This is a genomic window from Kluyvera sp. 142486 (assembly GCF_046569695.1).
Lineage (GTDB): Bacteria > Pseudomonadota > Gammaproteobacteria > Enterobacterales > Enterobacteriaceae > Kluyvera.
This window is the reverse complement of sequence record NZ_JBKHUI010000007.1, coordinates 1-112,675: the sequence shown is the minus strand read 5'-3', so window position 1 is coordinate 112,675 and position 112,675 is coordinate 1. Positions and strand designations below refer to the sequence as shown.

107 protein-coding genes, 6 tRNA genes and 4 pseudogenes (1 of these 117 cut by a window edge) are annotated in these 112,675 nt (G+C 54.5%); 57 read left to right on the top strand and 60 right to left on the bottom strand.

Annotation, left to right across the window (positions count from 1 at the left end):
- The 7 genes and pseudogenes from ACLGE8_RS10015 to tssB all read right to left on the bottom strand — a co-directional run.
- Window positions 1-100 (bottom strand): annotated as a pseudogene (locus ACLGE8_RS10015) (VasL domain-containing protein) (it extends 1,286 nt beyond the left edge of the window).
- 47 nt (window positions 101-147) lie between these two features.
- Window positions 148-1,392: a GIY-YIG nuclease family protein gene (locus tag ACLGE8_RS10010; RefSeq protein WP_410998257.1), complete on the bottom strand. Its 1,245-nt coding sequence runs from the start codon at window positions 1,390-1,392 to the stop codon at window positions 148-150.
- A 78-nt stretch (window positions 1,393-1,470) separates the two neighbouring features.
- Complete coding sequence (locus ACLGE8_RS10005) at window positions 1,471-1,869, bottom strand: hypothetical protein (RefSeq protein ID WP_410998255.1); 399 nt, start codon at window positions 1,867-1,869, stop codon at window positions 1,471-1,473.
- A 121-nt stretch (window positions 1,870-1,990) separates the two neighbouring features.
- Window positions 1,991-2,461 carry a hypothetical protein gene (locus ACLGE8_RS10000; protein WP_410998253.1) on the bottom strand — a complete coding sequence of 157 codons (471 nt, stop codon included), beginning with the start codon at window positions 2,459-2,461 and terminating at the stop codon, window positions 1,991-1,993.
- A 14-nt stretch (window positions 2,462-2,475) separates the two neighbouring features.
- Window positions 2,476-2,931, bottom strand: coding sequence for a type VI secretion system baseplate subunit TssE (gene tssE, locus ACLGE8_RS09995; RefSeq protein WP_410998251.1), 456 nt, complete (start codon window positions 2,929-2,931; stop codon window positions 2,476-2,478).
- A 44-nt stretch (window positions 2,932-2,975) separates the two neighbouring features.
- Window positions 2,976-4,247: pseudogene (tssC, locus tag ACLGE8_RS09990) on the bottom strand (type VI secretion system contractile sheath large subunit); the annotation flags it as partial.
- Between the two features lie 33 nt (window positions 4,248-4,280).
- Window positions 4,281-4,778, bottom strand: coding sequence for a type VI secretion system contractile sheath small subunit (tssB, locus tag ACLGE8_RS09985; RefSeq protein WP_410998249.1), 498 nt, complete (start codon window positions 4,776-4,778; stop codon window positions 4,281-4,283).
- 547 nt (window positions 4,779-5,325) lie between these two features.
- Between tssB and ACLGE8_RS09980 the strand changes: the two are divergent.
- The 5 genes and pseudogenes from ACLGE8_RS09980 to ACLGE8_RS09960 all read left to right on the top strand — a co-directional run.
- Window positions 5,326-5,583 (top strand): annotated as a pseudogene (locus ACLGE8_RS09980) (restriction endonuclease subunit M); the annotation flags it as partial.
- Window positions 5,574-5,693 (top strand): annotated as a pseudogene (locus ACLGE8_RS09975) (DUF4942 domain-containing protein); the annotation flags it as partial. The pseudogenes ACLGE8_RS09980 and ACLGE8_RS09975, both read left to right, overlap by 10 nt.
- A gap of 580 nt (window positions 5,694-6,273) precedes the next feature.
- A complete protein-coding gene (locus ACLGE8_RS09970; protein ID WP_410998247.1) occupies window positions 6,274-7,251 on the top strand; it encodes a TRAP transporter substrate-binding protein in 978 nt (325 codons plus the stop codon).
- A gap of 62 nt (window positions 7,252-7,313) precedes the next feature.
- Complete coding sequence (locus ACLGE8_RS09965) at window positions 7,314-7,823, top strand: TRAP transporter small permease (RefSeq protein ID WP_410998245.1); 510 nt, start codon at window positions 7,314-7,316, stop codon at window positions 7,821-7,823.
- 28 nt (window positions 7,824-7,851) lie between these two features.
- Window positions 7,852-9,138, top strand: a complete 1,287-nt coding sequence (locus ACLGE8_RS09960) for a TRAP transporter large permease (protein WP_410998243.1) — start codon at window positions 7,852-7,854, stop codon at window positions 9,136-9,138.
- Between the two features lie 52 nt (window positions 9,139-9,190).
- On the opposite strand, the gene ACLGE8_RS09955 is transcribed toward ACLGE8_RS09960, so the two are convergent.
- On the bottom strand, window positions 9,191-10,573 hold the full coding sequence (locus ACLGE8_RS09955) for a diguanylate cyclase (RefSeq protein ID WP_410998241.1): 1,383 nt from the start codon (window positions 10,571-10,573) through the stop codon (window positions 9,191-9,193).
- Between the two features lie 155 nt (window positions 10,574-10,728).
- Here ACLGE8_RS09955 and ACLGE8_RS09950 point away from each other — a divergent pair, with 155 nt between their 5' ends.
- A complete protein-coding gene (locus tag ACLGE8_RS09950; protein ID WP_410998239.1) occupies window positions 10,729-11,205 on the top strand; it encodes a WbuC family cupin fold metalloprotein in 477 nt (158 codons plus the stop codon).
- Between the two features lie 50 nt (window positions 11,206-11,255).
- On the opposite strand, the gene blaCTX-M is transcribed toward ACLGE8_RS09950, so the two are convergent.
- Window positions 11,256-12,131, bottom strand: coding sequence for a CTX-M family extended-spectrum class A beta-lactamase (gene blaCTX-M / locus ACLGE8_RS09945; RefSeq protein WP_410998237.1), 876 nt, complete (start codon window positions 12,129-12,131; stop codon window positions 11,256-11,258).
- Window positions 12,132-12,644: 513 nt separating this feature from the next.
- Here blaCTX-M and ypdK point away from each other — a divergent pair.
- Complete coding sequence (gene ypdK / locus ACLGE8_RS09940) at window positions 12,645-12,716, top strand: membrane protein YpdK (RefSeq protein ID WP_100249902.1); 72 nt, start codon at window positions 12,645-12,647, stop codon at window positions 12,714-12,716.
- Between the two features lie 64 nt (window positions 12,717-12,780).
- Here the strand turns inward: ypdK and alaC are convergent, their stop codons facing one another.
- Window positions 12,781-14,007: an alanine transaminase gene (gene alaC, locus ACLGE8_RS09935; RefSeq protein WP_185669516.1), complete on the bottom strand. Its 1,227-nt coding sequence runs from the start codon at window positions 14,005-14,007 to the stop codon at window positions 12,781-12,783.
- A gap of 393 nt (window positions 14,008-14,400) precedes the next feature.
- On the opposite strand from alaC, the gene ACLGE8_RS09930 reads away from it, so the two are divergent.
- Genes ACLGE8_RS09930 through ACLGE8_RS09920 form a run of 3 tightly spaced genes read left to right on the top strand, consistent with a single transcriptional unit; the run spans window position 14,401 to window position 17,457 of the window.
- Window positions 14,401-16,098, top strand: a complete 1,698-nt coding sequence (locus ACLGE8_RS09930) for a LytS/YhcK type 5TM receptor domain-containing protein (RefSeq protein WP_410998235.1) — start codon at window positions 14,401-14,403, stop codon at window positions 16,096-16,098.
- 12 nt (window positions 16,099-16,110) lie between these two features.
- A complete protein-coding gene (locus tag ACLGE8_RS09925; protein ID WP_410998233.1) occupies window positions 16,111-16,848 on the top strand; it encodes a LytR/AlgR family response regulator transcription factor in 738 nt (245 codons plus the stop codon).
- Window positions 16,849-16,893: 45 nt separating this feature from the next.
- The gene (locus ACLGE8_RS09920) at window positions 16,894-17,457 is read left to right on the top strand and encodes a nucleotidyltransferase family protein (RefSeq protein WP_410998385.1); all 564 of its coding nucleotides are present in this window, start codon (window positions 16,894-16,896) and stop codon (window positions 17,455-17,457) included.
- Window positions 17,458-17,603: 146 nt separating this feature from the next.
- On the opposite strand, the gene ACLGE8_RS09915 is transcribed toward ACLGE8_RS09920, so the two are convergent.
- A complete protein-coding gene (locus ACLGE8_RS09915; protein WP_410998231.1) occupies window positions 17,604-17,909 on the bottom strand; it encodes a hypothetical protein in 306 nt (101 codons plus the stop codon).
- Window positions 17,910-18,123: 214 nt separating this feature from the next.
- Between ACLGE8_RS09915 and ACLGE8_RS09910 the strand changes: the two genes are divergently transcribed.
- Entirely contained in the window at window positions 18,124-18,639 is a 516-nt protein-coding gene (locus tag ACLGE8_RS09910) for a helix-turn-helix domain-containing protein (RefSeq protein ID WP_410998229.1), read from the top strand.
- Window positions 18,640-18,717: 78 nt separating this feature from the next.
- On the opposite strand, the gene ACLGE8_RS09905 is transcribed toward ACLGE8_RS09910, so the two are convergent.
- The gene (locus ACLGE8_RS09905) at window positions 18,718-19,245 is read right to left on the bottom strand and encodes a hypothetical protein (protein WP_410998227.1); all 528 of its coding nucleotides are present in this window, start codon (window positions 19,243-19,245) and stop codon (window positions 18,718-18,720) included.
- Entirely contained in the window at window positions 19,242-19,586 is a 345-nt protein-coding gene (locus ACLGE8_RS09900; RefSeq protein WP_410998225.1) for a DUF1294 domain-containing protein, read from the bottom strand. Before ACLGE8_RS09900 ends, ACLGE8_RS09905 begins: the two co-directional genes overlap by 4 nt.
- Before the next feature lie 267 nt (window positions 19,587-19,853).
- Here ACLGE8_RS09900 and ACLGE8_RS09895 point away from each other — a divergent pair, with 267 nt between their 5' ends.
- Together ACLGE8_RS09895 and ACLGE8_RS09890 are read left to right on the top strand one after the other, a co-directional pair.
- Window positions 19,854-20,837: a DUF1852 domain-containing protein gene (locus ACLGE8_RS09895; RefSeq protein ID WP_410998223.1), complete on the top strand. Its 984-nt coding sequence runs from the start codon at window positions 19,854-19,856 to the stop codon at window positions 20,835-20,837.
- Between the two features lie 26 nt (window positions 20,838-20,863).
- Entirely contained in the window at window positions 20,864-21,910 is a 1,047-nt protein-coding gene (locus tag ACLGE8_RS09890) for a methionine synthase (RefSeq protein ID WP_410998222.1), read from the top strand.
- 51 nt (window positions 21,911-21,961) lie between these two features.
- Here ACLGE8_RS09890 and glk read toward each other — a convergent pair whose 3' ends face one another.
- Entirely contained in the window at window positions 21,962-22,927 is a 966-nt protein-coding gene (glk, locus tag ACLGE8_RS09885) for a glucokinase (RefSeq protein WP_410998220.1), read from the bottom strand.
- Window positions 22,928-23,173: 246 nt separating this feature from the next.
- Between glk and ACLGE8_RS09880 the strand changes: the two genes are divergently transcribed.
- A complete protein-coding gene (locus tag ACLGE8_RS09880; RefSeq protein WP_333494369.1) occupies window positions 23,174-24,412 on the top strand; it encodes an ion channel protein in 1,239 nt (412 codons plus the stop codon).
- On the opposite strand, the gene ACLGE8_RS09875 is transcribed toward ACLGE8_RS09880, so the two are convergent.
- A complete protein-coding gene (locus ACLGE8_RS09875; protein ID WP_410998384.1) occupies window positions 24,409-26,070 on the bottom strand; it encodes an alpha-keto acid decarboxylase family protein in 1,662 nt (553 codons plus the stop codon). The genes ACLGE8_RS09880 and ACLGE8_RS09875 overlap by 4 nt on opposite strands.
- A 170-nt stretch (window positions 26,071-26,240) precedes the next feature.
- Between ACLGE8_RS09875 and ACLGE8_RS09870 the strand changes: the two genes are divergently transcribed.
- Window positions 26,241-27,239, top strand: a complete 999-nt coding sequence (locus tag ACLGE8_RS09870) for an aldo/keto reductase (protein WP_410998218.1) — start codon at window positions 26,241-26,243, stop codon at window positions 27,237-27,239.
- Between the two features lie 125 nt (window positions 27,240-27,364).
- Complete coding sequence (locus ACLGE8_RS09865) at window positions 27,365-27,682, top strand: DUF2502 domain-containing protein (protein WP_333494367.1); 318 nt, start codon at window positions 27,365-27,367, stop codon at window positions 27,680-27,682.
- Window positions 27,683-27,753: 71 nt separating this feature from the next.
- On the opposite strand, the gene ACLGE8_RS09860 is transcribed toward ACLGE8_RS09865, so the two are convergent.
- Window positions 27,754-28,989: an Nramp family divalent metal transporter gene (locus ACLGE8_RS09860; protein WP_410998216.1), complete on the bottom strand. Its 1,236-nt coding sequence runs from the start codon at window positions 28,987-28,989 to the stop codon at window positions 27,754-27,756.
- Between the two features lie 335 nt (window positions 28,990-29,324).
- On the opposite strand from ACLGE8_RS09860, the gene ACLGE8_RS09855 reads away from it, so the two are divergent.
- On the top strand, window positions 29,325-30,527 hold the full coding sequence (locus ACLGE8_RS09855; RefSeq protein ID WP_333497896.1) for a NupC/NupG family nucleoside CNT transporter: 1,203 nt from the start codon (window positions 29,325-29,327) through the stop codon (window positions 30,525-30,527).
- A 50-nt stretch (window positions 30,528-30,577) separates the two neighbouring features.
- Here the strand turns inward: ACLGE8_RS09855 and ACLGE8_RS09850 are convergent, their stop codons facing one another.
- The 3 genes from ACLGE8_RS09850 to ACLGE8_RS09840 all read right to left on the bottom strand — a co-directional run bounded on the left by ACLGE8_RS09850 (window position 30,578) and on the right by ACLGE8_RS09840 (window position 33,146).
- Window positions 30,578-32,770: an EAL domain-containing protein gene (locus tag ACLGE8_RS09850; RefSeq protein WP_410998215.1), complete on the bottom strand. Its 2,193-nt coding sequence runs from the start codon at window positions 32,768-32,770 to the stop codon at window positions 30,578-30,580.
- Between the two features lie 185 nt (window positions 32,771-32,955).
- Window positions 32,956-33,031: transfer RNA gene (locus tag ACLGE8_RS09845), tRNA-Ala, on the bottom strand.
- Window positions 33,032-33,070: 39 nt separating this feature from the next.
- Window positions 33,071-33,146 (bottom strand) — tRNA-Ala (locus ACLGE8_RS09840).
- 216 nt (window positions 33,147-33,362) lie between these two features.
- Between ACLGE8_RS09840 and ACLGE8_RS09835 the strand changes: the two genes are divergently transcribed.
- Both ACLGE8_RS09835 and ACLGE8_RS09830 read left to right on the top strand, forming a co-directional pair.
- Window positions 33,363-33,719, top strand: coding sequence for a YfeC-like transcriptional regulator (locus ACLGE8_RS09835; RefSeq protein WP_410998214.1), 357 nt, complete (start codon window positions 33,363-33,365; stop codon window positions 33,717-33,719).
- A 9-nt stretch (window positions 33,720-33,728) separates the two neighbouring features.
- Complete coding sequence (locus ACLGE8_RS09830; protein ID WP_410998213.1) at window positions 33,729-34,133, top strand: YfeC-like transcriptional regulator; 405 nt, start codon at window positions 33,729-33,731, stop codon at window positions 34,131-34,133.
- A 41-nt stretch (window positions 34,134-34,174) separates the two neighbouring features.
- Here ACLGE8_RS09830 and gltX read toward each other — a convergent pair whose 3' ends face one another.
- Window positions 34,175-35,590: a glutamate--tRNA ligase gene (gltX, locus tag ACLGE8_RS09825; protein ID WP_185669497.1), complete on the bottom strand. Its 1,416-nt coding sequence runs from the start codon at window positions 35,588-35,590 to the stop codon at window positions 34,175-34,177.
- A gap of 247 nt (window positions 35,591-35,837) precedes the next feature.
- On the opposite strand from gltX, the gene ACLGE8_RS09820 reads away from it, so the two are divergent.
- The 4 genes from ACLGE8_RS09820 to ACLGE8_RS09805 all read left to right on the top strand — a co-directional run bounded on the left by ACLGE8_RS09820 (window position 35,838) and on the right by ACLGE8_RS09805 (window position 36,237).
- Window positions 35,838-35,913 (top strand) — tRNA-Val (locus tag ACLGE8_RS09820).
- A gap of 46 nt (window positions 35,914-35,959) precedes the next feature.
- A tRNA-Val gene (locus ACLGE8_RS09815) sits at window positions 35,960-36,035 on the top strand.
- 46 nt (window positions 36,036-36,081) lie between these two features.
- A tRNA-Val gene (locus ACLGE8_RS09810) sits at window positions 36,082-36,157 on the top strand.
- Window positions 36,158-36,161: 4 nt separating this feature from the next.
- Window positions 36,162-36,237 (top strand) — tRNA-Lys (locus tag ACLGE8_RS09805).
- A 56-nt stretch (window positions 36,238-36,293) separates the two neighbouring features.
- Here the strand turns inward: ACLGE8_RS09805 and ACLGE8_RS09800 are convergent.
- From ACLGE8_RS09800 to xapA, 4 genes are read right to left on the bottom strand one after another with little or no spacing between them, the layout of a single operon-like run.
- Window positions 36,294-37,187, bottom strand: coding sequence for a LysR family transcriptional regulator (locus ACLGE8_RS09800; protein WP_410998212.1), 894 nt, complete (start codon window positions 37,185-37,187; stop codon window positions 36,294-36,296).
- Between the two features lie 47 nt (window positions 37,188-37,234).
- Window positions 37,235-37,393, bottom strand: coding sequence for a XapX domain-containing protein (locus ACLGE8_RS09795; protein WP_410998211.1), 159 nt, complete (start codon window positions 37,391-37,393; stop codon window positions 37,235-37,237).
- A gap of 55 nt (window positions 37,394-37,448) precedes the next feature.
- Complete coding sequence (locus ACLGE8_RS09790) at window positions 37,449-38,705, bottom strand: nucleoside permease (protein ID WP_410998383.1); 1,257 nt, start codon at window positions 38,703-38,705, stop codon at window positions 37,449-37,451.
- A 54-nt stretch (window positions 38,706-38,759) separates the two neighbouring features.
- The gene (xapA, locus tag ACLGE8_RS09785) at window positions 38,760-39,593 is read right to left on the bottom strand and encodes a xanthosine phosphorylase (protein WP_410998210.1); all 834 of its coding nucleotides are present in this window, start codon (window positions 39,591-39,593) and stop codon (window positions 38,760-38,762) included.
- A gap of 225 nt (window positions 39,594-39,818) precedes the next feature.
- Here xapA and ACLGE8_RS09780 point away from each other — a divergent pair, with 225 nt between their 5' ends.
- Together ACLGE8_RS09780 and ACLGE8_RS09775 are read left to right on the top strand one after the other, a co-directional pair.
- Window positions 39,819-40,586 (top strand): outer membrane protein OmpK, encoded by a 768-nt coding sequence (locus tag ACLGE8_RS09780; RefSeq protein WP_410998209.1) that lies wholly within the window; start codon window positions 39,819-39,821, stop codon window positions 40,584-40,586.
- An 81-nt stretch (window positions 40,587-40,667) separates the two neighbouring features.
- The gene (locus ACLGE8_RS09775; protein WP_410998208.1) at window positions 40,668-41,009 is read left to right on the top strand and encodes a FlxA-like family protein; all 342 of its coding nucleotides are present in this window, start codon (window positions 40,668-40,670) and stop codon (window positions 41,007-41,009) included.
- On the opposite strand, the gene ACLGE8_RS09770 is transcribed toward ACLGE8_RS09775, so the two are convergent.
- Window positions 41,000-41,926, bottom strand: coding sequence for a LysR substrate-binding domain-containing protein (locus tag ACLGE8_RS09770; RefSeq protein ID WP_410998207.1), 927 nt, complete (start codon window positions 41,924-41,926; stop codon window positions 41,000-41,002). The two genes, ACLGE8_RS09775 and ACLGE8_RS09770, sit on opposite strands and share 10 nt — an antisense overlap.
- 89 nt (window positions 41,927-42,015) lie before the next feature.
- Between ACLGE8_RS09770 and ACLGE8_RS09765 the strand changes: the two genes are divergently transcribed.
- Window positions 42,016-43,011: a bile acid:sodium symporter family protein gene (locus tag ACLGE8_RS09765; RefSeq protein WP_052282372.1), complete on the top strand. Its 996-nt coding sequence runs from the start codon at window positions 42,016-42,018 to the stop codon at window positions 43,009-43,011.
- Here ACLGE8_RS09765 and ACLGE8_RS09760 read toward each other — a convergent pair.
- The 3 genes from ACLGE8_RS09760 to zipA all read right to left on the bottom strand — a co-directional run bounded on the left by ACLGE8_RS09760 (window position 43,008) and on the right by zipA (window position 46,318).
- Window positions 43,008-43,220, bottom strand: a complete 213-nt coding sequence (locus ACLGE8_RS09760) for a DUF3820 family protein (protein ID WP_035896906.1) — start codon at window positions 43,218-43,220, stop codon at window positions 43,008-43,010. The two genes, ACLGE8_RS09765 and ACLGE8_RS09760, sit on opposite strands and share 4 nt — an antisense overlap.
- A 1-nt stretch (window position 43,221) precedes the next feature.
- Complete coding sequence (gene ligA, locus ACLGE8_RS09755) at window positions 43,222-45,237, bottom strand: NAD-dependent DNA ligase LigA (RefSeq protein ID WP_410998205.1); 2,016 nt, start codon at window positions 45,235-45,237, stop codon at window positions 43,222-43,224.
- Between the two features lie 70 nt (window positions 45,238-45,307).
- Window positions 45,308-46,318 carry a cell division protein ZipA gene (gene zipA, locus ACLGE8_RS09750; protein ID WP_410998203.1) on the bottom strand — a complete coding sequence of 337 codons (1,011 nt, stop codon included), beginning with the start codon at window positions 46,316-46,318 and terminating at the stop codon, window positions 45,308-45,310.
- A gap of 230 nt (window positions 46,319-46,548) precedes the next feature.
- Here zipA and cysZ point away from each other — a divergent pair, with 230 nt between their 5' ends.
- The 5 genes from cysZ (at window position 46,549) to crr (ending at window position 51,404) form a co-directional block, all read left to right on the top strand.
- A complete protein-coding gene (cysZ, locus tag ACLGE8_RS09745) occupies window positions 46,549-47,310 on the top strand; it encodes a sulfate transporter CysZ (protein ID WP_410998201.1) in 762 nt (253 codons plus the stop codon).
- A gap of 156 nt (window positions 47,311-47,466) precedes the next feature.
- Window positions 47,467-48,438: a cysteine synthase A gene (gene cysK / locus ACLGE8_RS09740; protein ID WP_035896911.1), complete on the top strand. Its 972-nt coding sequence runs from the start codon at window positions 47,467-47,469 to the stop codon at window positions 48,436-48,438.
- Between the two features lie 385 nt (window positions 48,439-48,823).
- Window positions 48,824-49,081: a phosphocarrier protein Hpr gene (gene ptsH, locus ACLGE8_RS09735; protein ID WP_002913505.1), complete on the top strand. Its 258-nt coding sequence runs from the start codon at window positions 48,824-48,826 to the stop codon at window positions 49,079-49,081.
- A 45-nt stretch (window positions 49,082-49,126) separates the two neighbouring features.
- Window positions 49,127-50,854, top strand: a complete 1,728-nt coding sequence (gene ptsI / locus ACLGE8_RS09730) for a phosphoenolpyruvate-protein phosphotransferase PtsI (protein ID WP_410998195.1) — start codon at window positions 49,127-49,129, stop codon at window positions 50,852-50,854.
- A 40-nt stretch (window positions 50,855-50,894) separates the two neighbouring features.
- The gene (gene crr, locus ACLGE8_RS09725; RefSeq protein ID WP_185669912.1) at window positions 50,895-51,404 is read left to right on the top strand and encodes a PTS glucose transporter subunit IIA; all 510 of its coding nucleotides are present in this window, start codon (window positions 50,895-50,897) and stop codon (window positions 51,402-51,404) included.
- A 61-nt stretch (window positions 51,405-51,465) separates the two neighbouring features.
- On the opposite strand, the gene ACLGE8_RS09720 is transcribed toward crr, so the two are convergent.
- Together ACLGE8_RS09720 and pdxK are read right to left on the bottom strand one after the other, a co-directional pair.
- Entirely contained in the window at window positions 51,466-51,705 is a 240-nt protein-coding gene (locus tag ACLGE8_RS09720) for a cytoplasmic protein (protein ID WP_333496761.1), read from the bottom strand.
- A complete protein-coding gene (pdxK, locus tag ACLGE8_RS09715; RefSeq protein ID WP_410998192.1) occupies window positions 51,702-52,568 on the bottom strand; it encodes a pyridoxine/pyridoxal/pyridoxamine kinase in 867 nt (288 codons plus the stop codon). The genes ACLGE8_RS09720 and pdxK overlap by 4 nt, the downstream gene beginning before the upstream one ends.
- 84 nt (window positions 52,569-52,652) lie before the next feature.
- Here pdxK and ptsJ point away from each other — a divergent pair, with 84 nt between their 5' ends.
- The 3 genes from ptsJ to ACLGE8_RS09700 all read left to right on the top strand — a co-directional run bounded on the left by ptsJ (window position 52,653) and on the right by ACLGE8_RS09700 (window position 55,167).
- Window positions 52,653-53,948, top strand: a complete 1,296-nt coding sequence (gene ptsJ / locus ACLGE8_RS09710; RefSeq protein ID WP_410998190.1) for a transcriptional regulator PtsJ — start codon at window positions 52,653-52,655, stop codon at window positions 53,946-53,948.
- 13 nt (window positions 53,949-53,961) lie between these two features.
- Window positions 53,962-54,666, top strand: a complete 705-nt coding sequence (locus tag ACLGE8_RS09705) for a type 1 glutamine amidotransferase (RefSeq protein ID WP_410998188.1) — start codon at window positions 53,962-53,964, stop codon at window positions 54,664-54,666.
- 99 nt (window positions 54,667-54,765) lie between these two features.
- On the top strand, window positions 54,766-55,167 hold the full coding sequence (locus ACLGE8_RS09700; RefSeq protein WP_410998186.1) for a YybH family protein: 402 nt from the start codon (window positions 54,766-54,768) through the stop codon (window positions 55,165-55,167).
- Here ACLGE8_RS09700 and cysM read toward each other — a convergent pair.
- The 5 genes from cysM to ACLGE8_RS09675 form a co-directional block, all read right to left on the bottom strand.
- The gene (gene cysM / locus ACLGE8_RS09695; RefSeq protein ID WP_410998184.1) at window positions 55,164-56,075 is read right to left on the bottom strand and encodes a cysteine synthase CysM; all 912 of its coding nucleotides are present in this window, start codon (window positions 56,073-56,075) and stop codon (window positions 55,164-55,166) included. The genes ACLGE8_RS09700 and cysM overlap by 4 nt on opposite strands.
- A 113-nt stretch (window positions 56,076-56,188) precedes the next feature.
- Window positions 56,189-57,283, bottom strand: coding sequence for a sulfate/thiosulfate ABC transporter ATP-binding protein CysA (cysA, locus tag ACLGE8_RS09690; protein WP_185669906.1), 1,095 nt, complete (start codon window positions 57,281-57,283; stop codon window positions 56,189-56,191).
- Window positions 57,273-58,148 carry a sulfate/thiosulfate ABC transporter permease CysW gene (cysW, locus tag ACLGE8_RS09685; RefSeq protein WP_410998182.1) on the bottom strand — a complete coding sequence of 292 codons (876 nt, stop codon included), beginning with the start codon at window positions 58,146-58,148 and terminating at the stop codon, window positions 57,273-57,275. Before cysW ends, cysA begins: the two co-directional genes overlap by 11 nt.
- Complete coding sequence (cysT, locus tag ACLGE8_RS09680; protein ID WP_410998180.1) at window positions 58,148-58,981, bottom strand: sulfate/thiosulfate ABC transporter permease CysT; 834 nt, start codon at window positions 58,979-58,981, stop codon at window positions 58,148-58,150. The genes cysW and cysT overlap by 1 nt, the downstream gene beginning before the upstream one ends.
- On the bottom strand, window positions 58,981-59,997 hold the full coding sequence (locus tag ACLGE8_RS09675; protein ID WP_395593924.1) for a sulfate ABC transporter substrate-binding protein: 1,017 nt from the start codon (window positions 59,995-59,997) through the stop codon (window positions 58,981-58,983). The genes cysT and ACLGE8_RS09675 overlap by 1 nt, the downstream gene beginning before the upstream one ends.
- A gap of 197 nt (window positions 59,998-60,194) precedes the next feature.
- Between ACLGE8_RS09675 and ACLGE8_RS09670 the strand changes: the two genes are divergently transcribed.
- On the top strand, window positions 60,195-60,557 hold the full coding sequence (locus tag ACLGE8_RS09670; protein WP_410998178.1) for an endonuclease domain-containing protein: 363 nt from the start codon (window positions 60,195-60,197) through the stop codon (window positions 60,555-60,557).
- A gap of 84 nt (window positions 60,558-60,641) precedes the next feature.
- Here ACLGE8_RS09670 and ACLGE8_RS09665 read toward each other — a convergent pair whose 3' ends face one another.
- The 4 genes from ACLGE8_RS09665 to ACLGE8_RS09650 form a co-directional block, all read right to left on the bottom strand.
- Window positions 60,642-61,541, bottom strand: a complete 900-nt coding sequence (locus ACLGE8_RS09665; protein ID WP_410998176.1) for a Dyp-type peroxidase — start codon at window positions 61,539-61,541, stop codon at window positions 60,642-60,644.
- 97 nt (window positions 61,542-61,638) lie between these two features.
- On the bottom strand, window positions 61,639-62,214 hold the full coding sequence (locus ACLGE8_RS09660; protein WP_410998174.1) for an RpoE-regulated lipoprotein: 576 nt from the start codon (window positions 62,212-62,214) through the stop codon (window positions 61,639-61,641).
- 61 nt (window positions 62,215-62,275) lie between these two features.
- On the bottom strand, window positions 62,276-62,725 hold the full coding sequence (locus tag ACLGE8_RS09655) for a DUF2919 domain-containing protein (RefSeq protein ID WP_410998172.1): 450 nt from the start codon (window positions 62,723-62,725) through the stop codon (window positions 62,276-62,278).
- Window positions 62,712-63,137, bottom strand: a complete 426-nt coding sequence (locus ACLGE8_RS09650; RefSeq protein ID WP_035891508.1) for a GNAT family acetyltransferase — start codon at window positions 63,135-63,137, stop codon at window positions 62,712-62,714. Before ACLGE8_RS09650 ends, ACLGE8_RS09655 begins: the two co-directional genes overlap by 14 nt.
- 213 nt (window positions 63,138-63,350) lie before the next feature.
- Here ACLGE8_RS09650 and amiA point away from each other — a divergent pair, with 213 nt between their 5' ends.
- Window positions 63,351-64,220 carry an N-acetylmuramoyl-L-alanine amidase AmiA gene (gene amiA, locus ACLGE8_RS09645; protein ID WP_395593919.1) on the top strand — a complete coding sequence of 290 codons (870 nt, stop codon included), beginning with the start codon at window positions 63,351-63,353 and terminating at the stop codon, window positions 64,218-64,220.
- The gene (hemF, locus tag ACLGE8_RS09640) at window positions 64,220-65,119 is read left to right on the top strand and encodes an oxygen-dependent coproporphyrinogen oxidase (protein WP_410998170.1); all 900 of its coding nucleotides are present in this window, start codon (window positions 64,220-64,222) and stop codon (window positions 65,117-65,119) included. Before amiA ends, hemF begins: the two co-directional genes overlap by 1 nt.
- Window positions 65,120-65,162: 43 nt before the next feature.
- Here hemF and maeB read toward each other — a convergent pair whose 3' ends face one another.
- Entirely contained in the window at window positions 65,163-67,442 is a 2,280-nt protein-coding gene (maeB, locus tag ACLGE8_RS09635) for an NADP-dependent oxaloacetate-decarboxylating malate dehydrogenase (protein ID WP_410998168.1), read from the bottom strand.
- Between the two features lie 245 nt (window positions 67,443-67,687).
- Window positions 67,688-68,599, bottom strand: coding sequence for a LysR substrate-binding domain-containing protein (locus ACLGE8_RS09630; protein WP_410998166.1), 912 nt, complete (start codon window positions 68,597-68,599; stop codon window positions 67,688-67,690).
- A gap of 204 nt (window positions 68,600-68,803) precedes the next feature.
- On the opposite strand from ACLGE8_RS09630, the gene ACLGE8_RS09625 reads away from it, so the two are divergent.
- The gene (locus ACLGE8_RS09625) at window positions 68,804-69,130 is read left to right on the top strand and encodes an EthD family reductase (protein ID WP_410998382.1); all 327 of its coding nucleotides are present in this window, start codon (window positions 68,804-68,806) and stop codon (window positions 69,128-69,130) included.
- Here ACLGE8_RS09625 and ACLGE8_RS09620 read toward each other — a convergent pair.
- The 3 genes from ACLGE8_RS09620 to aegA form a co-directional block, all read right to left on the bottom strand.
- Window positions 69,127-70,176 carry a DUF1176 domain-containing protein gene (locus ACLGE8_RS09620; RefSeq protein WP_410998164.1) on the bottom strand — a complete coding sequence of 350 codons (1,050 nt, stop codon included), beginning with the start codon at window positions 70,174-70,176 and terminating at the stop codon, window positions 69,127-69,129. The two genes, ACLGE8_RS09625 and ACLGE8_RS09620, sit on opposite strands and share 4 nt — an antisense overlap.
- Window positions 70,177-70,279: 103 nt before the next feature.
- A complete protein-coding gene (gene nudK / locus ACLGE8_RS09615; RefSeq protein ID WP_410998162.1) occupies window positions 70,280-70,858 on the bottom strand; it encodes a GDP-mannose pyrophosphatase NudK in 579 nt (192 codons plus the stop codon).
- Window positions 70,859-70,915: 57 nt separating this feature from the next.
- Window positions 70,916-72,898: a formate-dependent uric acid utilization protein AegA gene (gene aegA, locus ACLGE8_RS09610; protein ID WP_410998160.1), complete on the bottom strand. Its 1,983-nt coding sequence runs from the start codon at window positions 72,896-72,898 to the stop codon at window positions 70,916-70,918.
- Window positions 72,899-73,225: 327 nt separating this feature from the next.
- Here aegA and acrD point away from each other — a divergent pair, with 327 nt between their 5' ends.
- The gene (acrD, locus tag ACLGE8_RS09605; RefSeq protein ID WP_410998158.1) at window positions 73,226-76,339 is read left to right on the top strand and encodes a multidrug efflux RND transporter permease AcrD; all 3,114 of its coding nucleotides are present in this window, start codon (window positions 73,226-73,228) and stop codon (window positions 76,337-76,339) included.
- A gap of 140 nt (window positions 76,340-76,479) precedes the next feature.
- On the opposite strand, the gene ypfM is transcribed toward acrD, so the two are convergent.
- Window positions 76,480-76,539, bottom strand: coding sequence for a protein YpfM (gene ypfM, locus ACLGE8_RS09600; RefSeq protein WP_001386977.1), 60 nt, complete (start codon window positions 76,537-76,539; stop codon window positions 76,480-76,482).
- A 357-nt stretch (window positions 76,540-76,896) separates the two neighbouring features.
- Here ypfM and ACLGE8_RS09595 point away from each other — a divergent pair, with 357 nt between their 5' ends.
- From ACLGE8_RS09595 to ACLGE8_RS09585, 3 genes are read left to right on the top strand one after another with little or no spacing between them, the layout of a single operon-like run.
- Window positions 76,897-77,256 (top strand): ArsC family reductase, encoded by a 360-nt coding sequence (locus ACLGE8_RS09595; RefSeq protein ID WP_410998156.1) that lies wholly within the window; start codon window positions 76,897-76,899, stop codon window positions 77,254-77,256.
- Between the two features lie 54 nt (window positions 77,257-77,310).
- The gene (dapE, locus tag ACLGE8_RS09590) at window positions 77,311-78,438 is read left to right on the top strand and encodes a succinyl-diaminopimelate desuccinylase (protein ID WP_410998154.1); all 1,128 of its coding nucleotides are present in this window, start codon (window positions 77,311-77,313) and stop codon (window positions 78,436-78,438) included.
- A 25-nt stretch (window positions 78,439-78,463) separates the two neighbouring features.
- The gene (locus tag ACLGE8_RS09585) at window positions 78,464-78,664 is read left to right on the top strand and encodes a YpfN family protein (protein WP_410998152.1); all 201 of its coding nucleotides are present in this window, start codon (window positions 78,464-78,466) and stop codon (window positions 78,662-78,664) included.
- Window positions 78,665-78,792: 128 nt separating this feature from the next.
- Here the strand turns inward: ACLGE8_RS09585 and ypfH are convergent, their stop codons facing one another.
- From ypfH to dapA, 6 genes are all read right to left on the bottom strand, one after another.
- Complete coding sequence (gene ypfH, locus ACLGE8_RS09580) at window positions 78,793-79,491, bottom strand: esterase (protein WP_410998150.1); 699 nt, start codon at window positions 79,489-79,491, stop codon at window positions 78,793-78,795.
- 76 nt (window positions 79,492-79,567) lie between these two features.
- Window positions 79,568-81,568, bottom strand: a complete 2,001-nt coding sequence (locus ACLGE8_RS09575; protein ID WP_410998148.1) for a tRNA(Met) cytidine acetyltransferase TmcA — start codon at window positions 81,566-81,568, stop codon at window positions 79,568-79,570.
- Window positions 81,569-81,584: 16 nt separating this feature from the next.
- Window positions 81,585-82,457 carry a neutral zinc metallopeptidase gene (locus ACLGE8_RS09570; RefSeq protein ID WP_410998146.1) on the bottom strand — a complete coding sequence of 291 codons (873 nt, stop codon included), beginning with the start codon at window positions 82,455-82,457 and terminating at the stop codon, window positions 81,585-81,587.
- Window positions 82,458-82,667: 210 nt separating this feature from the next.
- The gene (gene purC, locus ACLGE8_RS09565) at window positions 82,668-83,381 is read right to left on the bottom strand and encodes a phosphoribosylaminoimidazolesuccinocarboxamide synthase (protein ID WP_035891480.1); all 714 of its coding nucleotides are present in this window, start codon (window positions 83,379-83,381) and stop codon (window positions 82,668-82,670) included.
- A 109-nt stretch (window positions 83,382-83,490) separates the two neighbouring features.
- Window positions 83,491-84,525 (bottom strand): outer membrane protein assembly factor BamC, encoded by a 1,035-nt coding sequence (bamC, locus tag ACLGE8_RS09560; protein ID WP_410998144.1) that lies wholly within the window; start codon window positions 84,523-84,525, stop codon window positions 83,491-83,493.
- Window positions 84,526-84,541: 16 nt separating this feature from the next.
- Window positions 84,542-85,420 carry a 4-hydroxy-tetrahydrodipicolinate synthase gene (dapA, locus tag ACLGE8_RS09555; RefSeq protein ID WP_185668933.1) on the bottom strand — a complete coding sequence of 293 codons (879 nt, stop codon included), beginning with the start codon at window positions 85,418-85,420 and terminating at the stop codon, window positions 84,542-84,544.
- A 154-nt stretch (window positions 85,421-85,574) separates the two neighbouring features.
- Here dapA and ACLGE8_RS09550 point away from each other — a divergent pair, with 154 nt between their 5' ends.
- Both ACLGE8_RS09550 and bcp read left to right on the top strand, forming a co-directional pair.
- On the top strand, window positions 85,575-86,147 hold the full coding sequence (locus tag ACLGE8_RS09550; RefSeq protein WP_410998142.1) for a glycine cleavage system transcriptional repressor: 573 nt from the start codon (window positions 85,575-85,577) through the stop codon (window positions 86,145-86,147).
- Complete coding sequence (gene bcp / locus ACLGE8_RS09545; RefSeq protein WP_333496785.1) at window positions 86,147-86,617, top strand: thioredoxin-dependent thiol peroxidase; 471 nt, start codon at window positions 86,147-86,149, stop codon at window positions 86,615-86,617. Before ACLGE8_RS09550 ends, bcp begins: the two co-directional genes overlap by 1 nt.
- A gap of 80 nt (window positions 86,618-86,697) precedes the next feature.
- On the opposite strand, the gene ACLGE8_RS09540 is transcribed toward bcp, so the two are convergent.
- Window positions 86,698-87,771 carry an AI-2E family transporter gene (locus tag ACLGE8_RS09540; RefSeq protein WP_410998140.1) on the bottom strand — a complete coding sequence of 358 codons (1,074 nt, stop codon included), beginning with the start codon at window positions 87,769-87,771 and terminating at the stop codon, window positions 86,698-86,700.
- A gap of 215 nt (window positions 87,772-87,986) precedes the next feature.
- Between ACLGE8_RS09540 and bepA the strand changes: the two genes are divergently transcribed.
- Window positions 87,987-89,450: a beta-barrel assembly-enhancing protease gene (bepA, locus tag ACLGE8_RS09535; protein ID WP_410998138.1), complete on the top strand. Its 1,464-nt coding sequence runs from the start codon at window positions 87,987-87,989 to the stop codon at window positions 89,448-89,450.
- A 12-nt stretch (window positions 89,451-89,462) separates the two neighbouring features.
- Entirely contained in the window at window positions 89,463-89,822 is a 360-nt protein-coding gene (arsC, locus tag ACLGE8_RS09530; protein ID WP_410998136.1) for an arsenate reductase (glutaredoxin), read from the top strand.
- Between the two features lie 7 nt (window positions 89,823-89,829).
- Here the strand turns inward: arsC and ACLGE8_RS09525 are convergent, their stop codons facing one another.
- The gene (locus tag ACLGE8_RS09525; RefSeq protein ID WP_410998134.1) at window positions 89,830-90,687 is read right to left on the bottom strand and encodes an XRE family transcriptional regulator; all 858 of its coding nucleotides are present in this window, start codon (window positions 90,685-90,687) and stop codon (window positions 89,830-89,832) included.
- Between the two features lie 167 nt (window positions 90,688-90,854).
- On the opposite strand from ACLGE8_RS09525, the gene celB reads away from it, so the two are divergent.
- From celB to ACLGE8_RS09510, 3 genes are read left to right on the top strand one after another with little or no spacing between them, the layout of a single operon-like run.
- A complete protein-coding gene (celB, locus tag ACLGE8_RS09520; RefSeq protein WP_410998132.1) occupies window positions 90,855-92,171 on the top strand; it encodes a PTS cellobiose transporter subunit IIC in 1,317 nt (438 codons plus the stop codon).
- A gap of 7 nt (window positions 92,172-92,178) precedes the next feature.
- On the top strand, window positions 92,179-93,132 hold the full coding sequence (locus ACLGE8_RS09515) for a N(4)-(beta-N-acetylglucosaminyl)-L-asparaginase (RefSeq protein ID WP_410998130.1): 954 nt from the start codon (window positions 92,179-92,181) through the stop codon (window positions 93,130-93,132).
- Window positions 93,133-93,135: 3 nt separating this feature from the next.
- Window positions 93,136-94,593, top strand: coding sequence for a leucyl aminopeptidase family protein (locus tag ACLGE8_RS09510; RefSeq protein WP_410998128.1), 1,458 nt, complete (start codon window positions 93,136-93,138; stop codon window positions 94,591-94,593).
- Between the two features lie 89 nt (window positions 94,594-94,682).
- On the opposite strand, the gene ACLGE8_RS09505 is transcribed toward ACLGE8_RS09510, so the two are convergent.
- The 5 genes from ACLGE8_RS09505 to bglK form a co-directional block, all read right to left on the bottom strand.
- Window positions 94,683-95,384, bottom strand: coding sequence for a DnaA inactivator Hda (locus tag ACLGE8_RS09505; protein WP_074398749.1), 702 nt, complete (start codon window positions 95,382-95,384; stop codon window positions 94,683-94,685).
- A gap of 94 nt (window positions 95,385-95,478) precedes the next feature.
- Window positions 95,479-96,768, bottom strand: a complete 1,290-nt coding sequence (gene uraA / locus ACLGE8_RS09500; RefSeq protein WP_410998126.1) for a uracil permease — start codon at window positions 96,766-96,768, stop codon at window positions 95,479-95,481.
- Window positions 96,769-96,855: 87 nt separating this feature from the next.
- The gene (gene upp, locus ACLGE8_RS09495) at window positions 96,856-97,482 is read right to left on the bottom strand and encodes a uracil phosphoribosyltransferase (protein WP_035891452.1); all 627 of its coding nucleotides are present in this window, start codon (window positions 97,480-97,482) and stop codon (window positions 96,856-96,858) included.
- Between the two features lie 186 nt (window positions 97,483-97,668).
- Window positions 97,669-99,099, bottom strand: a complete 1,431-nt coding sequence (locus ACLGE8_RS09490; protein ID WP_220438275.1) for a 6-phospho-beta-glucosidase — start codon at window positions 99,097-99,099, stop codon at window positions 97,669-97,671.
- A 12-nt stretch (window positions 99,100-99,111) separates the two neighbouring features.
- On the bottom strand, window positions 99,112-100,002 hold the full coding sequence (gene bglK / locus ACLGE8_RS09485; protein WP_410998123.1) for a beta-glucoside kinase BglK: 891 nt from the start codon (window positions 100,000-100,002) through the stop codon (window positions 99,112-99,114).
- Between the two features lie 287 nt (window positions 100,003-100,289).
- On the opposite strand from bglK, the gene purM reads away from it, so the two are divergent.
- The 4 genes from purM to ppx all read left to right on the top strand — a co-directional run bounded on the left by purM (window position 100,290) and on the right by ppx (window position 105,828).
- Entirely contained in the window at window positions 100,290-101,327 is a 1,038-nt protein-coding gene (gene purM, locus ACLGE8_RS09480) for a phosphoribosylformylglycinamidine cyclo-ligase (protein WP_270503056.1), read from the top strand.
- A complete protein-coding gene (purN, locus tag ACLGE8_RS09475; protein WP_410998121.1) occupies window positions 101,328-101,966 on the top strand; it encodes a phosphoribosylglycinamide formyltransferase in 639 nt (212 codons plus the stop codon).
- 250 nt (window positions 101,967-102,216) lie between these two features.
- On the top strand, window positions 102,217-104,277 hold the full coding sequence (gene ppk1, locus ACLGE8_RS09470) for a polyphosphate kinase 1 (RefSeq protein WP_410998119.1): 2,061 nt from the start codon (window positions 102,217-102,219) through the stop codon (window positions 104,275-104,277).
- 3 nt (window positions 104,278-104,280) lie between these two features.
- The gene (ppx, locus tag ACLGE8_RS09465) at window positions 104,281-105,828 is read left to right on the top strand and encodes an exopolyphosphatase (protein ID WP_410998117.1); all 1,548 of its coding nucleotides are present in this window, start codon (window positions 104,281-104,283) and stop codon (window positions 105,826-105,828) included.
- Here ppx and ACLGE8_RS09460 read toward each other — a convergent pair.
- Window positions 105,781-108,063 carry an EAL domain-containing protein gene (locus ACLGE8_RS09460; RefSeq protein ID WP_410998115.1) on the bottom strand — a complete coding sequence of 761 codons (2,283 nt, stop codon included), beginning with the start codon at window positions 108,061-108,063 and terminating at the stop codon, window positions 105,781-105,783. The two genes, ppx and ACLGE8_RS09460, sit on opposite strands and share 48 nt — an antisense overlap.
- Window positions 108,064-108,416: 353 nt before the next feature.
- On the opposite strand from ACLGE8_RS09460, the gene ACLGE8_RS09455 reads away from it, so the two are divergent.
- Both ACLGE8_RS09455 and mscS read left to right on the top strand, forming a co-directional pair.
- Entirely contained in the window at window positions 108,417-108,620 is a 204-nt protein-coding gene (locus ACLGE8_RS09455; RefSeq protein ID WP_185668919.1) for a YfgG family protein, read from the top strand.
- 366 nt (window positions 108,621-108,986) lie between these two features.
- Window positions 108,987-109,865, top strand: a complete 879-nt coding sequence (gene mscS / locus ACLGE8_RS09450) for a small-conductance mechanosensitive channel MscS (RefSeq protein WP_410998113.1) — start codon at window positions 108,987-108,989, stop codon at window positions 109,863-109,865.
- 21 nt (window positions 109,866-109,886) lie between these two features.
- Here the strand turns inward: mscS and ACLGE8_RS09445 are convergent, their stop codons facing one another.
- Window positions 109,887-110,765, bottom strand: a complete 879-nt coding sequence (locus ACLGE8_RS09445) for a LysR family transcriptional regulator (protein WP_410998111.1) — start codon at window positions 110,763-110,765, stop codon at window positions 109,887-109,889.
- A 97-nt stretch (window positions 110,766-110,862) separates the two neighbouring features.
- On the opposite strand from ACLGE8_RS09445, the gene ACLGE8_RS09440 reads away from it, so the two are divergent.
- Together ACLGE8_RS09440 and ACLGE8_RS09435 are read left to right on the top strand one after the other, a co-directional pair.
- Window positions 110,863-112,056 (top strand): MFS transporter, encoded by a 1,194-nt coding sequence (locus ACLGE8_RS09440; RefSeq protein WP_410998109.1) that lies wholly within the window; start codon window positions 110,863-110,865, stop codon window positions 112,054-112,056.
- A 4-nt stretch (window positions 112,057-112,060) separates the two neighbouring features.
- Window positions 112,061-112,576 (top strand): GNAT family N-acetyltransferase, encoded by a 516-nt coding sequence (locus tag ACLGE8_RS09435; protein WP_410998108.1) that lies wholly within the window; start codon window positions 112,061-112,063, stop codon window positions 112,574-112,576.
- Window positions 112,577-112,675 lie beyond the last annotated feature (99 nt).

Genomic DNA, 112,675 nt, shown 5'->3' with positions numbered 1-112,675 from the left:
GATGCGTCAGCTTACTCAGCTCATCACGCAAGGCGGCATAATCAGATAGCGAGCGCGGGTCACCGCCGGTTTTAATCTTACGTTGGGTAATGTCATTCATGACCAGTTGTCCATTCTGACGTGTCCGGGAATAAGGATGATTAAGGCTTATGCGGCTTTGCTTTCTGCATATTCGAGACTCTGCAGATACTGTAACGCCACCGGGTCAGCAATATATTCAACCTGCCCGTGGTGACGCTCCACCTCATCGATAATTCTACTGAGCTCGACCCGGAAAAATTCCTTACGCAGGTTAACCCTGTTGATACGGTAGCTTTCCAGATGGTCGTGAAGTGTCTTTTCAAGTGCGGGGGCATCATCGCAGGAAATCATGGCGTGGACGTCAAAATCAAACGGCACGGCTGCCCCGCTCAGTTCTTTCACTCGCTCCATAGGCTCCAGCCGTCGGGTCATACCGATTTTGAAGACGTTTTCACCGAAGGAACCGATATTCGAAATCACATACACGTGTCCCTGCTTCGTGAGCTGGGCCATAGATTTGGCGCGTTCATACTGCTGATGCACGTCCTGGATTTTCTGCTCCAGCTCCAGACGCTGTCTTTCCAGCTCTTCCTTGTAAGCCCCCTCAGCGGCGAGCAGAGCTTCCTCCAGTAAACGCTGCTGCTCCGCAAGACGTTGTTCCTCCTCTTCCGCTTCGCGCTGCTGCTGCTCCAGTTCATCCTGACGCTGTTTTTCTTCCCGCATCTGACGCTTGAGCTCAGCCTGATATTCTTTTTCTTCCTGCGCTTTTTCCAGCATGGCGACCTTATCCAGAAACTGCTGCTTTACGCCTTCCCAGTCGGCGTTATCCTCAAGTTCCAGAAAGGTGATTTTCTCGCTGATGGCAGCGTAAGCCTCTTTTTCCTTCCTTAGCTGGTCGTACTTGCTTTGCCAGTTATTTACCGTGGTGCCGGAAAGCAGGGTTTTGACTTTGAATTTATACGCGGAGTCCACAATACGCTGTAGCGCCCGGGAGGCTTTATTTCTGGCATTGTGAAAGTCATCCCACTGGCCGGAAAGCTGTTTCCTTTCCTGATACAGGCCACGAGCTACTTCGGTACTGACGGTTTCTTCAAAGGCTTTCTCTTTCTGTGCCAGGTCCGACACGGCCTGTTCAAGCTCCGCGGTTTTCTTCCGGAAGCCCCGGTAAATAAAAACCCGCATTATCAGCGCAACGGCTATCAGTAAACCAAAGAACAGACCGATGATTCCGGCCGGATTCGACACAGATTCAATAAATCGCTCATTAATATTGATTAATGCTCTTACCGCGACATAAACACCCCAGGCAATGACGCCAATAATAACCAGAATAATACCCGCAGCATTGTCATCTTTTTTTCTTCGTGCCATGTTTTATTTCTTTCCTTTTTTTCTGCAAACCTGATTATTTAATCTTTACAACGGGCAGACAGTCTGTTCCATATCCGATTAATACTGGGTCCCTGAGCAAATCGGTAAATGAGTGTATCCGGGCTTGCTGGCCATATAGAGGGGAGCGCATGTGGGCTGTCGGGGTTGGGTACTGACCGGTTCGTCGTTTTCTGCAATACTTTGCGGCTCCTGCTTATTCGCAGTTGTCACTTTTTTCGCCTTAGCTTTGCGGGTGGAAGTGGACGGTTTTACCGGATTGCTGGTTGCTGAGGAACCATACCCGGAACAGAATCGTTTCGACTGACTTAAACTCCCGTCATTACAGACAAAGCGTCCATCAGATGTGCAGTGCGCTATACCGCCTTTTGAACCTGAGCAGGGCTGCCTTCCACGCGCAGCATCGGCTTGTGCCGTAAACAGTATCCCTGAGACCAGAAGGAAGATTAATTTTCTCATTTCCATATCCGTGATTTATTTCGTTATTTTGTGGCTCTGTTCTCCGTCAGCCATTAACTGTTTCGCCAGGTAATTATGCAATGACAGACAGGCAAACAAACTATTACTCATTCGGGCTCCGCTATGGAAGGAGCGCCAGAATCAAACCCAAAAACGTGCTTTCATCAAAACCCTGCCCGGAGGGAGATAAAGCACCAGGCGGAACAAAGGTCCAGTTGCTCACCGTGCCTGACCGCATGAATAATCGCCCCAGAGGCGTCACGAGTCCTCCATTATGGAAGGTCACCTCCACGCACCCGGTTACACCCTGACCATAAAGGAACGCCGGCACATATTTTACAGACCGGTCGTCGATACGCAGAACGAGGGCGACAATATCAAATCTCCCCCCCTCAACCAGCAGGTCCGTAACAGGTGTATTGAGCGTCTCCACATTCAGTCCAGTATCCACCAGCCACGCGTCCATCAGCTCCTTAAGTTGCGTCATTCGCAGGCAAAACTCAGTAACATCAGCCTGAGTCTTGCTGACGGATGAAGCCGGAGCAGACTGTCTGGTCTGCAATTTTTCGAGAAACTGTGATTTTACTGACATGCTTTTATCTGGCCTTACAGACGGGTTGTGGTATCGATATACTGCTGTTGCTTCAGGTGTCTCAACATCACTCGTCCCTCGGGCATAAACTCGGTGCCATAGCGTACGAGGCCAATGCCCTTCAGCTCAGCATCAATGGCATAACGCAACTCCCCGGGGACGTTCTGCTCCAGCAGGACGACAGTAATTTTTTTCAGACGTGGCTCATATTTGAGCAAGACAGCAGACAGGGTGCCCATCAGCTCATGAGCGGTACCCGACATCCCCTGCAGGATTTTGGTCATATCTGGCAGGCCGTAGTCAGGCAGATGCGCCAGCGTACCGGCGCGGCAGTTGAGCACCCGCTGCATGTTATCGAGCACCGATAAAATCACCTGGTTCTGCTCACTGACCTGGCTGAGGCTCAAACCACCTGAGAAATTACCGCTCAGCATTTCATACAACGATGGCGTGTTGTGTCCCTGTGGCATCAGTCATCCTTCAGCGGCTGTAACGTCAGGTGGTTATTTCCGGCTTCCAGAATGCGGGCCTTACGGGACAGCAGGAAGATATACGGCAGACGCGCGTTGATACGGCTGTTGGCTGTGGCATCTGCAGTATCGTACAGGGCCGGCTTCTGGGTGGAGTTAGCGCTGAAGAAGCAGGAATAATCTCTGTTTTTATAGTAACTTAATGGAATAAAGCCCAGGTTCGCAAACTCAAACTCACGGGTTTCCGGGATCATCACTTCTGACGGGATCTTCACCTGATTGCCGGTACCCAGATCGTACAGATGAATAGGCAGGTCCTGCACGGCACCACCAGCCTGTGGGCCACGAATTTGTACACACCAGCCGTTGTTGATGAAGCTGCGAACCATGTTGGATGCAAAGGCGAAGGATGCGTTGGTCCACAGGTATTTATCGTGATCCGGGCCTTTGACTTCTTCCACGTAGTTAAAGCTGCGTACGGGCACGGTATCCGGGCCATATGGCAGGCGACCCAGCACGCGCGGCATCACCAGACCGATATAGCGGGCATCGTCCGTCTCACGGAAGGATTTCCACTTGATGTACTCCGCACGGTCGAAGTAGTTGCCAATGTCCTTAATGGCCGCAACTTCCTCCATCGAATCCTTGAGGAAAAATTTCGGACCTGCAGAGCCGATAAACGGCATATGCGCTGCGGCAGACACTTTTGAAATGTTGCGCAGCAGAGCAACATCCTGCGCTGACGCATCAAATTCGTAAGCGGAAATCAGCGCGGCAATCGGCTCACCGCCCGGGGTGTCATACTCATCAATATATGTATGTTTATACAGTCCACTCTGAATGATTTCCGGACTGTCTTCGAAGTCCTGACGCAGGTCTTCTTTTGACATATCCAGCAGTTCAACCTTCACGTTCTGACGGAAATCGGTTTTGTCGACCAGGGATTTCACGCCGCGCCACAGGCTCTCCACCGCCTGGAATTCTTCGCTGTGCATTACAGCATCCAGCTGACGGCTAATCTGGTAGTCCAGCTCTGCGATATGGTGGTCAATCAGGTTTTTGTCGAGTTTTTCAACTCTTGAGCCCGATTTTGTCAGACACTCCAGGAACACCTGCATCCCCGCCGTTAAACGTTCATCCGCGGTCGCATCCGACATCGCCTGCGCGTCCTGCCAGATATCCAGCGCACTCAGCTCAGAGACCGGGTTAAGGTTGATTTTTTCAAACAGGGATGCATAAACCCCACCTGCCGCAGGACGTTCCAGCAACACGCTCTCGCCACCAGCGGCATTCTCATTTTTTACTGACATCAGCATCTTCCTTATTAATCCGTTAAATCATCGTGACCGTTATGGCTGCTTAGGCACCAGGGCTGAAAGTTCGGCTCTGAGTTCTGCGCTCAAGGCCGGGTCGAGCAGAATTTTTTCCAGCTCCTTTCGGAAAGCCTGATTGTCCAGCAGGTTCGCTTTTAAATCGCGAAGCAGGTTGCGCATGGAAAGCATTGCCTTCAGCTGAGGTATTTGACGGGAGACCTGCTCCGGGGTGAAATCTTTCATGCTCTGGAAGGTCAGGCTGATGTTGTCTTCGCTGCCATCACCGGCAAGTGTGTTTTTGACGGTCAGATTGATTTTTGGGGAATATTCGGAAAGAACAGAATCAAAATTATTTTTGTTCAAGCTATTTTTTTTGCGCTCAGACAAGGGGGCAGACTCCTGACCATTACTGAAGTCGCCCGCCACCAGTAATTTCAGTGGGAGCTCGGTTTTCTTGCTGGCTCCCCCTGTATGCAGGTCAAGCTTTAGATTAATACGTGCCTTTGGCACTTCATTCTGGAAACTATCAGCCATCTCATCATCCCTCGGTTTATCGCTGCGTGCACTTTCAGACTAAAGTGATTTACACGCGATAATAGAATAATTATCGACTTAAGATCAAATACACCGATCTTTAATCGGAATATAGAAAATTCTTAAGAATTTTCCACTAAATGTTAATAGTGAATTGCACTGACATGCCAGTAAAATGAACTACCACTAGTGCGCAAAACAAGCATTTATGTCGCAACAGTTAAAATGAACGGAGATTTGTTAACAGAATGATCTTGAATTGATCCAAGTCAATATCTGAAAAATTAAAACACCCATTCATTTTCAGAGATATGGTTTTAGATCAGTAAGGATAAAAGGGGCAGTAAGCCATAACGACGAAGACAACACTGACTCAGCAGCCCTGCTGCCCAGGATTGAACAGGCATTACAGGACGTTCGCGATCTCCGCCATCTGCAGCTTCTGCAACAGGCCAAAACAGATTAGCCCCGAGCCAGACTTATCACACGCACATAAGCGCCAGTCCTCACCGACTGGCGCTTTGCTTTTATATAGAGGACAGAAATGATGTCACAACTGACTCTCACCGACCCCGAAGTACTAACCGACCATACCGACGTGATTTGCTCCACCAGTATTGAGCGCATTGTTACCGGACGTAATGCCGCACTGGCGGAGATTGAAACGTTGATACAGCAGCTTGACGATATTTCAATGCTGACCCGCAGTATCGGGGGGAAAACCGCTCTGGACTGGGCCATGAAGCAGGACTTCCGCTGCGGCTGCTGGTTGATGGAAAAAAGAGAAACAGCAATGAAGGCCATTATTTTCAGAAGGGAACAGCGCACATCGTATTCAAGAGACCTGAACTAGTCGATAAACTGAACGATATCATCGCCCGACACTATCTAGGGGCTTTGCCCAATAAACTCTAAGGAGCCAGGTTATGGTATCATTTTCAAACGCTGATGGTGCTCACTACGATTCCGTAAACAGCCAGGTTACCGTGCAATCCAAAACACTTCAGATGGACGTAAAAATTCCCCTTCAACCTTCTAGTTTTGACTTACTACAGATGGGGGCCTTATTGGGGGCACATTAATTAATCGAACAAACTAAATTATATTATTATCAATAAATTAAAACGCAAATTCGAAGTCTGCAGGGGACAAATCTTTCCCTCTCCAGACTTAAACTTCCCATCAACTGCAATTACACAGCACTACGCCTTTTATATTATTGCTCACAATATAAATAGTCTTCTAACATAAAAAAAACAAATCCACACTTATCCTCCTGCCAACAAGTCGATCCCACATGCACTTTTGAAACATTGTTCCAAAACCACGATCTCAGCATCATTTTTTGTGAACATCGTCAGCGAAATAATTAGTTACATTCATTAACCTGCATAACGAGCAGCATTAAGACCCTTTTTCCCTGCCCCTTCTCAGGGGCAGTTCTTACTCTGTTTTTCTCTATTAATGGATATTAATACGTGTCTGGAGAAGGAAAATGAAATTGACAAAAACACTGTTAAGCTTGTGCATTGGTTCGACCCTAATATTGACTGCCCACACGACTCTCGCGCAGACATTACGCGCCGCTGACGTCCATCCCGCCGATTATCCGAACGTAGTCGCCGTAAAACATATGGGTGAAAAACTCAGCGCCGCGACCCAGGGCCGTCTTGATATTAAAACCTTCCCTGGCGGTGTTCTCGGCGATGAAAAGCAGATGATTGAACAGGCGCAATTAGGTGCGATTGATATTATCCGTGTCTCAATGGCTCCGGTTGCGGCGATTCTGCCTGAGATAAACGTTTTTACCCTGCCCTATATCTTCCGTGACGAAAACCATATGCATCAAGTACTTGATGGTATGATTGGCCAGGAAATTGGCGATCGTCTGACCGGCAATAGCAAGTCTCGCCTGATCTTCCTCGGCTGGATGGACGCCGGTACCCGTAACCTCATCACCAAAGAACCGGTTGCCAAACCGGAAGATCTAAAAGGGATGAAAATTCGCGTACAAACCAGCCCGGTGGCGCTGGATACCTTAAAAGCAATGGGCGCTAACGCCGTTGCCATGGGAACCAGCGAAGTGTTCAGCGGCATGCAAACCGGCGTCATTGACGGCACGGAAAATAACCCACCAACCTTTGTGGCTCATAACTATTTACCGGTAGCGAAAAATTACACCTGGAGTAAACACTTTATTATTCCTGAACTGTTCCTGTTTTCAAAACCAAAATGGGACAAGTTGAAAAAAGAGGACCAGCAGTTAATTCTTAACCTGGCGAAAGAAGCACAGATGGAACAACGCCAGTTGTGGCAAGTCTATAACGAAAAATCTCTCGAAACCATGAAAGCCAGCGGCGTTCAGTTCCATAATATCGATACCGAATACTTTTATAACGCTACTCAATCCGTGCGCGATAAATACGGTAAAGACCATCAGGATCTCATTAAGAAAATTCAGGACGTGAAGTAATCGTTCAGGCGGATGAGTATTTTCATCCGCCTCAGTTCCATTATGTCTTAGAGGTTATAATTATGGACGAACGCTATTCGTCATTGATGGATATTATCTATCGTATCTCCATGTGGATTGCCGGGCTCGCGTTGCTGGTCATGGTTGCCGTTATCCCCGTGGGTATTTTTGCCCGCTACGTGATGAACAGCGCCCTCTCCTGGCCTGAACCCGTCGCCATTTTGTGTATGGTGACCTTTACCTTTATCGGTGCCGCCGTCAGCTATCGCGCAGGTTCCCATATTGCCGTCAGCATGGTCACTGACCGTCTGAGCGAAGGCGTACGCCGCGTCTGCCTGATCCTGGCCGACCTGATGCTGATGGCCATCAGCCTGTTTATCCTCTGGTACGGCACCTTGCTCTGCTACGAACTGTGGGAGCAACCGGTAGCGGAGTTTCCGCTGCTCACCGCCGGAGAAAACTACCTGCCACTGCCAATTGGTTCCGCTATCACCCTGCTTTTCATTATCGAAAAGCTCTGGCGCGGCCCGCAGTATCAGCGCCCTGTCGTGATGCTGGGTTCAACCAGTTAAGCCCCGGTTATTGAGAAAAGGAATACAGATGGACGCATTTATTCTCGTCTTTACGCTCGCCATTATGCTGGCAATTGGGGTACCGGTGGCTTTCGCCGTGGGCATCAGCGCCATTATTGGCGCCTGGTATATTGATATCCCGCTGGAAGCGGTGATGATTCAGTTAACCAACGGGGTCAATAAATTCTCGCTGCTGGCGATTCCGTTCTTTATTCTCGCCGGGGCGATTATGGCCGAGGGCGGCATTGCCCGCCGACTGGTGAACTTCGCCTATATTTTCGTAGGCTTTATCCGCGGCGGCCTGTCGCTGGTGAATATCGTCGCCTCGACCTTCTTTGGCGCCATCTCCGGCTCATCCGTGGCGGACACGGCATCTATCGGTTCGGTGATGATCCCGGAAATGGATAAAAAGGGCTATCCACGCGATTTCGCCGCGGCGGTCACCGCCAGTGGTTCGGTACAGGCCATCCTGACGCCGCCAAGCCACAACTCGGTGATCTACTCACTGGCAACCGGCGGCACCGTCTCCATTGCCGCACTGTTTATCGCCGGTATCTTACCGGGGCTGCTGCTGAGCTTAAGCCTGATGGTGATGTGCGTATGCTTCGCCCGTAAGCGCGGCTACCCGAAAGGTGAACGCGTGCCGTTCCGCCAGGCGCTGAAAATTTTCGTCGATACCCTCTGGGGACTGATGACCGTGGTCATCATTATGGGCGGGATCCTCTCCGGTATCTTCACCGCGACGGAATCCGCGGCCATCGCCTGTCTGTGGTCGTTCTTTGTGACGATGTTTATCTACCGCGATTACAAATGGTCCGAGCTGCCAAAACTGATGTACCGCACGGTAAAAACCGTCACTATCGTCATGATCCTGATTGGTTTTGCCGCCGCCTTTGGCGCCATCATGACCTACATGCAGCTGCCAATGCGTATCACCGAAGCCTTCACCAGCATCTCCGATAACAAGTATGTGATTCTGATGTGCATTAACATCATGCTGCTGCTGATCGGTACGCTGATGGATATGGCGCCGCTGATTCTGATCCTGACGCCGGTGCTGCTGCCGGTGACCAATGCGCTGGGCATCGACCCGGTTCACTTCGGGATGATTATGCTGGTTAACCTGGGGATTGGTCTGATTACACCGCCGGTCGGCTCAGTGTTGTTCGTTGCCAGTGCGGTCAGTAAGCAAAAAATCGAGCAGGTGGTAAAAGCCATGCTGCCGTTCTACGCGGTACTGTTCCTTATCCTGCTGCTGGTCACCTATATCCCAGAGATCTCGCTGTTCCTGCCTAAACTCTTCGGGGTCATGTAAAAATCGTAGAGGCGACGTTTTCGTCGCCTCTCTGCCGATGCTATCTGGCCGACTACTGAGCGGCTTTCCACATCTCAACGCAGTTTCTTCCACGCTTTTTAGCGATGTAGAGCGCCTCATCCGCCAGTTGGATCAGTCGTTCATAATCCGGATGACCGTTAAACATCGCAGCGCCAATCGACAACGAAACCGGAATGTCATTGCCATCCGGCGCTTTCACTTTAGTTTTCTCAACCCGGCTGCGGATGCGTTCGGCGGTGCGCAGGGTATCAACCGGAGAAGCTTCGGTAAGAACGATAATAAATTCATCGCCGCCGTAGCGGAAAACGTAATCACTGCTGCGCACGTTGTCATAAAAAACCTGGGATACCCGACGCAAAATCTCATCGCCAGTGTTATGGCCCCAGGTATCGTTAATCTGTTTAAACTTATCGACATCAATCACCAGAATAGACAACGGCGTGCCAACCCGGTTCGCGTGGGCAATTTCACGTTTAAAAATTGTCGGCAAAAAACGGCGGTTGAGCAATTTGGTGAGCACGTCCATTCCCACCTCATGACGGGAAACCTCTTCAAACAGCTCGCGCAGCAGAGTCAGGATCTGCGATACCGTACTTCTAAGCTGGATCAGGAATTTATTGCGCTGGGCTTTGTTGCCGAGCGATTTATCTCCTGCGCTCTGGACGTGGATTACACCATCAAAATCCTGCATCAGTCGGGAAATATGGCCCACTTCGGCAATACCGCTGAAGTAGTGACGTCCCTTATGGTTAAACCACAGGCCAAAGTCCGACTGGCTGAGCGGCATGCTGTTGCCGAGGTCTGAATCCAGCACCACTTTATAGATAATATCGAGCTCCCAGGTCAGCAGCGTAGCAACCTGCCGCTCCTTCTCTTCCTCGGCATTCTCCAGCAGCGAGAAAATTCGGTAGTTCTCATCCTCTTTTGATAGGCTGCTTTCACTGAAGGAAAACGCCCGCGACATCACCTCCATCGCCAGGTCAATGCTGTTGATAGCGAAGTGGTAAATCTGCAGCTTATCGGCCGCTTCCTGCGAACTGTAAATAATGGCGGGATAGAGGATTTTCTTCAGTACCCGGAACCCCATCTCCACCAGTTCAACCGGAATACCGATCCGCGCATGCACTTCCGCAACGGTATGCTGGGCGGCAATCAAGCGGTCGATGTCCTCCTCTTTGCAGGAGAGAATTTCGATAATCCACTTCTCCAGCGCGCTCTTGAGCTGTTTTTCCACCTGCTCATTGCTGAGGAACTCTTCAGCGTGAGGGTCGGCCAACACCACTTTATAAAATTCGTTGCACAGCGTATGCGCATTTGCGGCGGCAATCTCTGCGGCCAGCGTCCGTATGTGAGGTTCGGTCTGCTTAAGCAGCAGCAGCCACTCGCCTTTCATCTTCTTCAGGTACGTCTCCATGGGCGACTCTCTCACATAACAATTATTCATAAGTTAAATAACAACTGCGTAACTATGACCTTTAGCGATGTAAGACACAAGCCACGGGCTTCACTTGCCAGGTAAGTTCTGGCAATCTGGCAAGCATATTTTCCCGTATAAACAAGGCCGTCAGGATGAAACAGATCACCTGTAACGATATGCAACAGCAGAGCGTCGCTGCCGCTCAATCTTCACGACTGCGCGCGCACCGTAATTTCCATCCTGAGCTCAGCGATCCGGTTCAGCGTCTGGCGATTGCGATGGAGCCCGGTACCTACGTGCGCCCACATCGCCATCCGCATACCTTTGAGCTGCTGCTGCCGCTCAGCGGACGTTTTGTGGTGCTGAATTTTGACGAGCAGGGAACGGTAACTCACCGGGCGGTACTGGGAGAAAGCTGTACCGTACTGGAAATGGCGGCTGGCACCTGGCATGCCGTGCTGTCGCTGGACAACGGTGGTGTAATTTTTGAAGTGAAACAGGGCGCGTATCAGCCTGTCGCTGAAGAAGACTACGCGCCATGGTCTCCGGCTGAAGGGGAAGCGGGAACCGCGGAACTGATGGCGTGGTATGCCATGGCGCAGGTTGGCGACAACGCGCCAGCCCGCTGACTGTCCTCAATGCCCCGCCATCCTGCGCGGGGCGTTTTCCACCACTGACGCTAAAGCCCTTCGGTAACGATTTTTGCCGCAGCGGCCAGCACATCGCGGCGACTCTCTGCTTTCTGCTCCGGTTGCGTAAAATAGGTCACCAGAATCAGCGGCGCATGGTCTTCGGGCCAGATAACGGCGATATCGTTGGTGGTGCCGTAATCCCCGCTGCCGGTTTTATCTCCCACGCCCCATGATTTTGGCAGGCCCGCCTGAATGCTCGCGCTTCCGGTCGTATTGCCCTTAAGCCACGTCACCAGCTGCGCCCGCTGAGTTTCCGCCAGCGCCTTGCCAAGCGTCAGATTACGCAGCGTCTGCGCCATCGCCAGCGGCGTGGTGGTATCGCGCGGGTCACCGGGAATAGCAGTATTGAGCGTTGGCTCGGTGCGGTCGAGGCGGAAGGTTTCATCCCCCAACGAGCGGGCAAAGGCAGTCACTTTCTCCGGGCCGCCAAGATGGGCGATCAGTTTATTCATGGCGGTATTGTCACTGTATTGCAGCGCCGCCGCGCTGAGTTCCGCCAGCGTCATGGTGCCGTTAACGTGCTTTTCCGCTATCGGATTGTAGTTAATCAGATCGCTCTTCTTAATTTCAACACGCTGATTTAATAGCGCCTTATCACTTTCGCTCTGCTTGAGCACCGCCGCCGCGGCCATCACCTTACTGGTGCTGCACATCGCAAAGCGTTCGTCAGCGCGATAGGCTATTTGTGAATCATCGGCGGTGTTAATCAGCGCAACGCCCAGCCGCCCACCCGAACTTTTCTCTAACGCCTCCAGCTTTTGCTGCACGCTGCTGGTTCCGGCGTACAGTGCCGTGCTGCCGAGTAGTAGTGGAAGAGTCGTCATCATCATTAACATGGTGCGGCGAACGCCTTGGGTCATCATAGAAATTCCTCTGTCAGTATTATCCCTCGTCCATTCAGTATTCATTGAAAAAACAAAAAGTAAAAACAAAACGGCCCGTTTTTTGCCGATCCGTTGCCACATGTTCACTATCCACATCAGAGGGCACGTTCTATTTCGCCATCCTGCCAGTAAAGGGCTCAGGTGAAGAACGACGATTTTCCGACATTCATCACAAAATTAGCCTTAAAATCAATGGGGTTTAAGCGAGCAAAAAGGGGGAAACGAAACGTCGCCAGAATGGAATTTATTACCGTATGAAATTAAAGTGTCGCCGAATCACGACACTCGTAAGTAACTAAAAATTAATAAAAAAATCCCTCTTGTTTCCCCACATCTTTAGGCGTACATTAGCGCCATCTGGAGCACAAATGCACAGAATTCTGAGGTGATGCCAGCCGCGAAAAGTAGGTCAGATTTTTCCGTCGGTTGATATCAACTCGCAGTACCACCCGGTCATAAGTGCGTAGAAAAAATTACGCGGAGAGATGAGTCGTGAAATATTTCTTTATGGGCATTTCCTTTATGGTCATCGTTTTTGCCGGCACATTCGCCCTGATGATCTAGCCAATAAAAAGCAAAAAAAACAGGAGCCGATTGGCTCCTGTTTGCTTTTGTAGGGATGAAGAAATCAACCCGCTGATTTACCCTCTGACGGCAGCAGGCCGTCGGCGCGGAACATCGCTTTGATGCCGCGAATAGCCTGACGAATACGGTCACGGTTTTCAATCAGCGCAAAGCGCACGTGGGTATCGCCATAGTCACCAAAACCGATGCCCGGCGACACACAAACCTTCGCGTCCTGCAGCATCTTCTTGGCGAACTCCAGCGAGCCCATATGGGCGTACTGCTCGGGAATTTTCGCCCACACGTACATCGACGCTTTCGGCATGTCGACCATCCAGCCCGCTTCATGCAGCCCTTTCACCAGCACGTCGCGGCGGCGCTTGTACTGCGCAGCGATATCGTGCACACACTGTTGATCCCCTTCCAGCGCGGCAATCGCTGCAACCTGTAGCGGAGTGAAGGTGCCGTAATCGTGGTAACTCTTAATACGCGCCAGGGCGTTGACCAGCGTTTTGTTGCCAACCATAAAGCCGATACGCCAGCCCGCCATGTTGTAGCTTTTCGACAACGTGAAGAATTCAACCGCCACGTCACGAGCACCGGGAACTTCCATAATTGACGGCGCTTTCCAGCCGTCGTAGACGATATCGGCGTAGGCCAGGTCATGTACCACCAGCACGTCGTAACGTTTAGCCAGCGCGACCACTTTCTCGAAGAATTCCAGCTCGACGCACTGCGCGGTCGGGTTAGACGGGAAACCTAAGATCATCATCTTCGGCTTCGGATAGCTTTCGCGAATCGCGCGTTCCAGCTCGTTAAAGAAATCGACACCTTCCACCAGCGGTACGGAACGTACCTGGGCTCCGGCGATCACCGCGCCGTAAATGTGGATCGGGTAGCTCGGGTTTGGCACCAGTACGGTATCGCCGTGATCGAGCGTGGCCAGCATCAGGTGCGCCAGGCCCTCTTTCGAACCAATGGTCACAATCGCTTCGCTTTCCGGGTCGATCTCAACGTTGTAGCGATCCTGATACCAGCGAGAGATCGCCCGGCGCAGGCGTGGAATACCCCGTGAAGTGGAATAGCCGTGAGTGTCCGGGCGCTGAGCCACGGTACAGAGCTTTTCGACGATGTGCGGCGGCGTCGCGCCGTCCGGGTTCCCCATGCTGAAATCGATAATATCTTCGCCGCGCCGACGCGCAGCCATTTTCAGTTCAGCGGTAATGTTGAAAACATAAGGGGGTAAGCGATCGATACGCGTAAAGCGGCGTTCAGGACTGGAGTCAGCCATAGGTTCCTCAGATTTACGTTAGCGCCCGAACCGTTCGAGCGACGCTGCCACCGATGTGGCATGACTAGAAAATAACCTGAAAAAATTGGCGCTGTCGAGGGGGGAGGTAAAAAAATATTTCCGTGGCGAAAAGGGGAAGGTTTACGAATGGGAATTAATCACTAGCGGTCAAAATCAGAGAAATTAAAACATATACATAACAATATATTATCTAGTTATTTTCATCAAAACTGTGCTGATAGGTCGAAAATTTATGATCTCACCTTAATGATTCATTTCTTCTATCAATCCCCTTTTAAAAATAGGGTTTATCCCTATTCATGCGTACCGCTGGTCATCCGCCGTCGGGTTTCTTATCATAAGACCTTTCCTGAAAACATTCGGCGCTCCCCCATGCACGAAATACTCGATATGCTGCTCGCGGTCTATGACCGGGCCGCATTAATGCTGATCTGTCTTTTTTTCCTGATTCGCATCCGTCTGTTCCGCGAACTACTGCATAAATCAGCGCACACTCCGAAAGAGCTGCTGGCGGTAACGGTTATCTTCTCGATGTTCGCCATCTTCAGCACCTGGTCCGGTGTGCCGGTAGAGGGATCGCTGGTCAACGTCAGGATTATTTCGGTGATGTCCGCGGGGATCCTCTTCGGTCCTTGGGTAGGTATCATTACCGGCATCATCGCCGGCGCGTACCGCTATTTAAGCGATATCGGCGGAGTGACCGCCATTCCTTGTTTTATTACCACCATCGCCGCAGGCATTATTTCGGGCATCATTCACCGCAAAATCCCAAAAGAACGGCATTGGCGCGTAGGGATCCTCGGCGGAATGTTATGCGAAACAGGCACGATGATTCTGGTTATCCTTTTTGCACCAACCACGGCGCTTGGGGTCGATATTGTGTCGAAAATCGGCGTCCCGATGATTGCCGGCAGCGTCTGTATCGGCTTTATCGTCCTGCTGGTGCAGAGCGTTGAGGGGGAAAAAGAGGCCAGCGCCGCACGCCAGGCCAAGCTGGCGCTGGATATCGCCAACAAAACGCTGCCGCTGTTTCGCCAGATAAACAGCGACACGCTGCGTCAAATTTGCGACATCATCCGTCAGGATATTCACGCCGATGCGGTAGCGATCACCAATACCGACCGGGTGCTGGCCTACGTCGGCGTGGGGGAAGATAACTACCACAATAACGACGACGCCATCAGCCCCACCACCAGACAGGCGATCAACAACAACGAAATCATCATTAAAAACAATGATGAAGCCTATCGTACGCCGGAAATTCACTCGATGCTGGTGATCCCACTTTCCGAGAAAGGGGTCGTCACTGGTACGCTAAAAATTTACTACTGCCACGCGCACCAGATCACCTCTTCACTGCAGGAGATGGCAATAGGGTTATCGCAAATTATATCTACCCAACTGGAAGTTTCTCGCGCTGAACAGCTGCGGGAAATGGCAAATAAGGCAGAGCTGCGCGCGCTGCAAAGTAAGATCAATCCCCATTTTCTGTTTAACGCCCTGAATGCGATTTCTTCATCGATCCGCATGAACCCGGACACCGCCCGGCAGCTGATTTTCAATCTCTCGCGCTACCTGCGCTATAACATTGAATTAAAAGATGATGAGCAGATTGATATTCGTAAAGAGCTGTACCAGATTAAAGACTATATTGCCATCGAACAGGCGCGTTTCGGCGATAAGCTCACGGTCATTTATGATATTGATGATGAGGTGAACTGCCTTATCCCGAGCCTGCTGATCCAGCCATTGGTGGAAAACGCCATCGTGCACGGTATTCAGCGCAGCAAGGGGAAAGGCGTGGTCACCATCAGCGTGACGGAGTCCGGCAACCGCGTGCGCATTGGCGTGCGCGATACCGGGCCGGGTATCGACCCGCTGGTGATTGCGCGGGTTGAAGCCAACGAAATGCCGGGGAATAAGATAGGCCTGCTCAACGTGCACCACCGCGTCAAACTGCTGTACGGTGAAGGGTTGCATATTCGCCGTCTGGAGCCGGGCACGGAAATGTCGTTCTATATTCCTAACCAGCGTACGCCCGTACCGGCCGCCGCCACGTTATTGCCCTAACCCGGAGTTTACATGAAAGTCATCATTGTCGAAGATGAATTCCTGGCGCAGCAGGAGCTTACCTGGCTGATTCAGCAGCATAGCCAGATGGAGATTGTCGGGACGTTTGACGACGGGCTCGACGTGCTGAAATTTTTGCAGCACAACAAAGTGGATGCCATTTTCCTCGACATCAATATTCCGTCGCTGGACGGCGTGCTGCTGGCGCAGAACATCAGCCAGTTTGCCCATAAGCCGTTTATCGTCTTTATCACCGCGTGGAAAGAGCACGCAGTTGAGGCCTTTGAGCTGGAAGCGTTCGACTATATTCTGAAGCCGTATCAGGAATCACGCATCGTCACCATGCTGCAAAAGCTGGAAGCCAGCTGGCAACAGCAGCAGTCCGGCAGCGTCAATGTGGCCAGCAGCGCGCCGCGTGAAAACGACACCATTAACTTGATTAAAGACGAACGCATCATCGTGACCCCGGTAAACGACATCTACTACGCCGAAGCGCATGAGAAGATGACGTTTGTCTACACCAAGCGCGAGTCGTACGTGATGCCGATAAACATCACCGAATTTTGCGCCAGGCTACCGGCCAGCCAGTTTTTCCGCTGCCACCGCTCCTATTGCGTCAACCTGAATAAAATTCGCGAGATAGAGCCGTGGTTTAATAACACCTACATTCTGCGCCTGCGTGACCTGGAATTTCAGGTGCCGGTAAGCCGCAGCAAGGTGAAAGAGTTTCGCCAGATTATGCATCTCTAGCTCGGGGACGTGTGACGTTAAAGGGATATTCTGTAGATGAAAGCGATGCCCTACCAGGAGACCTTACAGAGACTTTTACTTGCCGACCCTGGCAGAATGCAGGCGCTTCATACGGTGCAAACCCTGGGGCTCAGGGACGGCTGGATCGGCGCCGGATTTGTGCGGGAAGCAGTATGGGATCACCTTCATGGGTTTAGCCCACGCCCCGTAGCAGGTGACGTGGATGTGGTGTTCTTCGATGAAAATCAGTGCAGCCCGGATGAGGATCGACGCCTGGAAGAAAAGCTTCGGCAACTGACCTCAGCATTTGACTGGTCAGTGAAGAATCAGGCCAGAATGCATCACCATAACGGCAACTCACCCTATTACTCAACGGAGCATGCGCTGAGCTTCTGGCCCGAAACCGCGACGGCGGTGGCCGTCAGAATCGCACCTTCAGGTCTTATTGAGAGTATTGCCCCTTATGGGCTTCGCGACCTGTTTGAACTCCGCCTCAGGCCGACGCCCCCGTTTGAGCGGGATAAGCTCGCCGTTTTCAGAGAGCGGGTTGTGATAAAAAGATGGCTGGAACGCTATCCTCAGCTACAGCTTGTAACGGCAACACAGTAACGCTTTCACCCAGGTCACTCACACGCCTTTAAGCCCCTTGCAAACTCGCCTGAATCCTTTTCCGGCTGACGTAAATAATGGCATCAACGCCGAGCAGTTTACCCTTAGCGATATAAAGCGAGACGTCGACGCAAACGAGAATGGCGCTACCAGATAAAAAATAATGAATAAAGTCCGATAAACATGATGATATTGAGGATGACCTGAACCAGAAACACCAGAAAAGCCAGGCTCCCGAATACCGTTATTTTTCTACGCAGAATAAACGTCACGCCGGACAGTACGGCACAAAACAGAACAATTTTTAAAAGGTAAGACAACGGAACCAGCGCGGCATGGGTGGTATGAATGCCCGCAAGGCCAATCAGCCCCAAAACCAGCCCGCCACAAAATCCCCATCCCCAAAACGTCATTGGCAAACTCAGTTGCCCGGTGACCAACTTTTTCAACACAGCGCTTTCCCTTTTCTATTCTCTCTGTACGTTAATGCTTTTATCATCCGTTATCCTGGACGGTATAGCGAATTTTACCTGTGCTTTGTGGGTTTAAAAAACTACCCTAAATAAGGTGTCGGGCAGCTGTCAGGTTGGTGTCGCCTGCCTGTCGTGCCGCTGCGAGAAAAGATGTGCAAGACTGTTCCTATCCCATATCTACGAGGCAACAGCAATGAGTACGAGTGAAAAAATTAAAGCCTACCGACTCAAAAATGCATGGTCACAGGAACAGCTGGCGCAACTGGCCTCTCTGTCGGTAAGAACGGTACAGCGCATTGAAAGTGGGCACACGCCGGGGCTGGAAACCATCAGCGCGTTGGCCTCGGTATTTAACGTGACGGTATCAGAACTGTCGGAAGGGACGGAAGCAGCAAGCGAGGCGCTGGATACCCGGATCCACGATGCCAGACATCGCGTGCAGGAGGAGGCGCACTTCTACCGCGCTCTGACCATTGCCGTTCTGGTCTGCGCCGGGCTGATGGCGGTAAACTACTTTTACTCGCCAGGCAGCTATTGGTCGCTGATAGTTACCCTTATCTGGGGTTCGCTTATCGCCCTTCGCGGACTGAGAACCTTTGTCCTCCGGGAACGAATTGCCCAATGGCAGCACAACCGGATGCAGCGACTGTTACGCGAAAACAATGCCACATCGACGCCGGAAAAACCGCACACCGATAGCGAGCATTAATTCATTATGTCATGAACGGTAAGCCGGATAAGGCATTTACGCCATCATCCGGCAGTTAGCGCGCACTCTCCCGGAGCGTTACACCAATCGATAGGGAAAGAGATGAACAACATTAGCCGCAAGCGGGAAGAGCCCCAGGCTTTCAGTTCGTTTTCGGGTATATTCCAGCGGCAGCCCGGCGATAGGTTCACGCCCTCCCCAGATAAGCAGCCCCTTATTGGCGTAGTCGGGCATGACTTCCAGCGTTTTGCCATTGTTCAGCTCAATCAGCAGTTTATTCTCTTTCACCGGCTGCAGGGCGCCATCAGCTTTGGCAATAAACAGCACAATACCGCCGCCCGAAGTGGAATTATTTTCATGATGCGGGGAGATAATCACGCCATTTGATGCCACCGGCATGATGTTCAGCGTCGAAAACGCGGTGTCAGCCGAGGAGGCAGAGGGCATCCGCCCGCCCCAGATATGAATACCGTCTGGAATTTCCGCCGGTAACGGCTGCTGGCTTTCTGCCAGTTCAAGCATCTTGCCGTTATCAAACTCAGCCACAACGCTGCCGCCTTGCTGCAACGCTAAGCCGCCCTTCTGGTCAATAAGATAAAGGTTCATACCCCTCCCTTATTCAGCAGTAGATACAACGCGATCATCGCCACGATGTTCACTATCACACTGATAATAAAATAGGTTTTAAACGGCTGTTTTTGCGTTTTATGGCGAAAAACCTGCTGTCCCATCAGCGCACCGGGCCAACCGCCCACCACGCCAAACGCCAGCAGTGTGGCCTCCGGCACTCTACGCCAACCCTGACGAGCCGCCAGTTTATCGGCGCCGTAAATCACCAGCGTCAGAACGTTAGCCAGCAGGAACCACGCTACAACCGGATAGGGTGTAAAAACGCTGGCAAGAGCCGCCAACACCAACAGCAAATAACAAAAGCGATTGAGATTCATCGTCGTCAGTACAAAGTTGTTGAGCGAATCGAAAGCGCATTATACGCAAAATGAATGTTTTTCACCTTCCCGGTGACCACCACCATGAACTTCTCTCATGTTGCAATGAAATTAAGTCGCTTTCCCTCTTCCACCGCCTCTGGCATAAATTATCAACATTAACTTATCGGCAACATTAAGACTGCTGAATGAGCAGACCAGGGCACAAACTCTGGATACCAGGACGTGATTTTAATTTTCATTTCAGCACTCGGGATGCAAGACGCGATGAACAAAGAATTTACCTTTACGATTAAAAGCAGCCGTTTCGACGAGAACTATAACCCGGCGGAAAATACGCGTATTACCACCAACTTCGCGAACCTGGCCCGTGGGGAAAATCGTCAGGAGAACCTGCGCAATACGCTGAAGATGATTGATAACCGTTTCAATACCTTAGCGCATTGGGATAATCCGAAAGGCGATCGCTATGCCGTTGAGCTGGAGATTATCTCTGTCGAAATGAATATCGATGCAGAAGGGAAAACGAACGCCTTCCCGGCCATCGAAATTTTGAAAACACATATTGTTGATAAGCAAACCAACGAGCGTATCGAAGGGATAGTCGGCAATAACTTCTCGTCCTACGTGCGGGATTATGACTTCAGCGTACTGCTGTTAGAACATAATAAAAACCGTACGGAATTTAACATCCCGGATACCTTCGGCGACCTGCACGGCAATATCTTTAAGCTCTTCGCTAACTCTGCAGAGTACAAAGCAAACTTTAAAAAATCGCCGGTTATCTGCCTGAGCGTGTCCAGCAAAGACGTCTACCGCCGTACCGGCAATGAACATCCGGTACTGGGCATTGAATATCAGCCGAGCAGCGCGTCGCTGACTGAGCAGTACTTCGGCAAGATGGGCCTGAAGGTGCGCTATTTCATGCCGAAAAACAGCGTCGCACCACTGGCCTTCTTCTTCTCCGGTGACCTGCTGGCGGATTACACCAGCCTGGAGCTAATCAGCACCATCAGCACCATGGAGACGTTCCAGAAGATTTATCGCCCGGAAATTTACAATGCCAACTCAGCGGCGGGCCTGTGCTATCAGCCAGACCTGAACCAGCAGGATCACTCATTAACCAAAATTGTTTACGACCGCGAAGAGCGTAGCCGGTTAGCGATTGAGCAGGGCAAATTTACCGAAGAGCACTTTATTAAGCCTTACCAGAACATTCTTGAGCAATGGTCCGCAAGCTACGCTCTTTGATTAACGAAAATACCAGGTTATCGAATATGAAAACATTGCTCCCTACTTCCACCGCCGGCAGCCTGCCGAAACCTTCCTGGCTGGCGCAACCCGAGACGCTATGGTCTCCGTGGAAACTGCAGAACGACGAGTTAATTGAAGGGAAACAGGATGCGCTGCGTCTCTCCCTACAGGAACAGCTGCTGGCCGGTATCGATATCGTCAGCGACGGCGAGCAGACCCGTCAGCACTTTGTCACTACCTTTATTGAGCACCTAAGCGGCGTTGATTTTGAAAAACGCGAGATCGTAAAAATTCGTAATCGCTACGATGCGAGCGTGCCGACGGTGGTTGGTGAAGTGGCGCGTCAGAAACCGGTCTTTGTTGAAGACGCACGCTACCTGCGTCAGCTCACCAAACAGCCGATCAAATGGGCGCTGCCAGGTCCGATGACCATGATTGATACGCTGTACGACAACCACTATAAAAGCCGCGAAAAACTGGCGTGGGAATTTGCCAAAATCCTTAACCAGGAAGCCCGTGAATTAGAAGCCGCTGGCGTGGATATCATTCAGTTCGATGAACCTGCATTTAATGTCTTCTTTGATGAAGTCAACGACTGGGGCATCGCCGCCTTAGAGCGCGCCATTCAGGGGCTGAAGTGTGAAACCGCGGTACACATCTGCTACGGCTACGGCATTAAAGCCAACACCGACTGGAAAAAAACGCTGGGCTCAGAGTGGCGCCAGTACGAAGAAGCGTTCCCGAAACTGCAGTCGTCCAATATCGATATTATCTCGCTGGAGTGCCATAACTCCCGCGTACCGATGGATCTGCTGGAGTTGATTCGCGGTAAAAAGGTGATGGTTGGCGCGATTGATGTGGCAAACCACGCGATTGAAACGCCTGAAGAAGTGGCCAATACGCTGCGCAAAGCCCTGCAGTTTGTGGATGCAGAGAACCTCTACCCGTCCACCAACTGCGGCATGGCGCCGTTGCCTCGTCAGGTAGCACGCGGCAAGCTCAAGGCGTTGAACGCGGGGGCCGAGATCATCCGTAAAGAGATTCTGGGCCGAACACCGCCTCTGGCATAAAAATAAAAAAACCGCGATGAACGCGGTTTTTTGTTTTATAGGGGCGGGAGATTACAGAATCTGCCCCAACGTTTGACGAAGATGCGCGCCGGAACCAAGCAGGCCTGGATTGTCATGAACAATCAGGTAGACCGGGATTGGGTGAACGTAATCTTTGAAGCGGCCTTTATCTTCAAACCCACCACGGAAGCCGGAGGCTTTGAAGAACTCGAGGAAGCGCGGCACGATGCCGCCGGCGATATAGACGCCGCCAAAGGTGCCGAGGGTTAACGCCAGGTCGCCGCCAAAACGGCCCATGATGACGCAGAACAGCGACAGCGCACGACGGCAGTCGGTGCAGGTATCCGCCAGCGCACGTTCGGTAATATCCTTTGGCTTGTAGTTTTCCGGCACGCGCTTGTCGGATTTGACGATCGCCCGGTAAAGATTCACCAGGCCCGGACCGGAGAGCACGCGCTCGGCGGAAACGTGACCAATCTCTTCGCGCAGCACTTCAAGGATAATCCCCTCTTCTTCGCTGTTTGGCGCGAAGTCCACATGGCCGCCTTCGCCCGGCAGGCTCACCCAACGCTTATCGACGTGCACCAGGTGCGCCACGCCAAGCCCGGTGCCCGCACCGTAAACGGCGATTGGCTTGCCTTCAACCGGCTCGGTGCCGCCGAACTGGATCAGATGCTCTTTTTTCAGCATCGGAATCGCCATGGAGACCGCGGTGAAGTCGTTGATGATTTCCAGATGCGAGAAACCGAGGTTTTTCTTCATTTCGGCAATGGAGAACTGCCAGGTGTGGTTGGTCATTGCCACCCAGTCACCGGTAATCGGGCAGGCAATCGCGATACAGCCGTCTTCGACCGACACGTTATGCTCGTCGAGATAGACGCGGACAACGGCTTCCAGGCTTGGATAGTCCAGGCCGGAATAGGTTTTCGCCTGCGAAATTTCACCGCTGGCTAAATCGCACAATGCCAGACGCGCATTGGTGCCCCCAACATCACCCACTAAAGCAAACTTTGTCATTCCGTTACGGCTCCGCTAAAGTCAGAATAAATCTTTGCCACACTGTAAATTCAAGGCGCTTTCACGACAATGACGTTTGTGTGAGCACCCCAGGATTATCGATCCCGGTCACATTTTTTGCGTCATTTTTATCAGATGCAAAGGCCGGATGCGCTATCGCGCCGTATCGTTTCAGCACCATTTGCGCTGAACGTAAACGCCGGAAAATGCAAAGTAACCTCAGCATTCAGCCAAAAGGATAAAAACATGCTCCACCCGCGAGCCAGAACGATGTTGTTGCTCTCTATTCCCGCGGTGCTGATCGGTATCGCCTCGAGCCTGCTTCTCATTGTGGTGATGAAAATTGCCGCCGTGCTGCAGCACCTGCTGTGGCGTAATTTGCCCGCCACATTCGGCGTGGCCTTTGACTCCCCTTTTTGGATAATCCTGATGCTGACCCTGACCGGCATCGCCGTCGGTCTGGTCATTCGCTATAGCCCAGGTCATGCCGGGCCGGACCCGGCCAGCGAACCGTTAATCGGCGCGGCGGTTCCTCCTTCACATCTGCCGGGGCTGGTAATTGCGTTAATTATCGGGCTGGCGGGCGGCGTGAGTCTCGGCCCTGAGCACCCGATTATGTCGGTGAACATTGCACTGGCGGTTGCGCTGGGCGCGCGCTTCTTCCCGCGCGTAAGCTCGCTGGACTGGACCATTCTCGCCGCAGCGGGCACCATCGGCGCACTGTTTGGTACCCCGGTTGCCGCCGCGCTGATTTTCACCCAGACGCTAACCAGCAATAACGAATCACCGCTGTGGGACCGCCTTTTTGCGCCGCTGCTGGCCGCCGCCGCCGGGGCATTAACCACCGGCGTATTCTTTCATCCGCAGTTTTCACTGCCGATTGAGCATTATCAGACGCTGCGCATCGTCGATATTTTCAGCGGGGCGATTGTCGCCGTCTTCGCTATCGCCATCGGTATGGTCGCCGTCTGGTGCCTGCCGCATCTGCACGCGCTGATGCACCGTTTAAAACATCCGGTATTGATCCTCGGCGTCGGCGGTTTTGTGCTGGGGATTATCGGCACCGTTGGCGGGCCTATCACCCTGTTTAAAGGGCTGGATGAGATGCAGCGGTTGACGGCCGGTCAGAGTTTCGGTGCAGGCGACTATATGCTGTTTGCACTCAGCAAGCTGGCGGCGCTGGTCGTAGCGGCCGCCTGCGGGTTCCGCGGCGGGCGCATCTTCCCGGCGGTCTTTGTGGCGGTGGCCCTGGGCCTGATGCTGCATGCGCACGTGGATGCGGTTCCGGCGGCGATCACTGTCTCCTGTGCCATTCTGGGGCTGGTTTTAGTGGTCACTCGCGATGCCTGGCTGAGCCTGTTTATGGCCGCCGTGGTGGTGCCTGATACCACCCTGCTGCCACTGCTATGCATCGTGATGCTCCCCGCCTGGCTCCTGCTGGCGGGGAAACCGACGATGATGGTGCCGCGCAAACGTAAGGATTAATGGCTGCTGTTGCGCGCTTCCAGCGCCTGGGTAACCGCTTTTAACAGCGGCGGAATATCCATTTTCGGTAGCATGACCTCAAGCAGGGTGAGCCTGTCCCGGCGGGCAGCGCGGGCGAGCGCATCGTTAAGCTGCGATACGTTGCTCACTTTCCAGCACTCGGCCTGGCAGTCCAGGTTGAGTGCCTGCGGCAGTTGGGTCCAGTTCCACAGGCTGATATCGTTATAGCGCTCTTCCGGGCCGTGAATCGCCCGCTCAACCGTATAGCCTTCATTATTCAGCAACAGAATCAACGGTTTCTGCCCATCGCGCAGCATTGAACTCAGCTCCTGAATCGTCAGTTGCGCGGCTCCGTCTCCCACCACCAGCACCACGCGCCGCTCCGGCTGTGAGGTCTGCGCGCCAAACGCGGCCGGCAGCGTGTAGCCAATCGATCCCCACAGCGGCTGCACGATCAGGCTGGCCCCCTGCGGGAGCGTCAGGTCGGCAAGCCCGAACGCCGCCGTCCCCTGGTCACCCAGTATAATGTCGTGCGGCATCAGGTAGTTATCCAGCGTTTGCCAGAAGTGGCGCTGGGTCAGTTGCCCGCTATCCGCCGTAGTCGTTTTCAGCGCCCGGGCAGGCTGAATTTGCCACTGCGCGGAAAAGTCACGGCTCAGCGCGATAAGCGCATTCACCGACTCCTGCATGCCTATCCCGCTAAACCAGCGTTTCCCGACCCGCGCGGCAAAAGGCTGAATCTCGATAGATTTTTCTGCCGGAATCTGGTGGGTAAAGCCCGCCGTGATCGTGTCGGTAAAACAGGTGCCGACGCAAAAAATAACCTCCGCATCTTCTATCGCAGCACGCGTTTCCGGCTGGCTGGCACCACCGCTGTAAGTGCCCACAAACCCAGCATGGGCCTCATTAAATAGTCCTTTGCCCATCAACATGGTTGCGTGAGGGATCGGTACCGCATCCATCCATTTGTTTAGCGTCGACTGCAGACCAAAGCGCAGAGCAAGCACATCGGCCAGCAGCGAGACGCGGCGGCGGTCATTCAACAAAGCGCGGGCGTGTGAGACAAAATCGGCCAGTTCAGTCGAGTCAATCGGTCTACTTTTTGCTGTGAGAGCGTTTACAGGAGGGGAGGTTGGCAGCGCAGCAATATCCGCAGGCAGCAGCAGATAGCCAGGGCGACTGTAGTGCAGAATATCGCGCAGCACGCGGTCGATTTCATCGCGGGCGTTAGCGGCATCCAGCACGCCCTGCGCGACCGAGACAGGCGCGCTCATCTGGCGAAAGCGATCGAAATTGCCGTCACCCAGGGTATGGTGTAAACACTCACGTCGCTGCTGAGCACCGGTACAGGGCGCACCGACAATATGCAGCACCGGAACGTGTTCAGCAAAGCTCCCCGCTACCCCATTCAGCGCACTCAGTTCACCGACGCCAAAGGTGGTGAGCAGCGCACCGCAGCCCTGCATTCGTGCGTAACCATCGGCGGCATAGGCGGCGTTGAGTTCGTTCGCACAGCCGACCCAGCGAATCTGTCGGTGCGCGATAACGTGGTCGAGGAACTGGAGGTTGTAGTCTCCGGGGACGCCAAACAGGTGGTCAACGCCACAGTCGGCGAGGCGGTCAAGCAGATAATCTGCCACGGTATAGGACGTTGTCATCATGCACCTCCTCCAGTCAGTATTCTTTGAGTATTGAGGAAGTGTTAAGGCTGTCCAGATTTCGTCAAAAAGCCCCCTGGAAAGCAATTTTTACAGATTTCAGGAGTGTACGAGTCGGTGGACATTCGCTAGTGTAAGCGTATACACAACCGGATAATCTGGAGAACACAATGCTTTATAAGGCAAGCCCGACGCGTTACGAGACCATGGCGTTTCAACGCTGCGGCAATAGCAGCCTCAAGCTGCCGGCCATTTCGTTAGGGCTGTGGCACAACTTTGGCGATGAAACGCGGGTGGAAAACAGCCGCCAGCTACTGCACCACGCATTTGATCTGGGGATTACCCATTTCGATTTAGCCAACAACTACGGGCCACCTCCGGGCTCCGCAGAGAGCAACTTTGGCCGCATCCTACGAGAAGATTTCCTGCCCTACCGCGATGAGCTGATTATCTCCAGCAAAGCCGGTTATACCATGTGGGACGGGCCATATGGCGATTGGGGTTCACGCAAATACCTGATTTCAAGCCTCGATCAGAGCCTGAAGCGGATGGGGCTTGAGTACGTCGATATCTTCTATCACCATCGCCCGGACCCGGAAACGCCGCTGATAGAAACCATGCGCGCGCTGGACCATATCGTGCGCCAGGGCAAGGCACTGTACATCGGGCTTTCCAACTACCCGGCCGAACTGGCAAGTCAGGCCGTTGCGATGCTGAACGATCTTGGTACGCCGTGTCTTATTCACCAGCCGAAGTATTCAATGCTTGAGCGAAGCCCTGAAGATGGTCTGCTTCAGGTGCTGCAGCAGGAAGGCGTTGGCTGTATCGCCTTCTCGCCGTTAGCGGGCGGGCAACTGACCGACCGCTACCTGCACGGTATTCCGGCTGACTCCCGCGCCGCAAGCGGCAGCATCTTCCTGAAGCCAGAGCAGTTGACCGACGGCAAGCTGGAAGCCGTGCGCCAGCTCAATACTATCGCGGAGCAGCGCGGTCAGAAGCTATCGCAAATGGCGCTGGCATGGGTATTACGCCAACAGGCAGTGACGTCGGTGCTGATTGGCGCCAGCAAAACCGCGCAGCTTGATGATGCGGTGGGTATGCTGAGCAACCGGCATTTTAGCGCTGAGGAAAGCGAAACCATCGATAGCATTCTGCGCAGTATAAAATAACGGCAGTTTTAGCAAAAAATGCTCTCTCCTGGCGATTTAAGAGTTACCCCAATAATCGCGGTATTTACCGAATTGTAATATTGCGTTAACAGGCCTTACAGGCCACGATCGTATAGGAGAGAAGTATGTTCAGGTCACTGATTCTGGCGGCAGTGTTGATGGCATCGGCCCCGATGTTCGCGAATGCTGGTGAAATCACCCTGCTGCCGTCCGTAAAATTACAAATTGGCGATCGCGATAATTACGGTAACTACTGGGACGGCGGCCGCTGGCGTGACCGTGATTACTGGCATCGTAACTGGTATCACCGCGATAACGGCTGGCACCGTGGTTGGGATAACCGCAAAGCCTATGAGCGCGGCTATCGCGAAGGCTGGAGCGACCGCGACGATCATCGTGGCCGCGGGCGTGGCCACGGACATGGACACGGGCATCATCACTGATATTTTGCCGGATGGCGGCTTCGCCTTATCCGGCCTACAGGTTTCGTGTAGGCCGGATAAGCGCAGCGCCATCAGGCAAGCAACGTTCCCAGCAGCAACCACCCGTTCAGCGCCACCACAATCACCACAATCACCCAGCCAATTCGTTTAATCCACTGCGTGTTGACCAGTTCGCCCATCAGCTGGCGATTGCTGGTGAAAATCAGCAGCGGCACCAGCGCCAGCGCGATGCCAAAGCTTAACAGCACCTGGCTCATGACCAGAATGCGCGTTGGGTCGAGCCCCATCAGAATCACAATAAATGACGGCAACATCGTCACCGCACGACGGAACCACAGCGGAATGTGGAAGCGAATAAAGCCCTGCATCACCACCTGACCGGCCAGCGTCCCCACCACCGTGGAGGAGAGCCCCGCTGCCACCAGACTCAGGCCGAAGATGGTTGCTGCCGCGTGGCTCAGCAACGGTTCGAGGGTGAGATACGCTTCATCAAGGTCGGCAATACCGGTGTGACCGTGGAAGTGGAACGCCGCCGCCGCTGTCGCCATCATCGCCAGGTTCACAAAACCAGCAATGGTCATGGCGATCGCCACATCCCAGCGCGTGGCGTGATAGCGCTCTTTGGCGCTGCCGCCATGCAAATGCTGGGTCAGCGATGAGTGCAGATAAATAACGTGCGGCATGATGGTCGCACCCAGCACGCCCGCCGCGAGGAACACCGCTTCGGAGTTAGGCAGCGAGGGAATAATCATCCCTTTCGCCAGCGGTGCCATCTGCGGCTGGGAGAAAACCAGCTCAACGATATAGGCCGCCGCCACAAATAGCAGCAGGCCACCAATCACTTTTTCCAGCGGCTTTTGCCCACGGCGCTGCAGCATCAGAATAAGGTAGGTGGCAACCCCCGTCAGCACCGCCCCTTGTAGCAGCGAAACGCCGAGGATCAGCTTAAAGCCGATTGCCGCCCCGATAAATTCAGCCAGGTCGGTTGCCATGGCGATAATTTCTGCCTGCACCCAGTAAAACCACACCACCGGACGCGGATAATGGTCGCGAATCTGCTCCGCCAGGTTTTTCCCCGTAGCGATACCGAGTTTCGCAGACAGCACCTGAATCAGCATCGCCATCAGGTTCGCCCAGACGACAACCCACAGCAGCTGGTAGCCGAAGCTCGCCCCCGCCTGAATGTTGGTGGCAAAGTTGCCGGGATCGATATAGCCGATGGCGGCAATAAATGCGGGCCCCATCAGCGCTAGCCGCATACGGCGCGCTGCACGACCGGTGTTACTCTCAACGCGACTGTTTGTCATGGTCTGCCTCAAAAACATAGCCTTTGCTATGTTTCAGGCTAACAGAATGAGAATGATTATCAAGTTCATTTGTAAAAGATGATAATGATTGCTCTGATAGCCGGAATCAATCGCCAGACTGGAGGTTGCGGGGGTTTGGTGTACGCTTAAGATGAGAGTAGTACAACAAGGGAACTTTTCATACATTTACTTAACATCACAAAAATGTATCTTTGATCACTAATTTTGAGTTTGCTCACAGGAACTAAATATAGTGGGATGGAGATCTCGTTTTATTTAATGATGTTACATAGAATGTGCAAGAAAATTTAACCCGTCTCATGTTTGGAGCAAATATGGACCGCGTCTTGCATTTTGTTCTCGCGCTCGTGGTGGTAGGGATCCTGGCCTTGCTGGTCAGCACCAACCGCAAAGAGATTCGCATTCGTTATGTTATTCAATTACTTGTCATTGAAGTTTTACTGGCATGGTTCTTCCTGAACTCTGACATTGGTCTGGGCTTCGTACGTGGCTTCGCCGAAATGTTCGAAAAACTGCTTGGTTTTGCGAACAACGGGACCGACTTCGTCTTTGGCAGCATGAACGATAAAGGCCTGGCCTTCTTCTTCCTGAAAGTCCTCTGCCCTATCGTCTTTATCTCTGCGCTGATCGGTATTCTGCAGCATATCCGTATTCTGCCGATTGTCATTCGTGCGATTGGTACCGTGCTGTCTAAAATCAACGGCATGGGTAAGCTCGAGTCTTTCAACGCCGTCAGCTCCCTGATTCTGGGACAGTCTGAAAACTTCATCGCCTATAAAGATATCCTCGGCAAAATGTCACGTAACCGCATGTACACCATGTCGGCCACGGCGATGTCTACCGTTTCGATGTCTATCGTTGGCGCCTACATGACCATGCTGGAGCCGAAGTTCGTTGTTGCGGCGCTGGTACTGAACATGTTCAGCACCTTTATCGTTCTGTCGCTGATCAACCCGTACCGCGTGGATGCTAGCGAAGAGAACATTCAGATGTCTAACCTGCACGAAGGACAGAGCTTCTTCGAAATGCTGGGTGAATACATTCTGGCAGGTTTCAAAGTTGCGATTATCGTTGCTGCGATGCTGATCGGCTTTATCGCCCTGATCGCCGCGCTGAACGCCCTGTTCGCGACTGTTACCGGCTGGTTCGGCTACAGCATCTCCTTCCAGGGCATTCTGGGTTACATCTTCTATCCAGTTGCATGGATTATGGGTGTACCGGCAAGCGAATCCCTGCAGGTCGGTAGCATCATGGCGACCAAACTGGTTTCTAACGAATTCGTTGCCATGATGGATCTGCAGAAAGTCGCCGCTGAACTTTCTCCGCGCGCGGTCGGTATCATCTCCGTATTCCTGGTTTCCTTCGCTAACTTCTCTTCTATCGGTATCATCGCTGGCGCGATTAAAGGCCTGAACGAAGAGCAAGGTAACGTAGTTTCCCGCTTCGGTCTGAAGCTGGTTTACGGTTCTACGCTGGTGAGCGTTCTGTCTGCTTCAATCGCGGCACTGGTTCTGTAATTCACCCGCATTAAAAAAGGGCCTGTAACGTTGTTACAGGCCCTTTTTGTTTATGACTCGGTCTGGTAGCCAATATCGCAAAGCGGTCTTGGCTTATCGATGAGATACCCCTGCATATAGTGCACGCCCAGCTCCACCAGCAGCGCCTGCTGCGCCTCGGTCTCAACGTATTCTGCCACCACCTCCAGGTCCTGCATCTCCGCCAGTTCGCAGATAGAACGAATAATCATCGCATCCATTGGGTTGGTGAGCACGTCACGCACGAACGCGCCGTCAATCTTGATGATGTCGGCCTCAAGACGCTTCAGGCGCTCATAGTTAGCGTAGCCGGTACCGAAGTCATCAATGGCAATCTGACAGCCAAACTCCCGCAGTCGATTGAGGTTCTGGATGCTGATATCCGAGTTCGAAAACGCCTGCTCTTCGGTAATTTCAATAATGATGCGCTGAACGTTAACCCGGTAGCGTAGGAACAGCGCAATGATTTCGGCGGAGCTCTCCTTATGCATCAATGTGTAGGGCATCAGGTTGACGGAAAAACGCTGCCCCGGAAACGCCGGCAGCGAGCGGAACAGGTTTTCCATCACCTGCATATCAAAGCGTTTGCTCATGTTGAACTGCGTCAAAATAGGGATAAATTTATCCGGCATTACCATACCGTTAGCATCCACCAATCGGCTGAGGATTTCATAGTAACCTTCGCCCGATGGCTTCCTGATAGGCTGCGCATAGAGGACAAAGTTTCCCCACTCCAGCGCGCTTTTAATCCGGTTGAGGAGCACAACGCGGTCGCCAGTTTCGTCATAGGCCTCCACCTGACCGTTATCCAGCTGCAGAATCTGGCTCTCCTCACCCGCCTGCTCTGCCAGCCAGCTGAGCTGCCCGAGCGTATGGTAGAGATTGTCGTCCTGCGTACGAACCCTCCCCCACGAGATGCCATATTCCAGCGTCAGTAGCGTGTTGTTCCAGCGAATATCCTGGCGCTGCAGGAAATCCACCAGATGATTAAGCCGCCCTTCGGTGTCCGGGCCGTTTAGCACCAGCAGCAGCTCATTGCCCGGCAACTGGAAGAGCTTCTCTTTGTTGTCGAGCTTAGGCTGCAGCACCTGGGTGATGCTGCGCTTGCACTGAATACGCATCATCATGCCGTAGTGACGGCTGAGGAAGTCCAGATTTTTTATGTGCAGGCAACAGAGGCTGGTCACGTCCCGCGTCTTCATATAATCCTCCAGCGCACGCAGGTTAGGCAGCCCGGTCAACGGATCAATCATGGCCTGCTCGTGCCACTTCTGCTTCAGATGCTTGCTGCGGTGGTAGATTTGCAGCATGTACTGCAGACAGACGCTAAACGAGATCAGCGCCGACAGGATAAATGAGAGCGAGTACTGGGTTTGGATACCGTGCAGGAAGTTTTTGTTGTACATCACCAGCATAAAGGCTGACAGCGTCCAACTCATGACGATCAACGGATACGACAGCTGGCTGATACCGAAGGCAAAAAAGATAAAGATGATAGGGACGAGATAACCGGCAAAATAGCGCTCACCGAACGGTGCACAGAGGAAAAACAGCATGCAAATCAACGCGAGGAACCAGGAGATAACGAAGCATTTCCCCTTTAGCCCCGTATAGCCCGCAATGTTTTTACGCCAGAATACTCTTGCATAGCGACTATTCAGACACATACGTAATGGATAATAGAATAGTTTAGTAAATATTAAGGATGCACATACTAACCCCTGAATATCCACAATCGCATAAATAACGGAAGTTATATTAAAATAACTAAACATTGCGGCAGGCACAACGGTCAACTCACCCGCTAAATACATCATAACCTTAGCAAGAATTGGCGTTGCAAAACCAAACCAGAAAATACGTAAGCCAATATGATGAATAGCTAATCCATGACGCCAACGCCGCCCCAGGATGGAATGTAAAATAAGGCTTGAAATGCAGACAGCAGTTAACTGACAGAACAACAATATTAATGAATCAAAAGGCGAAAGGTGCAACTGCCAGTAGTTGGTGGCGATAAAGCCGAGCGCCAAAGGCAGCACAGCATGGCGGCCAAACAACATCATCAGGGCAATCATTACGCTAAGCGGTAACCATGCCAGATATACAGAGTGACCATCATAAAATGCGGTCGGAGAGATATATCGAGAAACAGGAATCATCACCAGGCTAATAACCAATGCCAGGACGAATTTCCTAATAGGGGTACTCCGTTGCACAGTCATGCGTATCTGCCGATATCCTTTATCGTACGTAGAGTGACTGTTCAAATATTATTGGTAGTTATTATTCGAAGCAAACTGAGTTGAGTAAATCCTGATCTACGCATGCCTTTTATAATATAAATGCTGTTTTTTTGTTCACGTCTACAAAACAAAAAACCCCCGCCATAGGCGAGGGTTTCGAATTTTGGTGGAGCTAAGCGGGATCGAACCGCTGACCTCTTGCATGCCATGCAAGCGCTCTCCCAGCTGAGCTATAGCCCCACATTTTCTTTACGTTCCAAACCTGATGGGAGCAGGATTTGGTGGAGCTAAGCGGGATCGAACCGCTGACCTCTTGCATGCCATGCAAGCGCTCTCCCAGCTGAGCTATAGCCCCAACGTAAAGCTGTCGTGTTGACGGGCCGCATAATATGAATTCCCTAACACAGTGTCAACGGCAAAATAGGCGAAATAGTTCTAATCGCTGAAAAAGCAGGCAAACGCGCCATATTGCTCGCCTCCTCGCAGGTTGGAGTTAAACCTGTCACGTTTTCTCATAAAACGATGCTATAACATGGACCTGTAATTCCCACACTGCGACTCAGGAAATTGTATGCTCAAGGAACGAATGACGCCGGAGGAGATTGCTCATCTGACGGGATACAGCCGACAAACCATCAACAAATGGGTGCGTAAAGAGGGCTGGAAAACGTCGCCTCGTCCCGGTGTTCAGGGAGGAAAAGCCCGCCTGGTACACGTTAACGACGAAGTTATGGAATTCATCCATAGCGCCCAGCGCGCCTCTGAATCTTCGGCTCCCTATTCGGTAAACGGCAGCGACAATCCTTTCCACACGCTGCTGCTGACGCTGGTTGATGAAATGACCGAGGCCGAGCAGAAACAGCTCACGTCACTGCTGCTACGAGAAGGCATTAGCGGTTTATTGCAACGTTTAGGAATTCGCGGTTAAACACTGTCTATGAAAAAACTTCCCGCAAAAATGTCCACGGAAGAGATGGCCGACATGCTGGGGATGACCCGGCAGACAATCAACCGTTGGATTCGTGAAAAAGGCTGGCAGACCGAACCGATGCCCGGTATTAAAGGCGGTCGCGCACGGCTTATCTTTATTACCGATGAGGTGATGGATTTTCTGGTGAATACGCCGGCTTTCCGTCAGTTGCCCAACGAAAACCAAATTGATGAACCCGCAGGCAGCTACACGGCCCATGCTTCAGATGCGGTCTGGCGGCAAATTAGCGACGTATTGCAAAACAACATGACGCCACTAGAGCAAGAACGCTTACACCGACTGTTGGCGCGTGAAGGAATTTGTGGTTTTCTGTCGCGACTCGGGCTGGACGACCAGAACGAGAAGGTATAAAAAAAGCGGGTTTCCCCGCTTTTTTCACATCTGAATGCCGATTACTGCTGGCTTTCACGCTCAGCGATAAACGCCAGCGCCTTGTTGATACGCTCAATGCTACGGGATTTACCGATCGCATGAACGGTCACGTCCAGACCTGGTGACTGCCCTGCTCCGGTCACCGCAACGCGCAGCGGCATACCGACTTTGCCCATGCCCACTTCCAGCTCATCGGCGGTCGCCTGAATCGCGTGGTGGACGTTTTCAGCGGTCCAGTCAGTAATGGCAGAGATTTTGTCACGTACGACTTCCAGCGGCTGACGCGCAACCGGACGCAGGTGTTTCTTCGCCGCGTCCGCATCGAACTCTGCGAAGTCTTCGTAGAAGTAACGGCAGCTCTGCGCCATCTCTTTCAGGGTTTTGCAGCGCTCGCCCAGCAGTTTCACCAGCTCGCTCAATTGCGGGCCCACGCGAGTATCAATATTTTCCTGCTCAATATGCCACTGCAGGTGCGTCGCCACGTATTCTGGCGCCATCGTATTGATATAGTGGTGGTTCAGCCACTGCAGCTTGTCGGTGTTGAACGCACTGGCGGACTTGCTGACCGCACCCAGAGAGAAGAACTCGATCATCTCTTCACGAGTGAAGATCTCCTGGTCGCCGTGGGACCAGCCCAGACGCACCAGATAGTTCAACAGCGCTTCTGGCAGATAGCCGTCATCGCGATACTGCATCACGCTAACTGCACCGTGACGTTTGGACAGCTTTTTGCCGTCGTCGCCGTTGATCATCGATACGTGTGCGTAAACCGGCACCGGCGCATTCAGCGCTTTCAGGATGTTGATCTGACGCGGGGTGTTGTTGATATGGTCTTCACCACGGACCACGTGGGTAATTTCCATATCCCAGTCATCAACAACCACACAGAAGTTATAGGTTGGGGAACCGTCGGTACGGCGAATGATCAGGTCGTCCAGTTCCTGGTTGCTGAATTCGATCGGCCCACGGATCTGGTCGTCAAAGATAACAGAACCTTCCTGCGGGTTAGCAAAACGCACTACGCATGGTTCATCGTCGGCATGATGTTCGTGACCGTGACGGCAGCGACCGTCGTAACGCGGCTTCTCACCGTTGGCCATCTGCTCTTCGCGCAGCGCTTCCAGACGTTCTTTGGAGCAGTAGCATTTATACGCTGTGCCGGCTTCCAGCATTTCATCAATCACTGCGTTGTAGCGATCGAAACGTTTGGTCTGATAGTACGGGCCTTCATCCCACTCCAGATTCAGCCAGTTCATACCATCCATGATGGCTTCAATGGCTTCCGGCGTTGAGCGCTCGAGATCGGTGTCTTCAATACGCAGCACAAACTCACCTTTATGGTGACGTGCGAAAAGCCAGGAATAAAGAGCAGTACGAGCACCGCCGACGTGCAGATAGCCAGTCGGGCTAGGCGCGAAGCGAGTTTTGATTTTCATGAAATGGCCTTACGTTTATAAACATGCCGACAACCGGCAAATCCTGGAAATAGAAGTGGGCAATATTCTATCACTCCCACTCGGTTGTTCCCACCGCAAGCGTGTGGTTTGCATTTTTTGCATAGAATTCATACACCATAGCGTGTTTTGCGATCACATCGTCTAATTTTACGACGAACAGATAAATTATTTATAAAAGGCGTTGACTCATTTTCAACTCTCCCTATAATGCGACTCCACACAGCGGGGGTGATTAGCTCAGCTGGGAGAGCACCTCCCTTACAAGGAGGGGGTCGGCGGTTCGATCCCGTCATCACCCACCAACTACTTTATGTAGTCTCCGCCGTGTAGAGTAAGAAATTGAGAAGTGGGTGATTAGCTCAGCTGGGAGAGCACCTCCCTTACAAGGAGGGGGTCGGCGGTTCGATCCCGTCATCACCCACCACTTTCTCGCCAGCTGGATTTCTTACTAAAAATTGAAGTACCGAAGTGGGTGATTAGCTCAGCTGGGAGAGCACCTCCCTTACAAGGAGGGGGTCGGCGGTTCGATCCCGTCATCACCCACCACTTCGGGTCGTTAGCTCAGTTGGTAGAGCAGTTGACTTTTAATCAATTGGTCGCAGGTTCGAATCCTGCACGACCCACCAATGTAAAAAAGCGCCCTAAAGGCGCTTTTTTGCTATCTGCAATATCTCAAAAATCCTTAACGCTCCCGCATAAATGTTTCAATCAGCTTATTCAGCGCAGGCATCGCCTGATGGCGTTCGTACACAAGGTACAGATCTGCCGGAATCCTTTCCTCCAGCGGGCGAAACACCACGCCGGGCCAGTTCATCTGCGCATAGCTGTCGGCCATTAACGTAATGCCAATACCCATACTGATCATCGCCAGAACCGTTTGCGGCTCAACGACCTCACGAACAATCATCGGCATGAAGCCCGCCTTCTGGCACACGACCTGCAAGAAGGACCAATCTGAATGAACAGAAGGTAATGCCACAAAATACTCATTGCGTAATGCATCAAGCGGAACGCGCTCATGGACGGCCAGCGGGTGTCCCACCGGCATCGCCACCAGGAAAGATGCTTCGTAGAGACGCAGGTTGGTAAAACGCTCCGGGATGTCGGTTGCCATTCTCCAGATCCCGGCATCCAGCTCTCGCCTCTCCAGCAGCGCCATCTGCTGGCCCGGCGACTTTTCGCGAAACATCACCTCAACGTTCGGGTTCTCTTTGAGGAAGCGGTGCATCATTGGCCGCATCCTCCCCCACATTGCCGTTCCCACGACCCCGAGCTCAATGCGTCCGGCTTCGCCGCGGCCAATTTTCTCCACTCTGGCCAACGCTTGATCGGTGTCGTCGATTAAACGTCGAGACTCTTCCATCAACACCTTTCCCGCATGCGTCAAAGCGACGCTTCGGGAGTGTCGAACGAACAGCAGCGTTCCCAGCTGCTGTTCCAGCTCCTTGATATGGATACTCAGCGGCGGTTGCGACATGTTTAAACGCGCGGCGGCGCGGCCAAAATGCAGCTCTTCCGCGACGGCCATAAAATAGCGTAATAATTTAAGATCGATACGGTGTTTACGTTCCTTCACTATTACGCTCCATGGTCAGAATGCAAAGAGTTAACTTATCATAATAATCAGTGGAAAATACATTTCACTGCCAGATAACCGAAATACATAAATAATATTGATAAAACACCGGGGAGAACATTTGGTGCAGGAATAGGTAACCGGCACAATGTAAAAAGCGCCCCAATCCCAAAACCGATACCGGATGACATAATAATCTCTTTCACAACGAGTCCTTGTAGTGGTGAGCGCTGACGGAAACTCACGCCAGCGATACATTAATTAATGCGTAACGGATGCTGAGGCTATTTTTTCCGGCTCATGTCTATATTTAAAGAAAATGGAAAAGATGATTGCTAACGCGAAGGAATAGGCTGCAAATATTAACCAGATGGTTTGCCAATCTTTAACGCCATCGATAGAAAAATAATCCACTGCCATTCCACTTAATAGCGATCCAACCCACGCGCCAACGCCATTGACCATGGTCATAAACAGCCCCTGGGCGCTGGCACGAATATGGGATCCGACTTCCTGTTCAACAAACACAGAACCGGAAATATTAAAGAAGTCGAATGCGCAACCATAAACAACCATCGACAGAAGTAGCAAAACAAAGCCGCCCGGTGACGGGTCGCCGAAGGCAAAAAAGCCAAAACGCAGCGCCCAGGCTACCATGCTCATCAACATCACCGCTTTGATGCCAAAACGCTTGAGGAAAAACGGAATCGTCAGAATAAATCCAACCTCAGCCATCTGCGACACCGAGAGAAGAATGGAAGGATAGCGAACGACAAAGCTGTCGACGAACTCAGGATTACGCGCAAAATCATGCAGGAATGGATTACCGAACACATTGGTGATCTGTAGTACAGCCCCCAACATCATCGCGAACAAAAAGAACAGCGCCATTCGCGGATTTTTAAACAGTACAAAGGCATCCAAACCAAGTTTGCTGGCAAGGGTCGCCGCCGCTTTTTTCTCCGCTACCGGTATTTTAGGCAGCGTCAACGCATAGAGCGCGAGCAGAATAGACGCGCCAGACGCGATATAGAGCTGCACGCTGCTGAGTTCAAGATGCAGCAGGCTCACCGCCCACATCGCCACAATAAACCCTAGCGTACCGTAGACACGGATAGGCGGAAAGCGGGTGACCGGATCGAGCCCCGCCTGCGCCAGGCAGGAATAAGATACGCTGTTAGACAGCGCTATTGTTGGCATAAACGCCATGGCGTTAACCAGCATCACCCAAAACATCGTGTCGGAATCCGTCACCGATGCCGCGTAAAACAGCACTACCGCGCAGACCAAATGGCACAGCATATAGGCACGTTCAGCGCGCAGCCATTTATCAGCAATGATGCCCATGATCCCCGGCATGATTATCGCCGCTAGCCCTTTAGAGCTGTACACCATCCCAACGTTCGCACCGGTAAAATGTAGCGTATTGATCATGTAAGAACCCAGGGTAACCAGCCAGCTCCCCCAGATGAAATACTGTAAAAACGACATGATTTTTAAGCGAGACGTAATGTCCATCATTTTTCCTTGTCGTATTATTCGGCCCCCGAAGGGACCTATTTATGAGGGTTATCAGACCAGCTTGCGTAAAAAACCGCAGATAAGATTGATAAAGTTTTGTCGGGACAGTTCGGCTGCAGCCAGCGTCTGCGCATGAGATAGCTTTACATCGCTCAGCCCCTCCGCCATATTGGTGATGGCGGAAACTGCCACCACCTTCAGCCCGCAATGACGTGCGGTAATCACCTCCGGCACCACGGACATCCCCACAACGTCGCCACCGATAATTTGCATCATGCGAATTTCAGCGGCGGTTTCGAAATTCGGCCCTGGATAAGAGACGAACACCCCCTCACTCAGCAGGAACCCCTCCTCCAGAGCAACAACCTGCAGCACAGCACGAAGATCCGCATCATAGGCGTTAGACAGCGAGAAAAAACGCTCACCAAAGTGCTCATCGTTGGGCCCGACCATCGGCGTGCCCGGCATGGTATTGATATGATCTTTCAGCACCACCAGCTCGCCTGCGCCAACTTCAGGGCGCAGAGAACCCGCCGCATTAGTGCAAAATAGCAGCTCGCAGCCCAGGCGCTGAAAAGTGCGAATAGCATCGGTCATAATGCGCATCCCGTGGCCTTCATAGAAATGGCCACGCCCCTTCATACAGGCGACGGGAACCCCCGCGAGCGTGCCAAGAACCAGCTCGCCGGCATGGCCATGTACGGTGCTGACCGGAAAACCAGGCAGTTTTTCATAGGAGATAACCACCGCATCTTCAATTTGCTCCGCCAATGTCCCCAACCCTGAGCCTAGAATAAAAGCAACGCGAGGGGTAAACCCCGGTTTGTAACCATGAATAATATCAACGCAGTATTGCGGGTTATTTGAGTTGTGAGAATAAATCATAACTATCCTTAAGCAGTGAACAAACAATGTGTGTTCCTCTTTTTATAATGATCCTTATCCAATTCAAACAAATACTATTTATTCTTACTATCAATAGCTAATAGATCTCAATCCTCACTTATTCCTTCTGTCTATTAATCCTAAAGAAAAAAGATAATGGTAAATCGGCACAAACAGAAATAAAAATACGCTGTTATTTACCTCTGAAGAACACGGAAATTAACCATGCACAATAATAAACGTCTGCCTCTTATTTTTATCTCTCTACTTGTCCTCTCCTTCACATCACATGCCAAGTTCAAAAGTGGATTCGCTGATATTGGTATTCATTATCTTGACTGGTCCAACCGAACGACAGAAAAGTCGAGTCAGAAGTCGCACAAAGATGACTTTGGCTACCTCGAACTGGAGGGCGGTGCTAATTTTAGCTGGGGTGAAATGTACGGTTTTTTCGATTGGGAAAACTTTTATAATGGCCGCCATGATAAACCCGGCAGTGAGCAGCGCTATACGTTTAAAAATACCAATCGTATTTATTTAAGTGATACAGGGTTAAATCTCTATCTCCATGCCTACGGGACCTATGGTTCGCCGAACCGCGTCAACTTTCACGATGACATGTTCCTTTACGGTCTTGGCTATAATTTTACCGGCGACGGTTATTGGTTTAAGCCATTTATCGCCAAACGCTATACCGATCAAACCTACTATACCGGCGATAATGGCTACGTAGCCGGCTGGGTTGCCGGATACAGTTTTATGCTTGGCCATGAGAAATTTACCGTCACTAACTGGAACGAGTATGAATTTGATAGGGCTCCCAGCTATGGTGCCGGCAACGGCGGTAAGGAAGGGATAAACGGCGCGCTTGCCGTCTGGTGGAACGCGACGCCGCATTTAACCACCGGGATCCAGTATCGCTATGCGGATGATAAATTGGGTGAAAGCTGGTATCAGGACGCCATCATCTACTCAGTAAAATTCAATTTCTGATAGCCACGCACGGGAAGTGACACTCAAGCTTCCCGCAGTCAGGCCGATACTCCTTATATTTCTCAGAATAAGGCGTTCACCATGACCACCATCAGCGCACCCTCTATCGCTTCTCTAAAAACCACCACCAGCACTGCCGCGCCGAGCGGTAATGATGCGGCATCACAAATGGCACGTATCACCCAGCAGATCGTTAAGCTGACCCAGCAGCTTAAAGAGATTGCGGACGGCAGCGGCAGCGCAGAAGAAAAGCAAAAGCAGGCCGAGATGATTCAGGAGCAGATCGCCATGCTGGAAGCGCAGCTGGCGCAACTCCAGCATCAGCAGGCAGAAAAAGCGCAGGAAAAACAGGAAGCCTCTTCTGCCGCCATCACCGGCGTGAACAAGCCCAGCGACGATCACCAGATCGATATTTACGTCTGATACAGCGGGTCCTGTAGCCGTTCATCCATGAGCTGGTGGCTTTGTTCCCGGACCACGTCCCACAACGCCTGAGCCGCGGTGGAGAGCGAACGATTTTTCCGTCTCGCCAGCATCAGCTGGCGCTCTACGCCCGGCGACATCCGCTTCACCGCCAGCGGACTCCCCTCCGGCAACGGTAACGCTAGCGCCGGAATAATACTAATGCCAATGCCCGCCGTTACCATAGGGAACAGCGTTGCGGGGTGACCGATCTCCTGCACAATATTCGCCTCAATTTGATGCAACTGGAGCGCCGCATCGATCAACATCCGGCTGCCGGAAGCGTAGTCCTGCAGCACCAGCTTCGCCCCTTGTAGCGCCTGCCAGTCGACCTCCGGCATAACGGCAAACGGGTGATCGCTACGGCACAGTAAGAAGAACGGCTCGGAGAGCACCGTTTCGCACTGCAAATCCCCCACTACGCCGGGATCGATAACAATACCGAAATCGACATCCCCCTGACGAATACTCTCCAGCACCCACTGCTGCGGCCGGTCGTGCAGCACAAAGCGAATATCCGGATAGCGGCGGTTGCTTTGGGCGATACACTGCGGGATAAGATGCGCTGAAATCGTCTGGCTGGCCGCCACCCTGACCGTGCCGCTTAGCTGCTGCCCGGTGCGCCCCGCTTCCCGTAGCGTGCCCTGTAGCTCGTCCAGCAGTCGTTCCAGTCGAGCTGCAAGCTGCTGCCCCGCTTCCGTCAGTACGACTTCACGCGTAGTGCGGTCGAGCAGTCGGACGCCGGTCTGGCTCTCCAACTCCTTTACGCTATGGCTAACCGCCGACTGGCTCAGGCCGATTATCTCCCCTGCCCGACTAAAACTCTTCGCCTGGGCCACCGTTACAAACACCTTCAACTGTCGCAGCGAGTAATTCATCTGTTTTATTCATGAATGGATGCAATAAATCAATTTTATTTCTCAAAAATAAAAAAGCAAAATGTATGCATCGATCTTCAGGAGTCTTTATGAAACTTTTCCGCATTTTAGATCCGTTTACGCTGACGCTTATTGCGGTTGTCCTGCTCGCCACCTTCTTCCCGGCGCGCGGCGACTTCGTTCCCTTTTTTGAAAATCTGACCACCGCCGCCATCGCGCTGCTGTTCTTTATGCACGGCGCGAAGCTGTCGCGGGAATCGATTATTGCCGGTGGCAGCCACTGGCGGCTGCATCTATGGGTAATGTGCAGCACCTTCGTGGTCTTCCCGGTACTGGGCGTGCTGTTTGCCTGGTGGGCGCCGATTAACGTCGACCCACAGCTTTATGCCGGCTTCCTGTATCTGTGCATTCTGCCGGCCACCGTGCAGTCGGCCATCGCTTTCACTTCGCTGGCAGGCGGTAACGTTGCGGCCGCAGTTTGTTCTGCATCAGCATCCAGCCTGCTGGGGATCTTCCTGTCACCGTTGCTGGTCGGTCTGGTGATGAACGTCCACGGCGCGGGCGGTAGCCTTGAGCAGGTGGGCAAAATCATGCTGCAGCTGCTGCTGCCGTTTGTGTTGGGGCATCTGTCCCGTCCGTGGACCGCGGCCTTTGTGACCAAACACAAAAAATGGATCGCCAAAACCGACCAGACCTCGATTCTACTGGTGGTCTACTCCGCCTTCAGCGAAGCAGTGGTTAACGGTATCTGGCATAAGGTTGGCGTGGGGTCACTGCTGTTTATCGTAGTGGTGAGCATCGTGCTGCTGGCGCTGGTGATCCTGATTAACACCGTGGTCGCTCGTCGTCTTGGCTTCAATAAGGCGGATGAGATTACGATTGTCTTCTGCGGGTCGAAAAAGAGTCTGGCCAACGGTATCCCGATGGCCAATATTCTCTTCCCAACCTCAGTGTTGGGGATGATGGTGCTGCCGCTGATGATCTTCCACCAGATTCAGCTGATGACCTGTGCAGTACTGGCCCGTCGCTACAAAGCGCAGGCCGAAAAACTGCAGGCCAAAGAGCAGGCCCGCGTAGGCAGCTAGCGTTTCAGGGGCTGAACCAGCTGGCTCAGCCCTTCTGTTTTGATGAGTAGCGTCAACTGCATCAGCTCGCCAAGATGCCCGGCAGGAAACTGATCCTTTCGGGCAAACCACAGCAGATACTCTTCCGGCACGTCAATGAGACGCCGCCCTTTGTACTTACCGAACGGCATTTCGGTATTGGCAATCTCAATCAGCTGCGCTTTATCCACCTTAGACTCCTAACAGACGCAGCATTTCGGCTTCGTCGATCACCGCAATGCCAAGCTCCTGCGCCTTCGCCAACTTCGAACCCGCCGCTTCGCCAGCAATCACCAGATCGGTCTTCTTCGACACGCTACCGGCAACTTTCGCGCCCAGCTCAACCAGACGCGCTTTGGCATCGTCACGGGACATCTGGCTCAGGCTGCCGGTCAGCACCACGGTTTTACCTGCAAATGGGCTATCTATCTCTTCGGCGTTGATCACCACCGGCGCAGGCCAGTTTACGCCCTCTTTCAACAGTTGCTGAATCACATTACGGTTGCTCTCTTCAGCAAAGAAGTTGAACACGTGATTCGCCACCACCACACCAACGTCCGGTACCTTTTGCAACTCTTCAATGGAAGCCGCTTCCAGCGCCTCGAGGGTACCGAAATAGGCTGCCAGACCGGCGGCCGTCGCTTCACCCACTTCACGAATTCCTAACGCGTAGAGGAAGCGAGCGAAGGTGGTCTGCTTGGCTTTTTCCAGCGCGCTGACGACGTTTAGCGCCGATTTTGGCCCCATACGGTCAAGCCCGGTCAGCTTGCCTGCGGTCAGGGTGAAAAGGTCGGCGGGAGTGTGGACATACTCTTTCTCAACCAGTTGATCGATAATTTTGTCGCCCATGCCGTCTACGTCGAGCGCACGGCGGGAGACAAAGTGCTTGAGCGCCTCTTTGCGCTGTGCACCGCAGATAAGGCCACCGGTACAGCGGGCTACGGCTTCACCTTCCACGCGCTCCACGTCAGAGTTACATACCGGGCAATGGGTTGGGAAGACGATTTCCTGAGTGCCGTCCGGGCGCTCAGAGAGCACCACGTTGACCACCTGCGGAATCACATCGCCCGCGCGGCGAATCACCACTTTGTCTCCAATACGCAGGCCAAGACGTTCGATTTCATCGGCGTTATGCAGCGTCGCGTTGCTGACCAGCACGCCGGCTACCTGCACCGGCTCAAGACGTGCTACCGGCGTAATTGCCCCGGTACGCCCAACCTGGAACTCCACGTCGCGCACGAAGGTCATCTGCTCCTGCGCCGGGAACTTGAACGCCACCGCCCAGCGCGGCGCGCGTGCCACGAAGCCTAACTCTTCCTGCAACGCCAGCGAGTTCACCTTGATCACCACGCCGTCGATATCAAAACCGAGCGTCGGACGGTCGGTTTCAACCTTATGATAGTAAGCGAGCACTTCCTCCGGAGAGTCACAGAGCGCGACCCGGTCGCTCACCGGCAGCCCCCACTCTTTAAACTGCAGTAAACGCCCCAGATGGGTATCCGGCAGCTCGCCGCCCTCCAGCACGCCCACGCCGTAGCAGAAGAAAGTGAGTGGTCGCTTCGCGGTAATCCGCGGATCAAGCTGACGCAGCGAGCCTGCGGCGGCGTTACGTGGGTTAGCGAACACTTTGTTGCCGGTGCGACGGGCCTCGTCGTTGATTTTTTCAAACCCGGCCTGCGGCATAAACACTTCGCCACGAACTTCCAGACGAGCTGGAATATTGTCACCGCGAAGCTTCAGCGGAATGGCGCGAATAGTGCGTACGTTAGAGGTAATGTCCTCGCCGGTGGTGCCGTCACCGCGCGTTGCCGCACTGACGAACACACCGTTTTCATAGAGGATGCTGACCGCCAGGCCGTCCAGCTTTAGCTCACAGCACCAGGTCAATTTATCCGTGCTCTTGAGACGGTCCTGGACGCGCTTGTTAAAGGCAAGGAAGCTCTCTTCGTCAAAGACGTTGTCCAGCGACAGCATCGGCACTTCATGGCGAATCTGGCTGAACGCCGCCAGCGGCTCGGCGCCGACACGCTGTGTGGGGGAGTCGGAGGTAATCAGCTCCGGGTGCTGCGCTTCCAGTTCGCGCAACTCGCGCATCAGACGATCATACTCCGCGTCCGGCAGTTCCGGGGCATCTAAAACATGATACAGATATTCATGATGGCGAAGCGTCGCTCGCAGTTCATTCAGTTGTTGTTCTATAGGTTGCATATCACACCATCAATGATAAAAAACCCCCGACAGGCGGGGGTTCAGGAAGGAATGGAAACGCGCGAGCCTGTCAGGCGTTGGCGTCTTTAACTTCGCGGATGCGGTCCTGATACTCACGCAGTTTTTGCGGGGTCATCATACGACGCTGGTCGTCCAACACGACACCACCCACTTCATCGGCAATGTACTGCGCCGACTGCAGCATCAGCTTGAAGTTTTGCAGTTCGTCGCCGTAGGACGGCACCTGCATGAAGATGGTCACGCCAGTGGTTTCCATCTCGCCCATCGTATCCGGGTCAAAAGTGCCAGGCTTGAGCATATTGGCCAGGCTAAACAACGCAGGTCCACTGCCGTCCGGGCTCAGATGGCGATGGAAAATATTCATGTCGCCAAATTTAAACCCGGCCTGCTGAATGCTGTTCAATAGCAGTTCGCCGTTAATCTGCGTGCCCTGATGCGCGGAGACGTTCATGACGATAACCGTCTCTTTACGCTCTTTTTTCTCAGGCTGAGCAGGTTCAGGCGCTGGCTGTGCGGCAACCGGTTCTGGCTGCACCGGCTGAGCGACTGGCGCTGCTACCGGCTGCGGAGCCTGAGGTGCAACGGGCTGCTCGGCAACGTGCTGCGGTGGTTGAACCACCGGCTGAGGTTCGACAACCGGCGGACGCGGAGGCTGCTGAACAGGCTGCGGCGGCGGTACCGACGCGGGCTGTGCTGGCTGATAAGGCTGTTGCACATGCGGTTGCTGTACCGGCTCTGGCGCACGCGCAGTCTGAGGCGCCTGACGCTCATAGGGCGGCTGGTACTGGTGTTGAGGCGCGTGACGAGGGGCTTCATGCTCCCCAGCTGCCCCAGGGGCGTGATTGACCTTGTGGACCCGAACTTCACCCACGCCTTCAACATTGTCATCAGCATCGTCTTCCGACTCATCGTCGGCATCACGAGACTTCATTCGCTTTATTGGTCGATCGCGGAACATCGATGAACGCTCTTTACGGCTCGTCCAGAAACCATGAACCAGTAAAGCAAGTATGGCGATCGCGCCAACAATGATTAATATCAGACGCAAATCCTGCATCATTATATTCTCTGTTGTTCTAACACCTTGCCACCACGGCAAACATTTACTCACTAAGAGTATTTGCCCATCACGTCAAGTGCAAGTGTGCACATGACATTCACCGCATAAAGATGAGTAAAATCGTATTTTTTGCTGGTTTTTCGAACATTTCCTAACTGGTCATTGTCCAACAACCCGATAATATATAGTCGTCTTTTCAATGTAGTCCGTAAAAGGAGCTTCACCTGACCATGGTTTCATCGTCCACCCCTGCCGCACGTAGCGGCGTCTACTATTTCTCTCAGGGCTGGAAACTGATCGGCTTGCCGGGCATCCGCCGATTCGTCATCTTACCGCTGTTGGTCAATATCATCCTGATGGGCGGCGCCTTCTGGTGGCTGTTCAGCAAGCTGGAAAGCTGGATCCCATCCTTAATGAACCGTATCCCAGACTGGCTGCAGTGGCTGAGCTATCTGCTATGGCCGGTGGTAGTGATTTCGATTCTGCTGGTGTTTGGCTACTTCTTCTCGACCATCGCCAACTGGATTGCCGCGCCGTTCAATGGCCTGCTGGCGGAACAGTTAGAAGCGCGCCTGACCGGCGCAACCCCGCCGGATACAGGGGTGATTGGCATCATGAAAGATCTGCCGCGCATCATGAAGCGTGAATGGCAGAAGCTGGCGTGGTATCTGCCACGCGCGATTGTGCTGCTCCTGCTGTACTTTATTCCGGGCATTGGCCAGACGGTCGCGCCGGTGCTGTGGTTCCTGTTCAGCGCGTGGATGCTGGCTATCCAGTACTGCGATTACCCGTTCGACAACCATAAAGTGCCGTTTAAAACCATGCGCCAGGCTTTGCGTACCCGCAAGGTTACCAATATGCAGTTTGGTTCACTGGTAAGCCTGTTCACCCTGATTCCGGTGCTGAATCTGGTGATTATTCCGGTCGCTATCTGCGGCGCGACGGCGATGTGGGTTGACTGCTATCGCGACAAACACGCCATGTGGAAGTAATCTCCTCCCCAGGCGGGGCTTATGCCCTGCCTTATTCCATCCCGCTTGCCATTATTTCCCTTCAGTATATAGATATGCGAAATCCTTACTTCCGCAGAATCTTTAAGCAGGTATGCTGAACCAGTACCCCAAATTTCATACAGTTAAGGATAGGCCATGAGTAAGATTTTTGAAGATAACTCCCTGACTATCGGTCATACACCACTGGTACGACTGAACCGCATCGGTAACGGACGCATTCTGGCGAAGGTTGAGTCACGTAACCCAAGCTTCAGCGTCAAATGCCGTATCGGTGCCAATATGATTTGGGATGCCGAAAAACGCGGTGTGCTGAAGCCTGGCATCGAACTGGTTGAGCCAACCAGCGGTAACACCGGTATCGCTCTGGCCTATGTTGCTGCCGCCCGTGGTTATAAGCTGACGCTGACCATGCCGGAAACCATGAGCGTTGAACGCCGTAAGCTGCTGAAAGCGCTGGGCGCCAACCTGGTGCTGACCGAAGGCGCGAAAGGCATGAAAGGTGCAATTCAGAAAGCCGAAGAGATTGTTGCCAGCAACCCGGAAAAATTCCTGCTGCTGCAGCAGTTCAGCAACCCTGCTAACCCGGAAATTCACGAAAAAACCACCGGTCCGGAAATCTGGGAAGATACCGACGGCCAGGTTGACGTATTCATTGCAGGCGTGGGCACCGGTGGTACGCTGACCGGCGTAACGCGCTACATCAAAAATACCAAAGGCAAAACGGATCTGATCTCGGTCGCCGTTGAGCCAACCGACTCCCCGGTTATCGCTCAGGCGCTGGCGGGTGAAGAGCTGAAGCCAGGCCCGCATAAGATCCAGGGGATCGGCGCAGGTTTCATCCCAGGTAACCTCGATCTGAAACTGATCGATAAAGTCGTCGCCATCACCAACGAAGAAGCTATCTCCACGGCGCGTCGCCTGATGGAAGAGGAAGGCATTCTGGCAGGTATCTCTTCCGGTGCCGCGGTTGCCGCTGCGTTGAAACTCCAGGAAGATGAAACCTTTACCAATAAGAATATTGTGGTTATCCTACCATCTTCGGGTGAGCGTTATTTAAGCACGGCGCTGTTCGCAGATCTCTTCACCGAGAAAGAACTGCAACAGTAATGCCAGTTGGTTAAAATCGTGTAAAAAAGCACCCAAGTGGGTGCTTTTTTGTGGCATGCATCAAACTTTTACCCCCCCTGGCATTGATTCACCTTCCTAGGTCTGGTATTTAACCTCTCATATTTATTTTGAGCCGCGAAATTATTCTTAACAGGTTTTCCATAAGCTGAATCGATTTTATGATTTGGTTCAAATCCTGCTTTCACGGCATAATGTTTAATGATAAGCGAAACGTCAAAGGCCAGAAGCGTCTGCGTCGGATGGTTTGTCGCCGATGGTAGTGCTGATTTTGTGGGCGTCGCTTGATTTGTAATACAGGCTAAAGTCTATCCACCAGGCTAGACTTTAGTTCCACAACACTAAACCTATAAGTTGGGGAAATATAATGTTCCAGCAAGAAGTTACCATTACCGCTCCGAACGGTCTGCATACCCGCCCTGCTGCTCAGTTTGTTAAAGAAGCGAAAGGCTTCACTTCCGAGATCACTGTGACCTCCAACGGCAAAAGCGCTAGCGCAAAAAGCCTGTTCAAACTGCAAACTCTGGGTCTGACCCAGGGCACCGTTGTTACCCTGTCTGCAGAAGGTGAAGACGAGCAGAAAGCAGTTGAGCATCTGGTTAAACTGATGGCTGAACTCGAGTAAGTTCAACGAGTTCTTTTAAATATCAGTCACAAGTAAGGTAGGGTTATGATTTCAGGCATTTTAGCATCCCCGGGTATCGCTTTCGGCAACGCACTGCTGCTGAAAGAAGATGAGATTATCATCGACCGGAAGAAAATTTCTGCCGATAAAGTAGAGCAGGAAATTGAACGTTTTCTGAGCGGTCGTTCTAAAGCGTCAGCCCAGCTGGAAGCTATCAAGACCAAAGCTGGCGAAACTTTCGGTGAAGAAAAAGAAGCCATCTTCGAAGGGCATATCATGCTGCTCGAAGATGAGGAGCTGGAGCAGGAAATCATAGCCCTGATTAAAGATAAGCACATGACGGCTGACGCAGCTGCGCATGAAGTTATCGAAGGTCAGGCAACTGCCCTGGAAGAACTGGATGATGAGTACCTGAAAGAACGTGCGGCTGACGTACGTGACATCGGTAAGCGCCTGCTGCGCAACATCCTGGGTCTGGCCATTATTGACCTGAGCGCTATTCAGGATGAAGTTATCCTGGTTGCCGCAGACCTGACGCCGTCTGAAACCGCACAGCTGAACCTGGACAAGGTGCTGGGCTTTATCACTGATGCTGGTGGCCGTACCTCCCACACCTCCATCATGGCGCGCTCCCTTGAGCTGCCAGCGATCGTGGGCACCGGTAGCGTGACCTCTCAGGTGAAGAATGGCGACTATCTGATTCTGGATGCCGTAAACAACCTGGTTTACGTCAACCCAACTAACGAAAAAATTGAAGAACTGCGTGCGGTACAAGAGCAGGTTGCTTCTGAGAAAGCCGAACTGGCTAAACTGAAAGACCTGCCGGCAATCACCCTTGATGGCCACCAGGTTGAAGTTTGTGCCAACATCGGTACCGTGCGTGATATCGACGGTGCTGAGCGTAACGGCGCTGAAGGTGTTGGTCTGTACCGCACCGAATTCCTGTTCATGGACCGCGACGCACTGCCAACTGAAGAAGAACAGTTTGCAGCGTATAAAGCCGTGGCTGAAGCATGTGGCTCTCAGGCGGTTATCGTCCGTACCATGGACATCGGTGGCGACAAAGAGCTGCCGTACATGAACTTCCCGAAAGAAGAAAACCCGTTCCTGGGCTGGCGTGCCGTGCGTATCGCAATGGATCGTAAAGAGATCCTGCGTGACCAGGTTCGCGCTATCCTGCGTGCCTCTGCTTTCGGCAAACTGCGCATCATGTTCCCGATGATCATCTCTGTTGAAGAAGTGCGTGCACTGAAGAAAGAGATCGAAATCTACAAACAGGAACTGCGCGACGAAGGTAAAGCGTTTGACGAAACGATTGAGATTGGCGTGATGGTGGAAACCCCTGCCGCTGCGACTATCGCTCGTCATTTAGCCAAAGAAGTTGATTTCTTTAGTATCGGTACCAATGATTTAACGCAGTATACTCTGGCAGTTGACCGTGGTAATGATATGATTTCACATCTTTACCAGCCAATGTCACCGTCTGTCCTCACTTTGATCAAGCAAGTTATTGATGCTTCTCATGCTGAAGGCAAATGGACTGGCATGTGTGGTGAGCTTGCAGGCGACGAACGTGCTACACTTCTGTTGCTGGGTATGGGTCTGGACGAATTCTCTATGAGCGCCATTTCTATCCCACGCATTAAGAAGATTATCCGTAACACGAACTTCGAAGATGCAAAGGTTTTAGCAGAGCAGGCGCTTGCTCAACCAACCACAGACGAGCTGCTGGCGTTGGTGAACAAGTTCATTGAAGAAAAAACAATCTGCTAATCCACGAGATGCGGCCCAAATTACTGCTTAGGAGAAGATCATGGGTTTGTTCGATAAACTGAAATCTCTGGTTTCTGATGATAAAAAAGACACCGGAACCATTGAGATCATTGCACCGCTCTCTGGCGAAATCGTCAACATCGAAGACGTGCCGGACGTAGTGTTTGCTGAGAAAATCGTTGGTGATGGCATTGCTATCAAACCGACCGGCAACAAAATGGTTGCGCCGGTTGACGGCACCATCGGTAAAATCTTTGAAACCAACCACGCTTTCTCTATCGAATCCGATAGCGGCATCGAGCTGTTCGTTCACTTCGGTATCGATACCGTTGAACTGAAAGGCGAAGGTTTCACTCGTATCGCGGAAGAAGGCCAGCGCGTTAAAGTTGGCGATACCGTGATTGAGTTCGATCTGGCTCTGCTGGAAGAAAAAGCCAAGTCTACCCTGACTCCGGTTGTTATCTCCAACATGGACGAGATCAAAGAACTGATCAAACTGTCCGGTAGCGTGACCGTGGGCGAAACCCCGGTAATCCGCATTAAAAAATAATGCTTAACCGCATATAAAAATGGCGCCGATTGGCGCCATTTTTTTTGCCTATAGGCCGGGGTTACAGCTGAGATGTCACCGGGCGGAAGCACGGCTCGCGCATCAGAATTTTCATCCCTTCCGGCCCGCTTTCCAGCATCCGACGTTCAGAATCGGACACCAGCAGTTCACACTGATAGCCGCCGGTCACGCCAAACATCGCCCGAGCGACGCAGGCATCCTCAAGCGCATCCTGTCCGCTGGTATCAAAGTGCCCTACCAGACGGCCATTATGCCGAATAACCAGACGATAACACTTCATCGCACCTCCCCTGCCGGTGGCAGTATTAATTCATCACAACCGCATTGCTGCGTCCAACTCATCACTGCCAGCACCCTTTCTGCCGCCGCATGCGCCGCTGCAGCCAGCGGCTGTTGCTGCACAATGCCGCTAATGAGCTCAGCGCAGAACAGATCCCCCGTCCCTTTCAGGTCCGTTTCCAGACGCGGATGCTCAATCACCTCCACCGATTCCGGCGTCACCACGGCGACGGTAATATTGTTATCCGTCTGCCCCGGCGCGCTGGTGATCACCACCCACTTCAGCGTGTCGCTGAGCAATGATTTCGCCGCCAGAATCGCCTCATCAAACGTACGGCACGGCTTGCCGCTAAGCATTTCCAGCTCGAACACATTCGGCGTCAGCCCCTGGGCCAGCGGCAGCAGATGGGTGCGGTAGGCCTCTGGGATTTCGGCCTTCACGTAGATACCGCTGTCGACATCACCAATGACTGGGTCTACCAGAATGCAGATATCCGGATGCGACACCTGTACCGTTTTCAGCCACTCAGCCAGCAGCGCAATCTGCTCTGCGCTGCCCATATAGCCGGTGGTGACTGCTTTCAACTCACGCAGCGCATCACGCTCGTTCAGCGCCTTCAGGTAGCCGCCGAACCATTCACCGGGAATAACACCACCGTAGAACGTCTCGTAATGCGGCGTGTTGCTGAACAGCACCGTCGGCACGGCGGTCACCCGCAGGCCGTGGGATTTTATCGCCGGTACCGCAATACTGTTGCCTACGCTGCCGTAAACCACCAGCGACTGAACGGCCACGATGTCCGTCTGTAATGCCCGGTGCGTATCGTTGAAGAGCACCGACTGTATTTCACTATCCTGCCCCATCTACTTCTCCTCTGACTCTGGACAGCGGACTAACGCCTCACTATTATCGTCATATGCTAAAATTCATTTTGTCATAGGTCAATAATGATCGACGGAAAAAGCGCCAACGAAATCTTTGACAGTATTCGTCAGCATATCACCAGCGGAACCTTAGCGAAGGGTGAAACTCTGCCGCCGGTACGTGAACTGGCCGCCCAGCTTGGCGTTAACCGCAATACGGTGGCGTCCGCCTATAAGCGGCTGGTCACCTCCGGGCTGGCGCTGAGCCTGGGTCGTAACGGCACCGTGATTAAAGAGACCGCCGCTCCGGCGGCGCTGGAAGGCGGTAACCCGCATACGCCGCTTACCGATATCTCCAGCGGCAATCCCGCCACGGCACGACTGCCAAACCTGGCCAAACATCTCTCCCACATCAGCAGTACGCCGCGCCTGTATGGCGATCTGCCGGTGTCGCCAGCGCTGGCTGACTGGGCGGCGAAGTGGATGCAGGACACCATGCCCTCGGCAGGACAAATTGACCTCACCAGCGGGGCAATTGATGCCATTGAGCGCCTCCTGAGCGCCCACCTGCTGCCCGGCGATAGCGTTGCCGTTGAAGACCCCTGCTTTTTGAGCAGCATCAGCATGCTGCGCTACAGCGGCTTTACCGCCAGTCCGGTTAGCATCGACCGGGAAGGTATGCTGCCGGAAAAGCTGGAACTGGCACTGAGCAAAGGCGCTCGCGCGGTGATTCTGACGCCACGCGCCCATAACCCCACCGGGTGTAGCCTTAGCGCCGCCCGCGCCGCCGCTTTACAGCAGGTATTGAGCCGCTACCCGCAAACGCTGGTGATTATCGACGACCACTTTGCTCTGCTCGCCGAAGCCCCATGGCACCCGGTAATTGCGCCGCAAACGCAGCACTGGGCAGTGGTGCGTTCGATGTCCAAAACGTTGGGCCCGGACCTGCGTCTGGCCTTCGTCGCCAGTGATAAAACCACCTCGGCGAAGCTGAGACTGCGCCTTAACGCCGGTAGCCAATGGGTCAGCCACCTGTTGCAGGATCTGGTCTACGCCTGCTTAAGCGACCCGGACTTCCAGCAATCCCTTGAGCAGACCCGCCAGTTTTACGCCAGGCAGCAACAGAAAATGGCCGAGGCGCTTCAGGCACAAGGGATAACCGATATTGCCCCCGGCGACGGCCTGAACTTCTGGCTGCCGCTCACTGATTCCAGCCATGAAACGGCCTTTGCCCTCGCCAAATCCGGCTGGCTGGTACGCGAGGGCGACGCTTTTGGCGTACAGAACCCGGCGCAGGGCCTGCGCATTACGCTTTCAACACTCAACGACAACGACATCAATCGGCTAGCCGCTGACATCAGTCAGGCGCTGAGTCACTAACAGGAGAACATCCGTGCGAGTCCATTTTGTTATCCACGAATCATTTGAATCTGCGGGTGCCTACCTGCCCTGGGCTGCTACACGCGGCCACGAGGTGAGCGAGACCCACGTTTACGCCGGGGAAGCGGTGCCGGAGAGCGCCGACGGTTTTGATATGCTGGTGGTCTTTGGCGGCCCGCAGTCGCCGCGCACCACGCTTGCCGAGTGCCCTTATTTTGACTCGAAAGCCGAACAGCGACTGATTCGCCAGGCGATTGATGCCGGGCGCATTGTGGTGGGGATCTGTCTTGGTTCGCAGCTGATTGGTGAAGCGCTTGGCGCAGAAGTGCAGCAGAGCCCGGATAAAGAGATTGGTCACTACCCGATTACGCTCACCGCGGCAGGGCTTGAACATCCGCTGTTCAGCCATTTCGGCTCGCCGCTGACCGTAGGCCACTGGCATAACGATATGCCGGGCCTGACCGCAGAGACGGTGATTCTGGCCGAGAGCGCAGGCTGCCCGCGCCAAATCGTTCAGTATTGCGATAAGGTTTACGGCTTCCAGTGTCATATGGAGTTCACCGCCGATGCGGTTGAAGGGCTAATTCAGCACTCTGAACAGGAGCTGGCGGAGGCCAAAGGCAAACCGTTTATCCGTTCGATGGAGGAGATGCGCGCGCACGATTATCGCGAAATGAACCAGAAGTTATGGGAATTCCTTGATAAGCTGACCCAGTAGTTCCCCGGAGTCGGCTTTGCCTCGTCCGGGCTATGCGTTTTCCTCTGTAGCCCGGCCAAGCGCAGCGCCGCCGGGGAAGCCCCCAGCTAAGGAGACCTCATGCCATTATCATCCCTTAAAACCGTTATCGAAGCCTGCGACCGCGCTATCTCGCAGGAAGACTACGCCACGTTGATGGAATACTACGCCGACAACGCCACCCTGGTGGTTAAGCCGGGCATGGTAGTCAGCGGCAAAGAGAATATCCGCAAAGCCTTTATTGCCATTGCCGACTACTTTCAGCACCGATTGGTGGTGACGCAGGGTCGAATGGAGATTATTGAAGGCGGCGATAACGCGCTGGTGATTATGGAAACCCGGCTGGATATTCCGTTGTCGGAGGGCGGTTCAACGCAGGTCACGCGCCGCGCCACCTACGTTTTTCAAAAGCGCGCGGGCCGCTGGCTTTGTACCGTAGATAACTCCTACGGTACAGACCTGCTGGATAATCCCGAGGTTTAAATCCCCGCGCCCTGGCTGAAGTGCTCTTCGCCAAACACGCCGGTTGAGAGGTAGCGATCGCCGCGATCGCAGATGATCGCTACCACTACCGCGCCAGGGTTTTGTTCGGCCACGCGAATGGCGCCTGCCACCGCACCGCCGGAACTCACGCCGCAGAACACACCCTCTTTCACCGCCAGCGCACGCATGGTGTTTTCCGCGGCGTTCTGGTGAATATCCAGCACCTGATCGACAAGCGCGGCGTTAAAAATCCCCGGCATATACTCCGCCGGCCAACGGCGAATCCCCGGAATACTGCTGCCCTCTTCCGGCTGCAGGCCGACAATGGTCACCGCTTTGTCCTGCCCGCGTAAAAAGCGCGACACGCCGGTAATGGTGCCGGTGGTACCCATGCTGGAGACGAAATGGGTAATGCGCCCCGCCGTCTGCTGCCAGATTTCCGGGCCGGTGGTGGTGTAGTGCGCGTAGGGGTTATCCGGGTTGTTGAACTGATCGAGCAGTTTGCCCTCGCCGCGCTGGGCCATTTCAAGCGCTAAATCGCGCGCCCCTTCCATCCCCTGCTCTTTGGTGACCAGAATCAGTTCGGCACCGTAGGCGCGCATCGCCGCACGACGTTCCTGACTCATGTTGTCGGGCATCAACAGCTTCATCTGGTAGCCCTTGAGCGCCGCAATCATCGCCAGCGCAATACCGGTATTGCCGCTAGTGGCTTCAATCAGCACGTCGCCCGGCTTAATTTCGCCACGTTTTTCCGCTTCGACAATCATCGACAGCGCCGCGCGGTCTTTGACCGAGCCCGCCGGGTTATTGCCTTCCAGCTTGATCCAGATTTCGCTACCGTTATCCGGCCCCAGACGTTGTAATTTGACCAGCGGCGTGTTGCCGATCGTTTGTTCTAATGTATTCACTTCTGCCGTCCAATAAAAAGCCCGGCTGCGTTTCGCTTACCGGGCCTGTCAATATTGTCTTGTAGGCCGGGTAAGCGTAGCGCCACCCGGCAAAACCACGTGCGATTAAGCTATCAGGCCGTTTCTGCCAGAGCAAGCGTCTCATGGGACTCAATGCGCTGGTCGCCGTGGTACAGGCGCGCATTCTGCAGGCCGACAAACAGGCGATCGCCACGCAGCGGCGCATCGTCACCGCGCATCACCACCGTTAATGGCTCCTGATACCACCCCAAAGGCTGGACAACTAATTGGGTGTAGTGACCTTTCGGGCTGGCTTCCAGCACCTGAACCGGCAGCGGAGAATCAAGGCTGGTACGACGGCTGACGTCCACTTCCCACGGGCGCAGGAACAGATCCACCGGCCCCTGATAGGACGGCGTATAACCCAGCGGCCAGCGGTGCGCGCCAACGTGGAACTGCCCGCCGCGAATGGTGCCCTGCAGGCGGTTCACTTCGCCCATAAATTCCAGTACGAAACGGGTGGCTGGTTCGCGCCATACCTGATCCGGCTCATCGGCCTGTTCAATATTACCCTGGCTCATCACCACTACGCGGTTGGCGACTTCCATCGCCTCTTCCTGATCGTGGGTAACGAAGACGCTGGTGAATTTCAGCTCTTCGTGCAGCTGACGCAGCCAGCGACGCAGCTCTTTACGCACCTGCGCATCCAGCGCGCCGAACGGTTCGTCGAGCAGTAAAATCTGCGGCTCCACCGCCAGCGCACGAGCCAGCGCCACGCGCTGCTTCTGCCCGCCGGACAGCTGTGCCGGGTAGCGGTCTGCCAGATGGGCAAGCTGCACCATCTCCAGCAGTTTGGTCACTTTGGCTTTAATGGTCGCGGCGTTTGGACGCTCGCGACGCGGCAGCACGGTCAGGCCAAAGGCGATGTTGTCGAACACCGTCATATGGCGGAACAGCGCGTAGTGCTGGAAGACAAACCCCACCTTACGGTCACGGGCGTGCAGACGACTCACATCGGTGCCGTGGAAACGAATATGCCCGCTAGTCTGGTGCTCCAGCCCGGCGATAATACGCAGCAGCGTGGTTTTCCCGGAGCCGGATGGCCCCAGCAGCGCGACCATCTGGCCGGAAGGGATATCCAGAGAGATATCATTCAGCACCTGGGTGCGACCAAAAGACTTCTTAATATTGGCAATCTCAATGCTCATGATTTCCCTCCTGTTGCGCGCGTTTTTCTTGATTATGCAAACGCCACTGCAACGCACTCTTTAAGAACAAGGTCAAAATAGCCATCAGGGTCAGCAACGCGGCGGCGGTAAAGGAACCGACGGTGTTGTAGTCCTGCTCCAGCAGTTCAATCTGTAACGGTAACGACAGGGTCTCGCCGCGAATCGAGCCGGAGACCACCGACACGGCGCCAAACTCACCAATCGCACGGGCGTTGGTCAGCACTACGCCGTACAGCAGCGCCCAGCGAATGTTCGGCAACGTGACGCGTTTAAACATCTGCCAGCCGGAAGCGCCAAGCAGCACCGCCGCTTCGTCCTCCTGACTGCCCTGGCTCAGCATCACCGGCACCAGTTCGCGAACCACGAACGGGCAGGTGACGAAGATGGTGACCAGCACCATGCCCGGCCAGGCAAACATAATCTGCAGGTTATGCGCTTCCAGCCAGCCGCCAAGCGGGCCGTTGGAACCGTAAAACAGCAGATAAACCAGACCCGCCACCACCGGCGAGACGGCAAACGGGATATCCAGCAGCGTCAGCAGCAGCTGACGGCCCGGGAAGTTAAAGCGCGTTACCAGCCAGGCCAGCAGCACGCCGAACACCAGGTTCACCGGCACGGTAATCAGGGCAATCATCACCGTCAGCCAGATGGCGTGCAGCATGTCCGGGTCGGCCAGGTTGTGCAGCACCGGCATCAGCCCTTTGCTGAAGGCCTGGACGAAGATATAGATCATCGGCACCAGCAGGATAAAGGCCGAAACCAGCATCCCGATGCCAATCAGCACCCATTTACCCCAGTTGATGCGGGGGGCGTCATAGCGTTTCAATTGAGTAACTTCCGCCATTAGTGACCTACCACACGTCGACCAAAGCGACTTTGCAAGGTATTGATGGAGAACAACAGCAGCAGAGAGGCCGCGAGGATCACCGACGCAATCGCGCTCGCCGCCGGATAATCAAACTCCTGCAGGCGAATAAAGATCATCAGCGAGGTCACTTCCGTCTTCCAGGCAATGTTGCCAGCGATGAAAATCACCGCGCCGAACTCGCCGAGGCTGCGGGTGAACGACAGCGCCACGCCCGCCACCAGCGCCGGGGAAAGCTCCGGCAGCACCACTTTACGGAAGCTCTGCCAGCGTGTAGCGCCCAGCGTTTCCGCCGCTTCTTCATATTCAGGGCCTAACTCTTCGAGCACCGGCTGTACGGTACGTACCACGAACGGGATACTGGTAAACGCCATCGCCACCGCGATGCCAAGCCAGGTATAGGTCACCTTAATATCAAACTTCGCCAGCCACTCGCCGTAGAAACCGTTCACCGAGAACAGCGATGCCAGCGTCAGGCCAGCCACCGCCGTTGGCAGCGCAAACGGCAGATCCATCAAGGCATCCAGCAGCGTGCGGCCCGGGAAACGGTAGCGGGTTAAAATCCACGCCATCAGCAGGCCAAATACGCCGTTAAAAATCGAGGCCACAAACGCCGACAGCAGCGTCACTTTATAGGCCGCTACCACCTGCGGGTTGGTGATCACTTCCCAGTACTGCGACCAGCTCATCTCAGAGAGTTGCATCACCAGCGCGCTCAGCGGCAGCAGCAGAATTAAACACACGAACAGCAGACTGGTGCCGAGACTCAGGGTAAAGCCCGGCAGCACGCGTCTGGAGGAGACTGCAAACATTACTTACGCCCCGCCGCTAACAGCTTGTCTAACTCGCCACCGCTGGCGAAATGCGTTTTCATCACTTCAGGCCAGGCGCCAAATTTGTCTTCCACACGGAACAGTTCGGTCTGCGGGAATTTGTCTTTCAGCTTGTCCATCACCTGCGGATTGTTCACGCGGTAGTAGTAATCGGTGATGATGGTTTGCGCCTGCGGGCTATACAGATAGTTCAGGTAGGCTTTCGCCGCCTTCTCGGTACCGTTAGCTTTGACGTTTTTGTCGACCCACGCAACCGGGAACTCCGCCAGAATGTTGACCTTCGGCACCACCACTTCGAAGCCCTGATCTTCATACTGCTTACGGATGTTGTTTACTTCGGACTCGAAGGTGATCAGCACATCGCCGAGACCGCGTTCCACGAAGGTGGTGGTTGCCCCACGGCCGCCGGTATCAAACACTTCGACGTTTTTCAGGAACTGGGTCATAAACTGCTGGGTTTTGGCTTTATCGCCACCGTCGGCCTGATCCGCCGCGCCCCACGCCGCCAGATAGGTATAGCGGGCGTTGCCGGAGGTTTTCGGGTTCGGGAAAATCAGCTTCACGTCCGGACGCACCAGATCATTCCAGCTCTCGATATGCTTCGGGTTGCCCTTACGCACCAGGAAAGCCATGGTCGAGTAGAATGGCGAGCTGTTGTTCGGTAAACGAGACTGCCAATCAGCCGGAATCAGGTTGCCTTTGTCGTGCAGGATCTGCACATCGGTCACCTGGTTATAAGTTACAACGTCAGCTTTTAAGCCCTGCAAAATCGCCAGCGCCTGCTTGGAAGAACCGGCGTGAGATTGCTTGATGGTCAGCTTGTCACCCGCGTTATCCTTAGCCCATTGCTGCTCAAACGGCGTATTCAGGGCGGCAAACAGCTCACGGGAGACGTCATAAGAACTGTTTAACAGCTCCGTCGCCTGTGCTTGTGCCACCAGCAGCATTGAAGCAGCCAGCGCCAGGTATCTTTTTTTCAGTAACTTAATAGCCATTGCGCACCCTATCGTTTGAAGACTCTCTGAGCATCAGTGTATTTATAACGGGGACGAAAGGAGTAACGGTTTTATATACCGTTTGGTGATTTGGAAGTTGAAAAGAGAATAAGCGCCAGGATGGTGCTTTCTGAAGCGAGATTCCAGAATCGTAACAGCATTCTGACAAAGCGAAAACATCCAGGCAAAGCGCCTGAATGGAAAATACCTATGATTTTGCTCGTCAGTTAAGGCGAGGACTTACGCCCCATGAACGCCGCTTGTGGTATCAGCTTCGGGATCGTCGGTTTGCGCAGTTTAAGTTCCGTCGTCAGCATCCGGTTGGGCCCTATATTCTTGATTTTGCTTGCTGTGCTGCTCGCCTGGCAGTGGAGCTGGATGGTGGGCAGCATGATGAAAGGGCGGGATATGATGCAAGGAGAACAGCATGGCTTGAGCGGCAAGGGTGGCGAGTATTACGGTTCTGGAATAATGAGTTGATGGGGAATGAGGAGGCGGTGTTGGCGCAAATTCTGGAGGCATTGGTATCGCGATTACCCTCACCCCGGCCCTCTCCCTGAAAGGGAGAGGGGGAAAAACATACTGCACCGAGCGATCCCCTCTCCCTGCGGGGAGAGGGTTAGGGTGAGGGGGGCAACACCAAACTACAACGCCACCAGCTTATCCAGCGAAGGCGCAAAGTAATACCCACCGGTCACCGGTTTGGTGAAGCGCAACATCGCATCACGCTTACCGTCGGTGTCGCCAAACATGCTCAGCAGCTGCTGTTCAATGTTATGCAACCGCGCGCAGTAGGCGCAGAAATAGAGGCCATGAGTGCCGCTCGCGGTGCCGTAAGGCAGGCTCTGGCGCACGATTTTCAGCCCTTTGCCGTCTTCTTTCAGGTCAACGCGGGTCAGGTGAGAAGTTTCCGGGCGCTCGTCGCCGTCAATCTCTTCGTTGGCTTCTTTGGTACGGCCAAACATCATTTCCTGATCCGGCACGCTCATGCGGTTAAGCTGCTTGAGGTTGTGCTCCCAGCGCTGCACGAAGACGTAGCTGCCACCTGCGTCAACGCCGTCTTTAATCACCGCCACTTCGCGGCGCGTCTCTTCACCCGCCGGGTTCTCGGTGCCATCAACGAAACCGCTCAGGTCACGCTCTTCAACCCAACGGAAGCCGTGCACTTCTTCCTGCACGTCCAGGGAATCACCGAACGCCGCCAGCGCAGCCTGGGCAACGGAGAAGTTCACGTCGTGGCGCAGCGACAGAATGTGGATCAGCACATCAAACTGCGTGGAGGGTGCAAGTCCTTTACCGTACGGAGGGAAATCTTTCAGCTCTTCTGCACCTACGCCGCCGCTCAGCTCACGCCAGGTGTCATGACCAAACGCAACCACCGCGCCTAAATGTGCGTCCGGGAATTTATCCTGAAACACCGCCAGCTTTTCGGCAAAAATTTTGCTGCCGGCACGCAGGGCGTTTACGTCCCCTTTGAGATTGGCTTCAATCCAAATCGCCGCACGGCAATGTTCCGGCAAAATGCCGCTCTGAACCTGAGACATCGCTCCTCCTGAAATAAAATGCCACGACATCGTGGCATATAAAAACCTCACACATTGTACCCGCTTTTGGCACCGGCGGGGCTATCTGGCGTCAAATTTAGCGCCGCCAGATAATTTTCTTCAGCGTCCAGTTCTTCAGGGTATCGTCCGGCGGCATCAGACCCTGCGGCCCCTGCCAGTCGCCCGAGAACTGATAGCTGATGTGCTCGCTGTCTTTGGCCTTACACTCGACGACGTTGCTATCGTCTCCCGTGGCCGCCTGACAGTTACCGAAGGCTTTATCGTAAACGTTGTTGAACGGGGTACCGACCTTCACGTCATCCGCGGCTTCAATACTGTCATCAAGAACATCAATACGGCTGACGGTGCCGCTATCGCCGTTAATCACCAGCGCCAGCGTATCGCCGCGCAGTGCTTCAAAGTAGTGAACGATATTACCGTCGTGCGCCTTCATTCCGCTACGCAGGCGGTAGCTGCTGCCGAGCGCGTCGCTAATCGCCTGCTCGTTCAGCGCCGTTGAGCCGCTAAGCCCGCCCACGCCCTGCTCCGTCACGCCGGCAGAGGAACCAAACCAGTTCCACGGATAGGCGGCAGACCAGTTCACCGACGACAGCGTAGAGCAACCGGTCAGCGCCAGCGGGAGGGCACACAAGAGTAAACGCAGCGATTTCATTGATACTTCCTATATATTCAAGTCAGGCCTATTGGAGTCCAGTAAACACAAAAAGTGCCGTCTATTCTGCAACATCCGTAAAACAGGCGCGTAAACGCCGGTTGGTGATAAGCCACCATAAGGCAAAAATATCGAGTAAAAACAGGCTTAAGCCTATGCCAGAGAGCGTTTCGCCGCTTAGCCAAAGGTAGGGCTGCCAGAGCAGTAAAATCAGTTGGGCGAGGATCAACACCGGGCGCAGCCATTGCCATAGGCGCGGATACAGATGCCGCCGCCCACTGAGCAAAAAGGCCAATACCGCCGGAACGCCGGGAAGCAGGCCTATCCAGAAAAGGCTATGGTCGGGATAAAACAGATTCAGCAGCGCATCGCCCTGGTCGCGCGATGCACCCGCCATCAGGAACAGCACCCACGTCCGCGCCTGCAACAACAGCAGGCACCAGAACAGGAAAGGCAGCCGCAGACGGCCCTGCGGGTCGTAATCAGCGGGCGAAAACTCAGTACTCTTCATCTTCTATCAGGCGCTTACCTAAACTTTGTGCATCGGCATGTTCATAGCCTAAACGCTCATACATCCCCAGCACCACGTCGTTTTCTTCGCGCACCATAATCTGGATCTTCGGGCAGCCACGGGCAATCAACTTCTTCTCAAGACGATTAAGCAGCGCGTTGGCGATGCCGCGCCCCCGGTATTCCGGGTGTACGCCAAGATAGTATGCGGAGCCACGGTGGCCATCGTAACCGCCCATAATAGTGCCCACCACTTCACCATTCACTTCGGCGACCAGGAACAGGCTGACGTCGTGGTTTACCTTGCGCTCGATGTCCATCTCCGGGTCGTTCCACGGCCGCAGCAGATCGCATCGCTCCCACAGGGTGATGACCTCTTCAAAGTCCGACTGGCGAAAAACGCGTATCTCCATGGTATTACCCGCCTTTTCAGGTTTAAAAACAGTGATTATGGCGTGAACGGGCAATTTAGCCAATATCTGACGCGGCACAGTGAAAAAAATGGCATAATACGGTACAGACACGTATTGAAATGAAAAGTAAAACAATTCTCATCACGAACAGTCGTAACCGAAATCGCGATACGATATAACATATAGATTCTTGTTTTTACAACTCAGGCCGGAATGAGCACTTTTAAACCCTTAAAAATACTGACTTCGCGCCGCCAGGTGCTAAAAGCCGGATTGGCTGCACTCACGCTGTCAGGGATCGCCTCCCAGGCAGTTGCTAAAGAGACTAATTTAAAAACCAGCAACGGTCACAGTAAACCGGCAAAGAAATCGTCGGGCAGACGCTTAGTGATGCTGGACCCAGGCCACGGCGGTATTGATACCGGGGCCATTGGGCATAACGGTTCGAAAGAAAAACACGTGGTGCTGGCAATTGCTAAAAACGTCCGCGCTATTTTGCAAAAGAACGGTATCGATGCCAAATTGACCCGCTCTGGCGACACCTTTATTCCGCTGTACGACAGGGTCGAGATTGCCCATCAACACGGCGCGGATCTGTTCATGTCGATTCATGCGGACGGCTTTACCAACCCTTCAGCGGCGGGCGCGTCGGTGTTTGCCCTCTCCAACCGTGGGGCCAGTAGCGCCATGGCAAAATACCTGTCGGACAAAGAAAACGCCGCCGATGAACTCGCCGGCAAGAAGGCCAAGGATAAAGACCATCTGCTCCAGCAGGTGCTGTTTGACCTCGTCCAGACCGACACCATTAAAAACAGCCTGACGCTCGGCTCGCACGTGCTGAAGAAAATTAAGCCGGTGCACAAGCTGCACAGCCGCAGTACGGAACAGGCCGCGTTTGTGGTGCTAAAGTCGCCTTCCATTCCGTCGGTGCTGGTGGAAACCTCATTTATCACCAACCCAGGTGAAGAAAAGCTGCTGGGTACCACCGCATTCCGGCAGAAAATTGCCAATGCGATCGCCTCCGGCATCATCAGCTATTTCCACTGGTTTGATAACCAGAAAGCCCACGCGAAGAGACGTTAATGACCATCAACGTACAGCAGGTGAAAGCCTTTTTGCTCAAGCTACAGGACGATATCTGCCAGCAACTTGAGCGCGCAGACGGCAGCTCCTTTATTGAGGATAGCTGGCAGCGTGAAGCAGGCGGCGGCGGTCGCAGCCGGGTGCTGCGCGGCGGCAGCGTCTTTGAACAGGCCGGGGTGAACTTCTCCCACGTCCACGGGGACGCGATGCCTGCATCTGCAACCGCACATCGCCCGGAGCTTGCCGGGCGCAGTTTTGAAGCTATGGGCGTGTCGCTGGTGGTGCATCCGCGTAACCCTTACGTGCCAACAAGCCACGCCAACGTGCGCTTTTTTATCGCCGAAAAACCAGGCGCTGAGCCGGTTTGGTGGTTTGGCGGCGGCTTTGATTTAACGCCCTACTACGGTTTTCAGGAAGATGCAGTGCACTGGCATACCGTCGCCCGCGACCTGTGTCAGCCGTTTGGCGAGGATGTCTACCCGCGCTATAAAAAGTGGTGCGACGACTATTTCCATCTCAAACACCGCAACGAGCAGCGCGGCATTGGCGGCCTGTTCTTTGACGACCTGAATACGCCAGACTTTGACCACTGCTTTGGCTTTATGCAGGCGGTGGGGAAAGGCTTCACCGACGCTTATCTGCCGATCGTTGAGCGCCGTAAGGAAACACAGTACGGCGAACGCGAGCGTGATTTCCAGCTCTACCGCCGCGGCCGCTACGTGGAGTTCAACCTGGTGTGGGATCGCGGCACCCTGTTCGGATTGCAGACCGGCGGGCGTACGGAGTCGATTCTGATGTCGATGCCGCCGCTGGTGCGCTGGGAGTATGGCTACCAGCCAGAAGATGGCAGCCCGGAAGCCGCCTTGAGCGAATTCATTAAAGTGAAAGACTGGCTCTGAGCTAACCCGGGGTCGGCGTAAACGCCTCGCCCGGGCTACATGGTTACAGCGGCTGGGTTTGCGCTTCGACGACCGCCAGCGCCACCATGTTGACGATACGGCGCACGGAAGCAATTGGCGTCAGGATATGTACCGGCTTCGATACCCCCATCAGCACCGGCCCCACGGTGACCCCTTCAGAGCTGGATACGCGCAGCAGGTTGTAGCTGATACGCGCTGCTTCCATATTTGGCATCACCAGAATGTTCGCGGAACCTTTCAGCGGGCTGTCCGGCATGCGGTCATTACGGATGCTTTCCACCAGCGCGGCATCGCCGTGCATTTCACCGTCAATCATCAGCTCAGGCGCACGCGCCTTGACCAGCTCCAGCGCTTCGCGCATTTTGCTGGCGGACGGGCAGTCGGACGAACCAAAGTTAGAGTGTGACAGCAGCGCCACGCGCGGTTCGATACCGAAACGACGTACACTTTCCGCCGCCATCAGGGTAATTTCAGCAATCTGCTCTGGATTTGGATCGTTGTTGACGTAGGTGTCGGCAATAAAGGTGTTACCGCTTGGCAGCAGCAGCGCGTTCATTGCACCGGCGGTATGTACGCCTTCACGGTAGCCAAACAGCGGCTGTACGGCGCAGAAGTGCTCGTGGTAGTCGCCGATAGTGCCGCAGATCATACCGTCAGCTTCGCCGCGCAGCACCATAATGGAGCCAATCGCGGTGGTGTTGCTGCGCATTTCACGCTGCGCCTGCTCCTGAGTGATGCCACGACGCTTCATCAGGTTGTAATATTCCTGCCAGTACTCTTTAAAGCGCGGGTCCGATTCGTTGTTAACGATTTCAAAGTCTACGCCCGCTTTGATTTGCAGCCCCAGCTTCTGCAGACGCATTTCAATGACGCTTGGGCGACCAATCAGAATCGGCTTCGCCAGACCCAGCGTGATCAGCTCCTGCGTGGCGTGCAGTACGCGGTTATCTTCCCCTTCTGCCAGCACTATGCGCTTCGGCTCTTTACGCGCCTGAGAGAAAATCGGCTTCATGAACAGGTTGGTTTTGTAGACGAACTCGCTCAGTTTTTCGATGTAGGCATCAAAATCGGCAATCGGGCGCTTCGCCACGCCGGAGTCCATCGCCGCTTTCGCCACTGCCGGGGCGATCTTGACGATCAGACGCGGATCGAACGGCTTAGGAATAATATATTCCGGGCCAAAGCTCAGGTCCTGGTCACCGTAGGCGGAAGCCACTACTTCGCTCTGCTCGGCATGCGCCAGTTCAGCAATTGCATGCACCGCCGCCAGCTTCATCTCTTCGTTGATCGCCGTTGCGCCAACGTCCAGCGCGCCGCGGAAGATGAACGGGAAGCACAGTACGTTGTTCACCTGGTTCGGATAGTCTGAACGGCCAGTACAGATAATGGCATCCGGACGCACTTCTTTCGCCAGCGGCGGCAGAATCTCCGGCTCTGGGTTGGCCAGCGCCAGAATCATCGGCGCACGGGCCATCTTCTTGACCATCTCCTGGGTCAGTACTTTCGGGCCGGAACAGCCAAGGAAGATATCGGCATCGGCAATCACGTCGTCGAGGCTGCGTTTACCGTCATCTTTTACCGCATAGGCGGCTTTGGTTTCCGCCATGTTTGGCTCGCGGCCTTCGTAAATCACGCCTTTCGAGTCGCAGACCACGATGTTGTGTTTCTGCATCCCCAGCGCCACCAGCAGGTTCATACAGGCAATCGCCGCCGCACCCGCGCCGGAAACCACCATGCGCACGTCGGAGATATTTTTCTCGACGACGCGCAGGCCGTTGAGGATAGCCGCGGTGCTGATGATAGCCGTACCGTGCTGATCGTCATGGAACACAGGAATGTTCATACGTTCACGCAGTTTCTGCTCAATGTAGAAACATTCCGGTGCTTTGATATCTTCCAGGTTGATGCCGCCGAAGGTAGGCTCCAGCGCGGCAACCACGTCGATAAATTTGTCAGGGTTGGTTTCGTCCACCTCGATGTCGAAAACATCAATACCGGCGAACTTCTTGAACAAAACGCCCTTGCCTTCCATTACCGGCTTACCGGCGAGCGCGCCGATATTCCCCAACCCGAGTACCGCGGTGCCGTTTGACACCACCGCCACCAGGTTGCCGCGCGCCGTATATTTGTACGCCGCCAGCGGGTCTTTTTCGATTTCCAGACACGGCGCCGCTACGCCCGGAGAGTAGGCCAGCGCAAGGTCGCGCTGCGTTGCCAGCGGCTTGGTCGGGGAGACTTGAATTTTTCCTGGGATAGGGAATTCATGGAAATCGAGGGCACTTTGTTTTAATTGGTCGTCCATTTAGGGTTCCTTTCACGTATCGAACTAAAAAGGTGAAGCGCAATTACGTTCCTGATGCACTCCCGAAGGAAGCGCCTAGTATCGCCTTTGGCAGCCCGGTAAACTTTGAAGGCCGCCATACTCTTGCGAACACGCTTTGCTTTGTTATTGATTTATTGCTCGCATGTTATCAACTATCGATAGCAAGATCATGATTTCCATCTATGCTTTTTCGTTATGTTAGCCATAACCAAATCGTTATGGGGTTAATCTAAGCGCCCCTCCTTACCCGCCCGTACCAGCTCATCCACCGCATAACGAATCTTCGGCAGCAGCTGGCGATTTTTCGGCCAGATGGCGCTGATAGGCATCTCCGCGCCCGCGCTTTCCGTCAACACTTCAACCAGCAATCCCTGGGCCAGCGCGTCTGCCACCAGCCAGCGCGGTAGCTGCGAGAGCCCGCAGCCAGCAAGCGTTGCCGCCAGCATGGCATCACCGTCGGCCATCTCAAAGGTTGGCGGCGGCGTGAAGCGCGTTATCTGCCCATCCACCGACTTTAAGAGCCACGAAATCGGCTGATTGCGGCGAAAACCGACCACGCAACGGTGGCGAGCCAGTTCGTCTGCACAACGCGGTTCGCCAAATACCTTGAGATAGGACGGGGCCGCGCAGATAACCAGTTTCTGCGTCGTCAGTCGTCGAGCGACCAGCCCGCTGCTGTCGGCCAGTTCACCGATGCGCACCACAAGATCGATCCCCTCTTCAATCAGGTCAACAAAGCGCTCGCTGAAGGTCACCGTCAGCGACAGTTCAGGATAGCGTTGGGTAATGACGAACAGGATCGGCAGCACGCGCTGGCGGCCAAAAGCCGACGGTAGATCAACCCGCAGCCGACCGGACGGATGAATCACATGCGAAGTCAGCTCAGCTTCCGCCTGCTCAAGAATATCGATCGCCTGCTGGCAACGCGAAAGGAAGGCTTCACCGTCGGGAGTAAGGCTCAGACGGCGGGTAGAACGCTGAAACAGCGTTAACCCGAGGCGTGCTTCGAGGCGGCTCACGCTCTTGCCCACCGCCGATTTGGTCAGCCCCAGTTGCTCTGCGGCGGCGGTAAAGCTGCCCTGCTGTGCCGTTGTCACAAAAGCGGTGATCCCGCCGAGGTTGTCGGTTTTGCGCATCGTTCCACGTCCACTGAATTAAGTCCCCTGATTCTGTAGCGCATTGGAGAATTTATGTCTACAAAGAAGCAACCTAAACCCCATTTATCGCCAGAATAAAATCAATCATAGTATTCAGCGTGATGACGAATCGCCATCATGTGGCAAAGCAGGCCTGTCCTGAATCGTTAAATTAATCATTGAGTTGATAAGCTGGAGAACATGATGACAACGGCAAATGGTTTTAAACACGTCGGCCTATTGACGAAGAAAGAGACGCAAAGTTTTGAAGAGTTTGTCGCCCACTGGCAGGCGGTGCACAGCAAGATTGCTCTGGCGCTGCCGGGCCTGCGCGGCTACGTGCTGAACCCTATCGATCGCCGGATTTACCCCGACTCACCGATCGACGGTTTTTCCGAACTGTGGTTTGATTCACTGGAGGATGCGATGGCGGCCTTTGCCTCTCCGGTGGGCCAGGAGGCATTTGACGATGTACCGAATTTTGCCACTCACGTAGCGGTTACCTATATTACGGAAATCAGAAAGCGTTAACCGGAGACCCACTGCGTCGCCCACGCATCCGCGCTCTGCCAGCTGTCGCATTCCGGCTGCGCGGCATAGCGCACCAGGCGGAAGCGTTGGCCGTCATAGCGCCAGCGCGTTTGCACACCACAGTCGCCCAGGCCACGGCCTTTATCCAGCGTCACCAGCTCCCGGGAGTTTTCATTAAAGGTCAGGTTGACCAACTCAATATCACGGCTGTCGCTACCGGCAGGCAGGAATGGCAGGCGCAGACGTATTGGCGTCGTGATAAACGGCTTCTGACGCGATACCAGCCAGGCAAGATAGATGGTGTTGTAGGCACCGGATTCGCAGCTGGTCATGATCAGCGCTTTATCGTCGCTTAAGGCGGTAACCCACACTTCGCGGCGGATAGGGTCCAAAGAGCATTGGTTGTTGTTCATGCGCCAGGTGGCGAAGTCGAGCAGATCGTTGTACTCATCGTGGCTCAGCGGCACGGGCGCGGGAATCGCTTTCACCGCCGATTTCAGCGCCGGAGCGGGCGGCACGCTCATTGGCGGTTCGTCGCCTTTGCGGACCCATGCGGTTTCATTTCCCACGCGCTTTTGCTGGGCGTCGATAAACAGCAGCGCTGCCTTCAACCCTTTCAGCGACATCACCTGCACGCCTTTATCCAGCGTAATGGCATCGGCATCCTGAACCTGCTGGAGAAACGCATCGATGGTGACGCTATCGCCAGTCGTCAGAAGCTTAGGCTGCACTTTCCAGTGCTCACCGGAAAGCTTGAGCGGTTTGCCGTCCAGCAGCAGTCGCGGCTCAATCGCCGGAACGGCGGCAACCGGGTTCACCAGACCGCCTAGCTCGATACGCAGCTGTGCGTCGGTATGCGCCCCGGCGCTACGACTTAGCGTCATCACCAGACCGTGGTGCAGACCCACGTTGCGGGTCACGCAAAAATTCTGGTTATTACAGGTCACTAACCAGTCGGAAAACAGCTGCTGCGCTGGCGCGGCCCACGTCACCGACGTCGGGAGCAACCCGATGCAGAAGAAAAACAGGAGAACGTGGTAACGCATGGACGGTACAACCCCAGAAGAAAAAAGCATCAACATACTGGGGGGTATCTTCACTATCGAAGCGGCGCGGCTCAATCGGATTTATCGGATTGAGCATTACCCTTTATTGCGCCATAAGACCGGAGTTTTGCAGATACTGGAGCAAAATCACCGTTTTACCGTCGCAAATTTCGCCACTACGAATCATCTCAATTGCCTGGGTAAACGGCAGCTCCAGCACATCAATATCTTCATCTTCCACCCCACCACCGTCATTCTGCCGCAGACGTTCGTCATACTCGGCGATAAAGAAGTGGACGATTTCAGTGACGCCGCCCGGTGACATATAAAGCTGGAACACTTTACGCACGTTGCTGACCTGATAGCCGGTCTCTTCAATCGCCTCTTTACGGATGCAGGCTTCCGGCTCGTCATCATCCAGCAGGCCCGCGCAGGTTTCAATCAACATACCGTCGAGATTACCGTTAACCCAGGTGGCGACGCGGAACTGGCGCACCAGCACTACGCTCTGTTTGTGGCGGTTATACAGCAGCACCGTCGCGCCGTTGCCGCGATCGTATACTTCGCGCTTATGCTGGACGACCTCACCGTTTCGCTGGGTTAAGTTGTAGGTGATATTGCGCAGGATAAAGTAGTTTTCGGAGAGGATTTTATCTTTGATAACGATGATATTCAGGGACATGCGAGCTCCACGGCGTAATACGGATAGCGCATATTACGCCGCTGAGCCCGGCTATCGTCAATGCGCAGGGATGATTTTTACCCCCAGCCAGTCGAGAATACCCTGTGCGGCATGTCTCCCTTCGGCCATCGCGGTCACCACCAGGTCAGCCCCGCGCACCGCATCGCCACCGGCAAAAATCTGCGGGTTGCTGGTCTGATAGCGGTAAGGCGAATTGACGTTGGCGCGGATACGCCCCCAGTCATCTACGTCGACGCCTTTGGCATTAAGCCACGGCATGCTGTGCGGGTGGAAACCAAAGGCCATGATCACCGCATCGGCTGGCATCACAAATTCGCTGCCTGGGATTGGCATCGGCCTACGGCGGCCCTGAGCATCCGGCTCGCCGAGCTGGGTGCGCAGCAGGCGAATACCGCAAACGTGGCCTTTCTCATCCAGCTCAAGGGTTACCGGCTGAACGTTAAACTCAAACTCAGCGCCCTCTTCTTTGGCATTCTTAACCTCTTTTTTCGACCCCGGCATGTTAGCTTCGTCGCGACGATAGGCGCAGGTCACCTTCTGCGCACCGTGGCGCAGCGCGGTACGCACGCAGTCCATCGCCGTATCACCCCCGCCGAGCACCACCACGTTCAGCCCTTTGGTATTGATGTAAGGCTCGTCAGGTAGCTCACCGATGCCCATCACGTTTTTGGTGTTAGCAATCAGGAACGGTAGCGCATCGTAAACCCCCGGTGCGTCTTCATTCGGCAAGTCGGCCTTCATCGAGCGATAGGTCCCGACGCCGACAAACACCGCGTCGTAATCGGCAAGCAGCGTCTCCAGCGCGATATCTTTACCAATCTCGCAGTTCAGCTCAAAGCGAATACCCATCTCGGTAAAAATCTCACGGCGGCGCGCCATCAGCGATTTATCCAGCTTGAAGGAAGGGATGCCGAAGGTCAGCAGGCCGCCGATTTCCGGGTGGCGGTCAAACACCACCGGCTCCACGCCCTGGCGCACCAGAATATCGGCGCACGCCAGCCCCGCCGGACCAGCGCCAATAATAGCTACCCGCTTACCGCTGCTGGCAATGTTACCGACCGTAGGCCGCCAGCCTTTGGCCAGCGCACGGTCAGAGATATAGCGTTCGATATTGCCGATGGTCACCGCGCCGTGTTCGTCGCGAATGGTGCAGGCCCCTTCGCATAGCCGGTCCTGCGGGCAGACGCGACCGGTAATCTCCGGCAGCGGGTTGGTTTGGTGCGACAGTTCTACCGCGGCGTCGATATCCCCGGCGTTCACGCGTTCAATCCACTGCGGAATATGGTTGTGCAGCGGACAGGTCCATTCACAAATACTGTGTTCACCGCAGGTCAGACAGCGTGAAGCCGCCTGCTGCGCCTGCGCTTCTTTTAGCGGCAGATAGATTTCGGCAAAGCCGGTTTTGCGGGCTTCGATATTCAGCTTATCGGCCTCACCGCGTACGGGCGTCTGGGCCATCTGCTCGACTTTACTGCGCTGCACCTCAGGGGCAACGGTGCGGCTGTCGCTGTGCCACGGCTGTGCTTCCCGGCAGGCGGTCTGCAGGCGACGGTTTTTGGCGATATCGCTAAGCTGCTGGCTGGTCATCAATTGCAGCGCATCTGCCGGGCAGTTCTCCACGCACGCCGGACCCGCCGCACGTCCATGGCACAGATCGCATTTGTGAGCGCTGGCTTTGACGCGCCCCTCTTTGGTTGGCGTCAGCACCATCTGCATGGTGCCGAACGGGCAGGCCACCACGCAGGATTTACAGCCAATACATTTTGCCTGATCGACCAGAATAGCGTCATCGCTCTGGCGTATCGCGCCGTTCGGGCAGCTACGGGCGCAGGGGGCATCTTCACAGTGGTGGCAGGTCGCCGCCCCTCGTTGGTTGTTCATCTTCACGGTGGTAATGCGCGGAATAAACTGCGCTGAAGTCAGCACATGTTGCTCATCGTTATGCGACATTACACAGGCTACTTCACACGCCTTGCATCCAATGCATTTTTGGCTATCTACCCTAATAAAACGGTTCATACATTCTCAGCCTATGGTTCAAATTAACCTTATATTTATAAGCCCTATTTATTAGCCGAGTATTCCTCACCCAGGCAATGTCCATTTGCCCAGAAACGGTGACTATTTATCAGTATGATGTGGCAGATCAAAAAATTTCAGCTTAAATGAAATTACGTTTCAGGGGCCAAGGCCGATAGCGTAAGGATCTGCAAACCGTTTCTGGAAAGCGGAATGATAATTTACATTATCTCCTTTTTTTCTCCACGATTGTTGAGGGCCTTACCGCTACAGTGTTTGACGCAATTCAGTACGTAAAAAAATGAACAACACGAGGTTCGGATCCTGATGGCGAATTTCTTTATTGATCGCCCCATTTTTGCCTGGGTGCTGGCAATCCTTTTGTGCCTCACAGGGGCCCTGGCGATATTTTCTTTACCCGTTGAGCAATACCCTGACCTCGCGCCACCGAACGTGCGCGTGACGGCGAACTATCCTGGTGCCTCCGCGCAAACGCTGGAGAACACCGTCACGCAGGTTATCGAGCAGAATATGACCGGTATCGATAACCTGATGTACATGTCTTCCCAAAGTAGCGCCACCGGGCAGGCGACGATCACCTTAAGCTTCGTCGCCGGGACTGACCCTGACGAAGCGGTGCAGCAGGTGCAAAACCAGCTACAAACCGCCATGAACAAACTGCCGCAGGCGGTACAAACTCAGGGCGTCACGGTGCGTAAAACCGGTGATACCAACATTCTGACCATCGCCTTCGTCTCCACCGATGGCAGCATGGATAAGCAGGATATTTCCGACTACGTCGCCAGTAACATTCAGGACCCTATTAGCCGCGTGGACGGCGTAGGCGATATCGATGCCTATGGCTCGCAGTATTCGATGCGCATCTGGCTGGACCCAGCCAAGCTTAACAGCTACCAGATGACCACGGCCGACGTGACAAATGCGATTAAATCCCAGAACGCCCAGATTGCGGTCGGCCAACTTGGCGGCACGCCGTCAATCGACAAACAGGCGCTGAACGCCACGATTAACGCCCAATCGCTGCTGCAAACGCCGCAGCAGTTCCGCGACATCACGCTGCGCGTTAACCAGGATGGTTCAGAAGTGACCCTGGGCGATGTGGCGACCGTCGAAATGGGGGCTGAAAAGTACGACTACCTCAGCCGCTACAACCGTAATCCGGCCTCTGGCTTAGGGATTAAACTCGCCTCTGGCGCCAACGAAATGGCCACCGCCGAGCGCGTGATCCAACGCCTGGATGAACTCAAGCAGTACTTCCCGCACGGTCTGGAATATAAAGTGGCCTACGAGACCACTTCATTTGTCAAAGCCTCGATTAAGGACGTGGTAAAAACGCTGCTGGAAGCCATTTTGCTGGTGTTCCTGGTGATGTACCTGTTCCTGCAGAACTTCCGCGCCACCCTGATTCCGACCATTGCCGTTCCCGTGGTTTTGATGGGCACCTTCGCCATCCTTTACGCCTGCGGATACAGTATCAACACCCTGACGATGTTCGCGATGGTGCTCGCCATCGGCCTATTGGTGGATGACGCCATCGTAGTGGTTGAGAACGTTGAGCGAATAATGAGTACCGAAGGGCTCACGCCACGGCAGGCGACGCGTAAATCGATGGGGCAAATTCAGGGGGCGTTGGTCGGCATCGCCATGGTGCTGTCGGCGGTCTTTATCCCAATGGCCTTCTTCGGCGGCACTACCGGGGCTATCTATCGTCAGTTTTCCATTACCATTGTGTCGGCGATGGTGCTGTCGGTGCTGGTGGCGATGATCCTCACTCCGGCGCTGTGCGCCACCCTTCTCAAGCCGATTCATAAAGGCGAAGTACACGGCACCAAAGGCTTCTTCGGCTGGTTTAACCGCCATTTCGATGCCAGCGCACGCCGCTACGAATCCGGCGTCGCCAGAATTCTCCATCGCAGTATCCGCTGGATGCTGATTTACGTGCTGCTGCTGGGCGGCATGGTGTTCCTGTTCCTGCGCCTGCCCTCCTCCTTCCTGCCGCTGGAGGACCGCGGCATGTTCACGACCTCCGTACAGCTGCCGAGCGGTTCAACCCAGCAGCAGACGCTGAAGGTGGTGGAGCAGGTTGAAGACTATTTCTTCAAGAATGAGAAGGACAACGTCACGTCAATATTTGCCACCATTGGCTCCGGCCCTGGCGGTAACGGCCAGAACGTGGCGCGCATGTTCGTGCGCCTGAAAGACTGGGACGAGCGTGACAGTAAAACCGGCACCTCATTCGCGATTATCGAGCGTGCGACCAAAGCGCTGAACAAAATTAAAGAGGCCCGCGTTTACGCCAGCAGCCCACCGGCCATCAGCGGCCTGGGCAGCTCTGCCGGTTTCGATATGGAGCTGCAGGATCACGCCGGTGCCGGGCACGACGCGTTGATGGCCGCCCGCGATAAGCTGCTGGAGCTGGCGGGTAACGATCCGCAGCTGACGCGCGTGCGTCACAACGGCCTGGACGATAGCCCCCAGCTGCAGGTTGATATCGACCAGCGAAAAGCGCAGGCGCTGGGTGTTTCTATCGATGATATCAACGACACGCTGCAAACCGCGTGGGGTTCAAGCTATGTGAACGACTTTATGGATCGCGGACGCGTGAAGAAAGTCTACGTTCAGGCGGCGGCAAAGTACCGCATGCTGCCGGAAGATATGAACCTGTGGTACGTGCGCAATAATGCCGGGCAGATGGTGCCGTTCTCCGCCTTCGCCACTTCACGCTGGGAGACCGGTTCACCGCGTCTGGAGCGCTATAACGGCTACTCGGCGGTTGAAATTATTGGTGAAGCCGCACCGGGCGTCAGTACCGGCACCGCCATGGACGTGATGCAAAACCTGGTGCAGCAACTGCCAACCGGATTTGGCCTTGAGTGGACAGCGATGTCCTATCAGGAGCGACTGTCAGGGGCGCAAGCACCGGCGTTATATGCCATCTCACTGCTGGTGGTCTTCCTGTGCCTGGCGGCGCTGTACGAGAGTTGGTCTGTGCCGTTCTCGGTTATGCTGGTAGTACCGCTGGGGGTTATCGGCGCGCTGCTGGCAACCTGGATGCGCGGGCTGGAAAACGACGTTTACTTCCAGGTGGGGCTGCTGACGGTTATCGGCCTATCGGCCAAAAACGCCATTCTGATCGTCGAGTTTGCCAACGATCTGAACCAGAAAGGGGAAGATCTGCTGACGGCTACGCTTGAAGCCTGTCGTCAGCGTCTGCGCCCTATCCTGATGACCTCGCTGGCGTTTATCTTCGGCGTACTGCCGATGGCGCTGACTACCGGCGCGGGTTCTGGCGGGCAGCATGCGGTGGGTACCGGTGTGGTTGGGGGGATGGTTTCCGCAACGATTCTGGCTATCTTCTTTGTGCCGCTGTTCTTTGTGCTGGTGCGCCGCCGCTTCCCGCTGAAAGAGAAGCCCGAATAACGGGTAAGCCCTGGAAACAGAAAAGGCGACATGATGAATGTCGCCTTTTGACCTTTATGTGATGCAACTACTCTGTACTGCAAACAACACCATCATGGTTATTGAAAGAACACAGCGCCTTTAAATCACATTGCTGAAAATTATTTACGAAGCATCACTTCAATAAAATCTTTCCAGTTCCCCAGTTCACGTTCGATCATAACTACCTCTCTTATTATTATGCGTATTTTACGTACAAATGTATGACCTGTGAATACGGTTAATCCGATTACTTTGATTGCCGCTGCCAACCTTTGTTTACTGCTTGAGGTCACTATGGGCCGGAATTTTGACATTTAATGTGACCAACAGCAACATTCTGAAATAGTTATCGGAATGTGAATCATATGATACATATTTAACCTATGACAACGCAAACCCGCTACGTCAAAGCGCGTAGACAGCATGATAAACTGTACACTTTTCAGCCACTTTAGCCGGGTGAAATTAAAACAGGCAGCCGCTGGAATTACGTGTATATTCGAGTCCCCTAAAACCTGCAGATATAAAGGTGCAATATGACCATCCTCTACGGAATAAAGAATTGCGACACCATCAAGAAAGCCCGTCGCTGGCTGGATGAGCATCAGGTTGAATATCGCTTTCACGACTATCGCGTTGATGGCCTGACGCCAGAACTGCTGGCAACCTTTATTGGCGAGCTGGGCTGGGAAGCGCTGTTGAATACCCGTGGCACCACCTGGCGTAAGCTGGATGAACAGGTGCGCGCTGGAATCAACAACGCCGATGCCGCTGCGGCGCTGATGCTGGAAATGCCGGCAATCATCAAACGCCCATTGCTCTGCGCGCCCGCACAGCCTATGCTGCTGGGTTTCAGTGATGCCAGTTATAGCCAATGGGTCGCCCTGACGCGCTAACGCCGTTGGCCCTGTTTTACAGTTTCAGATAACGAAAATAACGAGGTCTAGTTTATGTCTTGCCCAGTCATTGAGCTGGCTCAGCAGCTTATTCGCCGCCCTTCTCTTAGCCCGGACGATGCGGGCTGTCAGGCGTTAATGATTGAACGTCTACGCGCAGCAGGTTTTACCATTGAGCCGATGGATTTTGGCGATACCCAGAACTTCTGGGCCTGGCGCGGTAAAGGAGAAACCCTGGCATTTGCAGGCCACACCGACGTGGTACCTGCAGGCGATGCTGACCGCTGGATTAACCCACCGTTTGAACCCACGATTCGCGACGGCATGTTGTTTGGCCGCGGCGCAGCCGATATGAAAGGCTCGCTGGCGGCGATGGTCGTGGCGGCAGAGCGCTTCGTCGCTCAGCACCCGAACCACAAAGGCCGCCTGGCGTTCCTGATCACCTCCGATGAAGAAGCGAGCGCCACGCACGGTACGGTGAAAGTGGTGGAAGCGCTGATGGCCCGTAACGAGCGTCTGGACTACTGCCTGGTGGGCGAACCCTCCAGCACCGAAGTGGTGGGCGACGTGGTGAAAAACGGCCGTCGTGGCTCAATGACCTGCAACCTGACCATTCATGGCGTACAGGGGCATGTGGCCTATCCGCACCTTGCCGATAACCCAGTCCACCGCGCCGCGCCGTGGATGAACGAACTGGTGTCGATTGAGTGGGATCAGGGCAACGAATTCTTCCCGCCGACCAGCATGCAGATTGCTAACATTCAGGCTGGCACCGGCAGCAACAACGTGATCCCAGGCGATCTGTTCGTGCAGTTCAACTTCCGCTTTAGCACTGAACTGACGGACGAGATGATCAAGGCGCGCGTTATCGCTCTGCTGGAGAAATACCAACTGCGCTATAGCGTTGACTGGTGGATTTCCGGCCAGCCGTTCCTGACCGCACGCGGTAAACTGGTCGACGCGGTGGTGAACGCTATCGCGCACTATAATGAAATAGAACCGCAGTTGCTGACCACCGGCGGCACGTCAGATGGTCGCTTTATCGCCCAGATGGGCGCGCAGGTTGTTGAACTGGGTCCGGTGAATGCCACCATTCATAAAATTAATGAGTGTGTGAACGCGGCAGACCTGCAGATGCTAGCGCGGATGTATCAACGCATTATGGAACAACTTGTCGCCTGATGGCACAACATAAGGGGTAATGCACATGGACTGGCTGTCAAAATACTGGTGGATTCTGGTGCTGGTGTTTCTGGTGGGGGTGATCATCAACGTGATCAAAGATCTTAATCGCGTCGATCACAAAAAATTCCTTGCCAATAAACCGGACCTTCCGCCGCACCGCGACTTTAACGACAAGTGGGACGATGACGACGACTGGCCTAATAAAGACCAGCCTAAGAAATAAGTCGTTGCACCCGCCGGGCACTCTCATGTAGGCCTGATAAGCGCAGCGCCATCAGGCATAGCCGCCACGATTGCCGGATGGCGGCTTTGCCTTATCCGGCCTACAGGTTCCCAGCGAACCGCTAATCCTTACATCATCTCAATAAGGTCATCATTTTTCGGCGTACTGCCGCTCAACGCTTCATCGAAATAGTGCTTCGGCACGGTATAACGCAGATGATCCAGCGCAAACTGCATGCTGCGATCGTCTATCGCGTGGCCTAAATCCTCAACGATATCCAGCGTCACGTCGCCGCCTGCGGCCTGTAGTGCTTCCTGCCCTTTCACTGCCCAGGCAAGATCGATTACCCGGTCTTCCCCGCCGTGAATCAGGTGGATGGTCGTAGCGGTATCCGCTTTTTCCGGCATCGTCGCGTAACGACCGTTAAAGGCAATCACCCGTGATGCCAGCCCCGGCTGCGCTTTAATCCCCTCAAGCGACATAATTGCCCCCTGAGAGAAGCCAATTAATGCCGTCGCCTGTGGGCTCACGCCGCTCTGTTTCTGCCAGTAGCGCACGGTTTCAATAAAGGTCGGCATAATGGCATCGATGCGCGCCTGACGGTTTTCTTCCGTCACGCCCACCACCGAGAACCACTGGCGGCCCGGTGCCGGACCACAAGGTTCTGCACCGCCTACGCTCACAATGAGCGCATCCGGAAACAGCGGCGCAAACCAGCTGCCGATCTGGCCCATTGCCACCGGATTATCGCCCACGCCATGAAACAACAGCAGCAGCTGTTGAGCGGGCTTCGCGGGGCTTTGAACAACAAAATGATCGTGTGTCATGGCTGTCTCCTTGGTTTTGACGGTCAGTTTACGCCGCGCCAAAATAATGACCATGCCATTTAACTGAATGAGTCAGTTAAAAAAATTGCAGTTGTTGAATCTGTTTCATGAGCTGATTTGTCCGAATCTTGTCGAGGCTCAGCATCGCCTGCGCCGTTTCTTCACGCAGCCTGACTAGCAGCGCTTTCCGCCCGTGCAGACCCAGGCGAGTGCAGAGCGCCTGCTCATTCTCGCCGGATAAACGTCCGCGCAGCGCAGGAAGCGACAGTTCGCTGCTGTTGCACAGCATATGCAGGCTACCCAACGCCGCCAGCATCGGGCGATGAGCAAAAGCAAACCCGGCGAGATCCCACCAGTCATCTTCAGTAAGGATAGCCTCTGGCACATCGGCTAGCGGCACTTTTTCATCGACCCACTGTGAGAGCCAGCGCCACTCGCGACACAGTCGATGATGTTCGTGCTGCATCAGCGCTTCTCCCGCTACTGTTAACGGACGCAGCGCCATCGCCGCATAGCAGCCGCTGCTCGCCTCCCGCTGGGTGCCAATGCGCACCAGCGTAAAGCCACAGCGCTGCCAGAAGCGCCACAGCTCCTCGGTGTAGCCAAAACTCACCGACAGGTAATCACATTGCGGCGCCGTTACCCACGCCTGTGCAATCAGCCGCTGGCCGATACCCTCACGCTGACGCTGCGGATGAACCGCAATTCGGCTAATGCGCCGCCCGATAAGCGTTGCTGCCAGCGGACTGCCGCCGTGCGCCGCCATCGACTGCGCCACCAGATTCCCGCGAGGGCGACGGTAGCCCGCCCAAACTGCACGACTCAGCTCGGGCGACAGTCCCCCTTCATCCACCAGCCATAGCGCACCGGCTGGCCCTTGCGGCGTTTGCGCGCTGATAAAATGCTGCCCCGGTGCATCCATCATCCGCCGGAGATCGAGCGGTGAGGTGCGGTAATGGGCGCCAGAAAGAAGCTGGTACAGCGAGGTGGGCTGTTCAGGGCGGGACTGCCAGGCAGATTGCAAAACGGGAAGCAGCGCCACTTCGCCGGTTGGCGACGTTGTGAATGCCTCATCGTGGAAAATCAGCGCATCGTTAACCAGCGCTTCCAGCGGGCATCCTGCCGCCCAGCGAATAGGCTGGTTGAGAGTGAAAACGTGCCGTTCGGGAAACGCGGCGCAAAGCTTGAGTAAAAAACCGCGCCCGGTGCCCTCATAGCCTTGCACGGTGGTGGTCAGCAGCGTGCGCGGAAAGCGAGCGATAAGCTTCTGAAGCAGTGGCGCAGGGATAGCGGCGGCTTCATCCACCACCAGCCAGTCGGCGCGTTCATCCGAGGCCAGCAAGGCATCGGGGGCCATAAAGCGAAAACGTTCACCCGCAAAGGCAGCAATGACCTCCGCAGAAGCACGGGAAGGCGCGGTGACAACAGCCTCGCCGTGCAGTCGCTGGATATGCATCCCCGCCAGCGCTGACTTTCCTCGCCCGCGTTCTGCCGTAACCACCGATACCGGCGCGGTCGTCTCCTCCAGCGCCGCCAGAATCGCCTGCTGCTCACGCGCGGGCTCTCCGCTGGCGCGATGCCAGCCAGGTCGTTCGGGTAACGTGAGAGGTGGCAGAGGCGCGCCCTGCCGCCAGAGCAGCGTTTCGGGATGTCGGGAGAGCGTCCGGCAGAAATGGTCAACAAAGTTCGGCGTGGCGACGGGTTCCGGCGTATCGCTCCAGCGCAGTGAATCCGCATCGGCCTGATAGGGCCACTGCGCCCATTCTGGCACCAGCAGTATCAACCAACTTCCGGCCAGGAGCGTACCCGCCAACGCGGCAAAGGCGGAGACATCAAAGCTATCGCGGGCGTCGAAGATAGCGTGCTGGAACTCGCGCCCCAGCAGCGTCACCAGCTTAGAGGACGGACAGAACGGCGCGGTGGCCGGCTTCAGGCCGACCCAGAGCACCTCTTCTCCCGCCGCTGCGCGAAACGCCGTGGCCTGCTGTTCGCTCCACGTGCGTTCACCGCTTATCACCAGCAGGCGGCGAATGCCTTCCTGCGCCATGCGCTCAGCGTGCGCCAGCAGTTCATCCATGACTCTGGGCCCGCCGTCAGAGTGATTTGCTGAAAGTGTTGCACTGCGCCGGATCGCCGCTATCAAAGCCGCGTTTCAGCCAGGTATAGCGCTGCTGTGAGGTACCATGCGTAAAGCTATCTGGCACCACGCGCCCTTGCCCCTTCTGCTGCAGACGGTCGTCGCCAATGGCTTCGGCTGCATTCAGCGCCTCTTCCAGGTCACCGGCTTCCAGAATGCCTTGTTTTTGCATGTTATGACCCCAGACGCCCGCAAAGCAGTCCGCCTGAAGCTCCATTCGCACGGAGAGGCGGTTCACCTCTGCCTGCGACGCGCCCTGCTGCATCTGGCGCACTTTCGGTTCGATACCCAGCAGTTTTTGTACGTGGTGGCCGACTTCATGCGCAATCACATAGCCCTGAGCGAAGTCGCCGCCCGCGCCAAGCTTGTTTTTCATGTCGTCGTAGAATGAGAGGTCGATATAGACCGTGCTGTCGGTCGGGCAGTAGAACGGCCCCATTACCGATTGCCCGGTACCGCAACCGGTACGGGTCGCACCGCGGTACATCACCAGACGCGGCGGCTGATAGGTTTTGCCCATCGCCTTAAACTCCTGCGCCCAGGTGTCTTCGGTGGTCGCAAGGATCACCGAGGTGAACTTTGCGGCTTCGTCATCTTTCGGGCCACTCACCCGCTGGGAAGTTTGCTGCTGGCCGATGGGCTCACCGGTCATCAGGCCGGTCAGATCCACGCCGTAGTAGCCTGCCACCAGCACGATAATCAGCAGGACAATGCCGCCCTTACCGCTTGGGATGCGAAAACCAGGGCCGCGCCCGCCCATCATCGGGGATTCAGAATTATTCCGCCGGTCTTCTACATTGTCGCTTTCGCGACGACCTTGCCAACGCATAACTACCTCAGTCTTATTCTCAGGAATACTGATACGATCGTAGGCGGTTACAGGAGGGATTACCACTGGAAATGTTGTGCGGGGTTCCCGCGATGAGGATGTTGGCCTGATAAGCGCAGCGCCATCAGGCAAGCAACGTGCACATTGCCGGATGGCGGCGTAAACGCCTTATCCGGCCTACGCGCAGGGCGAGGCCGGGGACATTATGACTTAGTCAAGCTTAACGCCCAAACGATGCGCCACTTCTTCGTATGCTTCAATCAGGCCACCCAGGCTCTGACGGAAACGGTCTTTGTCCATTTTGTCCATGGTCTTTTTATCCCACAGGCGGCTGCCGTCCGGGGAGAACTCGTCGCCCAGCACCACTTCGCCTTTAAACAGACCGAACTCCAGCTTGAAGTCGACCAGGATCAGGCCCGCATCGTCGAACAGCTTTTTCAGCACGTCGTTCGCTTTGAAGGTCAGTTCCTGCATACGCGCGAGGTTCTCTTTGCTCACCCAGCCGAAGGTTTCGCAGTAGGATTCGTTAACCATCGGGTCGTGCATCGCATCGTTTTTCAGGAACAGGTCAAACAACGGCGGGTTCAGCTCGATGCCTTCTTCAATCCCTAAGCGTTTCACCAGCGAACCTGCCGCACGGTTACGCACCACGCATTCCACCGGCACCATATCCAGCTTTTTCACCAGACATTCGGTATCGGACAACAGCGCTTCCATCTGGGTTGGAATACCTGCTTCCGCCAGTTTGCTCATAATGAAATGGTTGAACTTGTTGTTCACCATGCCTTTACGATCGAACTGCTCAATGCGGGCACCATCCCCTGCTGACGTATCGTTACGGAATTCGAGTACCAACAGATCCGGGTTTTCGGTGCTGTATACGGTTTTCGCTTTACCACGATACAACTCAGCTAGCTTTTGCATCTTTGTCACTCCAGTGATGATTACGATAAATATTTGTGCATTTTCCGGCGACGCACACGATTGCGTCACTATACAGAAAAAAGGGCCGGATTGCTCCAGCCCTGTTTAATTACTTGCTAAATGCGGCCTGGAATGCGGCTACCAGGGCGTCATTCTGCGACTGCGTCAGCGTATGACCTTTCGGATCGATGAACTGCAGGCTACTACGGTTGTCCAGGTCACCGACCTGAAGTTTGTAGTCACCGGAGACCAGACCCGGATCGCTAGCGCCCAGATCTTTCCAGCCGCTGTCAGACAGCGGCTTGTAGGTCACCGCGATGCTGCCCTGAGAACGGGTGCTATCGGTCACTTTCATGCCCACTTTTTCCAGCGCGCCAGGCAGACGTTGCCATACCTGGTTAAACGGACCGCGTACCACCAGCATTGGCAGACCGGTATCGTCGGAGGCGCTCTGCACGTCGAAGGTTGCGCCAGCAGCACCTCTGGAACTGTTCGCGGCATCCGTCGCGTTCTTATCCAGGCCTGCGGAAATCACGTTCAGCATTTCAGCGCTATAGCGCTGCAGAGAAGCACGGTCAGCAACCGGCTTGCCAGCCTGTTCCAGGTTAACCAGCTTCACCATGACGGCCTGCTGGTAGCCCTGCGGCTGTACGGAGATCTGATAGCGACCACGGTACTGCTGGTCTTCATCAAGACGGTTCCACTCAACCCAGTCCGTCGTCAGCGTCTGGCTAGCATCATCACGTTTGGTGATGGTGTAGTTCTTCGCCTGAACGATGCTGACAACCTGCGGCCACAGAGAACCGCTACGGCCATTTTCAACCAGCAGCATGGCGGTATCACCCGTGAACTGGGTACGTGCACCAGAAACCAGCGCCAGCGGCTGAGCCGGCGGACGGATATCCAGCGCTTTACCGACGGCACCGCTGCCGTTAGCGACCGGAATGTTATAGTCGCCATTTTCAACCGGCAGAATCATGCCCGCAGGGGCGTGAAGTTCACTCAACGGAGTGGCTTGCAGGTAGGATTCATCACCACTGACCTGGCGCTTATAGCGCGAGTCGGAACTACAGGCCGCAAGCAGTAAAACCAGCGATACCCCCGCAACCTTCGCCAGGCGCGACTTCTGTACTGAGTAAGCCATCAAATCTCCCTAAACTTTACAGCAAACCGGCATGCTTTAATGCAGATGCCACCACATCACGACCGTGGTCGGTGATAGGGGTCATCGGCAGACGCATGGTGTCGGTCGCCACAAGTCCCAATTCCTTACATGCCCATTTCACTGGGATTGGATTGGGTTCGACAAATAATTTATTGTGCAGCGGCATCAAACGCTGGTTAATGATACGCGCCTGGTCAAACTGGCCATCAGCTGCCAGCCTGCACATTTCCGCCATATCACGCGCCGCAACGTTTGCCGTCACTGAAATAACGCCATGACCACCGAGCTGCATGAAGTCCAGACCGGTTGCATCATCACCGCTCAGCAGGATGAAGTCGTCTGAAACCAGCTCTTTGATCTGATGAACACGGCTTAAGTTCCCCGTGGCTTCCTTAATCGCGATAATATTTTTAATTTTCGCCAGGCGACCTACGGTTTCCGGCAGCATATCGCAACCGGTACGGGACGGCACATTATACAGAATTTGCGGCAGGTCAGTATGCTCAGCGATCGTTTTGAAGTGCTGGAACAGACCTTCCTGGGTTGGACGGTTGTAATACGGGGTGACGGTCAGGCAACCCACCACGCCGGTATTATTAAAACGTTGGGTCAGGCTAATCGCCTCTGCGGTTGCATTTGCCCCCGTTCCTGCGATCACCGGAATGCGGCCGTCGGCCAGCTCCAGCGTAGTCATCACGACATCGCCATGCTCTTCGTGGCTAAGCGTTGCCGATTCACCGGTCGTTCCTACCGAGACAATCGCCGAGGTTCCGCTGGCGACATGGTAATCAATCAGTTTTTTCAGGCTTGAACGGTCGACATTACCTTTTTCATCCATCGGCGTGACAAGCGCTACAATACTTCCCGTAAACATGGGCCATCCTCTGTGCTGACGTGCGGACATGAATCTCAATGGTACGTTTGGTCTTGTAATAAAAGCAAGAGACTGAGGGCCCTCAGAATGTTGTATGCCGGTTTTTTTTATGCTTTCCTAAGGAATACCGCACCTTTTTAAAGGAAGAACAGGTTTGACAGCCTCATTACAACATTATCTGGTCATTACAGCCCTGGGCGCGGATCGCCCTGGCATCGTCAATACGATTACCCGTCACGTGAGCAGCTGCGGCTGTAATATCGAAGACAGTCGCTTGGCCATGCTGGGGGATGAGTTCACTTTTATTATGCTGCTTTCCGGTTCATGGAATGCGATTACGCTGATTGAATCCACTTTGCCACTCAAAGGGGCGGAGCTGGATCTGCTGATCGTGATGAAGCGCACCACCGCGCGTCCACGTCCGGCGATGCCTGCAACCGTCTGGGTGCAGGTCGAGGTTCCTGATTCGCCGCATATTATTGAGCGCTTTACCGCGCTGTTTGATAGCTGGGAAATGAACATTGCCGAACTGGTGTCGCGCACGCAGCCGGGCGATAACGAAAGCGTTGCGCAGCTGTTTATTCAGATAACCGCCCACAGCCCCGCTACGAAAAATGCATCAAATATTGAGCAAGCGTTCAAAGCCCTATGTACAGAACTGAACGCACAAGGCAGTATAAACGTGATCAATTATTCACAGCATGATGAACAGGATGGAGCTGAGTAATGAACCCACTGAAAGCCGGTGATATCGCACCGAAATTTAGTTTGCCCGATCAAGACGGCGAGCAGGTAAATTTAACCGACTTCCAGGGACAACGTGTTCTGGTCTATTTCTACCCGAAAGCAATGACCCCTGGCTGCACCGTGCAGGCCTGCGGCCTTCGCGACAATATGGATGAGCTGAAAAAGGTTGGCGTTGAAGTGCTGGGCATCAGCACCGATAAGCCAGAGAAGCTCTCCCGCTTTGCGGAAAAAGAGCTGCTGAACTTCACGCTGCTCTCCGATGAAGATCACCAGGTTTGCGATCAGTTTGGCATCTGGGGTGAGAAAACCTTTATGGGCAAAACCTATGACGGCATTCACCGCACCAGCTTCCTGATTGACGCCGACGGTAAAGTCGAGCACGTCTTCGACGACTTCAAAACCACCAACCACCACGACATCGTGCTGGGCTGGCTGCAGGCAAACGCCTAACCCAATAACGTAGCCCGGCCGAGCGCAGCGACGCCGGGGTTCCCCCGGGGTCGGCGCAACCGCCTCGCCCGGGCCACACGTTAGTTTGATATGTCCTCTTCCGCCACCAGCCCATCCGGCCAGGCATGCACTACGGCTTTAATCAGCGTCGCCAGCGGAATGGCAAAGAACACGCCCCAGAAGCCCCACAGCCCACCGAAAATCACCACCGACAGAATAATCACCAGCGGGTGAAGGTTCACGGCTTCAGAGAACAGCACCGGCACCAGCAGGTTACCGTCCAGCCCCTGAATAATCAGATACACCGCAAACAGGCTCCAGAACTCGGTGCCGAGGCCAAACTGGAACAGCGCCACGCAGACCACCGGAATAGTGACCACGAACGCACCGATGTAAGGAATAAGAACCGATAGCCCCACCAGCACCGCCAGCAGCAGCGAATAGTTAAGGCCAAACATCAGGAAGCCGAGCCAGGTGGCGACCCCAACGACGATCATCTCCAGCACCTTACCGCGAATATAGTTGGTAATTTGCTGGTTCATCTCTTTCCACACCTGCCCCGCCAGACCGCGGTTGCGCGGCAGCACGCGGCGCACGGCGTTCAGCATCTGCTCTTTATCCTTCACCAGGAAAAAGACCATCAGCGGCACCAGCACCAGATAGACTGCCAGCGTCAGCAGCCCCACCAGCGAGGCCACCGAATACTTCACCACCGAGTCACCGAGCGTCAGCATCCGGGTGCGCATATTTTCGGCCATCGCATCGATGATCCCGGCATCCATCAGCGCAGGATAGCGACGCGGCAGCGTAGCGGCATAATCAGAAAGCTTGTTCAACATGCCCGGCATGTCGTGAATAAGGTTGATCCCCTGCTGCCAGGCAATGGGCATTACCACGAAGGACATCAGCAGCAGAATGCCGATAAACAGCACCATCACCGCGGTAGTGGCCCAGGTACGCGACCAGCCCAGCCGCTCCAGGCGGACGGTCGGCCACTCCAGCAGATAGGCCAGCACCAGCGCAACCAACAGCGGCGCCAACAGGCCACTAAAGAAGAACAGAATGCAAAAACCTGCCACCAGAATGACCAGCAGCGCGATCGCCTCCGGGTCACTAAATCGGCGGCGGTACCACTGCATCAACATCTCGAGCATAAATCGATTCCCTGAACGCTTTGCTTTCACACGGAGATGAATTGTATCGAAGTGTCACAAAAAAGACTCCGCTTTTTATATTTATCCCAACAATCTCGCGATTATCATTTTCATACCGTGAGCAGATAGATACACTCCCAGAGCAGCGTAAAATGGAACGTAACATTATGCTGTTGGTCAAAACAGGCACATCCCCACATTACAGGACAGAGGTTATGTTCAGGCAGTTGAAAAAAACGCTGTTGGCATCCCTTATTGCAACGCTTACGCTCGGGCAAATCGCTCCGGCCTTTGCGGATTCGGCTGACACTCTCCCGGATATGGGCACCTCAGCAGGAAGCACGCTCTCCATCGGTCAGGAGATGCAAATGGGGGATTACTATGTACGTCAGCTGCGCGGAAGCGCCCCGCTGATTAATGACCCGCTGCTGGTTCAGTACATCAATTCATTGGGGATGCGGCTGGTTTCGCACGCCTTTTCCGTCCGTACGCCATTCCACTTCTATCTGATTAACAACGACGACATCAACGCCTTCGCCTTCTTCGGCGGCAACGTGGTGCTGCACTCGGCGCTGTTCCGTTACTCCGATACCGAGAGCCAGCTGGCATCGGTGATGGCGCACGAAATCTCCCACGTCACCCAGCGTCACCTGGCGCGAGCGATGGAAGACCAGAAGCGTAACGCTCCGCTGACCTGGGTTGGCGCCCTCGGCTCAATTTTACTGGCAATGGCTAGCCCACAGGCCGGTATGGCAGCGCTAAGCGGTACACTGGCCGGTACCCAGCAGGGCATGATCAGCTTTACTCGCCAGAATGAAGAAGAAGCTGACCGCATCGGTATTCAGGTACTACAGCGCGCCGGTTTCGATCCCCAGGCGATGCCGGCCTTTATGGAAAAACTCCTCGACCAGTCGCGCTACTCATCGCGGCCGCCGGAAATGCTGCTGACTCACCCCCTGCCGGAAAGCCGTCTGTCCGATGCGCGTAACCGCGCCAACCAGATGCGCCCGGTGGTGGTGCAATCCTCCGCCGATTTCTACTTCGCCAAAGCGCGTACCCTCGGCATGTATAACTCCGGCAAGAATCAGCTCGGCAGCGACCTGCTGGATAACTGGTCGAAGGGCAATATTCGCGAGCAGCACGCCGCACAATACGGCCGCGCGCTGCTCGCCATGGAAGCGAAAAACTACGCTGAGGCAAGTAAACAGCTGCAGCCGCTGCTCAGCGCCGAGCCGCAAAACGCCTGGTACCTTGACCTGGCAACGGATATCGACCTCGGGCAGAAAAAAACCGCCGAGGCCATCAGCCGCCTGAAAAATGCCCGTGAACTCCGCACCAACCCGGTGCTGCAGCTTAACCTGGCAAACGCCCTGCTTGAGGGCGGGCAACCTGCGGAAGCGGCAACCATTCTTAATCGCTACACCTTTAACAATAAAGACGACACCAACGGCTGGGATCTGCTAGCCCAGGCGGAAGCCGCGTTGGGCAACCGTGACCAGGAACTGGCCGCACGCGCCGAGAATATGGCGCTGGTAGGAAGGCTCGATCAGGCGATTTCCATGCTCAGCTCGGCCAGCGGTCAGGTGAAACTGCGCAGCCTCCAGCAGGCGCGCTACGATGCCCGTATCGATCAGCTGCGCGAGCTGCAGGAACGCTTCCGCCCTTATCAGAAAATGTAAACAGGAGAGACGATGACGGATTCGGTCACCATTTATCACAACCCGCGCTGCTCAAAGAGCCGCGAGACCCTAAGCCTGCTGAAGGATAACGGCATCGACCCTGAGGTGGTGCTTTATCTCGACACGCCGCCGGATGCCGCGGCTATTCGTGAACTGCTGAGTATGCTCGGCATGAGCAGCGCGCGCGAACTGATGCGCCAGAAAGAAGATCTCTACAAATCGCTGAACCTCGCCGATAGCCAACTCAGCGAAGAGCAGCTTATCCAGGCGATGGTGGAGAATCCAAAGCTGATTGAACGCCCTATCGTTGTTCACAACGGGCAGGCGCGTATCGGCCGCCCACCTGAGCAGGTGCTGGAAATCGTCCGCTGATCCCCCTCTAAAGCCGCAGCGCTTCCAGAAAAGCCTGCGGCGTCATATTTCCCAATTTTTTCTGTTCCTTCCCACCGTTAAATAGGGCACACAGCCTTATCGCCAGTTCATCCAGCGTATGGGTTCGAAGCGCGGGGATAATTTCCACCAGCGGTACGGTGACCGCAACTGCCTGATGTTTTTCCCCCGCCACGGTAACGTTGACGTCTTTTCCTCGCGCCGCCAAATGCTGACTCATTGCGGTAACATGCGCCTCGTTTAACCCTTCATCGCTTTTAATCTCAACAGATTGGATATCACCCGGAAACTGCGCCAGTACGTCATCCAGCCAGTGAATCATCAACGGTGATGACACGCCCGAATAGACGCGCGCGGCACACCATCCGCTGATAGGTTCCTGCGCCCACAACAGATGATGGTCACCGTCATCATCCATATGCAGCGACAACAAGCGATAATGCAGCGTCAGCGTTTGCGGCCGACTCCCTGCTTTAAGCGCTTTTTTCCCGTGCAGTATCGTCTCACCGTTTTTCGGGTAAGACGGCGTCAGATAGCGGCTGAGCGTCGCGCGTGACAGGGTAATACCAAGCCCTTCCACCACCATAAACAGCAGATCGTCTAACGGCGCGCGAAGGATTTTACGCAGGGCATTCATCAACACGATCTGCTCTTGTCTCACAGCTTTGTGTATCACTACCGGCGTTGTGCTTCTGTCTGCCGTCTGCTCACGCTTTCGCCAGCGCCGCACCGTTGTCACAGAAATCCCCAGTTCAAGCGCCAGTTCCCGGTCGCTTTTGTCCGATTCCTGGAGGTATTTTCGAATACGTGGCGTCGTCGTGGCATTAGCGTGCAGCTTAATTTCCATGGCCTTCCTTACGAAATAAATAACTAATCATATGAGATTCATATTAATCAAGTCGATGCATTGTGACCCGTTTCACCTTTCCGCACCAGGCTTTCTCCCATAATCCCTTTCGTCGTTTTCTATTACATAACACACACAATGTCCGTTAATCTTATACGGAGTTCACAATGAACAATGTTCTGGGATTTTTAGAAGAGAAACTGATGCCGATTGCGGCTAAAACCGCACAGCAGCGTCATCTCGGCGCCATCCGCGGCGCGTATGTCTCCTTTATGCCGTTCATTATTGTCGGTTCCATCCTGCTGGTTATCTCGTCGTTCCCGAATCAGGGCTATCAGCAGTTTATGTCCAGCACCTTCGGCGCCAGCTGGAGTGCCATTATCGAGATCCCGTTTAACGCGGTCTTCTCCACCATGTCGTTGTTTATCAGCTTCCTTGTCGCCTATCGCCTTGCGGAGCACTACGGCGATGACCGAATCTCCTGCGGCATTCTGGCGCTGGTCTGCTTCTTGATCCTGACACCGTTTATTAAGGTCGCCGAAAACGGCGGTATTACCGTGATGCCGGTGGAATGGATTGGCACCAAAGGCCTGTTCGTCGCTATGATTGGCTCACTGCTGTGGACCGAACTGTTCTGCTGGCTGAAGCGCAAAAAACTGGTCATCAAAATGCCGGAAGGCGTACCGCCTGCCGTACAGGAGTCTTTCGCTGCGCTGATCCCTGCGCTGGTGGTGATGATTCTGGTGCTGGCTATCCGCATCGGCTTTGAAAACACTCACTACAACACCATTCACCAGTTCATTTACGATGTCGTCGCCACCCCGGTTCGCCACTTCGGCACCTCCTATTTCGGCGCGCTGATGACGGTCTTCAGCATCACCATTCTGTGGTCTGTGGGGATCAACTCCGGCTCGATGGTCAATGGCATCATTCGTCCGCTGTGGATGGAAAACCAGACCGACAACATTGCCGCCATTCAGGCAGGCGTTACGCCGCCGCACATTATTACCGAACAGTTCTTCGACATGATCTGGATGGGTGGGGCCGGGGCGACGCTGTCGCTGGTTATTGCCATGCTGATTTTCGCCCGCAGTAAAAATATGCGCGAAGTGGCACGCCTCGGTGCGGGGGCATCCATCTTCAACATTAACGAACCGGTGCTCTTCGGCCTGCCGGTTATCATGAACCCAATCATGCTGATCCCGTTCAACCTGGTACCACTGGTGCTGGTGACTATCCAGTATCTGGCGATGAAAGTGGGTGCCGTCGCCGTGACCACCGGGGTATTTATCCCGTGGACCCTGCCGCCGGTTATCAGCGGGTTTATCGTTACCGGGCATATTTCCGGCAGCGTGATGCAAATCATTAACCTGCTGATTGGCGCGATGCTGTACCTGCCGTTTATGCGCATCGTCGATAAGCAGTACCGCAATGCGGAAATCAGTGCCGTTGAGGAATCCAGCACGCTAGCAAAACAGGAGTAACACAAAGATGTGGGGAATTATTGCAACCTGGCGTATGGCGCTGGAAGGCGTAGAGGAGTCGGCGTCCGCGCTGGCTGCCGGCAGTGCAGCAACGACGTCCGTGGTGGATGCCGTGGTCGCGGTAGAAGATTTTCCGTTCTACAAATCGGTGGGCTATGGCGGCCTGCCGACCGAGAACGGTGAGGTTGAGCTGGACGCCGCCTGGATGGACGGCGACACGCTGGCCTTTGGTGCGGTGGGCAATCTGGTTGATATCGCTAACCCGGTGAAAGTGGCTCAGGCGCTGGGTCGTCAGCGCTACAACTCGCTGCTGGTCGGTCAGGGCGCGCGTGAATGGGCGCTGAGCCAGGGTTTTGCCGAGAAAAAAATGCTCACCGAACGCGCGATGCAGCACTACCGTAAACGCTGCCGCGAAACGCTGGATAAAGGCTTAAGCCCTTACGACGGTCACGACACCGTCGGCGTTATCGCCCTCGATAAGCAAGGGTCGATGAGCGTCGCCACCTCGACTAGCGGCCTGTTTATGAAAAAGCGCGGGCGTCTTGGTGACTCGCCGATTATCGGCTCTGGCTTCTACTGCGACAGCCATATCGGCGCGGCCACCGCCACCGGCGTGGGTGAAGATTTAATGAAAGGCTGTACCAGCTACGAAATCGTTCGCCGGATGGAACAGGGCATGACTCCACAGCAGGCGGCGGACTCAGTGGTCTACGAACTGGAAGATAAGCTGATGTCACGCTTTGGCCGGGCGGGCGATCTGTCCGTAGTCTGCATGAACCGCAAAGGAGAGTTCGGCGCGGCAACCAACATCAAAACCTTCTCTTTTGTGGTGGCTACCGCCACTCAGCCGCTGACGGTGTTCCACGCCGAGCGCGTTAAAGAGAAGACCCATTATCAACCGGTAGACGACGCCTGGATGCAGGCCTACGCCGACCGCATTCGCGCCCCTATCGAGGAGTAAACGATGATTAACTACCGCTTAGTGACGGCGCTGCCCGGCGAACTGGCACAAAGTCACCTCATCACCCGACCTGACAGCCCTTTGCTTCAGCAGGAAGCGCTGCGTAATAACCCGCTGATTGCCGAAATGACGGCACGCGCGGCACAGGGAAAACTGGCGGACACCTGTTTCGGCTGTGGGCCATTTGCCCGTATCACCATCGTGCCGCAAAGCGCCTGGCAAGACAGCCTGACGGACGCACTGCTCACCTTCCTGCGCCCGCTGTTTGCCACACCGATTTGCCGTGCAGTCCTGCTCGACTGCACGCATATTCACGACACCGTACTGGCGAAAACGCTGCGTTTCCTGTTTAACCAGGACCACAAGTTGACCGACCTTGGGCTAAAAACGTCGGCGCGAAGCGATGTGCGCCTGGCGCATATTGATGCTTTTTGCTCTGACGCCGAACGAGCACGCCTTGAAACGCTATTCAGCCAACAGCAGGCAATAGCTAACGGCATGATTGCCGCCCGTCGCCTGGCGGATATACCTTCCGAGCAGTGCACACCGCAGTATGTGGTGGAAGAAGCCCAGCGTCTGTGCGCCCTCTTCCCTGCGCTGCGTTGCGAAGTGCTGGATGAACAGGCGATCGTCGAACAGGGTCTTGGCCTGCTGCATGCGGTAGGCCAAGGTGCCAGCCGTCCACCGCGCCTGCTGGCTATTCATTATGAAGGCGCGAGCCATGGCCCGGTACGCAGCTATGTCGGCAAGGGCGTGACTTTCGACACTGGCGGCCTGTGGCTGAAAGAAGGCGCGGGCATGTACACCATGAAATATGACATGTGTGGTGCGGCCAACGTCCTTGGGCTGATGCTAAGCATCGCCGAGCTAGGACTGCCGGTGCGGGTGATGGGCGTGCTGGCGCTGGCGGAAAATGCTATCGGCCCGGATGCGATGCTGCCTGGCAGCGTGGCCCGCGCCTGTAACGGTATGACGGTGGAAATTAATAATACCGACGCCGAAGGCCGTCTGGTGCTTTCCGACGCCATTGCCTGGGCCAGCCAGCGTCATGCGCACACGCAGTACATTATCGACCTCGCCACGCTGACCGGTGCGGTGGTGAAAGCGCTGGGCTATGAGCTGAGCGGGCTGATGACCCAGAATAATACGCTGCGTTCGGCTTTAACCCTCGCCGGGGAACAGAGCGGCGATGAAGTCTGGTCGCTGCCGCTGGATGCCCGGCTGAAAAAGCAAACGGAGAGCGCCATTGCCGATCTGTGCAATACGCCGACCAACAACGCGGCCATCAGTGCCTCCGCGGCCTGGCTGCTGCACCACTTCTGCCCCGCAGATATTCCGTGGGCGCATCTTGATGTCAGCGGTACGGCGCTGTGGCGAGAAGGAGGCAAAAGCGTGGCATCAGGTAGGCCAATTCCGCTGCTGATGCAGCATTTACTCAACGATATCGCGAAGGGTGCGTAACGAAAATCGAGTTCAGGTAGGCCGGATAAGGCAAAGCCGCCATCCGGCAATCTGCTCGGTTCCGCCTGATGGCGCTACGCTTATCAGGCCTACAGCTTCAGAATCTCTTTCACAAACGGAATGGTCAGCTTGCGCTGGGCGGTGATAGAAGCGTGATCGAGCTGATCAAGCGTCTGGAACAGCGTGCGCATTTCCCGGTCCAGCCGCTTGAGCATAAAGCGGCACACATCGTCCGGCATCTCAAAGCCGCGCAGGCGGGCACGCAGCTGCAATGCCTGTAACTTATCTTCATCAGACAGCGGCTGCAACTTGTAGATTTGCCCCCAGTCGAGGCGCGAAGCGAGATCCGGCAAACCCAAATTCAACTGACGCGGTGGGCGATCGCCGGTGATCAGCAGGCGGGTATTGCCCGACTCGAGGATCCGGTTGTAGAGATTAAAAATCGCCATTTCCCACGGTTCGTCTCCCGCCACGCATTCGATATTATCGATGCACACCAGCGAAAGCTGCTCCATCCCTTCCAGCACTTCCGGAACAAACCAGGTGCGTTTATCCAGCGGTACGTAGCCCACGGCATCGCCGCGCTGCGAGAGTTCAGCGCAGGCCGCGTGCAGCAAATGGCTGCGCCCGGCACCTTCGCGTGCCCAGATATAGATGTATCCGCTGTGCTCCTGCCGCAGCACATTTTGCAGTGCAGCAAGTAAAGAAGGGTTATCACCTGGGAAGAAACTGGCAAAGGTTTCATCATCAGGAAGATAAAGTGGCAAAGAGAGCTGTGCCGGTGCGTTCAGAGAGACCTCAACATGGGCTTACGAAAAAACGGGAAGAGTTTACCACAGAAAATAGCGGGGAGAGAACCGGGCGGCGATCCGCCCGGCTTGAGGATCACGACTTAGCGGTGTCGCTCTCTTCGGCATCCAGCACCACTTCTTCCGGGCGCAGAACGCTGATCAGTTTGAAGACCAGGCTCAGACAGATACCCACGATCGTCGCCAGCGCCATCCCTTTCAGTTCAGCCGCGCCGATGTGCACTTTCGCGCCGCTGACGCCGATGATCAGAATCACGGAGGTCAGGATCAGGTTTTGCGCTTTGCTGTAATCCACTTTGGATTCGATCAGCACGCGGATACCGGAGGCACCGATAACCCCGTACAGCAGCAGAGAAACGCCGCCCATGACCGGCAGTGGGATAATCTGAATCGCCGCCGCCAGCTTGCCGACGCAGGAGAGCAAAATCGCAATGATTGCCGCGCCGCCGATAACCCAGGTGCTGTACACGCGGGTAATCGCCATCACGCCGATGTTTTCACCGTAGGTGGTGTTCGGGGTGGAACCAAAGAAACCGGAGATCACGGTAGAAAGGCCGTTGGCAAACATCGAACGATGCAGACCAGGATCGCGAATCAGGTCTTTCTTGACGATGTTCGCCGTCACCACCAGGTGACCTACGTGCTCGGCAATCACCACCAGCGCAGCTGGCAGGATAGTGAAGATAGCAAACCACTCAAAGCGCGGCGTATAGAAGGTTGGCAGCGCGAACCAGTGCGCATTTGCAATTGGCGATGTATCCACAACGCCCATCACGAAGGAGAGCGCGTAGCCCACCAGCACGCCGATAAGAATCGGGATAATCGCCAGGAAGCCGCGGAACAGCACCGAGCCAAACACGGTAACGCCCAGGGTTACCAGCGAGATAATGATGGTTTTGGTATCAGCAGACTGACCGTCAGGCGGCAGCAAGCCCGCCATGTTCGCCGCCACGCCAGCCAGTTCCAGACCGATAACGGCAACGATTGCGCCCATCGCCGCAGGAGGGAACATCACGTCAAGCCAGCCGGTCCCCGCTTTCTTCACGATGAAGGAGACCAGGCAGAACAGTACGCCGCACATAATAAAGCCGCCCAGCGCCACTTCGTAGCCTAACGGCAGCAGCAGCAGAACCGGAGAGATAAAGGCAAAGCTGGAGCCCAGATAGGCTGGGATTTTGCCTTTACAGATGAAGAGGTACAGCAGCGTCCCGAGACCGTTAAACAGCAAAACGGTGGCTGGGTTGATGTGAAACAGGACTGGCACCAGCACGGTTGCGCCAAACATGGCGAATAAATGCTGCAAGCTTAGCGGGATGGTCTGTAAAAGCGGCGGTCTTTCACTTACCCCAATGGCACGGCGTGTCATGATGTTTTCCTCGAGTGTGTTATTAGCTTCGGTTTTTTTATTCAAAAAAAAGCCGACTATCAAAGTCGGCTCTTTTTATTTGTTCGTTTACTTGGTACCAAAAATCTTATCGCCGGCATCGCCGAGGCCCGGAATAATGTATCCGTGCTCATTCAGGCCCTGGTCAATCGACGCGGTGTACAGCTCGATGTCCGGGTGCGCTTTTTCCAGCGCCGCAATACCTTCTGGCGCGGCAACCAGCACCAGCACCTTAATGCTTGAGCAGCCCGCTTTCTTCAGCAGGTCGATGGTGGCGATAACGGAACCGCCGGTAGCGAGCATTGGGTCAACGATCAGCGCCATACGCTCATCGATGTTGGAGACCAGCTTCTGGAAGTAAGGCACCGGTTCCAGCGTCTCTTCGTCACGGTACATACCGACGACGCTGATACGCGCACTTGGTACGTTTTCCAGTACGCCGTCCATCATGCCCAGGCCTGCACGCAGGATTGGCACAACGGTAATTTTCTTACCTTTGATCTGGTCGATCTCTACCGGGCCGTTCCAGCCTTCGATAGTCACTTTCTCGGTTTCCAGACCGGCGGTAGCTTCATAAGTCAGCAGGCTGCCGACTTCGGAGGCGAGTTCACGGAAGCGTTTGGTGCTGATGTCGTTCTCGCGCATCAGGCCCAGCTTGTGTTTGACGAGTGGGTGTTTAACTTCCACAATCTTCATTCTCTTTCTCCTTTAGATGGGGCAGCCACAAAAAAAATCGCGGGATTATACCGCTTTTTTACGATTGCGCCATACCTGTGATGATTGACCAGGATCAAGCAAAGCGGTGAATGGGTCCCCAGAGAGTATAAGACAGGATAAAAATAAACCCCGACTCGCGGGGTTTTATTTTACATATTCAGCGGGTTAGAGCTCTTCGCCGTTGGTCGCAATCACCTTCTGATACCAGGCAAAAGATTTTTTACGGCTGCGCGCCAGCGTACCGTTACCTTCGTTGTCTTTATCGACATAAATAAAGCCGTAGCGTTTCTTCATTTCGCCGGTACCGGCAGAAACCAGGTCGATGCAGCCCCACGGGGTGTAGCCCATCAGATCCACGCCGTCTTCCACGACCGCTTTTTTCATTTCAGCAATATGCGCTGAGAGATAGTCGATACGGTACTGGTCGTTCACCGTGCCGTCGCTTTCCAGCACGTCAATCGCCCCGAAGCCGTTCTCCACGATAAACAGCGGCAATTGATAGTGGTCGTAGAACCAGTTCAGCGAGTAGCGAAGGCCCACCGGGTCAATCTGCCAGCCCCAGTCGGACTTCTGCACGTATGGGTTAGAGACCAGGCTGGTGGTTTCGTCGTAGTCGAGCTGCGGGTTATCGTCGGTGGCCTTGGTGGCAAACGACATATAGTAGCTAAAGCCGATATAGTCGACGCAGCCCTGGGTCAGCGCCTGACGGTCTTCGTCGGTAATATCCAGCTCAAAACCGCGACGCTCGAAGTAGTTCAGCAGATGCTGCGGGTACTTACCGCGCACGTGCACGTCGGTGAACCAGTAGCGACGGTGCATGGCGTTCATCGCCATCATCATATCGTTTGGCGCACAGCTCAGCGGGTAAATTGGGCACATGGCAATCATGCAGCCAACCTGCAGCGCTGGGTTAATCTCACGCGCAGCTTTCACCGCCAGCGCACTTGCTACCAGCTCATAGTGCGCAGCCTGATACATCACCGGCTCACGGTCTTCACCCGGCTGATACTTCAGGCCCGAGTTGGTAAACGGCGCAAAATCTTCGTGGAAGTTCGCCTGGTTGTTGATTTCGTTGAACGTCATCCAGTACTTCACTTTGTGCTGGTAACGGGTAAACACCACTTTGGCGAAACGAACGAAGAACTCAATCAGCTTACGGTTACGCCAGCCGCCGTATTCGGTGACCAGGTGGTACGGCATCTCGAAGTGCGACAACGTGATGACCGGTTCGATGCCAAGCTTGAGGCACTCGTCGAACAAGTCATCATAAAACTGCAGGCCCGCTTCGTTCGGGGTCAGCTCATCGCCGTTCGGGAAAATACGCGTCCAGGCAATAGAGGTACGGAAGCATTTGTAGCCCATTTCAGCGAACAGCTTCAGATCGTCTTTATAGCGATGATAGAAGTCGATGGCTTCGTGGTTCGGATAGTTTTTACCAGGCAGTACGCCGTTGGTAATTTCGCGCGGCACGCCGTGCGCACCAGCGGTCATCACATCCGCCACGCTCACGCCCTTCCCGCCTTCCTGCCAACCGCCTTCAAGTTGGTGTGCGGCTACCGCGCCGCCCCAGAGAAACCCAGCTTTAAATCCAGACATATCTTTCCCTCGTTAAACAGTGAGTTGTCGCTGTGAATAGTGCTGATTGAAATGGTAAACCGCGCCAATAAGCCCGGCATCGTTGCCGTGGCTGACGGTATCGATGTAATCGGCAATGCCGAACCAGGCCAGATGCTCACGCATCAGCGCCAGGAAACCAGGGCGCTCGACAATGCCGCCGCCGATAAAAACAGTCTGCGGGTCAAACAGGTTCACCAGGTTATAAAGGCCGGTGCCGATATCGTTGAGAAACTCTGATACCAGCCGCTGACAGACAGCATCACCCGCGTCAAAGCGGTCAAAAATCTCCTCACCCGTTACGTCTTCCAGCGTTTTGCCGATGTGCTGCGCGTAGCGATAGCGCAGCACGCGCAGGGTGCAGTTTTCATTCATGGAGTAGCGACGGACATCGCGTGAGCCGGGGCGCATGGTTTGCATATAGCCAAACTCACCGGCACGAAAACGGGCGCCGTGCACCAGCTGGTTGTTGCAGAAGATAGCGCCGCCGATGCCGGTGCCGATGGTCATCACCAGACAGTTTGCCATCTCGCGGGCCTTGCCCTGCCAGCGTTCGGCCAGCAGCACGCAGTTAGCGTCGTTCTCAATCGCCACCGGAAGACCGGTACGTTCTTCCAGCCACGCTTTAATCGCAAAGTTGTCGAACCGACGAATGGCGCCGCCCATTTCGATAAAGCCGGTATGCGGGTTAACATAGCCCGGTGCGCTGATAGCAATCCCGGAGCACTCTGGGTGGGCCGTAATCCAGCGCTCAATCGCCGCCAGAATCTGGTCACCATCGCTGTTGCTAATTGGCTCTTTTCCCTTATCGAGCAGCTCGCCGCTGGCGGCAACAACGCCCATCTTTAACGCCGTACCCCCAATATCAAAGGCAGCAATCTTCATTCCATCCATCCCTTCTGGCCGTTTTTACATCGGTGATTGGCTTCGCTGAAACAAAAACAGAAACCGGTTTCATTATTATGATGTGGATTGTGCTCAGTGGATGCAAGGACAAGGGTGTACCCGGTTTCATTTTCGTGAGCAGTATCATATTTGACCGATATATAGATGGAAACGATGGAAAAACCGGGAGGTAAAAATTGGGATCAGAATAGGCTCGCAAACGTTTGCCTGGACTGATAGAATTGCGCCGATTTTTCTTGCTATCGCAAACGCGTGGAGACTTAGCAGTGACCGACAAAACCTCTCTCAGCTATAAAGATGCCGGTGTTGATATTGACGCAGGAAACGCTCTGGTTGACCGTATCAAAGGGGTGGTGAAGAAAACTCGCCGTCCAGAAGTGATGGGTGGATTAGGCGGTTTTGGCGCACTGTGCGCACTGCCGCAAAAATATCGCGAACCGGTGCTGGTTTCCGGCACTGACGGCGTTGGCACCAAATTGCGTTTAGCGATGGATTTAAAACGTCACGACACCATCGGCATCGATCTGGTAGCCATGTGTGTGAACGACCTGGTGGTACAGGGCGCCGAGCCGCTGTTCTTCCTCGACTACTATGCAACCGGTAAGCTGGACGTCGATACCGCAGCCAGCGTTATCAGCGGCATCGCTGAAGGCTGCCTGCAGTCTGGCTGCGCGCTGGTTGGCGGCGAAACCGCCGAAATGCCGGGCATGTACCACGGTGAAGATTACGACGTTGCCGGTTTCTGCGTCGGCGTGGTTGAGAAATCAGAAATCATCGACGGCAGCAAAGTGACCGACGGCGACGTACTGATTGCCCTCGGATCCAGTGGCCCGCACTCTAACGGCTACTCACTGGTACGTAAAATTGTTGAAGTCAGCGGCTGTAACCCGGACACCACCCAGCTGGAAGGCAAAACCCTGGCCGACCACCTGCTGGCACCGACCCGCATCTACGTGAAATCTATTCTGGAACTGATTGCCAGCGTCGACGTTCACGCCATTGCGCACCTGACCGGCGGCGGTTTCTGGGAAAACATTCCGCGCGTTCTGCCGGACAACACCCAGGCCGTTATCGATGAATCCTCCTGGCAGTGGCCAGCGGTATTCAACTGGCTGCAGGATGCCGGCAACGTGAGCCAGCATGAAATGTACCGCACCTTTAACTGCGGCGTGGGCATGGTTATCGCACTGGCGGCCGATCAGGCAGACAAAGCGATTGCGCTGATGAACGAAAAAGGTGAAAACGCGTGGAAAATCGGCTATATCAAAGCCTCTGATTCCGAACAGCGTGTGGTCATCGAATAAATGAAAAATATCGTGGTGCTGATTTCCGGCAGCGGCAGCAACTTACAGGCGATTATCGATGCCTGCGAGCAGAAAAGGATTCCAGGCACCATCCGGGCGGTATTTAGCAACAAGGCCGACGCGTTCGGCCTTGAGCGGGCGCGTGAGGCGGGCATTCCCCAGCACGCGCTGGCGGCCAGCCAATTTGCCAGCCGTGAAGCCTTTGACCGTGAGCTGATGCATGAAATTGACGCCTATGCGCCCGATATCGTGGTGCTGGCAGGCTACATGCGCATTCTGAGCGCGGAGTTCGTTCAGCACTATCAAGGCAAGCTGCTCAACATCCACCCTTCCCTGCTGCCAAAATATCCCGGGCTGAACACCCATCGTCAGGCGCTGGACAATGGCGATACGGAACACGGCACCTCGGTGCATTTCGTCACCGAAGAGCTGGACGGCGGGCCGGTGATTTTACAGGCCAAAGTGCCGGTTTTCGACGGTGACGATGAGGCGGAAATCACCTCACGCGTTCAGGCGCAGGAACATGCTATCTATCCTCTGGTGGTGGGCTGGTTCCTTAATGGCCGTCTGAAGATGCAGGATAATCACGCCTGGCTTGACGACATTAAGCTGCCGCCGGAAGGCTATGCAGCAGAATAAATTATGTGCCTGTAGGCCTGATAAGCTTAGCGCCATCAGGCAAGCCGCAAGCACATTGCCGGATGGCGGCGTAAACGCCTTATCCGGCCTACACGAATAACCTAAGAGGGCCTTATGGCCCTCTTTTTTATGCAAATCAGGATAACTGTCATACTAAGATGACACAGTTGGACATAGCCCGGCAAAGCTAGCAATATAATCAGTAGACGACGTTGCCGCGTCCCGTGAATAAACCGGAGTGTGAGTAGTAATGGGTCAGGAAAAACTGTACATCGAAAAAGAACTGAGCTGGTTGTCATTCAACGAGCGCGTCCTCCAGGAAGCGGCTGACAAAAGTAACCCGCTTATTGAACGTATGCGTTTCCTGGGGATCTACTCCAACAACCTCGACGAATTCTACAAGGTCCGCTTTGCGGAGCTAAAGCGCCGCATCATCATTAGCGAAGAACAGGGCGTCACCACGCATTCTCGCCACCTGCTAAGCCGCATTCAGGCCCGGGTGCTGAAAGCCGATCAGGAGTTCGATGGTCTCTACAACGAACTCTTGCTGGAGATGGCCCGTAACCAAATATTCCTGATTAACGAACGCCAGCTTTCCGTCAACCAGCAGAGCTGGCTGCGTCACTATTTTAAACAGCATCTGCGCCAGCACATCACCCCGATCCTGCTGAACCGGGAAACCGATCTGGTCCAGTTCCTGAAAGACGATTACACCTACCTGGCGGTCGAAATTATCCGCGGCGACGAAATCAACTACGCGCTGCTGGAGATCCCGTCTGATAAAGTGCCGCGCTTCGTCAACCTGCCGCCAGAGACGCCGCGTCGTCGCAAGCCGATGATCCTGCTGGACAACATCCTGCGCTACTGCCTGGATGATATCTTCAAGGGCTTCTTCGACTACGACGCCCTCAACGCCTACTCCATGAAAATGACTCGTGATGCCGAGTACGACCTGGTGCACGAGATGGAGTCGAGCCTGATGGAGCTGATGTCTTCGAGCCTGAAGCAGCGTCTGACCGCCGAGCCGGTGCGCTTTGTGTACCAGCGCGATATGCCGGATGCGATGGTGGAAATGCTGCGTAAAAAGCTGACTATTTCCCGCTATGACTCCATCGTGCCGGGCGGTCGCTACCACAACTTTAAAGACTTTATTGGCTTCCCGAACGTCGGCAAAGCCAACCTGGTCAACAAACCCATGCCGCGCCTGCGCCACCTGTGGTTCGATAAGTTCCGCAACGGCTTCGATGCCATTCGTGAACGCGACGTGCTGCTCTACTACCCGTACCACACCTTTGAACACGTATTGGAACTGCTGCGTCAGGCGTCGTTCGACCCAAGCGTACTGGCGATTAAGATCAACATCTACCGCGTGGCGAAAGACTCGCGCATTATTGATGCGATGATCCACGCCGCCCACAACGGTAAAAAAGTCACCGTGGTGGTTGAGCTGCAGGCGCGCTTCGATGAAGAAGCCAACATTCATTGGGCGAAGCGTCTAACAGAAGCGGGCGTACACGTTATCTTCTCCGCGCCGGGGCTGAAAATTCACGCCAAGCTGTTCCTGGTGTCGCGTAAAGAGGGCGACGATGTGGTGCGCTATGCGCACATCGGCACCGGTAACTTTAACGAGAAAACGGCGCGTATCTACACCGACTACTCGCTGCTGACCGCCGACGCGCGTATCACCAACGAAGTCCGCCGGGTGTTCAACTTTATCGAGAACCCGTATCGCCCGGTAAACTTCGACTATCTGCTGGTTTCGCCGCAGAACTCCCGTCGCCTGCTCTATGAAATGATCGACCGCGAAATTGCCAATGCGCAAAACGGCCAGCCTGCGGGAATTACCCTCAAACTCAACAACCTGGTCGATAAAGGGCTGGTCGATCGTCTGTATGCGGCCTCCAGTTCCGGCGTGCAGGTCAATCTTCTGATCCGCGGCATGTGTTCTCTGATTCCAGAATTAGAAGGGATCAGCGATAATATTCGTGTGATCAGCATCGTTGACCGTTTCCTTGAGCACGATCGCATCTATATTTTTGAGAACGGCGGCGATAAACGCGTTTATCTCTCCTCCGCTGACTGGATGACCCGAAATATCGACTACCGTATCGAAGTGGCAACCCCGCTGCTCGACCCACGCCTTAAACAGCGGATCCTCGATATTATCGATATTCTGTTCAGCGACACGGTGAAAGCCCGCTTTATTGATAAAGAACTGAGTAATCGCTATGTGCCACGCGGCAACCGACGCAAGGTCCGCGCGCAGCAGGCGATTTACGATTACCTCAAATCACTTGAACAACCTGACTAACCTATGCCAATAAAAAGCAAAGCACCCCGGCCGCAGGAGTTTGCGGCGGTTGATCTTGGTTCGAACAGTTTCCATATGGTTATCGCGCGCGTCGTCGACGGCGCGATGCAGATTATTGGCCGCCTGAAGCAACGCGTTCATCTGGCCGATGGGCTGGATGAAAACAATATGCTGAGCGAAGAGGCAATGGAGCGCGGCCTGAGCTGTCTGTCGCTGTTTGCCGAGCGCCTGCAGGGCTTCGCTCCGTCCAGCGTCTGTATCGTCGGTACCCATACGCTGCGTCAGGCGGCGAACGCCACCGAGTTTCTGACGCGAGCAGAAAAAGTGATCCCCTACCCTATCGAAATCATCTCCGGGAACGAAGAAGCCCGTCTGATTTTTATGGGCGTAGAGCACACCCAGCCTGAAAAGGGACGCAAGCTGGTGATTGATATCGGCGGCGGCTCCACCGAGCTGGTGATTGGCGAAGACTTCGAGCCGAAGCTGGTCGAAAGCCGCCGTATGGGCTGCGTTAGCTTTGCGCAGCAGTTCTTCCTCGCCGGGACCATCAACCGCGAAAACTTCCAGCGCGCGCGCCTGGCGGCGGTGCAGAAGCTGGAAACGCTGGCGTGGCAGTACCGCATTCAGGGCTGGAATTTTGCCATGGGCGCGTCGGGCACCATCAAAGCGGCCCACGAAGTGCTGGTTGAGATGGGCGAAAAGGACGGTTTTATCACCCCTGAACGTCTCGAGATGCTGGTGGAAGAGGTGCTGAAGTATAAAAACTTCAACAGTCTGAGCCTGCCAGGCCTGTCGGAAGAACGTAAAGGCGTTTTCGTGCCGGGGCTGGCTATTCTCTGCGGCGTGTTTGATTCACTGGCGATTAAAGAGCTTCGCCTCTCCGACGGCGCGCTGCGTGAAGGCGTGCTGTATGAGATGGAAGGCCGTTTCCGCCACCAGGACGTGCGCAGCCGCACCGCGCAAAGTCTGGCAAACCAGTACAACATTGATCGTGAACAGGCGCAGCGCGTGCTGGAAACGACCATGCAAATGTACGATCAGTGGCTTGAGCAAAACCCGAAACTGGGCAATCCGCAGCTGACCGCACTGCTAAAATGGGCTTCGATGCTGCATGAAGTGGGGCTGAATATTAACCACAGCGGTATGCACCGCCATTCGGCCTATATTCTGCAAAACAGCGATCTGCCGGGCTTCAACCAGGAGCAGCAGTATCTGATGTCAACGCTGGTGCGCTTCCACCGTAAGGCGATTAAGCTCGACGAGCTGCCGCGCTTTACGTTGTTCAAAAAGAAGCAGTTCCTGCCGATGATTCAGCTATTGCGCCTTGGCGTGCTGCTGAACAATCAGCGCCAGGCGACGACCACGCCGCCAACGCTGAAGCTGACCACCGAGGCTAACCACTGGACGCTCTGCTTCCCGCACGACTGGTTTACCCAGAACGCGCTGGTGCTGCTCGATTTGGAGAAAGAGCAGCAGTATTGGGAAAGCGTCACCGGCTGGTTGTTAAAAATCACTGAGGAGCGGGCGCCCGACGAAATCGTCGCGGCCTGATTCGCACGCCGCAGTTTCCGCTACCGCCAGCTCCTCCAGGGGAGCTGGCTTGCCAATGCCGTACCCCTGCAGATAATCAATCCCCAGCGCAATCGCCGCAGTGCGAATCTCTTCGTTCTCGACGTACTCTGCGACGACCTGCATCTTCTTCATACGCGCCAGATGGCAGATAGACGAGACAATCTGGTAATCCAGGCTGCTGGTCGCAATATTGCGAATAAAGCTACCGTCAATTTTTAGAATATCGGCGCTGATATGCTTGAGGCGCGCGTAGCTGGCATAGCCAGTACCAAAATCGTCAATCGCCACCCGACAACCCAGGCCCTGAAGCTCATGCAGCGTCTTTCTCGCCTGCTCAGCGTTAACCAGCGAATGGCTCTCGGTTATCTCGAAGACTAACTGCCATGCTTCAATACCGTACTCTTCCAGCAGTTCCTTCACCTGATGTGCAAAGCCAGTCCCGCTCGCCGTGGAAGGCGAAAGGTTCAGCGCTAAACGCATGCCGGGATTACTTTCCCGGCGGCACGCCATAAAGGCCAGCGTATTTTCCAGCACCCAAAGGTCGATGCGTGAAGCCATACCAAACTCATGAGCGACCGGTAAGAACAACAGCGGCGAGATAAGCTCGTCGTCGTCACCAAGCATACGCAGCAGGACTTCGTGATAGTCGTCGCCGCGAATACCGACGATCGGCTGCGCCATCAGGCGAAAGCGGTTGTTTTCCAGCGCCTGCTGCACCCGCACCATCATCGCAATTTTATCTTTGAGCTCTTGCTGCAGATACTGCGCGCCACGGCGCTGTAAGTTTTCCGGGCGATTGGTGGCAAGCGAAAGCTCCGCCACCGTATTTAGCTCACCCAGCATTAACGAGAGGTGGGCGACCGGCGCATGGAGATAGCAATAGCTGACGCCAATCTGCGGCTGCAGTGGCATACCGTTCCAGCTGTAGCGGAACTGCTTAAGACGCTCGTAGAGCTCGTCCATGCGCTCTTTATAAGATTCGGTATGCAGCAGCACCGCCAAATCACTGCCGGTAAGCTGGTAGACGTTCTCGCCGGGGCGAAGTGCTTCATGCAGATACTTCGCCAGATTCTGCTTGTAGTTGATACGCAGCATTATGCCGTAGTGGCGCGTCAGCACTTCAAGATCCGGCATGCGCAAAAAGCACAGCACCGACCACGGCGTGTTGTTAATCGCCCGACTCAGCGCACGCATATTGGGCAGGCTGACAACCGGGTCAATAAAGGCAATACGGCGCACGCGTTCATAAATCGCCCGCTGACGGGTGGAGAGCATCGCCATATACGCAATGATAAACGAGAAGATCAGGTAGCTGGAGGAGGTAATCGCCAGCTGCACGCTGTAGCCTGCGCTTTTAGGCACATAGTGGTAGTGATAGTGGATGGCCACAATCAGCATCAGCGTCCAGAGCACCGAGATAAAGCGGTAGCCGAAGCGCATCGCTCCCCAGAGCATAATAGGCAGTAGCAGTGACAGCGTGTAGTTAGTGCTGAATATCGTGCTGCCTTTGGTCATCGGGAGCATCATCATCGAGAAAACGCCAATGACTACCGCCCACCAGATGACCATCTCCGGCCATTTCACCTTCGGGTCGAAATCGCGGCGCACCTGCGAGACAAAGCTTCGAAGGTAGTTGGGGTTGCGGATTAAACGAATCATCAAATAGCACAGCGGTACGCCGGTCAGATATCCCATCAACAGCGACTGGTAGTTAATCAGATTACGCTGCGTCAGCGGCGACACCCACTCGGTTTCCCGCATGCTAGGGTACAGCCCCAGATACAAAGCAAACTGAATTAACAGCAGGAAAATCGTCGAAGGAACAAACATCTGCCAGAACAGTCGATGGGCCATCAGATGCGTGTCGCCGTGGGAAATCATCTTGCGTTGCTGATTAAAAAACTGATACCCGCCCCAGGCCACGATCGTCGGAATAAGGAACTGCAGCTCAATGCCAATCCTTTCCACGAAGTGAAAATCGTTAGTGAGATAGCAGCCAATACCCGCGATAAGCCCAGGCAACGCTTTCCAGCTAAAGAACAGCATCATGCAAAGCATAAAGGGCAGCGGGAGGTAATAAAGGTAGGTTTTGCCGCCGCCAATATAGGTGTATGTATTAGCAATTTTGATTATTGGTAACACAAGAAGAGGCAATATCAGAGGCAGTCCCCACCACTCATCCCGATATTGCTTATATATTTTACAGAAATTCATAGATGCTCTAAGGATACCCCAAATCCAGCTGGGTATTTTCAGACAGGCATCCAACCTGGCTTATAAAAGGCCGCGAGAGAAGATATTACGCGGGTCAGGTGGAGATTTTAGTTATCGCTTACGAATGAAGATTGATATGAGTCAAAAAATAACGCACATATAAACACTAATTCTCTTTTCTTTGTGCTGCCCCCCGTAATCAAGGCCCTCTTGTGAATACGAATAATATCTTATATAACATTAATTAATGTTTTATCTGACGGATTTTTACATTCATCGCAATTGACCCACGCCCCGCTCTGTGCCTTAATGTACGTACCGCCCGTCTATGGGTATAACGTAAGGACCCCTTTGTGAGCCAGGTTACCAGCCTACGAAAACGACACCGATTTAATGGTCGAATGACCCGTATCGTACTGCTTATCAGCTTTATCTTCTTCTTCGGACGCTTCGTCTACTCCTCCATCGGCGCGTGGCATCACCACCAGGACAAAAAAGAGTCCCAGCAGAGCAGCCTGTCGCAAAAGACCTCCCCCGCGCAAACCGACGACCGTTAACGCCCCTTTTTCCGAGACCGAGATTCCTTACCGAATGGCTAACAGATTGATTTTTAACCATCCGGTAAGGAATTTAGCCATGTTTCATCTCCGTTCTGCCACATTAGTCTCAATTCGTATTTTATTAGCCAAATAATAATTTCCCGCACGATTACACAAGCTTTTCCTTTTCTGCTGCCGCAACATGCCGCGCTGATTTTTTGATGCATCAATAATTCACCTAAAAAAACGGCGATAAACGCGCAAACAGTCGCTAATACATAACTCCAAAAGCACCCTACTTATAAATATATAAATTTTTTGTATATATGTTGAATATTTAATTGAATCTTCCACCATTAATTTTAAAACGGCAGGTTTTTTACCATGAAAGGTTTTACGTTATTTCCCAAAATAAGAAGTGGATTGGAGTGGATGTCAGGTCACAGCGATGCGGTTGTCCAGTTTGGCTGGAACATCGTTGCGGCGATTATTCTGTTATTTATTGGTAAATTTATCGCCCGCCTGCTCTCTCGTGGGCTGGAAAAATTGCTGCTAAAACGCAAAGTGGATATCACCATCGTGCAGTTCTTTACCGCACTGGTCCGCTACATCACACTCGCGTTTTCGGTGGTCGCCGCGCTGGGGCGTTTGGGCATTGAGACGTCATCCATTATCGCCGTTATCGGTGCCGCAGGCCTGGCGATCGGCCTGGCGCTGCAAAGCTCGCTGTCAAACTTCGCGGCGGGCGTGATGCTGGTCTCCCTGCGCCCCTTCCGTGCGGGCGAAGTGGTGCAGATTGGCGCCATGACAGGCACCGTCGAGAAGGTGCATATCTTTTCAACTACACTGCTAACCGGCGACAGCAAAGAGGTCGTTATCCCTAACGGCAAGATTATTGCCGACAATATCATTAACTATTCACGCCACCCGTTCCGCCGCATCGATCTGGTGATTGGCGTCGGCTATCAGAGCCGCATTGCCGATGTGAAAAGGGTCATCACCCAGCTCATCGAGCAGGATAAGCGTATCGACCAGAAGCGCGGTTTCACCGTGCGTTTAGGTGAACTGGGCGCTTCATCGCTGAACTTCTACGTTCGCGTATGGGTACGCAACGCCGAGTACTGGAACACCTACTACGACCTGCTGGAAAATATCAAAGAGGCGATGGATGCTAACCACATTGACCTACCGTACCCGCAGATGGATATCCGCGTAGAGAACGTTGCCAACCGGCCTCAGCAACAGCTGCAGTTGGTCGACTAAACCCGGCGCTCCCCTTTTACCTTAGAGGGGAGCGTGCTGTTGCAACAGCCGGATAATCTCCGCCATTCCTTTGCTCAAAATTTTATCCTGCCGCCTCACGATACCTAACTGACGATAGAGCGGCGGCGTCAGCGATCCCACCCTTAGCCCTTCGGCATCACGATGATGTTCCACCGCCATCTGCGGAATAATGCTGTACCCCAACCCCGCCGCCACCATACGTTTAATCGCTTCTATGCTGCCCAGTTGCATCACCGGCGTCACCTGAAGCCCAGCCTGCTGGAACCAGCTATCGATCAGGTCGCGCGTTCCGCTGCCCGCTTCAAATGCAATCAGCGGCAGCGTCTTTAGCATCTCCAGGTTGAGTTCACCCTGTGATTCGGCGCTGATAACGACAAATTCTTCACGTAAGACCGGCATGATATCCAGACTGCGCCCGCTGGCGGGTAACGTGACCAGCCCTAAATCAAGGCGGTTTTCTTCTACTGCACGGGTAATACCCAGGGTATTACCGGTCGTTACTCCCACCGCCAGCATCGGATGCTGCTCGCGCAGGTTCTGTAGTAAAGATGGCAAAAGGTGGATACAAGCCGTGGCACCAGTGCCAAGTGTAATCGTGCCACTGACGGTCTGCTGGCAGTCGTTCACCGACTGTAACGCCTCACTCACCGCCAGCTCGATACGTTCACCGTGAAGCAGAAGCGCCAGGCCGGCCGCGGTGGCCTTTACCCCGCGTCCGGTACGCTCGATAAGCCTCGCCTGCAGGAACTGCTCAAGCTGACGTACCTGCAGGCTGACGGCAGGTTGTGAAATCCCCAGCACGTCCGCCGCCGCCGAAAAGCTGCCGCGCTGAACCACTAAACGAAACGTTGCCAGGTATCCCAGATTCAGCGTCGTCATTCAAAGTTTCTCTTATCAGGGTCATAAAGGGAGGGCTCTGCCTGCACAATAGCGCGCAGGTTATGCTGCCAGCAACTGCATAACCTTCGAGAAGATAATGAAAACACCTGCTGCATCGCTCCCCATCACCCTCGCCGCCGGAGGCAATCAGCTGATCAACTGGGGGATTTCGTTTTATATGCCGGGCACCTTTGCCCGCGCGATTGCGCAGAATACGGGATGGGCATCCACGCATATTTATCTGGGCCTGACGCTGGCGATGCTAATGATGGCGCTACTCTCCACCTGGGTTGCCCGCCTGCTAGCACATTTTGGCGGCCAGCGTGTCGTGGTCAGCGGAACGCTACTGATTGCCTTAGGTTGCCTGCTGATGTCGATGATTCATACGCTTGTTGGCTGGTACATTGCCTGGCTGATAACCGGAGTCGGCATGCGTCTGGCGCTCTACGACGGGCTTTTCGCCGCGCTGGTGAATCTATACGGGCAGAGTGCTCGGGCGACAATCTCTCGCGTGACGCTTGCCGGTGGGCTTGCTTCCGCGCTGTTCTGGCCGCTAGGCGCTGCACTGCTAACGGTAACCGACTGGCGGGGTGCGCTGTTGGTATACAGCCTGCTGGGGATCGTGAGCGCACTGCTGCTGATGCGCCTGCCTAACCAGAAGCTGCCGCCGGTTCCCGCTCGCCGTGCTGCGCCTGCATCCGCGCACGATCGCCGTACCGGTTTACTGTACGCCGCGCTGATAGCGCTGGTGACGTTTATCTCTAACGGCACCTCAACGCACCTGCCGGAGTTCATCGCCGCACATGAGTTGCCCGTTGCCATCGGTATGCTCTGGGGCGTCGGGCAGACTGGTGCACGCTTTCTCGAAGTCGCCTCTGGTTCAGCGCTCACGCCGATAAAACTCACCCTGCTCACCACCTTTTTCATCCCGCTTTGCTTCGCCCTCGGCATAAGCAGCACGCATATTACCTGGGCTGCCGGAGGTTTTGTCCTTGGCTATGGCGCGATCAACGGCTTAACCACCGTTTTCAAAGCGACTCTGCCACTTCAGTTGTTCGCCGCCGAAGATTACGCCCGCCGCACCGGCGTGTTGTTGATTCCGGCGCAGGTACTCGCCGCTGCCTCACCGTTTGCCTACGCGTGGCTGAACCATCATCTGGGGATAAATGGCAGCCTGATGCTCTCCGCTGCGCTTGCGCTGATTGTTGCCGGGCTGGCGGTGTCGATTGCGCTGTGCCAGGCTAGTCGCACAATAAAAGTGCGCGATGAACAACCTTTTCGACAAGGATAAACCCATGCACCTACAATCCGAACATCTCACCCTGCGTCCAGCGACGGCAGACGATCTCGACGATCTTTATCGCATTTACGGTGACCCAGCGACCAACACCTTTAACCCAGCAGGCCCGCATGCAGATCTCGCACACTCTTGCCGGGTGCTGGCAGGCTGGCTTGAACATCTCAACGTTTATGGTTTCGGCAACTGGGCCATCAGCCTGCGGGAGAACCCGCAGCGGGTGATTGGTTTTGGCGGGCTACGTATCGTGGAATATCCCGACTGCACGGTAAACAACCTGGGGTATCGCTTTGCGCCAGAGGCTTGGGGTAAAGGGTTGGCCACGGAATTCTCCCTGACAGCGATTGATTATGCCTTCAACGTGCTGAGTTTTGAGGAAGTGGTGGGCATCGTGCGCAAGAACCATCTTGCCTCGCAGAAAGTGCTGCTGAAGTGCGGAATGACGCTAGTGCGAGAGATTGACGATGTGCCTGGGAAGGAGCCTAGCCTGATGTTCAGGCGCTTACGTGGGTAAACATTGACTAGTCCTGATATAGGTTGACAGTTTTCTGTCGATAAAACGCCTGATGAACGTCATCGGGCGTTTTGTACTTCAGGGCCAGATGTGGCCGTT

What these genes read in the sequence shown, in the direction of transcription:
- cysA (WP_185669906.1), bottom strand. Translation starts at nt 57,283, where the DNA reads ATGAGCATTGAGATTGCCAATATTAAGAAGTCTTTTGGTCGCACCCAG.
- ACLGE8_RS10000 (WP_410998253.1), bottom strand. Translation starts at nt 2,461, where the DNA reads ATGTCAGTAAAATCACAGTTTCTCGAAAAATTGCAGACCAGACAGTCT.
- ACLGE8_RS09875 (WP_410998384.1), bottom strand. Translation starts at nt 26,070, where the DNA reads ATGACAACGTCCTATACCGTGGCAGATTATCTGCTTGACCGCCTCGCC.
- amiA (WP_395593919.1), top strand. Translation starts at nt 63,351, where the DNA reads ATGAGCACTTTTAAACCCTTAAAAATACTGACTTCGCGCCGCCAGGTG.
- ACLGE8_RS09920 (WP_410998385.1), top strand. Translation starts at nt 16,894, where the DNA reads ATGCCCTACCAGGAGACCTTACAGAGACTTTTACTTGCCGACCCTGGC.
- ACLGE8_RS09880 (WP_333494369.1), top strand. Translation starts at nt 23,174, where the DNA reads ATGCTCCACCCGCGAGCCAGAACGATGTTGTTGCTCTCTATTCCCGCG.
- uraA (WP_410998126.1), bottom strand. Translation starts at nt 96,768, where the DNA reads ATGACACGCCGTGCCATTGGGGTAAGTGAAAGACCGCCGCTTTTACAG.
- ACLGE8_RS09445 (WP_410998111.1), bottom strand. Translation starts at nt 110,765, where the DNA reads ATGACGACGCTGAATCTGGGATACCTGGCAACGTTTCGTTTAGTGGTT.
- ACLGE8_RS09655 (WP_410998172.1), bottom strand. Translation starts at nt 62,725, where the DNA reads ATGAAGAGTACTGAGTTTTCGCCCGCTGATTACGACCCGCAGGGCCGT.
- ACLGE8_RS09900 (WP_410998225.1), bottom strand. Translation starts at nt 19,586, where the DNA reads ATGAATCTCAATCGCTTTTGTTATTTGCTGTTGGTGTTGGCGGCTCTT.
- ppk1 (WP_410998119.1), top strand. Translation starts at nt 102,217, where the DNA reads ATGGGTCAGGAAAAACTGTACATCGAAAAAGAACTGAGCTGGTTGTCA.
- ACLGE8_RS09435 (WP_410998108.1), top strand. Translation starts at nt 112,061, where the DNA reads ATGCACCTACAATCCGAACATCTCACCCTGCGTCCAGCGACGGCAGAC.
- ACLGE8_RS09765 (WP_052282372.1), top strand. Translation starts at nt 42,016, where the DNA reads ATGAAACTTTTCCGCATTTTAGATCCGTTTACGCTGACGCTTATTGCG.
- ACLGE8_RS09775 (WP_410998208.1), top strand. Translation starts at nt 40,668, where the DNA reads ATGACCACCATCAGCGCACCCTCTATCGCTTCTCTAAAAACCACCACC.
- ACLGE8_RS09670 (WP_410998178.1), top strand. Translation starts at nt 60,195, where the DNA reads ATGGAAAATACCTATGATTTTGCTCGTCAGTTAAGGCGAGGACTTACG.
- ptsH (WP_002913505.1), top strand. Translation starts at nt 48,824, where the DNA reads ATGTTCCAGCAAGAAGTTACCATTACCGCTCCGAACGGTCTGCATACC.
- xapA (WP_410998210.1), bottom strand. Translation starts at nt 39,593, where the DNA reads ATGATTTATTCTCACAACTCAAATAACCCGCAATACTGCGTTGATATT.
- ACLGE8_RS09665 (WP_410998176.1), bottom strand. Translation starts at nt 61,541, where the DNA reads ATGTCTCAGGTTCAGAGCGGCATTTTGCCGGAACATTGCCGTGCGGCG.
- ACLGE8_RS09790 (WP_410998383.1), bottom strand. Translation starts at nt 38,705, where the DNA reads ATGGACATTACGTCTCGCTTAAAAATCATGTCGTTTTTACAGTATTTC.
- ACLGE8_RS09930 (WP_410998235.1), top strand. Translation starts at nt 14,401, where the DNA reads ATGCACGAAATACTCGATATGCTGCTCGCGGTCTATGACCGGGCCGCA.
- bglK (WP_410998123.1), bottom strand. Translation starts at nt 100,002, where the DNA reads ATGAAGATTGCTGCCTTTGATATTGGGGGTACGGCGTTAAAGATGGGC.
- ACLGE8_RS09700 (WP_410998186.1), top strand. Translation starts at nt 54,766, where the DNA reads ATGCCATTATCATCCCTTAAAACCGTTATCGAAGCCTGCGACCGCGCT.
- ACLGE8_RS09625 (WP_410998382.1), top strand. Translation starts at nt 68,804, where the DNA reads ATGACAACGGCAAATGGTTTTAAACACGTCGGCCTATTGACGAAGAAA.
- zipA (WP_410998203.1), bottom strand. Translation starts at nt 46,318, where the DNA reads ATGATGCAGGATTTGCGTCTGATATTAATCATTGTTGGCGCGATCGCC.
- glk (WP_410998220.1), bottom strand. Translation starts at nt 22,927, where the DNA reads ATGACAAAGTTTGCTTTAGTGGGTGATGTTGGGGGCACCAATGCGCGT.
- cysK (WP_035896911.1), top strand. Translation starts at nt 47,467, where the DNA reads ATGAGTAAGATTTTTGAAGATAACTCCCTGACTATCGGTCATACACCA.
- ACLGE8_RS09575 (WP_410998148.1), bottom strand. Translation starts at nt 81,568, where the DNA reads ATGGATGAACTGCTGGCGCACGCTGAGCGCATGGCGCAGGAAGGCATT.
- ACLGE8_RS09865 (WP_333494367.1), top strand. Translation starts at nt 27,365, where the DNA reads ATGTTCAGGTCACTGATTCTGGCGGCAGTGTTGATGGCATCGGCCCCG.
- ligA (WP_410998205.1), bottom strand. Translation starts at nt 45,237, where the DNA reads ATGCAACCTATAGAACAACAACTGAATGAACTGCGAGCGACGCTTCGC.
- ACLGE8_RS09870 (WP_410998218.1), top strand. Translation starts at nt 26,241, where the DNA reads ATGCTTTATAAGGCAAGCCCGACGCGTTACGAGACCATGGCGTTTCAA.
- celB (WP_410998132.1), top strand. Translation starts at nt 90,855, where the DNA reads ATGAACAATGTTCTGGGATTTTTAGAAGAGAAACTGATGCCGATTGCG.
- ACLGE8_RS09525 (WP_410998134.1), bottom strand. Translation starts at nt 90,687, where the DNA reads ATGGAAATTAAGCTGCACGCTAATGCCACGACGACGCCACGTATTCGA.
- cysW (WP_410998182.1), bottom strand. Translation starts at nt 58,148, where the DNA reads ATGGCGGAAGTTACTCAATTGAAACGCTATGACGCCCCCCGCATCAAC.
- ppx (WP_410998117.1), top strand. Translation starts at nt 104,281, where the DNA reads ATGCCAATAAAAAGCAAAGCACCCCGGCCGCAGGAGTTTGCGGCGGTT.
- arsC (WP_410998136.1), top strand. Translation starts at nt 89,463, where the DNA reads ATGACGGATTCGGTCACCATTTATCACAACCCGCGCTGCTCAAAGAGC.
- ACLGE8_RS09835 (WP_410998214.1), top strand. Translation starts at nt 33,363, where the DNA reads ATGCTCAAGGAACGAATGACGCCGGAGGAGATTGCTCATCTGACGGGA.
- ACLGE8_RS09440 (WP_410998109.1), top strand. Translation starts at nt 110,863, where the DNA reads ATGAAAACACCTGCTGCATCGCTCCCCATCACCCTCGCCGCCGGAGGC.
- purN (WP_410998121.1), top strand. Translation starts at nt 101,328, where the DNA reads ATGAAAAATATCGTGGTGCTGATTTCCGGCAGCGGCAGCAACTTACAG.
- bepA (WP_410998138.1), top strand. Translation starts at nt 87,987, where the DNA reads ATGTTCAGGCAGTTGAAAAAAACGCTGTTGGCATCCCTTATTGCAACG.
- cysT (WP_410998180.1), bottom strand. Translation starts at nt 58,981, where the DNA reads ATGTTTGCAGTCTCCTCCAGACGCGTGCTGCCGGGCTTTACCCTGAGT.
- dapA (WP_185668933.1), bottom strand. Translation starts at nt 85,420, where the DNA reads ATGTTTACGGGAAGTATTGTAGCGCTTGTCACGCCGATGGATGAAAAA.
- mscS (WP_410998113.1), top strand. Translation starts at nt 108,987, where the DNA reads ATGAAAGGTTTTACGTTATTTCCCAAAATAAGAAGTGGATTGGAGTGG.
- ACLGE8_RS09965 (WP_410998245.1), top strand. Translation starts at nt 7,314, where the DNA reads ATGGACGAACGCTATTCGTCATTGATGGATATTATCTATCGTATCTCC.
- tssE (WP_410998251.1), bottom strand. Translation starts at nt 2,931, where the DNA reads ATGCCACAGGGACACAACACGCCATCGTTGTATGAAATGCTGAGCGGT.
- ptsI (WP_410998195.1), top strand. Translation starts at nt 49,127, where the DNA reads ATGATTTCAGGCATTTTAGCATCCCCGGGTATCGCTTTCGGCAACGCA.
- blaCTX-M (WP_410998237.1), bottom strand. Translation starts at nt 12,131, where the DNA reads ATGATGACCCAAGGCGTTCGCCGCACCATGTTAATGATGATGACGACT.
- ACLGE8_RS09905 (WP_410998227.1), bottom strand. Translation starts at nt 19,245, where the DNA reads ATGAACCTTTATCTTATTGACCAGAAGGGCGGCTTAGCGTTGCAGCAA.
- crr (WP_185669912.1), top strand. Translation starts at nt 50,895, where the DNA reads ATGGGTTTGTTCGATAAACTGAAATCTCTGGTTTCTGATGATAAAAAA.
- ACLGE8_RS09770 (WP_410998207.1), bottom strand. Translation starts at nt 41,926, where the DNA reads ATGAATTACTCGCTGCGACAGTTGAAGGTGTTTGTAACGGTGGCCCAG.
- ACLGE8_RS09830 (WP_410998213.1), top strand. Translation starts at nt 33,729, where the DNA reads ATGAAAAAACTTCCCGCAAAAATGTCCACGGAAGAGATGGCCGACATG.
- ACLGE8_RS10010 (WP_410998257.1), bottom strand. Translation starts at nt 1,392, where the DNA reads ATGGCACGAAGAAAAAAAGATGACAATGCTGCGGGTATTATTCTGGTT.
- ACLGE8_RS09675 (WP_395593924.1), bottom strand. Translation starts at nt 59,997, where the DNA reads ATGGCTATTAAGTTACTGAAAAAAAGATACCTGGCGCTGGCTGCTTCA.
- ACLGE8_RS09515 (WP_410998130.1), top strand. Translation starts at nt 92,179, where the DNA reads ATGTGGGGAATTATTGCAACCTGGCGTATGGCGCTGGAAGGCGTAGAG.
- maeB (WP_410998168.1), bottom strand. Translation starts at nt 67,442, where the DNA reads ATGGACGACCAATTAAAACAAAGTGCCCTCGATTTCCATGAATTCCCT.
- ACLGE8_RS09910 (WP_410998229.1), top strand. Translation starts at nt 18,124, where the DNA reads ATGAGTACGAGTGAAAAAATTAAAGCCTACCGACTCAAAAATGCATGG.
- gltX (WP_185669497.1), bottom strand. Translation starts at nt 35,590, where the DNA reads ATGAAAATCAAAACTCGCTTCGCGCCTAGCCCGACTGGCTATCTGCAC.
- ACLGE8_RS09860 (WP_410998216.1), bottom strand. Translation starts at nt 28,989, where the DNA reads ATGACAAACAGTCGCGTTGAGAGTAACACCGGTCGTGCAGCGCGCCGT.
- ACLGE8_RS09950 (WP_410998239.1), top strand. Translation starts at nt 10,729, where the DNA reads ATGAAACAGATCACCTGTAACGATATGCAACAGCAGAGCGTCGCTGCC.
- tssB (WP_410998249.1), bottom strand. Translation starts at nt 4,778, where the DNA reads ATGGCTGATAGTTTCCAGAATGAAGTGCCAAAGGCACGTATTAATCTA.
- ACLGE8_RS09855 (WP_333497896.1), top strand. Translation starts at nt 29,325, where the DNA reads ATGGACCGCGTCTTGCATTTTGTTCTCGCGCTCGTGGTGGTAGGGATC.
- ACLGE8_RS09780 (WP_410998209.1), top strand. Translation starts at nt 39,819, where the DNA reads ATGCACAATAATAAACGTCTGCCTCTTATTTTTATCTCTCTACTTGTC.
- ACLGE8_RS09850 (WP_410998215.1), bottom strand. Translation starts at nt 32,770, where the DNA reads ATGACTGTGCAACGGAGTACCCCTATTAGGAAATTCGTCCTGGCATTG.
- ACLGE8_RS09895 (WP_410998223.1), top strand. Translation starts at nt 19,854, where the DNA reads ATGAACAAAGAATTTACCTTTACGATTAAAAGCAGCCGTTTCGACGAG.
- bcp (WP_333496785.1), top strand. Translation starts at nt 86,147, where the DNA reads ATGAACCCACTGAAAGCCGGTGATATCGCACCGAAATTTAGTTTGCCC.
- ACLGE8_RS09955 (WP_410998241.1), bottom strand. Translation starts at nt 10,573, where the DNA reads ATGGAGACGTACCTGAAGAAGATGAAAGGCGAGTGGCTGCTGCTGCTT.
- ACLGE8_RS09630 (WP_410998166.1), bottom strand. Translation starts at nt 68,599, where the DNA reads ATGCGCAAAACCGACAACCTCGGCGGGATCACCGCTTTTGTGACAACG.
- bamC (WP_410998144.1), bottom strand. Translation starts at nt 84,525, where the DNA reads ATGGCTTACTCAGTACAGAAGTCGCGCCTGGCGAAGGTTGCGGGGGTA.
- ACLGE8_RS10005 (WP_410998255.1), bottom strand. Translation starts at nt 1,869, where the DNA reads ATGAGAAAATTAATCTTCCTTCTGGTCTCAGGGATACTGTTTACGGCA.
- ACLGE8_RS09650 (WP_035891508.1), bottom strand. Translation starts at nt 63,137, where the DNA reads ATGGAGATACGCGTTTTTCGCCAGTCGGACTTTGAAGAGGTCATCACC.
- hemF (WP_410998170.1), top strand. Translation starts at nt 64,220, where the DNA reads ATGACCATCAACGTACAGCAGGTGAAAGCCTTTTTGCTCAAGCTACAG.
- ACLGE8_RS09490 (WP_220438275.1), bottom strand. Translation starts at nt 99,099, where the DNA reads ATGTCTGGATTTAAAGCTGGGTTTCTCTGGGGCGGCGCGGTAGCCGCA.
- ACLGE8_RS09620 (WP_410998164.1), bottom strand. Translation starts at nt 70,176, where the DNA reads ATGCGTTACCACGTTCTCCTGTTTTTCTTCTGCATCGGGTTGCTCCCG.
- ptsJ (WP_410998190.1), top strand. Translation starts at nt 52,653, where the DNA reads ATGATCGACGGAAAAAGCGCCAACGAAATCTTTGACAGTATTCGTCAG.
- ACLGE8_RS09720 (WP_333496761.1), bottom strand. Translation starts at nt 51,705, where the DNA reads ATGAAGTGTTATCGTCTGGTTATTCGGCATAATGGCCGTCTGGTAGGG.
- ACLGE8_RS09510 (WP_410998128.1), top strand. Translation starts at nt 93,136, where the DNA reads ATGATTAACTACCGCTTAGTGACGGCGCTGCCCGGCGAACTGGCACAA.
- ACLGE8_RS09570 (WP_410998146.1), bottom strand. Translation starts at nt 82,457, where the DNA reads ATGCGTTGGCAAGGTCGTCGCGAAAGCGACAATGTAGAAGACCGGCGG.
- ACLGE8_RS09540 (WP_410998140.1), bottom strand. Translation starts at nt 87,771, where the DNA reads ATGCTCGAGATGTTGATGCAGTGGTACCGCCGCCGATTTAGTGACCCG.
- ACLGE8_RS09925 (WP_410998233.1), top strand. Translation starts at nt 16,111, where the DNA reads ATGAAAGTCATCATTGTCGAAGATGAATTCCTGGCGCAGCAGGAGCTT.
- ACLGE8_RS09960 (WP_410998243.1), top strand. Translation starts at nt 7,852, where the DNA reads ATGGACGCATTTATTCTCGTCTTTACGCTCGCCATTATGCTGGCAATT.
- ACLGE8_RS09890 (WP_410998222.1), top strand. Translation starts at nt 20,864, where the DNA reads ATGAAAACATTGCTCCCTACTTCCACCGCCGGCAGCCTGCCGAAACCT.
- ACLGE8_RS09660 (WP_410998174.1), bottom strand. Translation starts at nt 62,214, where the DNA reads ATGAAATCGCTGCGTTTACTCTTGTGTGCCCTCCCGCTGGCGCTGACC.
- pdxK (WP_410998192.1), bottom strand. Translation starts at nt 52,568, where the DNA reads ATGGGGCAGGATAGTGAAATACAGTCGGTGCTCTTCAACGATACGCAC.
- ACLGE8_RS09595 (WP_410998156.1), top strand. Translation starts at nt 76,897, where the DNA reads ATGACCATCCTCTACGGAATAAAGAATTGCGACACCATCAAGAAAGCC.
- ACLGE8_RS09970 (WP_410998247.1), top strand. Translation starts at nt 6,274, where the DNA reads ATGAAATTGACAAAAACACTGTTAAGCTTGTGCATTGGTTCGACCCTA.
- nudK (WP_410998162.1), bottom strand. Translation starts at nt 70,858, where the DNA reads ATGTCCCTGAATATCATCGTTATCAAAGATAAAATCCTCTCCGAAAAC.
- ypfH (WP_410998150.1), bottom strand. Translation starts at nt 79,491, where the DNA reads ATGACACACGATCATTTTGTTGTTCAAAGCCCCGCGAAGCCCGCTCAA.
- ACLGE8_RS09460 (WP_410998115.1), bottom strand. Translation starts at nt 108,063, where the DNA reads ATGAATTTCTGTAAAATATATAAGCAATATCGGGATGAGTGGTGGGGA.
- dapE (WP_410998154.1), top strand. Translation starts at nt 77,311, where the DNA reads ATGTCTTGCCCAGTCATTGAGCTGGCTCAGCAGCTTATTCGCCGCCCT.
- ACLGE8_RS09585 (WP_410998152.1), top strand. Translation starts at nt 78,464, where the DNA reads ATGGACTGGCTGTCAAAATACTGGTGGATTCTGGTGCTGGTGTTTCTG.
- aegA (WP_410998160.1), bottom strand. Translation starts at nt 72,898, where the DNA reads ATGAACCGTTTTATTAGGGTAGATAGCCAAAAATGCATTGGATGCAAG.
- upp (WP_035891452.1), bottom strand. Translation starts at nt 97,482, where the DNA reads ATGAAGATTGTGGAAGTTAAACACCCACTCGTCAAACACAAGCTGGGC.
- purC (WP_035891480.1), bottom strand. Translation starts at nt 83,381, where the DNA reads ATGCAAAAGCTAGCTGAGTTGTATCGTGGTAAAGCGAAAACCGTATAC.
- alaC (WP_185669516.1), bottom strand. Translation starts at nt 14,007, where the DNA reads ATGGCTGACTCCAGTCCTGAACGCCGCTTTACGCGTATCGATCGCTTA.
- cysZ (WP_410998201.1), top strand. Translation starts at nt 46,549, where the DNA reads ATGGTTTCATCGTCCACCCCTGCCGCACGTAGCGGCGTCTACTATTTC.
- acrD (WP_410998158.1), top strand. Translation starts at nt 73,226, where the DNA reads ATGGCGAATTTCTTTATTGATCGCCCCATTTTTGCCTGGGTGCTGGCA.